Raw genomic sequence first — 115,343 nt, 5'->3', positions numbered from 1 at the left:
TAGTTACTCAAACCGTAAAGGTAACTCAGGTGGCTTTTATCGTCGCGCCAAAGATTCTCGTAACTTAACTGAAGTGTATCCTGACGGTTTCTTACCGCAAATTGATACCGATGTAGATGACTATTCATTTGCAATTGGCTTAAATGGCGAAACTAATGATTGGACTTGGGATGTAAGCACCAATTATGGTCGCAACGATTTTGGTATTGGCGTAAGCAACAGCTTAAATACCTCGATGGGTGTTAGCAGCCCAACAGAATTTGATGATGGCTCGCTTGTTTATGAACAATACTTAGTGAACATGGATGCTAGCAACACACTAGATTTAGGTTTACCTGATGATGTGTTTGTTACGATTGGTGCTGAGTATCGTCACGAAAACTACCAAATCAAAGCAGGTGAAACAGCCTCTTACCTAACTGTATTAGATGACGATGGCAACCCAGTTGCTGCCGGTGGCGCGCAAGTATTACCTGGTTTCTCACCAGAAAGTGCAACCGATAAAAGCCGTCATAACATTGCGGTATTTGCAGAGTTTGATACTTACCTAACTACAGATTGGAACCTTGTTTTAGCAGGTCGTTTTGAAGATTACAGTGATTTTGGTAGTACCTTTACCTCAAAACTTGCTTCGCGCTACAGCATTAATGAGTCACTGTCGTTGCGTGGTGCAATTAGCACAGGTTTTAGAGCGCCATCACTTGCCCAAACATCTTATAAATCAGTAAGCACTGTTTTTGAAAATGGTGTGCCAAATGAAGTGGGGTTATTCCCTGTTGATGAGCCAGCAGCGCAAGCACTGGGAGCTCGTGATTTAGACGCTGAAGAGTCAGTTAATATGACGGCGGGTTTCATCTTTACGCAAGGCGGCTTTAGCTTAACCCTTGATGCGTATCGCATTGAAATTGACGACCGTATCGTATTGTCTGAAAACTTAAGCGGCCCTGAAGTTGAAGCGATTTTAGCCGAAGCAGGCGAAGTAAATACGCAGCGCGTTCGTTACTTTACTAATGCCATTGATTCACGTACGCAAGGTGTTGATATTGTTGCGACCTACTCACTAGGCTTAGAAAACTATGGTGATTTACGCTTAAGTGCAGCGGTTAACTTTAACGACACTGAAGTAACACACGTTAAAGAAAATCCACCTGAATTAGAGGCGCTTGGCGATAGCTACGAGTATTTCTCTCGTCGTGAAATCACACGCTTTGAAAAAGGTACTCCAGCCGATAAATGGAACCTATCTGCAACATGGGATTATGAAAACTTCCAAACAACATTACGAGCAACTCGTTATGGTGAAGTAGTTGATACTGCAAGCAGTGAAGATGGTGATGAAGTACTTGATGCTAAATGGATTGCTGACTTAGAAGTGGCTTACCGCCCTGATGAGCAGTGGAAGTTTGCATTAGGCGCCAATAACCTATTCGATCAGTACCCTCAAGATACTGTAAGTAATATTGGTTACAGCGATTTCAACCAAATTTTCCCTTATAGTGGCTTTGCACCATACAGCTTAGATGGCCGTTTTATTTACGGTAACATCACTTATAGCTTCTAAAAAAATAGGGCGTGAAAGCAGTAATTGCTAACACGCCCTAACCTACAATGATGAGTGAATAAATTAACTAATTTGAATAGTGTGATACGCCAATAAAGTGCCATCACTATTTTGTGCTGTGTTTAAAATAAACTGCTCATAATCACTATCAAACACGTTATCGATGCTAGCAAGAGTTGTATCTTGTTCACCGCGTGATTTGTAATCGCTGTGAGTGGTACAAATTTCTTTTGCAAACGCATCAGTAAAACAGAACTGGCTAATTACATAGTCGTTATTGTTGTTTGCTACTTTAAAGTGAATATGAATAGTACGGCCAGAATACCAACCAGGGAAATGCGTTTTAAAGTTCACACGGCCACTGCTATCTGTGATCAATGAACCACGGTACCAAGTACTTGCCTCAGCTTCGGCATCGCCGTCAGTACAGAAGTCACCGGCAAAACGTGAGCTATCAGAACTACTGCTAGTATCGCCCGAGTAAATACCGCTGGTATCACAGTGCCAAACCGAGATTTCGTAATTTGCTAATGGGTTACAGTCGCTATCAATTAACTGTAAGCACAGCATCATAGGTAAACCGGTTAAACCATCCGAAATATCTTCGTCTGAATCAGCTTGGAAGTAACATGGGCCTTCGGTTGTAGCCTCTGTAAGTGCTAACACACATGCTGTTGATGTTTCAAAAATACTGTCATCAGGAAAGTCATCAGTAATAAGTGCTGTTGTGCCCGATACATAATCACTGTCGTTCGTGGTTGTTGTATCGCCTGTATCAGTGCTGGTGTCTGTGCCTGTTGAAGTGTCTGTATCTGATGTTGTATCCGTTGATGAGACTGTATCTGAGTTACAGCCTAAAAATGCCAACATAGGCACAGCAGCAACTGAAACACCTAATGTTTTTAGCATTTTTCTACGAGTATAAAGTTCAGGTTTTAAAGTCATATTGTGCCCCTTCGCTAACATGAGTAATTAGCATCGAGTATAAAGAACAAATGTAGAGACTTTGTGTAGAAAAAGTGGTGCTTTTATAGAGTGACTAGGATGCGCATGCCAAAAAATAGACATTTATAGTATATTCATTATTGGCTATTACATTTTACTATTACATCTATGAAGTTAATTCACAAACTCTTAATTACTAATCTTATTATTACGTTATTGCTGGTACTGACCATGTTTGGTCTGAACGCAATTACCAATAAGCGTATGCTCAATAATGTGTTTGAAGATATAGATAACGAAGCATTTAACCGTATAGCCACTGAAATTAGCCAGCAGTATCAGCAAACGGGTTCGATTGGCATGTTTATCGATTCTAAAGCCCTGTGGTATGAGCTAATTAACCGCAATTTTCATTCAAGCCGTTTATTATTTTCACCCAATACCCCAAAGCCAAGAGAGCCCGGGCCTTTTACACAAGATGGCCCTCCCGAAAAGCATATGCAAAATGAGGCTATGCCACCCCCCGATGACTTTGGGAAGCCACCATCGTTCGATCAAGCACCTGAATTTGACCCATCAACTGAGTTTAACGAGCTTGCAAACTTTGCTGACATGCGTGAGCCACCGCCTCGCAATAAACCCATGGCTGATGACTTTATACCCTTTGAAAAACGCCTAAGTTTACTTGATGCAAAAGGCGAAATACTGATTGCTGGCAATACCGAAACTGAGGTCGTGAACGAGCAAGAAATCACTCACAATGGTGACGTTGTTGCAGTGCTTCAGCTGCATGCTAACCGCAGTCATGTTAGCGCACTGACTCAGCATTACCTTAATACCCAAATTAATATCAGTTTGTGGACAGCAGGGATTGGTTTATTAATTGCGTTATTGTTTAGTTACTTACTCGCACGTCATTTTACTAACCCTATTTCGCAGCTGAAAAAAGGCGCAAAAGCCCTTGCAGAGCGAGAGTTTGAGACAAAAATAACCGTCAACAGTAGTGATGAATTTGCGACCTTAGCGGATGATTTTAATCGTATTGCCACAGAGCTCAGACGCTTTGAATCGCAGCAAAGCCAATGGCTCATGGATATTTCTCATGAGTTGCGCACGCCTTTAACTATTTTAGAGGGTGAACTAGAGGCTATTAACGATGGCATTATCGAACCAAATCAAAAAGCAATAATCTCACTGCAAGAAGAAGTGGCGCTGTTAAGCCGACTTGTCAACGACTTACATAAAGTCAGCTCACTCGACAGACACAGCTTCAACTATCACATGGAAGCCATTGATTTTAATGCCTTGGTAGCCCTACAAGCGCATAAGTATGCGTTTAAATTTCAATCCAAAAACATCACGCTTAATGCCACCTTACCAGAGCAAACGGTAATGGTTTTGGCTGACCAAAATCGTATTACGCAAGTATTACAAAACATATTAGAAAATAATTTACGCTATACAGATGAACAGCAAAAAGTCTGGTTAGATTTAACGGTGTCTAACCATCATGTATTTTTGTCGATAGAAGATTCAGGCCCCGGTGTTCCTGATGAGGCCCTTGAAAAACTATTTGATCGTTTATATCGCACCGATAGTTCTCGTAACAGAAAAACCGGCGGTTTTGGCTTAGGCTTGGCAATTTGCCAAACAATTGTTGAAGCCCACCAAGGAAAAATAAATGCAACTAAAAGCCGTTTAGGCGGTCTGTGTATAACGTTAAAACTCCCGCTTGCAGAGGCGCACTAATATGTCAGAAACCTTAGCTAAACAGCATATTCTCGTTATTGAAGATGAAGTTAAAATTGCCGAATTAATAGAAAAGTATTTATATCTTGAAGGGTTTAAAACAAGCCTAATTCACGATGGCAACTGCGCACTGGATGCTGTTAATGAGCTAAACCCTGATTTGATTATTCTCGATATCATGCTGCCAGGCACAAATGGCATCGAGTTGTGCAGCAAGATAAGACAATACAGTGATGTGCCTATTATTATGCTTACAGCACGGGTCGAAGAAATTGATCACTTAATTGGTTTTGATGTGGGTGCCGATGACTATGTTACTAAACCATTCAAACCAAAAGAGTTAATGGCGCGTGTGAAAGCCATTTTAAAACGACGCCGAATGCCAACTAACAAACCGAGTACATTCACAGCAGGCAATATTATTGTTGATCCGAGCGAATACAAAGTACTGGTAAAAAATGAAGAACTGAAACTTACAATTAATGAATTTAGTTTATTAAAAATATTAATTGCCTCACCTAATAAAGTTTTTTCACGCCAAGATTTACTGACCATGACCCAAGGGAAGTACTTTGAGAGCTACGAGCGCAGTATTGATTCACACATTAAAAACTTGCGTAAAAAGCTGACTCAAGCCGACCCTGATAGCCATTACATTGAGTCAATTTATGGCGTGGGATATAAATTTAAAATTTAAACAACCTTTTTCACACTTGCGACGACTAACTAAATAACATAACCCATTAGGACATCATTATGAATTTAGTACGTATTAGCGTAAGTGCACTCTTAATCACAGCCACTACTGCCTGTATTGGCCTCTCAAAAGCCAGTACAACAAACAACCAAGGTGATTATCGCGTTATCACTTTTAAAGACTGTAAAAAGGTAAGCGAAAGCCCCCTCAATAACGAGCAAATTGCAGCGTACCTAGAGCTTGAGCGTGAGCAAGTAAAATTAGAAGCACTTGAGCAACCAATTAATGACATAGAGCTACAAGTTACTGAGTACTCTGAGCAAATAGAAGCAATCACCGAAGAAGCTGTTATTGAAGACGAGAACCACTTGCGAATTAATAAAAGTTTATTAAAAGAGCAAGATAAGCTGGCCAAAGAGCTCAATAAACTTATGGCTGCTCATGATGCCGATTTTAAAGCACTGGAACAGCAAGCAAAGTTAATTGAACATGCCGCTAAGCAGTTTGATAAAACAATGAAGCCTTTGATGCAGCAAGGTGAGTCAACCCATCTACAAATTTTAGCGCCGGGTGAAGACGAAAAACCAGGGTGTTTTTACACTATCTAAAGCACGTTACCTAGATGTGCGTAAAGTTTCGCATGTGATTGCCGAATGTCTTCTTTATGCACTTGCTTAAACCATTTTAATGCTTGATCTTGCTTTCCTGCTTGCCAATTGATTTCAGCAAGACGTAACTTATAAATAGCAATCACATGTCGATCTGAATCTGTATCCATGTACTTAAGAGACTGTACATAAACTTCATCGGCTTGCTCATAATTTGCCAGAAGTTGGTGGGTACGAGCTAAATTACCTAAAGCAACAGAGATTTTGCGGTTATGGTTGGTTTTTAAAATCCAATCAGCGGCAGTTTTTCGATTTGCAAGTGCACCGTCTATATCACCTAATGAGTGATAAACATTTGCTTTATTCGAAGCCAGTTCAAAGTGGAAAATGGGATCTTTGCTTTTGCCAAAGCGTCGCTCTGCCCTATCAAGAATTTGCAATGCCGTTTCTTTGTTGCCAAACACGTATTGTAGATTAGCCAATTCAACCATACGCATAGGGTTACCAAAGGAGTCGAAGATTGCTTGCAGTTTTTCAAATGCTTTTGTGGCATATTTACGACCTGTTTCGAAGTCGCCTAAATAATGCATTGATTTGGCGTAATAAAAGTAAACTTGCACCTGAAATACAACAGGTAACTCTTCACTGGTAATGAAAGGCTCAGTGCTATCTTTCAAGATTTGATATTCCATTTTGTCGTAGAAATAATCAAACTGATAAGATTTAATTTCATACCAACGCGCAGAGCCAAGCTCACTGCTTGCTAGCTGTTGATTAATGTAATCTAAGCAACTAATTTGTGATTGTTGCTCACAAAACATCTCATGATCACTAAAGTTTTCAGAGGCATTGGCATTAAGGCTCGATAATCCTAACAATAACAAGGCTAACTTTTTCTTCATGCTCTATTTTCTCAGCGATAACTCACTCAGAAAACTAACAAAGTTTAACAGCTTATAACAGTAATTTTTAATTAAATTGATAAGTGTAACCAAGCACTAAGTTTTGATCTGAGCCGTAATCACTGTCTTCTGTTGCAGCAAATAGCTTGAAACTTTGTTGTTTATCAAATTGATAACTTGCACCAATGGCTGCGAAATAACCTGAATAATCGTTAGACCCAACCGAATACGCTGCGGCAGTCATTAATGTCCATTTTTCGGATAATGGCTTTAACGCAAATGCGCCTAAGTAACCACCATCACTACTGTTTGGAATAAGCACCCAACCTTCAGGGCCAGGTATTTCTGTTGTTAAACACGCACCTTGCCCTGCTAAACAAGCAATTTCACCATCAACATGGCTATAACCACCCATAGCGAAAATTTGCCAACCATAGGGCGCAATATCAAAGTAACTCAGTGGCATAAAGGTGCCAACACTATAGGTTGTACGCTCAGCTCCTTGATCATAACTTTGCTTACCAAAGTTAAAATTAACAATGCCAATATCAAATAGCCACGAGCCACCAACACGCCATTCATCGCCATTGGCACTCACACTAGCATTAAGCTTTTTTACTGCTCCTAAACTTAGCGAACCGGTGATCCTTAATTCATCAGAATAACTTGCACCAAACTGAGTGACGACCTTGGTGGGATCTTCACTCAGTTTTGTTTGTTCACCCGAAGCGGTTTGTGCTGCTGATGCGCTAAACACTGAAATTACCGATAAAGCAGCGAGTACTGCTTTTTTACCTAATACCATATTAACGTCCTTTTAGTTTGACTGAGTCACAATTCATAATAACTGTGTATTAGGTAAATAAAAGTGTTTATTTTATGCTCTTTGAAAAACTTCACATTAGAGGGAGGATAATCTAGTAAAAGCCGGCTAAACACTACTTTAGCCAGCATCCGATCCCTTAAAGAAGGAGTAAACTACCTAAACCTAGGAAGGTAACAAAACCGACGATGTCGGTGACTGTGGTCAGGATCACAGAACCTGAAAGGGCTGGATCGATTTTAAGCTTATCTAAAATCGATGGGATCACTACCCCTGATAATGAAGCAGCAACCAAGTTAAGTAAAATAGCGATAGTGATGGTTAAACTTAACATGCCATCGTTGAACCAAAAATAAGTAAGCACACCAATCACAAAGGCCCAAACACAGCCATTTAACGCCCCTACTCTTAGCTCTTTTTTCAGCAGTGCTCTACGGTTGGAGTCGGTAACCTGACCAAGCGCTAAACCGCGCACAATTACCGTTAACGTCTGACTACCTGCAATACCGCCCATAGAAGCGACAACCGGCATTAATACCGCCAGCGCAACCACTTGCTCGATAGTTGCACCAAACAAACCGATAAACCAAGAGGCCAAAAACGCCGTTGCTAGATTAATACCAAGCCAAATACCGCGGTTTTTTGCCGATTTAGTGACGCTTGAGAACAGATCCTCGTCTTCACGAAGACCACCGGCTTTTGCAGCCGCTTCGTCGGTGACTTCTTGGCGCAATTCATAAGCTGATGACACTGATAACCGGCCTAATAGTTTGTTGTCGGCATTCACAACAGGCATCGCCATTTGCTCACTGTGAATAACCACTTCAGCAGCCTCGTATAGGTCGTCATCAGCATGTAAAGCCGATACATCAAGGTTCGCGTAATCCAGCAGGCTGTCGTTATCATTGGCTCTAAATAAAGCATTGATAGCCACTTCACCAATGAGAGTGCCCTTACGGCTGACTAGATAAATCACCTCGGTATATTGCGGTAAGCCTTTTTGAAAAATTTTACGCGCGCCAGCTACTGTGAGTTTTTCTGACACTTTTAGTGCATCAAAATCGAGCCAGTGACCTAACTGCTCTGGGTTATATTGCTGTGCAAGGTCGTACTGCTTTGTTTGAACTTCATCGAGTTGTCTGCGTGCATAATCAACAAAGCGCTCAGGAATAATTTCTTCAAGTTCAAGTAACTCTTCTACGCTCACTTCGTCAAGTAGCTTAAAGCCTTCGGCTTCTTCTAGACTTTGCAATAACCAACGACAGCTATCGCCACCTAGGTTAATGAAGATTTCATGTTGTGTATCTTCATCAAGTAATTGCCAAATTTCTAGACGCTGCTCTTTGGGTAACGCTTCAAACAATAACGATAAATGTTCAGTAGAAAGCTTTTCTTTAGCATCAGCAAGTAACTTATTTTTACGTGTTGTGGTATCACACTGAAGCAAGTCATCAATTAACTGGGGAAGTTGGTCAACAGGATACTCAATCATTTGAGACCTCGGTTAATTACATCAATAACAATAGTCTAACGCAGCTCGGGAAAAATAACTGCTCTGAAAAGGTATATTTTTTTGCAACCAAACAATTATCCCCAGCTGTAAAACATCGTTTTTAAATCACTGTTTCAAGCTAGAGAGTCACAATTGCATAAAAAAGTACACCTAAATACAATTAAGATCTATTATCATTCGCATTATAATGATAAAATCTCAGCCCTCCTTAACTTTTCAATAATAAATACGGGTATCAGCATGAAAAACAGAATAAAGTATTTGCCACTTGTGATTGCATTTGCTCTCACTGGATGCGGTGGTTCAGATAGTAATGATGCACCTGAGTTCACCAGCAACTTAACATTCACATTAGATGAAGACACATCTATTACGGGCCAAGTTGTGGCAGCAGATGATGACGCTGTTAGCTATACCCTAGGCTCTGCAGCAAGTAACGGACTATTTGCTTTAAATGCTGATGGCAGCTTTAGTTATACCCCAAAAGAAAATTTTGCAGGCCAAGACACAGTAACCGTTACCGCCACTGACGGCAGCTTAAGTACTGATGCAGTACTTACTTTTACGGTTAACAACGTTAACGATGCACCAACGCTTACGAGCCAGTCAATCACTGTAACCACCTCAACAACAACTGAAGGTTCATTAACTTTTAATGATGCCGACGGTGACACTGTAACTGTCTCTTTAGTAACGCCTCCTACCAACGGTACCCTTACTCTAGATGAACAAACAGGGGCATTTACATTTACAGCAGAAACTCTGTCAGAAATTAACGACAGTTTTGTTATTGAATTTACCGATGGCAATATTAGCTCGCCTATCAGCGCAACCATTGAATTAAAACCTTCGTATGTTACGAACGAAGATAAGCTCAATTACTACTACAGCTCAGATAAGTCTCATTTAAAACAAGCTGAAGCGATTAGTGAAAATATCAATGACGATGTGTATTTGGATACAATTAATGCAAGCTTAGGTCTTGGTTATGTTGTTGCTGGTTTCGAAGAAAAATCAAATCAACACTTTAATGCTATTACCAGCTTAGATGAAAAAGCCAGAGCTTACAGAAGCACATCTTCACAATATGACTCGTTTGGGGAGTATGACATAGCAGCCGAGTTTCGTGCTAAATCTGTCATAGCCTACAACCAGTACCTTGCAGAAAAAGGGCTAAATAATATCAGTTCAGACGATCCTGATTTTTATCAGAATGTCATCAAACTCTATAATCGTGCAGGTCAAACAAATTTAGCAAAGGAATTACTCAATACCCTCACTACTTTTGCAAACGAAATAAAAAGCGATGAATACACAGTCGCTTACGCAAAATATTTAGCTTCTTTTTACAAAACATCTAACTCATTAAGAGAAGACTATTACTCTGATAGAACAGAAGAAAAAAGACAGCAAGCAATTGAGAGCGTTGTTGCTATGGGTGAACTAGCTGAGCAAACAGGTTACTTCATCGAAAAAAGTGGTGACTTTAAAGGCTTACCTAGTGATCGAATTAAAGCACTATACGTCTTAAGGGCAGCTGAAGCTTCATTGCGTCTAAACGAAACAGAACTTGCCAAAAAGTATGTTAATTTAGCTTTATCACTATATGGTATTACAGGCTTAGATAGTAACTATGTGTACCAAGCCAGTCCCTACTATGAAGCAACCAAACATCAATATCAATTTCCCTTAGAAGGCCTTACAGGGCTCATTCACGGCCTTTACAACATACCTCTCGACGAAAACCCTGCTTTAAAATTAATGATAAAAGAAGCAGATATAAGTGACGCACTTGAGTACAGCATGGGACAAGACATTGCAAAAAACCTCATTGCAGGTCAGGAAATTGACGATGCAGTATCATACGCAAAAACTTATTTTACAGAAGATAGCAAAGTTAATATAAATAGCTTTTACAAAGCTTTGACCTGGGAATCTAACCAAGATGGTGCTGTACTTGTACTTGAAGCTAGAGGAGAAAACGAACTCGCATTGCAGGTTCTAGACTATACTGCAGACATCTTATTTTCTGAAGCTTTCATTACAGAGCAAAAATATGCAAGATATATTACAGGCACTTATGGATGTGCAGGGATAGTGCAAAAAGCTATCTCTTTAGGTGGCTTAGATCATGCTAAAAGTTATGCAAGCAGATGTAAAACTATGCTAGCGACTTATTTATCTCCGAACTCAGAGCTATTCACCACGAAAATGGCACTGGAGGCTTATCGTAATTTAATTAATATATACGACTTTATTAATGATAACTCTGAGCTAACAGCTGCATTAGAGATAATTAATCAACATATTGCATTACTCTCTGATGATAGTGAAAAAGTTAAAGCATACTTAGCGATCACTGGTTACTTAGTTAAAGCAGGCGAAGTAGAGGTAGCTAAGCAACAACTACTACAAACATATTTAATTATCTCAAATCTCAAAACATCTTTAGAATTTGAAGATTACATAGATTTAGTAGAAAAGGCGGCAATAGCCTCAATAAGTGATGCCCCAATAACTACAGGAGTTTATTATCAAGATTCGTTTGTTACATCTTTGAAAAAATACCAAACGTCCAACTCTCAATATTTGTCAATTTATAATGAAGTTATAGCTGCACTTCATGATTTAGCTAATGATGCAAATCAGGCATTAATGAAGCAATCTGAAAAATTAGTCATAGATAACACTGCTATGCTAGTCACTCTATTTGCAAGACTTGAAGACGATGCAGCAGTTACTGAGCTAATTAATCAATCTGTACTTGGTGAAGCCGATAAATTAGCGCTTTATGCAAATTTTGCTGCAATTCGAGCAACTAAAAATGACTTCCCTACATCTTCGATTGCGAGTATCGATACGGACCACGATGGTAAACCCAACTTCTTCTTATCAGGCGCATCAGAGCAAGCAATTGCCGACTCAGGCTTAATTGCTGATAACGATGCCGACAATGATGGTATTGAAGACAGTATCGATTTAACTCCATTAGGAGAGTAGTACGTTCATATCACGGCGAGGCAATTATGCCTCGCCCGTCAAGTTAAAAACCTCAAAAAATTCATAAAAACACAAACCAAAAGAATTTAATATTCCTTAAAAAGTTAAAAAACCAACAAATACAATTGAGATCTATTTCTATTCGCATTTTTAATTGATACAATCACCCGCTCTTACCTTTGTGCAAAATATGCAACAAATTAAGCTATTTAATAAAGGTAATTAACTATTGCCAGCTCTTAAGCGGCCTTCTCTTTAATCTAATTGGTACTATTTCAGGAGTTTTACCATGCAAATGCGCTACTTATCAGCGTGTTTGATGCTTTTACTTAATGCCCCTTTACACGCTAATGAAGTAAAGCAACAAACAACAGATCCTCAATGTAACGATAGGAACAATAAGCAATGCAAAGAGATAGAGCGCATTACTGTTAAAGGGCAATACATCGGAATTGAAGTACCTGAGGTGATAGGTCGTGCCTATTTAGATAGAAACTTTATCGAAGCAACCCCTAAAGGTAATGGTGATATCAACGAATTGATTGCCTTACTACCGGGCGTGCAATTAAGTGAAGACTACTACTCAATTGATAACCTTGCTGAAATTAGCGCCCCTGAAATAAGTATCTCGGGTGCAAAGCCTTGGCAAACAGGCTTTATGATTGATGGTATGAATTATAACAATCGTCTTGATCCTGCCAGTGCGAGCCGTATTGGAGCCTCTGAAAATGAGGTGTCAGGCGGTGTGCAGAGCATGAATATTAACAGTCAAATTGTTGAGTCAATTACTGTTTACGACCATAACATTCCAGCAGACTTTGGTGACTTTTCTGGTGGCGTGGTCGATGCCGAAACAATTTCACCTTTTTCTACAGATACTCGTGTGAGCTTTGGTATCCGTGGTAATCGCAGTGATTGGGGGGAGTACCATATAATCGATAACGATGAGCCTGATGACACCACAGAGGGCAAAGACGACCTTGAGCCACCAATCTATGAAAAAACTAATATCGATTTTTCAATCCAAAAAAAATTAAATGATCAGCATGCGTTACTAATGAGCGTGAGCTATTTAAAAAGTGATATTTCGGATATTTCGCTCTCAGCACAGAAGGTAGAAAGTAGAGAAAACATCAACGCCCTACTGAAATACAGCTATCGCGATGGCTGGGTTGATTCACTTGATTTAAGCGTTATGTATGCCCCTTATACTTCAGACTCGTACTTGAAAGACGTGCTTAATAGTGACTATCAAGTTGAAGGGGGAAGTTTTGGTTTTACTGCAAATTTAGCTGAAGAAACACGCTTTGGTCACTTCAGCAGCAAATTTAATATGAGTCAAAGTGATAACAACCGTACAGGGCCTGCGCATTTTTATACTTGGCTTCAAGCAAAAGGTAAAGAGTGGGGTCAATTAGCAGATCAAAGCGCCGACTCAACTCCTGTTTCAGAGTACGGCGGCTATGGCAATCTTGATAATACGCAAACCAGCTTTAATTGGCGAAATACCTTAACACTTGAGCGTAAAAAGTGGGGCAATACTGAACACGCAATTCGCGTGGGCGCTGAACTTAACCATCAAAACTATGAGCGTACTCGCCAACAAAACTATTATAAGTATGACTCGCCAATTCAATACTCATCAACCAGCGCACAACTAAACTGCAGTGGCTATACCCTTGATTGTGTTGAACAAAGTTTTTATGTTGATTTAGATACCCTTGCCGAGCAATTAGGTGGCAGTATCGACTTTGATAACCCAGAGCACTTACTTGCCTACTCGAATAACGTCGCGACAACTGCTCAGTATTTTAACTCACGTTTGGTCACACCCAGTGAACAAATAGACGTAAGCTTAAATAAAGCAGCACTGTATGCTACCGATGTGATCACCTGGAAACAGTTTGATTTTCATTTAGGTGTTAGATACGACTACGATGATTTTTTCAAAAATCACAATATCGCGCCACGCTTTTCAATGGGTTATGACGTATTTAACGATGGCAATACGCTATTGACTGCAGGTTTAAACCGTTATTACGATGCGGGCCTACTCGGTTATAAAATTAAAGAGCAACAAAAGTTTGCTTATCGTGAGTACCGTCCTATTCAAAGTGGCTACTTACAAGCTTGGCTTCCTTCTTCTTACACAGGTAACTTTCGCTATATTTATGACAATGTGAAAAGCCCTTACGATGATGAAATTGCGTTAGGTCTTCGCCACGCTACCGAGAGTTTCGGTAACTTTGCAGTGAAATACGTACATCGCAACAAAAAAGACCAGCTATCTAGAAATGAAGAAACCAACCTAAAAAACGATGGTTATCAATATATTACTATTTATAATAATGGTACTGGTGAAAGCGAACGTTACTCACTGTCTTGGGATGCAAAATTTGGCGACCATTCAATATGGGCCAATGCATCTTATAGCCAAAATAGTGAAAGCAATAGTGACTACACTGCAACACCCGACAACACCCCTATTGAGTCACTGATTTACTATGAGGGTGAGCTCATGAGCTTATCTGATTTAGATACCCTAAAAGCGAATTTTGGTCGCCCAGTAACTGCTAACTTTGGTTGGAATACAGATTGGACTGATACTTTTTCAACTGGTTTAACAGCAACTTACAGCGGCAGTTACACAACTGCAATTAAGTCTAGTAGCGATCAGCGAATTGGTATTGGTAGTGAGTGTACTACGTGTGAAGCAGTTGAAATATTTGTACCAAAGTACGAAGCACATACCTTTGATTCTCGCATTATGTTTGCATTAAGTAGCCGTTGGGATTATCAAATAAGTCAATCTCAATCTGTTGAAGTTCGCCTTGACATAAGCAACTTATTCAATGCACGTAGCCATGCCATTACAGAAGGAAACTCAGGTATTGAGCCCGGAAGAATGTTTTGGTTAGGGGTGTCTTATAACTATGAATAAATGGTTATTTCTCTTTACGTGCAGCATTTTTACAACGAGCGCCTTTGCGCAAGAGCAGTCATTACGTGAATTATACGCAAAGCCACAGCATGAGTGGCCAGCGATTATTAGTAGTAAAGATGTGCCAGCTTCACCGCTCAAACCTCTAAAAGCCAAGCCGATTAAGCAAAGTGATGAGATCATCGCATTAGGTGAAAAACTATTTAACGATACCCGTTTGTCGCGAGATAACACGGTAAGCTGTGCAAGTTGTCATGAGTCTCGATTGGCGTTTTCAGACAGACGAAAGTTAGCTGTCGGCATTGACGGTCAAGTCGGCACACGAAACACCCAAGCCATTATTGGTATTGATCATTGGCAAAGCTTCTTTTGGGATGGCAGAGCTAAAACTGCAGCTCAGCAAGCATTAATGCCAATTGAAAACCCAATAGAAATGGGCAGTTCGGTTGAGCTTGTGCTTAATAAAATAAACAGGGCTGAGGACTATAAAAAACCAATACTCAATGCCTTTGGCAAAGAAGCGCTTAATAAGGAGCTATTAGCTCTATCGCTTGTTGCTTTTGAGCGCACCTTTGATGTACCTGAGTCATTATTCACGCGGTTTATCGATAAAGCGCAAACGAGTCCTAGTGAAGCTGTCGCACTTTTAGACGATCAACAACTTGAAGGCTTACATTTATTTAGAACCAAGGCGAGGTGTATGACTTGTCATGAAGGTGCTTTACTCAGCGACAATGAATTCCATGTTACGGGGCTACATTTTTATGGTAGAAAACTTCAAGATTTAGGCCGTTTTGATGCCACCCAAGACTCCGCTGATATTGGCAAGTTTAGAACCCCTTCTCTTTTAGCATTACAACAAAGTACGCCTTGGATGCACCATGGTGGCTTTCAAAGTTTGCTGGGGATAGTCAACTTCTACAACGCAGGTGGAGCAAGGCCAAAACCGAGAAAAAAATTTAAAGATGATCCAAACTACCCACAGACAACTGAGTTACTGCATAAGTTAGAGCTCAGTAAGGATGAAAAAAATGCACTCATCGCATTTTTAGAAACCCTTTAACTGCACGCTCGCTCTTAGCGATAAGAGCGGGCTTTCTTACCCCTTTAATTGACTTGGCGTAAGCCCGGTCCAGCGTTTAAACGCTCGTCTGAAATTAGCAATATCATAAAATGATAAGCGCATGGCAACTTGCTCATTGCATTGTTCCCGTATGGCAAGCAGGTAAATCGCTTTGCGCTTACTTTGCTCATCATACAAGGTAGAAAAACGTACGCCATGAGCTTTTAATTTACGCTTGAAGGTTGCAGGGCTCATGGCAAATTGGCTGGCTACTTGATCTAAATTTAACGCCGGAGTTTGATAAATTAATCGGCTCACGGCTTCAACAAAGGTGCTATTTGCAGAATTTAATGCCGCTAGTTGCGAGTTAATTTGTGAGAACCGAAAGCTACTAAAAGCGGGGTTAGTGAGCCTTAGGACATGTTTATTCAATACCCAACGGGTTATAGGCTTTTCAAAAGCGACTTTAAGGCCTAAATGCTGCTCGTATTCTTGGCTATGTCTGGCGCGTTTATAGGCAAACTCAAACTGACAAGGGACTCGCTCACCCGCCACTTTTTTAAGAATTTGGTAAAACGCAGCGCTGTAAATTTCCATAACATACTGGCTTATTTCATCATCCAAGCCCACAGCATTTTGCAGCACAATGTAATACTGCTCGTTATGCACATAACTGTAACTAAATAACAAAGGTGCCAGTTGCATGCGCAAATTGTGTAACTGCTTTAAAGCTTGGCCGATGTGCGCAGCATGTAACACGCCTTGGGCGGCAACAGAGGTATCGTTTGCCAGTTGACTGCCTAATAAAAAACCGCTGTCGGCAGATTTCATCAACTGCTTAAACTGCGTCAATAAGCGCACTTGCTGTGAAATACTAAACTGATGCTGCACACTCATTAAGTCTTGCTCAAACACCCCTGTGCCTCTGAGTAACTTATGCAGTGCAATGCCGCGACTTAAGGCCAGCTCCACCAGCGTGGTGATCAGTCCCTGTGCGGTGAGGTATTTGTCATCTTGATTAAGATACGGCTTCACAATGGCTGACTCTTTGTTGTTTTTGTTGTTGTAACTTAGCGTGTAAACGCGAGCTTAAACTTTGTGGTGTATCGCCTTGTATACTGCCAACTAAGGCCGCTGTTACATCTTGAAACTTTGCGTGTTTTGCACCTTCGACCTTAAAAGCACAATGACTCAGCGCCGAGGTAATTTGCGCCACCAGCTCTTTCGCTTGTACTGCGCTGGTGTTTGGCATTAGCACCATAAAGCAGTCTCCTGCATAGCGGCACACCACATCGCTAAGACGGCAATTCATCAATAAAAGCTCGCTTACTTCACCTAGTAAGCGGTCGCCTTCGATAAAGCCAAATTCAGCGTTAAAATCAGCAAAACCACGAATATCAATAGCGGCCAGTTGCAGAGGCTGTGGCTCACTTAATTGCTCTTTTAACACAGCTTGTAAGTAATCAGCCTTATACAGCCCGGTTATTGAACACACTAACTCATGCTCCCGATGCTGGGCTTCACGGCGTTTTAATTGCCTATTCAGTACGTATTGCTCTTGATGCCATTGATACAGCCCAAGGCTTGTGAAAATCATGCCTATCGGCGCAGGCAATGATTCAATCCAAGTAAGCCAAGTATTGGTTGGTTGATGTAACCACTCATCAAATAAATCAAGGGAAGCTGAAAACATAAAAAGCCCAAGCCCAAGCACTAAAAAGCTGGTGACTTTGCCGGGCGGCCTCGAAATAAGCAGCGCAGCTATCCAAGTAAGGGTCATTAGCACAATGCCACCCTCACCTAAAATATCTAACCATGCGATATCGGCTAGAGGCTTTAATTCTCCTGCTTGTGCGCTTAGCAAAAACGCAATTACAAACAGAGCAATAACTGCATTGGTTAAAAATCGATGATGAGTAAAAGGGTTATATCGCATTCTCAGTACCTAACAATAATTCACGCTGCCATGCTAACTCGTTAGCGTTTAAAGCAGCAGGGTCATATTAGCTCAATGATGTGACAGCAAAACGACAGTCATACCTTGTTAAACCCTTTAAGTACTGTAATTGCCTTAAAAAGATGGGGTTATTGCAGCTCAAAAGTACTTTTAAAACCCTCTAATCACTTGTTTTTACTGGCTGTTAGCGATTTTCTGTCACATTTGCGTCATTTAAGCTGCGTACTTTGCTCATCAAACCAAGGACAACCAGGAGCAAACCCATGAAACAATTTAAAACGAAGGCGTTAGTAAGCGCCCTCGCCTTATGCCAATTTGCCGCTTACGCACAAGACGAACAAAGCAGCGATGAGAAAAAAGTAAAAGTCTCTGAAGAGCTTGTTGTATATGGCGAGATTGGTTATCGCAACCGCTCACAAGAGCTGGCACCGACGCTTGAATACTCACAAGAATACTTTCAACGTTTTGAACCGCTGACTGCCGGTGATGCATTAAAACGTGTACCGAGTGTGACGTTTTTATCAGATGTTTTAGAGTCTGATGGCGCGCGTATGCGTGGCTTAAGCCCAGCTTACACAAAGGTGCTTATCAACGGTGAAGAAGTACCTGGTGCAGGTGCTGACCGCTCATTCTTTGTTGACCGTATTCCTGCTGAGCTAATTGAGCGTGTAGAAATTATTCGTGCTTCAAGTGCAAACCGCTCTGCCGATGCCATTGCCGGTACGCTAAACATTGTATTGCGTGACGGTTACAGCCTAGATGGTGGTTACCTTCGTGCGGGTGGCCTGCGTTATGACGATGGCGAATTAAAAGAAAGCTTTGCAGGTGTTTACGGCACTGAGTTTGCTGGTGGCCGCTTACTACTTGGTGCGAACTTACAAGGTCGTTATAACCCAAAACAAAAATCAAGCCTACGCTATGGCGACAGCCCAGAGAATAACGCCAATTACAAAACCGAAGAATTCGATAACCGCGAAGATCAATCAGATATTCGCGACGGTGACGACACCTCGCTAAACGCCAGCTACGAAATTGCTTTTGATGATGGCAGCAAGTTTGATATCAGCGCGATTTGGGTTGATACCGACCGTACTGAAGATGAGCGTTCATTCGAATATGACGATCCAACAGCAATCAATAACTCAATTGTTGAAGGCGGTAACCTTGAGACCGACAACGCCAATGTATCTTTCATCGATCAAACCAACTACAACATCAACTCGGGTTATGAGTTACCCCTTTTTGGTGGCACCAGCAAATTTAAACTTGGTTTTGCAAGCTTTGAAGAGTCTGTTTACGAGCAAGAAGTAGAGATCGATACTTCTGAGCTACCTATGGTATTTGAGGAAGAAGAAGAAACCGTAGACCTTGATGACAAAGAATGGTCATTACAATGGCAACATAGCTTGTTTGCAGGCGAGAACAAAACGATTCAATTCGGTGCCTTTGTACAAGGTAAAGAGCGCGATACTGCGGTTTATCAAGCCGAAGATGAAAGCGAACAAAGCTTTACCAGCTGGGATCAATTCAGCAAAACACCTCTGTCACTGGCAGGCTTTAACAACGAGTTTGAAGCAGCCGCTGGTGGCGTCAATAAACTCGAAGAAGACCGCCTAGATGTATTTGCATTAGTTAAGCACGAAGACCAAGACTTCTCGTGGGAGTTAGGTGTGCGCTACGAAACAACTGACTCAACCATTACTGACAAAGCAGAAGGTGTCAGCGCTAAAAACGATTATGACTTTTTCTTACCATCGGCACATTTACGCTACAACGTCTCTGAAAACGGCCGTGTAAGTGCGTCGGTTGCACGTAGCTTACGTCGTCCTGACTTTGATTACATCACCCCTGCTCTACTTGAAAAAGAGTTAGGCGATAACGACTTTTTAGGAAACCCAGACCTACAACCAGAATCATCGTGGGGTATGGACTTAGGCTATGAATATCGCTTAGGTAAAAGCGGCGTCGTGGGTATCAATGTGTTCTATCGCGATGTCACAGACCTTATCGAAATAGCCAATACAGGCCAACAAGGTTCAGAAGGTGATGGTACTTACATTTTGCAACCGCGTAACACCGGTGATGGCAACGTAAAAGGTATCGAGCTTGATTTATCAACGCCGCTAAGCGCTATTAGCATGCCAAACACAGGGGTATTCTTTAACTACTCATGGCTTGATTCAGAAGTAGATGACACTTTCGGTAGCCGTAAATTCAACGACCAATCTGACTACGTGTTTAACGTTGGCTTTATCCAAGATCTACCTGATTTAGGCGCCTCGTTCGGTGCAACTTACCGTAAACAAGGTGATGCTTATGGCCGTATCGTGGGTGAAGAAGTAACCACACACTACGGCGCAGACCTTGAACTATTCGTAGAAAAACGCTGGCAAGACGTCACGCTTCGTTTAGTGGGCTCAAACCTATTAGATGCAAGTAAAGACGAAACCTTTAACAAGTTCGACACGGTTGATGACCAAATCAACCGCGACTTTGACGAGTATGAACTGGAGTCTGAAGAAGCAGGCCCTGTTATTCAGTTAATGCTGCGCTACGCGTTTTAATACACATAAGAGTTATTAAGGCAGCGCATTGCTGCCTTGTTGTATATTTGGGGATCCCATGAATTTTAAAAAACCACTTAATCTTGTTGCCAGTGCAGTAATGCTAAGCACCCTAGCTGCGTGTAGCCAAACAACGGCAACCGAGGCACCAATCAAAAACCAATTAACAGCCTTTGGCACAACTGAAAATATGCAAGGCTCACAAGCGGCAGCCCTTGCTGATGACACTTGGCTATTAAGCTCACAAAGCCAAGGCCTACAACTTATTGATGCCACAGGTAAACAGCACGGATTACAAAAAGGTAACTTCGAAGCGCTGTCTGTTAAGGCAATCAGCAAAAACAGTTACCTTGTTGCTAGCATCGACAACGAAGCTGACCAAGCGGTGATTTTTAGCTTACAAAAAGCAGCTAAATGGCAGCTAACTGAAATTAGCCGTATCAGCCCACCAAAAGCAAAACCTGAGGCGGTGTGTTTATTTGCTAACCCGACAACTCAAGCAGTATCGGCATTTGTGGCAGACGCTCGTGGTCTTATCCGCGAAACACTGGTGTTTGATATGGCAAACAAACGCGCATTAAACCTTGAATTACGTGAGTTTGCTGGCGTAAGTGAAACATCAGGCTGTGCGGTTGATGATAACAGTAAAACTCTTTATTTAAGTGAAGGCGAGCTAGGCATTTGGCAAATTAACGCAGATGCTGAATCGCGCGCCGATAAAAAGCCCGTGGCTTTGATGTCGCCATTTGGCAGCTTAGCGCCTGAAGTTGGCGGTTTAACCACAACAGATGATGGTAGCTTATGGTTCACCACCTCTGAAGATAACCAATTACATCGCTACGAAAAGAGTACTAAACGTTTTAGCAGCTGGCAATTTGCTGGTGAACTGGCGATTGAATCTGCCGCAGTGCACTTTAACAATAAGCAAGCTGATATCGTGTTATACGATGACGAATCAGGTCATTATGTAAAAGGTCAAATAGATGGGCAAGCTAAACAACATAATAGCGCTAAAACAGCCGCTGTTACTTACATCAATGCACAAGCGCAAACCGATGCAGTACGTGCTTTTGGTGATGCCGCCGATGACCCTGCTATTTGGGTAAATTCTAAAAATGCAGCAAAAAGCCTGATCTTAGGTACCGATAAACGCCGCGGTTTAATGGTGTATGACCTTGCAGGCAAAGAGCTACAAGCACTAGAAACAGGCCGTTTAAATAATGTTGATGTGCGCCAACATGCAAGTATCAACAACGCAACGAATACCTGGATTGCAGGTAGTAACCGTACTCATAACAGCATCAGTGTTTACAGCGTCGATACTCACAATCAGGTGCAACACCTTGCTGAGCTGCCAACGACTCTAAAAGAAATTTACGGTATGTGTATGTACTCATCAAACACAGGCAACTATGTGTTTATGAATGACAAATCAGGCCTATTTCAGCAATACAAACTAACTGGTAATAATGAGAGCGTATCAGCACAACTAGTACGCGAATTTAGTGTTCCAAGCCAACCTGAAGGTTGCAGTGCAGATGATAAAACCGCACAGCTATTTTTAGGTGAAGAAGACGAAGGTATTTGGTTTATTGGCGCTGAGCCAACAGCAGGAAATAAACCTGTAATGCTGCAAACTGTGAACGATATGTTGGTTGATGATGTAGAAGGCATGGAAATCTACCACGCAAAAGATGCCCGCTATTTAGTGGTTTCTAGCCAAGGTGATTACAGCTATGTGCTTTATAAAATTATTGATGGCAATACCCCTAGCCTAGAGTTTGCGGGTAAATTTGCAATCAGCAACAACCTAGAGCTAGCAATAGATGGCGTATCAGAAACCGATGGCCTAACGGTAACACCGGCTGCGCTACCGGGCTACCCTGAAGGGGTGCTAATTGTGCAAGATGGTTACAACCGTATGCCACAGGCACCGCAAAACTTTAAGATTATTGACTGGCGCGAAGTAAAAAAAGCCATTCAATAAATTACTCCGTAAGGGTGCTCGGTTTATCTGGGCACCTTTTTTATCTGAACATGTTTAATCAGTAAAATAGATAACTAAAACACCCAACTATTGCACCGTAAATTAGCATAGGCAAAAAGGTTTTCTTAAGCACTGGCCCTTCTTGATTATTCACTCCAACAATACTGGCTACAGCAATAATATTGCTAATGCAGATCATATTCCCCATCGCCGCCCCCGTTGATTGCAACGCAAGCACTAAGGTTTCTGACAAACCCACTTGCTGTGCAATACCATATTGAATACCGCCAAAGGTAAGATTAGACACCGTTGCCGAACCTGAAAAGAAAGTGCCGAGAGCTCCCAAGTAGGAGGCAAATAACACCCAATGCTCACCGCTTAAATCAGCAAAGATGCTCGCCATATAGAATATGGGCGCATTATGGCCGCCTTGCATTAAGACATTCACCATCACCAGCGCCCCGATCAAAGCAATACATGGCATAGCAATACGGCCTAAGGTGTCGGAGCACATTTGCTTTACTTGTGGCTTGCTCATTTTAAGTAACGGAACGCAGATCAGCACCACTAATACAAACGGGATCAACGCCGGTACAAACAAGGTTTTATACGACCACCCCACTGAGGTGCCGAATATCTCATGTAAGGATAAGATCAGCGCTTTGCTTAATTCAAATTGTGCAAAGCCCAAATGAATACTCACCCAGAGCGTTTCGTCGTTTAGCAATGCTTTAATGCCCAACTGATGAATACGGGTTATGACCAGCACAACAATCAAAAGTAATAACGGGAATAATGCTAAAAATAGCGCTTTGGGTGTGAGCTCAGCTTTGCCTTTCGTGCTTTGTGCATTTACAGCTGATTTATCTAACCCCACTCCCCTACTTGCTAAATAGATAGTCACTAATAGACCCACTGCACCACCTATCAACGATGGAAATTCATAGTTCCACTGGGCAAACAACCAATAAGGTAAGACACATGAAAACACACTTAAATAAATGAATACGCTATTTTGACGCACCTTTTTTAGTGGTAAAACAAGACACAGCGCAATCATAGGAATAACCAAAGCAGCAATAACATGACAAAGCGCCGTCCATCTTGAGATAGCCAGCACTTGCCCGTCATCTAAGTTTAGCGCCGAAAAGCCAAACCATGTTGGTGTGCCAACTGCACCAAAAGATACGGGGATCGAGTTTAAAATAAGAGTGAAAATAATCACTTTAAAAGGCGAGAAACCAAGCCCGACCAAAATAGGCGCCGCGATGGCCGCAGGCGTGCCAAAGCCCGATGCGCCTTCGAGCATAAATGCAAACGCCCAACCAATGATCATCAACTGCGCAACTTGATTACTGCTAATTGATTCGAGCCAGTGTTTTATCGTGGTTTCGGCCCCTGATATTGCCAACATGCGGTTAAGTAAAATAGCTCCAGCAATAATCGAAATAGGCGTCATAACAGACAACACACCAGCAAACGAATTAGCAAGCAACAGCCTTAAATCAGCATGAAAGAAAAACAGTTGCAGTAAAGCAGCGAGTAGCGCCGTTATTGGTAAAGCAATGTAAGAAGCGATGGGGCTGCGTTTTACCATCATCCAGATCAGCACCAAAATAGGCAGTGCAGCCACTAGGGTATTCATGGGTCATCCTGTTGTTTTTATTAAGCGCTTTCCTTAATTCAAAGTATAGACAGGATAACCATAATCAGTATTTTTTATTTGTTAAATGAGTGTACTGAGCCACCAAAGTAGCAGTACTAACACCGAAATAGCGACTAAAGCTTTGGTTTTGTGCTTTTGAATAACTCGCTCTGCCTGATTACCCGCGTAATAAACAACGGCAGCAAGGGCAAAGTAGCGGATTGAACGAGCAATAACCGTTGCCAGTAAAAATAGAAAAATTGAATACTTAGTTGCTCCAGCGGCAAGCATGGCAATTTGAAATGGAATAGGCACAATGCCGAGCGTCAATACAAACCAAAAGCCTTGTGCCTGCATTTTTTGCTTAACTTGCTCGAACTGCTCAGGGTTTGAGAAGGTATTAATCACCCAGTCCCCCACTACATCAAATAGATAGTAGCCGAGGGCATAACCAAAAATAGCACCAATAATACAACCAATGGTCGCCATTAATGCGATTAACCAAAGCTTTTCGCGGCGGGCTTGCATTAACGGAACAAGCACAGCTTCAAGAGGAATAGGCACTATGGTTGACTCTAAAAATGATGCCACCATAATCGATTTAAGCATATGTTTAGAGTCGATAAACTGCCGTGTTTTTTGCTTTAACTTTTTAGCAATTGCCATTATTCATCCCTTGGAGTTTTGTTGCGGTAAAGGTTACAACAAAAACCCTTAACCGTCCCTTACGGTTTATGAATATAACGGCTACGGCCTTGATTTTTTGCCAAATAAAGCGCTTGGTCGGCACGTTTCATGGTGTTGCTAAATGTCTCTGTGGCACGTTTTATAGCCGAACCCACACTCACGCTGAGCGTTTTACTCGGCGTCACCATCACATTATTAGCAAGGCTGAGCAGTTGCTCACAGGTAGCACGTAACTCATCAAAGTCGTCAGAGGCTACATACAATGCAAATTCTTCACCGCCTATTCGCGCAAATAGAATGTCATCATTTAATGCTTGATGACACTGATAAACAAAATCTATCAATACCTGATCACCAACATCATGGCCATATTCATCATTAATCGCTTTAAAGTGGTCGATATCAGCTATCACTAGGCTGTGTGGCTTATCTTGGTTTTGCTGCACATAATGATAAAAATAACGACGGTTATACGCCTTTGTTAATACATCGGTTTTTAGTTCTTCTTCAAGCTGTTCGCGGGTTTTAGCTAAGTCTGTAAGGGCAAGGTAAAGACCAAACCCAGTTACTAGCATCCCTAAAGTGCGGGTAATATCTTCGATATAAATACCAACCCAGATTGGTTGAAATACCAGCTCGTCTAAAAAATCAAAAGTAAGCCCAACGCTCCAAAGGAAGATACCTACACTTAAAAATAAGTAACTGCGCTTAGCAACCACCGAGGTTTGCACAAACGCGAAAATACAAATCAAAATAAGCAAATTGATGGCGTCACTTAGCACGCCATTTAAGTAGACATCGTTTTCGAGCCGATTAAAGTAATACAGATAAGTGATCACTATCAGCAACAAAAAGACAATAAAAGAACTAATAAATAACTGCTTTATTATGAGTGGTACTGAGTTTAACTCAGCCTTTACTTCAGGAGGGGATGCTTGCTTATTCATAACTAATCACGACAACGTACTGCAATGAACTAAACATTAGCAAAGCAAATTTAAAAGTGCATGATAAAGCCGCTTTAAAGGGCAAAAACCAGCGTTTTTACTGGAGTAAAAAGTCTAAAAATAAGCCGTTTTAGTCAGTAAAAAAGTCTAAGTTCATGCTATTTGCCACTAACGGTCGCAATTCTGCTGTTATTTTTTTATCATCGCTGAAAATTTAAATGACACAGCAAGAATCAATGAGCGACGCACGATTTATTCCTTTTCGAAAACACGACATCATCAACCTTTGCCAAGCCTATTTAGGTAAATCGCAATCAGGTTCGTTTATGGAGTTTGCTACACTTTTGCAAAGCGTGACTCATTATCAATATCACGAGCTGCTGGAGTCATTAAAAAACAACTATGCGCCATTTGACCCAAATAGCGACACCCGCACTCTAATACCGATTACCGACGAGCAACGTGCCAGTTACCAATCTGCCTTTGCAAAAGACTTTGCCACCGTACTCAATGCTGCCAATTTTGAAACCATTACCAATCAAGACTTACAAGATGCGCTCAATGAAGAGTCTTTATTTAAAGTGCGTTTAGCCGTTGAGTTTGATGATTTTGCAGAAGTGGTCTTTTACCGCCGTGGTGAATCGCAAAAAACTGAGACGCTGCGCAGTTTTTGGGGGCTTAAGAAAAAACAGATTCAATTTACTAACTATGATCGCGTTGCCATATTCATCCGCTTTAAAGACGAGCAGTACTTTTTAGAAAAAGGCAAAATGCCAGTGGGCTTTGAACCAAATTCAACTATTGTCAAATTATTTCAGAATGTGCCAAAAGCCGATTTAGAAATGCTGTTTCCGAATAGCGAAGTAAAAATGCGCCCAATAGATAAACTGATTATTGGTTCATCAGCATTGATTGGCGGTGCTGTGGTGTTGGTAACAAAATTAGGCGCGTCAATTTTACTACTGATTGCTCTGATTGCCTTTTGGGGTGGTTGGCGCAGTGAAGAAGTGCATATGAGTCAGCAACACTTTATTACCTTTGCAATCGGCATGGGGGTATTTGGCAGCTTTATTTTTAAAGAATGGAGCAAGTTTAAAAACCGTAAAATTCGCTTTATGAAAGCACTAGCCGACAACTTGTATTTTAAAAACCTCGATAACAATGCAGGTGTTTTCCATACTCTAGTTGATGCAGCTGAAGAAGAAGATGTTAAAGAGGCGCTGCTTGCCTACACCTTTTTACTAAAAAGCGAATCAGCGATGACTGCAGAGCAATTAGATAATCAAATTGAGCAATGGTTTAAGGAGCAACATAATTGCCAGCTCGACTTTGAAATTGATGATGCTTTAGACAAACTCGTAAAGCTTGATCTAGTTAATCAACAAAATGACGTTTATACAGCGGTTGATTTAGATAAGGCTAAACAGCGCTTAGATGCGCGTTGGGATGACTATTTTAAGTTTGCCTAAGCCTTTAAAATCAGGTACTAGCAAGTACAAATAAATTTAGAGTCAATTCAACTGGGGTAAATGCAACTTTATCTCAATGTGCTTGCGCAGCGAATGGTCTGCTTTTAGGATAAAATTTTACGGCTAAAAAAAGACCATTCCATGCAATTAAAAAAAACAATCCTTATTGGAGCAAGTTTGCTGTGCGCAGCAACAACAGCTCAAGTATATGCTAACGACAAATTTGTCTCTGAAGATATTTTTCAGCTTGAATACGCAGGCGACCCACAAATAAGCCCAGACGGTAAAAAAATCGTTTATGTGCGCAGCGGCTACGACATCATGAAAGATGGTAATAAGCGTAGCTTTTGGCTGTACGATATAAAGTCTGGTCAACACACGCCACTGTTTTCTGATGAACATAACTATAGCCAACCTACTTGGTCTCCAGATAGCAAGAAAATTGCTTTTACCAGCAACTCAAGTGGCTCAAATCAGCTTCACGTTTATTGGTTAGCACAAGACAAACAAGCATTATTAACGCAACTACCAAAATCAGTACGTAACTTAACTTGGTCAAATGATTCTGAACAAATTGCCTTCACCATGAGTATTCCTGAAGGTAAATCTGCGTTCGCTAAATCAGTAAAACTGCCGAAAAAACCTAAAGGTGCTGAGTGGTCAAAACCAGTGAGAGTGTTTGAAAAAGCACGCTATCAAGCTGATGGCGCAGGCTTTTTAGAGCCTTCATACCGTCACGTTTTTGTTATTCCTGTTTCGGGTGGCACACCACGCCAATTAACATCGGGTGATTATCAGCACTATGGTCCACTTGCTTGGGATCCAAGTAACACAAAACTAGCTTTTTCTGCTGATCGCAATGATGAGTGGGAATATCGCACAACTGAGTCAGACCTATACGAAATCAATGTAAAATCAGGCGAGCTTACGCAACTAACTGATTTACCTGGCCGTGAAAGCAACCCGCGTTACGCACAAGACGGTGATGAACTTGCCTTTGTTGCGCGTGACAATGCCCCTGTGCCTTACATTAACTCAACACTATCTATGCTCGATTTAGACGATAAATCAATCAAGCATATTACTGAAAAATTAGACCGTTCAGTGGCTGATTATAAGTGGTCAGGCGATGGTGACTTTGTTATTCAGTACGACGACTTTGGTAAGCGTAAGCTCGCTAAAGTAAACAGCCGCGGTAAGGTCACTGACTTAACTGATACCGTATCGGGCACTTCAATTGGTCGTCCGTATATCAGTGGTAGTTTCAGCATGGCCAATAATGGCGCTATTACGTACACCACAGGCAGTGAATACCGCCCAGCTGATTTAGGCTACATCTACAGAGGTAAAAGTAAAACGCTAACTTCATTAAACGAAGATGTATTAGGCCATAAAAAGCTTGGTAAAGTGCACGAGCTGAATGTTAAATCGCAGTTCGACGGCCAGGCTATTCAAGGTTGGTATATCACACCACCTGATTTTGATGAAAGCAAACAGTACCCATTAATGGTTGAAATTCACGGCGGCCCACATCTTGCCTATGGCCCAAGCTTTACTGCTGAATTACAACGTTATGCCGCTGAAGGTTACGTGGTTGTGTATGTGAATTACCGTGGTTCAACAAGTTACGGTAAAGACTTTGCACTACTGCTAGATGGTAAATACAGCTCTGAAGAAGACTTTGCCGATCACAACTCAGCAGTTGATGCCATGATTGCTAAAGGCTTTATCGACAAAGATAACCTATTTATTGCTGGTGGTTCAGCAGGTGGTATTGCAACGGCTTATGCTGTTGGTTTAACAAACCGCTTCAACGCTGCGGCAATTACCAAGCCTGTGATCAACTGGTTAAGTAAAACTCTTTCAGCTGACAGCTATATTGGTCAAATTCGTAACCAGTTCCCGGGCATGCCATGGGATAATGTGGAGCACTACTGGAAACGTTCGCCGCTTTCATTAGTGGGTAACGTAACCACGCCATCATTGATCATGACAGGTGAAGAAGACCGCCGTACGCCTATTTCAGAATCAGAGCAGTTCTATCAAGCATTAAAACTGCAAAAGGTCGATACCGTGCTTATTCGCGTACCGGGCTCACCACATGGTATTGCGGGTCGTCCGTCACGTATGATTTCGAAAATTGAATACACCCTTGCGTGGTTCAAACAATACCAGAAGTAATGAATTAAGCAGGAGTGAGGTGCTCACTCCTGCTTAAAAATAATGATGACTAAGCGCAAGTTGAGCAGAACCTATCGACTGCGCTTTTTCCCCGCACACGCCTAAACCCACTTCACAGCTACGTAGTCCACGACTATCTAAACGTGCAAATGCTGCAATTGATAACTGCTTGAGCTGTTCAAGCGCTTTACTCGGTAACGGCGAATCAATAATCACAGCTTGCATATCTAATAAACTCAAACTGTTATGCATGGCAATACTGATAGCCTCAGCAGCTTTTTCAAGCCAAGGCTGAACTAGTCGTTTATGCTCTGTAAACTGACTGTCGGTAAGCTCGTACACTGAAATGCTAAGTTGCTGCTTATCAAACTCGCTTTGCAATGATAGTAATGAACATTGACTAAGTAACTGCTCCCGATCAGCGTTTAGCATTGAGCCTATAGCACCGGCATTACCACTTTTACCTTCGAGAAGCTGTTGGTTAATCACCACTGCTCCACCTAAAAAAGCCCCCAAATAAACATACAAAAAATCGCTGTAATTATTAGGATTACCAAGGCTTAGTTCTGCACAGCAGGCAGCGTTATTATCGTTACTAATATAAACCGGTAAATTAAACTGACTTTCTAAGTAACCTTTTAAGTCGAAGCTTTGCCATTGGCTAAGGGTATTTGTTGCAGAGTCTGAAGCAGCTTGCCATTGCCAAATATCAAACGGCATAGCGACCCCTAGCCCACACACATGTGAGCGCAGTTCAGGCTCTAATTGACTGATTAATTTTGGGATATATGTTTCTAAGAATGATTTAAGCTCATCAACCGATGCTTCATTCACCTCAACAGATACCGATGCTCTTTGCGTGCTTTGTAAGTCAACGAGTATCAGGTCGAAGCGTCGTCGCCCGATTTTCAAACCAAAACTAAATGCACCATCTGGATTGAGCCTAAACGGCACACTTGGCTGCCCTACTCGTCCTTTTACAGGTGCATCACGAAGCAATAGCTTGTCTTCTTCGAGCTTGTTGATATTTACTGTTGCAGCCTGAGCAGACAAGGCTAACGCTTTTGCTATTTGCGCTTTAGGCATGCTTTGCTGTTGCCTAATTAAACTTAAAATTGCGCGCTCGTTCTTGCTTCTTGGTGCTCGCGATAAACTGCTCTTCATAACATCCTTCTTGATATAAGCTTGATAAGCGGCCTATTAGACCTTTTTGGCGTACTATCTACCAGTCAAAATAATAAATCAACTAGGTTGATTTATTATTTATAGTCGTGAATACTGTCGGCCACAACAATATGAACACATTAATCTGGTGAACTATGCAAACACAGCCTGCTATTGTATCGCGCCAAATGCTTTGGCCTTTTATTCTGCTTACAATTTGCTTTGCTGCTTGGGGTACTGCGGCCAATATGACAGACCCATTAGTGAAAGTTTTTAGCAAAACATTTTCGATGAGTGCGTTGCAATCAGCACTGGTGCAGTTTAGTTATTACGGTGCTTATTTTTGCTTAGCTTTACCGGCAGCCATGATCAATAGACGGTTTAATTATAAAACGGGGCTGTTAGTGGGTTTAGCCATGGCCGCAAGTGGTGCCTTATTGTTTTACCCTGCTAGCCAAACCATGCTCTATAGCCACTTTTTATTGGCCTTGTTTATTCTTGCTGGTGGCTTGTCTATTTTAGAGACCTCGGCAAACCCTTATGTCATGCAGTTAGGATGCGAGCAAACAGCAACCCGTAGACTCAACCTCGCGCAAGCTTTCAACCCCGTTGGTACTAATATTGGTGTGTTTTTAGCGGCGACATTGATTTTACCGAACTTAAATCAAGCTGATAGCGCAAGCCGTGCCCTAATGAATGAAGCGCAATTAAAAACCGTTGTGAGTGCAGAGCTAGATGCTGTGATGGTGCCGTATGTGGGTATGGCCTGTTGCTTAATCTTACTATGGCTATGTATCTTTTTTAGTCGCCCTCCTGCCACAGCAACAAAAGCCGCCGCGCAGCCGCGTAAACTTAAAAAGACCTTTCAACATTTGTATCAAAATAAGCACTACCGATTTGGCGTGCTGGCACAGTTTTTTAATGTTGGCGCGCAAACCTGTGTATGGACCTACACCATTGGCTACACCATGGAAGCACTTAACACCACAGAAGTTACTGGCGGTCAGGTGTTACAATATTCTATGCTGGTGTTTTTAGTGTCTCGCTTCATTATGACTTGGCTCATGCGCTTTATTAGCGGCGCTAAATTACTGCGTTTTATGGCTTTAGTTGCAGCCGTGCTTTGTTTTATTGTTACCACCCAAGTTAATTTAGTGGGCGTAGTCGCACTTGTCGCTATTTCAAGCTGTCTATCTTTGATGTTTCCAACCATTTACGGCACAGCACTTGAAGGCCTCGGCGAAGATGCAAAAGTGGGTGCGGCAGGTTTAGTAATGGCAATTTTAGGGGGCGCATTTTTACCTCTGATCCAAGCCGCAACTATAGATGCCTTTAACACTGCGGTTTCGTTTGTTGTACCACTTGTTTGCTTTTTAATTGTTGCTTTGTATGGCCACCATACCAAAGTAGCAGCAATACCCGCCAAAGCGCAGTTGCAGGACTAAACGCATCAATGAGATAATGCACCTCGTTTACCTACTTAAGCGAGGTGTATCGTCAATTAATGGCACATATTACATTTTTTATGGTCAAGTTTTTGGCCTTTTCTGTTGGCTGTTTTTCCTGCTTTTTACTTCATGACCAAGCCAATGTTGCCCTTGTGTTATCTGCTGCATTTACCGGTTTAGTTGGCACATTTATTCCTTTTCCTGCTCGTTTTGGAAACCATCCTTATGCAGCCATTTACGCTGGCAGCTTTGCTGGTATGTGCTCATCGAGTTTAATCAACAGCTACTGGGAGCTGAGTTTTATCTCTTTAATTGGTGCCAGCCTTTACGTATTAACTATGAACCTATTTGCAGGTTTTGGTGGTCGTCTTGGTAGCGTTGCTTTTGCCAGTGTGGCGCTTTACATGCTTGCAAAAGGGGTCTTTTAATGGATTTGTTTATTACAATTACCGCTTTACTTGGTGCCTACTCTACTTACTTTTTAGCGCATCATAACCGCTTTGATGGCATTCGCGCCTCAGCCGCCACCAGCATTATTGCATTTGCAATTTTAAGCCTATTCCCTGTTGATGTAGAATTTTACAGCGTGGCGTTTTTTGGGGGGACTTTCATTGGCATGAGCGCACCAAAACGCTTTGGCATTTTTACATTAGCCATTGCTTCAATATTGTTTGCTTTGTTGTTTGAATACCTTGTGCCGCGCTTGCATGGCTATGGCGGTGCATTGGGCTTGAGTGCTTTTCTATCTGTGTGTGTTTGCCATATCGGTATCTTGCTAGGGGCACCCCGCAGTAAAAAAAGCAACTAAATCTGACTTGGCAATTAAAAACCTATACCTTTTCATTAAGATTCTTTAGTATGTTAATTACTTGTTTAAGGATAAAGGATCTTTATGCTGTTTCGCTCATTACTGATTGCTACCATGCTTTGTTTCATCAGTTGTGCAACGGCTGCGAAAACACTGACCTTTATCGCTGAAGATCTACCTCCTTACCATTTTAAAAATCAGCAAGGCGAAGCCGATGGTGCACTTGTTGAAGTAGTAAAAGCCGCCTTAGAACACGCAAACATCCCTAGCGAATTCGCAATTATGCCTATGGCGCGGGCTTTTCATGAGCTCGAAAACAATCCAAACATGTTAATGATTTCGCTACTAAAAAACCCAGCTCGTGAGAGTCGCTTTCAGTGGTTAGCACAAACCTATTTTTCGGACGCTTACCTCGTTGACCTTGCGAGCAAAAGCCACAAAATATTTAGTTTAAAGCAAGCTCAGCAGTACCGTGTCGCGACTATTCGAGGCTATTCAAGTGAGCATTACTTGAAGCATGCCGGATTTAATGAAGATAAAAATTTGGTGCTAGTCAGTCATTACCATCAACTTTGGCAATTGCTTGAAAAAGAGCGCATAGACTTTGTGCTGACCAACACCCTGACTTTGCAAAACGAACTGGCATTATCTGGGGTTGATCCGAGTGATATTCATAAAAGCCTACACTTAGATGACTTTCCGTCAGGTCTTTATTTAGCTGCAAACCTTAATTTAGATAAACAACTCGCAGCGCAATTAAGAAACGCGGTTGAAGCTTTGAAGCAAAGTGGTCAATACCAAGCAATTTTACAAAAATGGCAGTTGCCTTTACCCAAATAAAAAAATGAAAAATACTCCATTATTTTACAAAAGCTTAGCTTTGGCTTGTGCACTTAGCTGTTTATCGCTCAGCGCCTTTGCAATAACTTCTGAACAAGCATTAGAAAAGCTAAACGAAGCACAATCGTTACGTAACAGTAACCCAAACCAAGCCACTGAAATATTTGAGCAGTTAACTAACGACTCAACCCTTGTCAATGAGTCTAACATCATACAAGAAGCGCTTGAATCGCTGGCATTTATGAATGTCAGCAGTGGTGATTATGACCAAGCACTGAGCTATGCAGAGCAGCTACTGGAGTACGGACAAAAGCAAAGTAATCAGGCTATCGCCGTACGAGCGATGCTTATTCAGGGCTACGCACAAGGCAGAAAAAGTAACTTTCTAACAGCAGAGCAGCACTACCGAGATGCATTAGCTATTGCTAAACAGATAAAAGATTCTGTGCTGATTGCCCAGTCTTATGAGCGATTAGCAGCCATTTTACGCTGGCAAGATAAATACATAGCCGCCCTTAATGAGGCACAAAAATCTGTTAATATCTTACATGAGTTTGATGATGAAAAATCGTATGCATCGGCATTACTAAATCTAGGAATAATCGAAGCCATTATTGGCGATCACAATGCGGCGCTTGCAAGTTTAACTCAATCATTTTCTTTGCATCAAAAGCTTGATGACAAAAAAGGCATAGCCGATTCGCTTTACGAAATTGGCGAAGTTTACCGCCGTATGGGCGACAGTGCTCAATCGTTAAAGCACTTTAAAATGTCTCACGTGTTGGATTTAGAAATTGGCTCAAAAGTCGACATCGGTAACAGTGCCATGAAGGTCGGCTACGCTGCGCTAAAACAAGGCGAACTTGCTACAGCCACAGATTACGCAGAAAAGTCGATTAGCTATTATCAGCAATCATCTTCAAACACAGGGCTATGTCGCTCGTACGATTTAATGGCGTTAATTGCTTTAAAACAAAATAACATAAGTGAAGCGCAAGCCTATATCAACCGCGCTTTGGCAATCGCTACTGACTATAATTTTCGCTCACACTTGGTATCTTTAGGGATCACCCAAACACGTATTTATCAAGCCCTTGATGATCACGCTGAAGCAATTAAAACCGCAGAGCAGGCTTTAAAACAGGCTGATGAGCTGCAAGATGTTGAAGATCAAATTAGCTTAAATAAGTTACTTACTGACTCCTACCTTGCTTTACAACTGTATAAACAAGCATTTGAATCGCAAAACCGCTATCAAACCCTTGAAGATAGTACCGGTAAAAATCAGCACGACTTAACCGTGGCCGCGATGCAAAGCCAAGTAGCTTTTATGCGAAATCAGCAAGAAATCAACCAATTGAGTGCTGAAAAGCAAATTCAAGCGGCTCAACTAAGCGAAAGTGAATGGCAATTCAAAGCGTGGTTACTGGGCTTAAGCTGCGTGATTTTGCTGATATCTGGCTTTGGTTACCGCTCATTTAAAAAGCGTAAGCTTGCCAGTGAACGAGCACAGCTACTCAAAGAAGTCGTTGATAAAAAGAACCGCTTACTAGCCGATGTGTCTCATGAAATTCGCACGCCACTCACAGCACTACAATTGCAAGTTGAAGCATTGCAATACAATATCGCCAAAGACGTAGATGCCTCTTACGATGCCATTAATCGAAAACTTACCGATATCAATGTACTGATCCGTGATATCCATCAACTAGCACAAGCTGACTCCGATAGCCTATATCTGAACCTAAAACCCTATTTACTTGCTGATGTATTATCCGTTTGGCAGCAAGACTTTACTGCTTTTGTAGAAAACAAAGGCTTTGAATTTACTTGTAACATTCACCTTGCTGCTGATATCAAAGTCACATGGGATATCGATAAAATTAAACAAGTACTGACGAACCTTTTATCAAACAGTACTTTTTATACTGATAAACCCGGCAAAATTAAATTTATAGCAATGGCCTCAGAGCAGAGTATTACTTTTAGTATTGAAGATACCCCACCCGGCGTTACCAATAATCAGTTAGTTGAAATATTCGAACGTTTATACCGCGTTGATAAGTCGCGCAGCCGTCAAACAGGCGGCTCAGGCCTTGGGCTTGCAATTTGTAAAAGCCTGATTGAAACACACAAAGGCACTATTAAAGCTGAGCATAGTGAGCTAGGTGGCGTTAAGATCCTCATTTGCTTACCGCTTATTAGTGAACAACAGGTTTAATTAGCACCACGATTCCCTAAAATCGCCCCTAAACAGGGCGATTTCACGACATTTAGCCCAATTAATGCCGACCAAGGTCGCATATTATTTAATCAAAAAAACACCTACATTTTTTAGGGTCTCTCACTAAAAAGTATAGGAGCCTCACAATGGCGGGCGAATATCAACAACAATATCAACAGTTCCAGCGCGATCCGGGTCAGTTTTGGCTTGAGCAAAGTAAACGAATTCCTTGGTTTAAAGAGCCAAGTGCCCCTTATCAATATGACGATAATGATTTTTACCATTGGTTTGCCGATGGTCAGTTAAACACTTGTTACCTAGCCCTCGACCAACACGTCGAAGCAGGCTATGGCGACCAAACTGCACTGATTTACGACTCCCCTGTTACCAATACCAAACAACAATACACTTATGGCGAGTTACAAACTCAAGTTGCTAAATTTGCAGGGCTCATGCAATCTCTTGGCGTAAGCAAAGGTGACCGTGTAGTCATTTATATGCCAATGATCCCACAAGCAGTTATTGGTATGCTGGCGTGTGCGCGCCTTGGTGCCATTCACTCCGTTGTATTTGGTGGTTTTGCACCACACGAACTCGCGGTGCGTATTGATGATGCAAAGCCTAAGCTTGTGCTTACTGCGTCTTGCGGGGTCGAAATTAATCATGTGATTGAATATAAACCACTGCTTGATGAAGCACTCGAAAACGCCAAGCATGCTGTTGAACACTGTATTGTATTTCAGCGTGAACAAGCCATTGCCGAGATGCAAGATGGCAGAGACATCGATTGGCAATCAGCCTCTGATACAGCAAGTGCAGTCGCTGCAGTGCCTGTTGCAGGCGACGACCCGCTTTATATTCTTTACACATCAGGCACCACAGGCACACCTAAAGGGGTGGTTCGAGAAAACGGGGGTCACGCAGTTGCAATGCATTACAGCATGGAAACCGTGTATGGCATGAAACCCGGCGAGGTATTTTGGGCAGCTTCAGATATTGGCTGGGTGGTTGGTCACTCATACATTGTTTATGCACCGCTCATTTATCGCTGTGCCACCGTACTTTACGAAGGCAAACCAATAAGAACCCCAGATGCCAGTGCGTTTTGGCGTGTTGTAGAAGATTATAAAGTCACCGCTTTATTCAGTGCTCCTACTGCGTTTCGCGCAATTAAAAAAGAAGACCCTACCGCTGAGGGCTTTAAACAATACGATACCTCAAGTTTAAAACGCTTATTCTTGGCCGGTGAGCGCCTAGATCCACCCACTTATGAATGGCTAAAAGACAACACCGGCTTGCCTGTACTCGACCACTGGTGGCAAACAGAAACAGGTTGGGCAATTGCGTGTAATCCAATTGGTATTGAACAACTTGCTACTAAGCCGGGTAGTTCAACGGTGCCAACACCGGGATTTGATGTACAAATTCTTGATATGAATGGTGAGCAGTGCGCTGCAAACGAAAGCGGTGCAGTTGTAATTAAACTGCCTTTACCACCGGGCTGTTTACCAACAATTTGGCAAAACAATGAACGCTTTCAAGCGGGCTACTTAAGCGAGTACCCAGGTTATTACCTCTCTGGTGATGGCGGCTATATTGATGACGATGGGTATCTATTTATTATGGGTCGTACCGACGATGTAATTAACGTTGCGGGTCATCGCTTATCAACCGGTGAAATGGAAGAAATTGTAGCAGCCCACCCTGCTGTTGCTGAATGTGCAGTATTTGGTGTTAACGATGCACTCAAAGGGCAATTACCCATGGCGATGATAGTGCTCAAAGACGATTATCTTGGCGATAGCAAAGAAGTTGAGCAACAGTTAATTCACTCGGTAAGAAATCAAATTGGCGCCATTGCCTGCCTGAAAAACATTTTGCATGTTGAGCGCCTCCCAAAAACCCGCTCAGGGAAAATACTCAGAAAGAACTTACGCCAATTGGTCGATGGTGAAGAACTGCAAATTCCATCAACCATTGATGATGCGAGTATATTCGATGAAATCAACCAACAACTTAACAATCGCTGATCTGCGTTTGTAATTTTGTAATGTTACCAAAGGCCTTGTTTAAGGCCTTTATTCGTTTTGGCCTATGGCTTGCAACTTTACATGTAAGTTAGCAAACGAAAAGGTGGTTAACATGGCTGTTATCGCAGGTTATATCCAATTCAATGAATTAGGCAAAACAGAATTTCATTATATTAATCAACTAGCTGATGTATTTAATCGCTATAAAAAAGCAGATGTTCAGCGCTTTGATTGTGATAATGGAGCTATTTTTCATTATGACTTTGATGCTTACCAACAAGCGAGTTGGTTGCAAACTGAGTCGCAAATTGCAACGCTGATTGGTCACCCTTTACTCAGTAGCTCGCGCAGTGATGATTTAAATACCATGGCCAATACAGCTTCGCTCAACACTTGCTTACAGCAATGTGAAGGGGTATTTAGCTTTTGCCAGTTTAATAGCCAATTAGGCAGCTTAGTACTTGCCACCGATCCCCTTGGTTTAAAGCCGTTTTATACCTTGAAAACAGCGCAAGGGTTAATGTTTTCAACCAACTTGGGGATATTTAAACAACTGAGTATTGAGCTTGAAAGCGATGCCGAAGCACTTACAGAGCTTGCTGTGCTTGGTTACCCGCTATTAGATCACACGCCTTATAAAAACATTAAATGCTCATACCCAGGCGAAATATTACGTTTTGATGCCAGCCACGGCGTGGTAAAACAACGTTACTTCGATTGGGTCGCCCTTGCCAAACAAAACTTTGAGGTGACTGACGCAATTGAAGGGGTTACTCAGGCCTTTCGCAGTGTTGTAACAAAAGCGATGCACACCGATAAAAAAGTGCTGAGCACTCTGTCAGGTGGCCTTGATTCACGGTTAATTAACTGCGAGCTCTTACGCCAAGGTGTTGAACTTAAGTCGTTTAATTTTTCGCAATCAGATAGCCAAGATCTCTACTGCGCAAAACAATATGCTTCGCAAAATGCCCTTAAACTTGAAGTTGTGCAAGTACGCGACACGCAAACGCTCTCTGTTGAACAGCGCCTTGGCAAATACTGGCGCAAAGCACATCACAATGAATATAAAACCGTTTCAAGACCCCAAATTAGTTGGTCTGGTAATGGTGGCAGCGTTGGCTTAGGTGCCGTGTTTTATGGCGACGCTATTTATGATGCGGCAAAAGAAAACAATCTTGATAAGCTCATTCAAGCTTATTTAGATCAGCAATACGCTTATTTGCCAAAGTCAGTGGTACATAATGCGTCTATGCTGCAACAAAAACTAATTGATAACCTAAAACTTAGTTTTAAACCCTTGGCTGAATTACCACTCGAAAAAGCATTCCAATTGTTTTTACTACTCAATGATCAACACCATCATTTGAGCATTCCAAACGAGCAAGTTTGCGAGTTTAAAATGGAGTTCTTCCATCCGTTTTATTCGTGGAAAGTGCTGCAATATCCTTTAGCTGTCCCTGTTGAATATGTACGTAAACACCGCTTTTATCAGCGCTGGCTGAAAACCAGTTACCCACGAGCTATGCTTGCACCATGGCAAGCCTACCCAGGTCATATGCCTTGCCCTATCAAGGTAAATTACCAATCACAGTGGCAGTTTAACAATAACAATCTAATGCGTTTTGGCGAGCTCTTTAAGCTGTGGTACGAGATCATGCGCTTTGACCGCCATCAATTGATCAAACGCAGTCACTTTACCGCGTTATGCTTATTACAGTTAGCTCACTTAAAGAATGCTCAGCCAAATATACGCATTGCTCAGCGGTTCTGTCAGTGGTAATGGATACCTAGGCGCAATAAAACTTAATCATTTGAGGGCATTATTATGAAATACAAAAACTACTTTCTAAAAAATAATATTACAGGCTAGAATCAAGTTAGTTATTAATAATTTAAGCTGAGACTTTAATGAGAAAATGGACACTTCCTCTACTGCCATTAATCGTATTAGCAGGCTGTACCTCAGTCAGTAAAGATGAATGTTTACAAGCCAATTGGCATAGTATTGGTTATAAACATGGTGCAGATGGCACTGAGTATCGTGATGGCATCGATGCCTTATCACAATGCAGCAAATATGGCGTAAGTGCCGATATTGCTGAATATAAAGTGGGATACGATCAAGGTCTGGCAGTGTATTGTGAGCCCGAAAATGGCTTTACCCTTGGTATGCAAGGCGCATCTTACAATGGCGTTTGTAATAGCACAGCGTTTCGTAAAGCATGGCAAGAAGGTAACGACAGGTATCAAGTACAGCAAAGGCTGATATACATTGATGACCGAATTGACGACATAGACCGTCGCCTAAAAGATATTCGCGCTGAGCTTAACAGCAATCAGCTTGATAATGGCCAACAAAAAGAGCTTTATCGAGAACGAAGAGATTTAGAAAACGAGCGCAAAGATTTACGCAAAGAGCGTGCTTTACTACCGCTTTTAAATAAATTGCCGAGTGTCGAAATATCAACCGAGTGGTGATGCTTTATGTTGAAGCTTCATCTTATACATTTGCTCGTCAGCAGTGGCGAGTAACTCTTTGGCATTTTTACCATCCTCTGGGTAAAGCGCGATACCAAAACTAGCACTCACAGGCACTTTGGTTGCGTAGCGCTTTGCTACGCCTTCAACTGCTTTTTGGCAGCGTCCAGCAATGTCTTGGCAAACAGAGAGTTTTGCTAACGTTGGCAACACAATCACAAACTCATCGCCACCAATGCGCGCTAATATGTCTTTATCACGCAGCTGAAGTGAAAGCTGCTCACTGATTTCTAGAAGTAGATTATCGCCCTGCTCGTGACCAAAGGTATCGTTCACCAGTTTAAAGTTATCAAGGTCGACATAAATCAACGAGAACTGGTTACCTTCATTCGCCGCATGATGAGAAAATGAGTGTAACTGAATATCTAAACCACGCCGATTTAACAGCTTAGTCAGTGGATCTTGATTGACTAATTCATCAAGCAGTTGGCGCTTTTCTACTGCCTGCGAAATATCATCAAATGCACCAATGTAATGACTCACTTGGCCATGTTCGTCATACATGGCATCTATGGTTAACAACTCAGGAAAAACTTCACCGGTTTTGCGCTTGTTCCATATTTCACCTTGCCAGCGCCCATTGCGTATTAAACGCTCCCACATCAATTCAAAGAACTCTGTGGGTTGCTGCTTAGCTGAAAGTATAGATGGGTTTTTATCAAGCACTTCTGCCTTACAAAAGCCTGTAATTTGCTCAAAAGCAGGGTTAACATCCACAATTTTAGGCTCAGGGGTGGTGATCAATATACCACGACTTGTTGTGGTAAATACCGCAGTAAGCAGCTGTATTTTTTCGTTGCTTTTAACTTCTTCAGTGACATCTTCTGAATAACCATTCCACTCAACACTGCCATTAGCACGGGCAATTGGTGAGGATTTTCCTTCAACCCAAATCACACCTTTAGTTGGATGATTAACTCTATATACCTCATGCCACTCGCATAATTCGACTCGCGATTTTTCAATGCTTTTTATAACGCGCTTTAAGTCATTTGGATGGATAATATGCATCATTAAATCAGCAGACTTTTTTATATCCTCTGCCGTGCAGCCATAAATGTTGAAGACTTTGGAGCTGGCAAAAGGGAAATATGCGGTGCCATCATTTTCGACCACATACTGATAAACAAACCCCGGTAAGTTATCAGTAAATTTTTGCAGCTTAGCATGTAAAAACTCAATTTCACGCTCTTTTAACCACTGTTCAGTAATATCGATATGAACGCCTAACATCCACTGCGGGTTGCCATTTTCATCCCAACTTTGCACTTTGCCTTTATCGAGCACTTTAACCCAGTGCCCTTGTTTATGCTTCATTCGTGCTTCGCAAATATAGCGCTCAGAGTCACCTTTAAAGTGAGCGTTTAATAACTGTTCCGATTTTGACAGGTCGTCAGGGTGAGCAAAGCTGAGCCAAGTTTCAATTGAAACTGGCAATAATTCTTGCAGTGAATAACCGATAATATCGGCCCACTTATCATTAAAAATGGTTTCGCCTGTTTGTACATTCCAAAGCCAGATACCCGCATCCCCACTGTCGAGAATTAGCTGAGCAATGTCTAATCCAAGCTGCGATTTAATCGCATCATACCCTTCACTAAATGCCATAATTAGCCTTGTTAACTAGCTCACCAACAATAAAGGTAAGCCTTTATCATTATTTTAGTTAACAAAATAAAAAAACACTAAAAATCCGTGAAGAATATTGATCTAACGCAGGCTATTACATTTTTGGCCAATCCACCTCATCAACACTGTCGATTGTGCTTACGATGCTTTGATCTCCTTGCCATTTTCGAATGTAACGCGCCAGAGGATCATAAAGGGCTGTTTGCTTATTAATATGAAAATGTCGACCGCCTCTGGGGTCAACACCGACACCCGCAATATATTGCCAATTACCCCAGTTTGCAGCCACGTCGTAATCAATGAGTTGCTGTTCGAAATACGCTGCACCATAGCGCCAATCCAGTTCAAGCTCGTTAACTAAACAACTTGCCGCAATTTGCCGCGAGCGGTTAGAGATATAGCCTGTCGCATTAAGCTCATGCATTATTGCATTTACCAAAGCAAACGGCGTGCGACCTTGGCACCACGCATTAAAGCGCTGGCTATTAAAAGTCGTCAGCGGTGCACTGTGCTTTTGCCCTTTAAACTGGAAGAGTGTTGCGCCAGCCTGCGTTGCATGCCACTTAAAATATTCGCGCCACAGCAATTCAAACTTTATCCAATAGCTCGACTCATTCGCACCGTTTTGTAGCTCATACACTTCAACTTCTCGGTATAGCTGTTTTGCGCTAATTGTGCCACCAGCGAGCCATACACTGAACTTAGTACTGTTACTAAAGCCGTCTAACTCATTGCGTGTTTCTTTATAACTGCTCGGCGCCTGAGATGAAAAGTACGCATTACAATGCTGTTGGGCTGCAACTAAGCCACCTTTAAAACTTCCTGAGTGAACAGGAACATCATCTATAGTTTGCTCAGGGCATAGCTGAACTGGGTGAGGTAAGTAACTAGCAGCTTGTTGTGGCGCTGCTATAAAGGTTGGCTCAGCTTCTACCTTTTTGCGAAAGGCAGTAAAGTTTTTAGGTAGATCATCAAGCTGAAAAGGCAAGTCCGTTGCTTTAAACAAGGTATCTTGTTGATAAGTTTTCACTGTCACTTCTGGGCATAACTCTTTGATTTTATCGAGCTGTTTTTGCTCATAAACGCCAACTTGCTCGGTACAAACCAAAGTTTCAATATCGTACTTTTGTAATCGCTGACTGATTACTTGCTCAGGCTCACCACTTAGCACATGGAGTGTTTGCCCAAGCTTCTCAACAGCTTGTGCAAATGCTGCTAGGCTTTCACGTAAAAAATGGTGTCTATGCGTGCCATACGGTTTTGATTGATAGTTAGTTTGCCTAAACCAGCGCGGCTCAATCACAAACACTAAATCAAGCTCGCCATCAAAATCAGCTAACTCAGATAGAATTTCATTGTCGACTAGGCGTAAATCATTTTGCAGCCAATATAAAACACGCTTTTTCATTATTTACTCTATTAGAAACCTTAAGAAATCATACGTAAGTCAGCTATTTATCGATTAACTTCGCCACAGTTAGTTAGCATAACGTTTATTAATCATGCACTTACAATCTTCAATGAAGTTTAAGTTTTAGTTAAGTTTTTCTTAAGTTAGCGATTTTATGCTGATAACTGTAAAGAATTTAAAGGTTGATAAAGCCAAACATGCTGCGTCTCCTTGGTATTTAGTAGGCATAAAATGATGAATAAAATAACACCTGTTTTATTAATAACATGCACTGCTACAGGGACTGTTTATGCAAACGAGCCTTTAAGCTTAGATGTGGTTTGTGAAGTAAAAAGCAAAACCACTGCAGAATTAAGTGAAGACAAAGACATCACGGTTGATAAACTCAACATTGATACCCATACGATTTTCGATCCAAATGACCCTGAAACAACCGCCCTACATCGCTTTATAAACTGGCTGCACATAGATACCAAAAACAAAGTTGTTAGTGAGCAAATAACCTTTAAAGAAGGTGACCAAGTCAGTGAGCGTCAGCTACAAGAAGCTGAGCGTATTCTGCGCAGCAAAAAATACTTAAGAGATGCCAAGGTTAGCTATACAAAAGATTGCCTTGAAGATGAACCCCGCGTGGTGCAAATCGATACCTGGGATACCTGGAGTTTATTGCCAACCATTAATTTTGGCCGTAGTAGCGGCAATAATAAATACAGCTTAGGCTTTAAAGAAGAAAACTTTTTAGGCTACGGTATTCGCGCATCATTAAAGTACAAATCAGATCATGAACGCTCAGGCTACCACTCAGTGCTGCAAATGCCAGTGCCTTGGCAGCCTCATGCAACCCTCACTTTACAAGCTGATGATTACGATGACGGGCAAGTCTTTTTAGTGGATTATCATCAGCCTTTTTATCAACGCAGCAGTGACGCACTAATGCGCTACTTTGCTAAATCACAAAAGCAAAAAAGTTATATCTATCAAAATGGTATGACCCATTCAGAGTTCTTTACCGATGAATTAATCGCCCAGTTTGCTTACGGCGGAATTTTATCGCAAGACAGTCAGCAAACCTTTCACTGGCTTGCCGGGATTGATTACCAAGATATTAGTTACCGCCCTTTTGAAACAGAACCTTTGCTTGACGGTCTTAACGATTACACCATTGCAGCGCCTTGGGTCGGATTACATTGGCTAGAAGACAATTACGCCGTATTGCACGATATTGACCTAATAAACCACAACGAAGACGTTAACCTCGGTTGGGAGCTAAATTCAAAGTTTGCCATCGATACCGTAAATTTTGGCCAAGGCTTTTTATTTGATACAAATCTTACCAAAGCGTGGTTCAACAATAACACCTTGTATCGATTTGCCGCTGGAATGAAAGGCAATGTCGGAACTGAGCTTGATGACCGTTTAGCGCTTTATTCAAAAGCACAAATGAACTATCGCTGGTCAGACTCATTTGCTTTTTACGCGCATCTAAATGGTCATTGGCAAAATCATGAATTTGCTGATAAACCACTGGCCGTTGGCGGTGAAGAAGGCATGCGTGGCTTCCCAGAAAGTTACCAACATGGTACTTCAAGCGTACAAGCGACGGCTGAACTAAGAATGTACCCTAACATCAATCTGTATCAGTTTGTAGATGTAGGCTTTGTTGGCTTTGTTGATGTAGGCCAAGCATTTGGCAGCACTGAAACTGCAAATATTTCAGATTCAATGCTAACCAGTGCAGGTGTTGGTATTCGCCTATATTCATCGCGTTCAAGTAACGACAATGTGATCCATATCGACTTTAGTACGCCTCTGGGCAGTTACCAAGACGTTGATTCATGGCAAATAGGAATGTCGGTTGAAACCACTTTTTAAGCATCCTGCTCTTTACTCATAAGCTCGCCCATGCGCTGCATAAGTTCTTGTTCACTGAGGTCTTCTTTGTGTGTGCCTATAGTCCAAATGTGACCAAAAGGGTCTTCTAGAGTCCCTGATCTGTCGCCATAAAATTGGTCATGTACTGGGCGCAGCTCTTTTGCCCCAAGCGACAACGCTTTAGCAAAAACAGCATCGACATCTTCAACATACAGCATAATGCTCACCGGTGTACCGCCAAGTTGTTGCGGCGACTTAAATTGCACATCAGGGCAATTATCAGAAAGCATAATATGAGAGTCGGCTATTTTTATTTCAGCATGCGCCACTCCACCATCAGGCAAGGGCATTTGCATTACAAGCTCTGCATTAAAAGCGTGTTTGTAGAACTCTATCGCCTTAGTGGCACCTTCAATAACCAAATACGGGGTTACCGCATGGAAGCCTTTTGGGATTGCAGAAACAGCCATGTTACACCTCAACGTTAAATGTGTGAGTTATAAAGGTAGCAGTTGTAGCTAATTTCACTAATCTAATGATAAAAACGCCAGCGAAATCTTTCGCTGGCGTTTTAAATACAAATACCAATCAACTTAACAAAGCGGTGTATTATTCAGGCCAGCTTTGAGCCCCATCAATTGCAACCTCTGTTTGATTTAACGTCGTGCAATAACCTGTGGCAGATGAGGCATAGTAAACATCACCTAATACCGTGTAGTTTTTTGCTTTAACCTGCTGTTTTGCTTTGTCTGACGTTGCCATGCCCCACATGCTGAAGTAGTTGCTCAAATCGAGCTCGGTTGCTTCTGAAAGCGCTATTAATAACCAATCATTGTTGCCTATGCTTTGTGCCTCCGACAAGCTGTAGCTTGAAAAGCCAAGTGCATCTTTTTGTGCCTGCCAATTAGTCTCGCTGTTATCAGCTAGATTAAACGCACGCTCCAAAATGTGTAAGCGAGGGTATAAATGCCAGCCGTTTTCAAGCTTATTGTGTGCCTGTGCGGCCATCATAATTTGTAAATAAATAGCGTGGCTTTGCGACCACTGAGACATTGCTAAATCTTGCATATAAGCAAATGCATCTGCGCTTTGTTTACTGGCTTGTAAATGATCAAACAAGTTCTCGAATGGCAAGTTTTGGCACGATGCCGAAAAGCCCGTTTCATCTTCAAACTTCGACTTACTGTAGTAGGAGTAAAAGTTGGTATTTGAATGGCCACCAAACCCTTCGATACGAAAGCGCCCTTTCTCAAGACCATGTCCTAATTCATGGATATCGCCATGCCCAGTTGGATTAAAATTCCAACCTGCGTCATACGGATTACCAGAACAACCCCAACCACAGGTCGGTTGGTCTGCATTCATATGTTTTACAATATCAATTGTTTGTACTTCGATATTGCGTGCACTCGCAAAGTCATGAATTTCGCTAACCACATCGATGCCCGGCCCTTTGAAACCAGCAAGTACATGCGGATAGTTATGAGTATAACGCTCTACTGCATGGGCGAAGTCAGACGCTACAGGCCAATAACCATCGTTAATTGAAATACGCATTTTTTCGAGCTTTGAATGCACTTCAAAGCCACCAGTTGCGACCTCAGCCCAATCATAGTCACCTTTTTCAAGCAACTCAGCAAAGCGCTCATCATCACTGCTGCTACGCCAATACGGGTGCTCACCTACATTGCTAAATTCAAAGCTGACATCTAAATCATTTTTATCAAACTCAATTTGAATTGGCCCACCATAAGGTGACGTAAAATAGACTGTTTCATTTGTCTCTATAGGCACATGAACCGACTGCAATTTAGCGGGTCGATTATAACCATTGCTGCTCATGTAATGTGTTGCACCATCACGCAGAGTATTAACAAACACCTTAGTATTCACTGCTTGATTATCGGTGCGTTTAATAGCAAACGTTTGCCCCGGCAAGGCATACACACCCGTTGAGCGAAAATACGCCTTACTCTGCATATTCACGGTGACGGTTTTAGGTGTTACATGACTAAAATCACTACGGCTGAAATTACCCATATCAACTTGAAGTGGATTAACTTTACGTATATTTAATACCGCATGATCAGTAAACAGGGCACGAAAGAAGCTTGTATTCTCGGTGCTTAGCTTATCCATCGGGAAGCTTACAACTTGGCGATAATGATCTGCAAGCAGCGCCAGTAACTGGTAAAAGCGATAGCCCTGCTCTGTAAAGATATCTGTTTTCGCTTGGTCAAAACCTCTAAAAACCGAATTAATGATAGTTGCCGCATCACTAAACTGTTGCTGATATTGGCTTTCAGCTGGGCAACTACGATTATCACATGCACTTAAATCAACACTAAATTCGCTGCTTTTAAAGCGACTAAGTAAGTCTTTAATAGTTTGCGCATCGGTTGGCAAGCTGTCGTTAATAGCAATTGGGTTCCACTGTGCCAATTCTAATCGGTGCCAATAGTTATCACCTGCAACACTCACATGGAGTAATTCAAATAACGCTTTACCGAGTGCAGTTTGGCTACCATCACGCTGAATATAGATCACCGCTATATCATTTGCTTGCGCTTGCTTTACTGCAGCTACAACATTATCAATATTTAATCCTTCACGCTCATGCTGAGAGATAATCAGTACATCCGTGTCAGTTGTTAAACACGCCGCTAAAGCGTCGTTGTCACAACTTGTATTGTCGTTATAGCTCACCATGCCTTCATATTGACTATCAAACCATTCTCGCGTTTTGCTCCTATCTTGAAAGTAATAGCTTTGATCAAGTTGCGCTAATACAAGTTTAAGTGGCTGCTCTGTGGTTATTTCTCTACCAGCTAACCAGGTGGTGCTGTTTTTCAAAAACTGAGTCATTTGCTCGTTAATGGTATTTCGATATGGGTTACTACCAAATACCAAGTAACGGCCTTGCTCCCCATCACTAGTACCGACAACTGCAAGGTTTCTGACTTTTGTCTCATAACCATCTTGCCAACTATTGTTGGTAAGTAGTACCGGCTCATTGAATGGATACGTGGCAGTTAATAACGTTGCATCCCAGGTTGGATACCAACTTAATTCATCAAGGGCGGAGCTTGAGCCAAAAGCAAATAAGCTATTTTTAATGCTTTGAAAGCGCGCTTTGTGGCTATCAATTTCATTAAGTGTCGCATCAAGTAGCAATTCACTGTTTGGCACAACTAGCGCATTACCCGTTTCTAGTGCCTCAGCTACATAGCTTTGAGTAATGTTTAACACAAACTCGAAGCTTGCTTGTACACGTGAGTCAGAGGCTGTGATTGTGAATTTATGCTCACCAAGATCTTCATTACTCGCGGTGCCAGATAAGATGCTAGTTTGCTCATCAAAACTTAGCCACGTTGGCAACCCTGTTACGGTTAAGCTCACTTCATCGTTGTCTGCATCGGTGCTGATTAACTGCACACTCAATGCCTGCTCAGCACGCGCTTCACTACTCAGTGGAGACACCACAGGTGCTGAGTTTGCTCTGGCAGCGATGTTAAATGTTTGCTCTGCCTGCTGGGTCACTTCGCCATCTGAATAACGAAAACGAATTTGCTGTTCGCCCGTATTCGCAAACAAGGGCGTGCCGCTAAAACTAAGGTTAGTCGCATCAAAGCTAAGCCAATCAGGTTTACTAACTTCACTTACTACCACAGTGTCATTTTGTGCATCAGTAAATGTTAGCTGGTAAGTATAAGCTTGGCCTTCATTGCTATCTGATGGGGTGGACGTGAGCGTTGGCGGTGTATTCTCAATAAGTTTGGCTTCTACATTAATATCAATCAAAAGCTGTGCAGAGAGCTGCCCATCAGTGACCGTAAACTCAATGTTTGCATACTTACCTACTTGCTCAGGCGTGCCACTGATACTTGCTGAGGCTTCATTAAAACTTAGCCAACTTGGTAAGTTTGTTACAGACAAAGTAAGTGGGTCATTATCTGGATCAGAGACTTCAGGGCTAAAACTCAAGGTTTCACCAACACGTAAAGTCTGTGATTGACCGCTGATTTGCGGCGCTTGATTTTGTGGTGTTTCGGTTACAGGAGGGGTTGTTGTTTGTTTTTCATCTGAGCCTGAGCCGCCACAAGCAGCAAGTGTTAGCAATACAGCCGAGCATAATAGCGAGCGTTTGCACAAAGAGTAAGGTGCGTTCATTGAGTTCTTATTGGTATGGTAAACAACTTTTTAACATTATAAGCCGATACTACAAACTAATATCTCGGAAAAAATACGTAAATTGATATCGCTGTCATTAATTGTTAAAGCGTAAAAAGCCCCATAAAGGGGCTATTTAAGGGTTACGAGCTTGGGTTTGCAAAATCGGGTCTGGGTAACTTTTCGAGTATGGCGTATAAGTAAATCACCACAAGACAAAGCCCTCCCGCTACAAAGAATAAGGTTGGGCCATCGTAATAATCTAAAATTAAACCACCACCGAGTGGTGCTAAAGCAAACCCTAAATCATAAAACGAAGCCGCGCCAAAGTAGGCTCCACGTAAGTGTGATGGTGCGAGCCTATCAAGGTGAACATTCATCGTCGGAAACAAAATGGTTTCGGCCAAACTCATCACCACTATCGCACCAATCCAGCCCCAAAATAAATCGATTGGATTAAGTGCTAGCCAAAATTGCGACACCATTAATAGCACCAAACCAATTTGTATTCGTACCGTTAGGCTAAATCGCGCCATCATTTTTAACAGCAGAAATTGACTTGAAATGATCACTATCGCATTGGTAAATATAAGCGCAGAAATCAATGCAAGTAGGTCGGGTGCCTCTGCACGAGTTAGGTATTGTATGAGTGAACTATCCATTTGCGCATAAATAAACATGCACAAAATATTGGCTAAAATTAAACATTGCAGCAGTTTATCTGCAAATAAAATACGTAAGATTTGCTTGCCCTGTATAGCTGGTTTTTTCTCTTCAGGCTCGTCGATTGCGGCAGTATTTTTTGCAGCTTTATCACTAAAATTAAAGCCCCAAACAAGCAGCACCAATAAAATAGCAAATGCCCCTGCGGTAATATAAAAGCTCGACTGCTCACCTGTTAAACCTAGCCATACTCCGGCTAATGGGCCCACCGCACAGCCCACATTAACAATAAAGTACAGCGACTGCATGGCCAACTCACGAGTTTGTGCATCATCAATAATATCGCCAATTGCCGCACTGGTTAGTGGTCGCCAAAGTGCAGTCGCAATCGAGCATAAGGTCATCACAATCACATAACCGGCCACGGTTTCTACCTCAGCCAACAGCGAGAAAGAAATAATATACAACACGCCGGTAATGTACATCAGCGTATGCCGGCCCACTTTATCTGAGAGGCTACTGCCAATAAAACTGGTAAACACAGAAATCACGGCTGCACTGGTAAGTACCAAACCAACTTCTGTCGCCGATAAAGCAAACTTTTCATACAAGATCACCGCAAGAAATGGCCACACCATGTAATAGCTGCCACGGGTAATAAACGAGCCAAATAGGAAGATCCACATAAGCACAGGAAACTGCTTAAAGCGCGCTAAAGAGATATCTGAATTCATTATTTTAATTTTTATGATGATGATTAAAACACTATACAGGAACTGAATCTGCCTTAGGTATTTAATCTAAAACTTGTTTGTAACAGCGTGTTATACCAACCCGCAATAATACTTAATCATTTTGAGGGATTAAACCTGTCGCTAACTGCGTTAAAAATTTCTCATTTAGAACAACTAAATAACGAAATTTTTGCCTTGCTATCAACGAGGTTTTATTGCCTCAAAATAGACTACTTAATTAAGCGGGTTGGTATTAATTAGCTAAAAAACAAACGCAACTTAATTGTGAATAATGTTAAGCCAACTTGAAAAAGATTAATCTAAATAAGAATAGTTATTGATTGTATTTTTCATTTGTGTAGTATACGCAGCGTTCCTCAAAGGGATAACCTACAAAAAGAACTGGAAACCTACAATGAAATCAATAAAACCAAGCTTACTGGCACTTGCCATAGCAACACATTTTTCAGCCTTTGCTGATGACGCTAAGCCGAAACAAGATATGGAACGCTTAGTTATCACTGCAACAGGTTTTGAGCAAAAAGTTACCGAAGCACCTGCAAGTATTTCAATTATCACTAATGAAGATATTAAGTCTCATGCCTTCACCTCAGTACTTGATGCTGTGCAGTATTTAGAAGGTATCGACATTGGCACAACTCGTGATAAAACAGGCCAAGGCAGTGTAAGTATGCGTGGTTTAACAGGTGAATACACCCTGTTACTTATTGATGGTAAACGCCAAAATAACCATGGCGATATTTATCCAAACAACTTTGGTGGTAACGCGTTTAACCACGTACCACCAGTCGATGCCATTGAGCGCGTTGAAGTAATTCGCGGCCCTGCATCAACGCTTTATGGTGCAGATGCACTGGGTGGTGTAATTAATATCATCACTAAAAAGCACACAGACAGCTGGAGTGGTGCAGTATCTTTTAGCCGTTCATTACAACAAAACGATGATTTTGGTGATGATATTACCACTGACTTTAGTGTGATGGGTCCGCTTATCAAAGACGTATTAAGCTTAGGTGTACGCGGCAGCGTTTACGAGCAACAAGCATCATCGCCAACATTTGAACCAGCAACCGATCCTAATGGTGTTGTACATGCTCGTTCATTAGGTTTTGGTAGTGGCGGTCGTACCGTTGATAATACAAACGAGCAGTATGGTTTTACTTTAACTTATACACCGTTTGAGTCGCATCATTTACGTTTTGATTACGATAACTCAAGCCAAGTGTACGACAACACGCCAAGTTACGACATTGAGTCAGGCACCATTACTTACCCGCTTGGTACTAAAGATAACATTGAATCAATTTGGCAAGACCGCCGCGGCCAAGTAAACCCGCGCGCAGGTTATGCGGCAGACCAAGAGTTTGACCGTGAATGGTGGTCACTCAGCTACGATGGTGAACTTAATTGGGCAACGGTTAAGGCCTCTGTATCTTATGTTGATACGCAAAACAATGGCCGTACTTTACCACTGAGTGTAAGCGAGCGATTAGAGCTACAAGCTATGTACGATGGTACAGGCGAATACGAGGGAATGGACGAACAAGCACGTAAAGACTTAGCCGAAGAAACATTCTTACCGCGCCCTGCTCGCCCACTTGAAAGCAGCCAATATACTTATGACTTACGCTTTGATATTCCTATCACGGGCAGCTTTGGTAGCCATAACCTAGCAATTGGTGGCCAGCTTATCGACGGTGAATTAAAAGACGGCGTATTTGGCCTTGAAAGTGACCAAGCAGGTCAAGTGCAAGAGCAAAACATGTACTCAATCTTTGCCGAAGATAACTGGATGGCAACTGACAACTTCACCTTTACATTAGGTGCTCGTTACGATGACCATGATGTATTTGGCAGCCAAGTATCACCGCGCGTTTACGGTGTATATAACCTCTCTGACACTTGGACCTTAAAAGGTGGTGTAAGTACAGGTTATAAAACGCCGCAAACCACAGATCTTTACGACGGTATCACCGGATTTGGTGGTCAGGGCACAAGCCCATTTGCGGGTAACCCAGATTTAGAACCAGAAACCAGTGTGAACTCTGAAGTTGCACTTTATTGGACTTCGCTTGATGGCGATCACAACATGAATGTGACTTACTACAACACCAAGTTTGAAGACAAAATTGCCCGCGGCGACACTATTTTAAGCTGTGAACAAACTAACGATGTACGCCCTTGTGTGAACTTAGGTCAGTACGATCAACTTGGCTACGATAGCTACAGCCAAAAGATCAATATCGACGAAGTAGACCTTCAAGGTGTTGAAATTGCGGGTCAATACACTATCACTAAAACAGTGTCTGTTAACGGTAACTACACGTGGACTGATAGCGAACAAAAGAGCGGTCCTGAAGAGGGTCAACCATTAACTAACTCAGCTGAGCACATGGCAAACCTTACCCTAAACTGGGAAGCGACTGACTTTATGAACTTATACCTACAAGGTGTATATCGTTCAGACCGTTACCGCGGTTGGGATAACGTGCACGATAAAGCGCTGTATTACAAAAACTACAACCTACTTAATTTAGGTGCGCAGTTTTATGTAAATGAGTACGTGCAAATCAATGCCCGCGTAAACAACCTATTAGACGAAGATTTCACCTCTTATAGCACAAGCTATACCGACCTAAATGGCGATGGTGAGTATGAATACCTAACAGGTCGCGGTGTAGTTAGCGAAGTCACATTCACAGACGACTACAACGTTAAAGATAAAGGCCGTAACTTCTGGATTGGCGTTACTGCTTACTTCTAAGAAAACTCCCTGAAAATAGACAGCATACAGTCATGTGCTGTCTATTTTTCTAACTACACTATTACTCCTACTGTCAGTATTCTTTTTACTGTCACTAAACTGCCAACTTCACACACTAAGCTGATGATACCTGCGTAAGCTTATTTGTCAGTCTATGGAACATATCCTTACAGCCAGCGGTATCTGTATTAGTTATCAAGATGAAGGCGATAAAAATGCGCCAGTGATCATCTTAATTATTGGCTTAGGTGCTCAATTTACCGTTTGGCCAGAGTCGCTATATTTTGGCTTGGTCGAAAAAGGCTTTCGGGTTATTCGTTTTGATAATCGTGATGCAGGGCTGTCCTCATCGTTAGATGAGTTAGGCAAGCCGAGTCTCGTAAAGCATTGGCTTAGCCGCCGATTACCCATTCGCTCAAAGCTGCCCTATTCGCTCGATGACATGGCTCGCGATGTAAAAGAATTAATGGATGCACTGGCTATCAAAAAAGCGCACTTAGTAGGGGCTTCGATGGGTGGCATGATTGCGCAAATTGCCGCGGCAAAGTATAAAAAACGTGTACTGAGCTTAACTTCAATTATGTCGAGTAGCTCGCCGTTATCGTTTTCGGGTTCAAACATTAATCTGCTAGTAAAGCTCGCTAAAATACGCCCCCGAAGCAGTAATAAAGAAGCCGCGATTGATTACAATGTTAGGCTCAACCAACTCATTGGCAGCCCAGCCTACCCACAAGATGAACACGCTTTATACGCCAACGCAGAACGCTATATTGAGCGGGCCCACACGAATCAAACAGGCTTTAAACGTCAGCTTGCAGCCATTGCCGCAACGCCTTATCGCGAGCAATTACTAAAAAAGATTAAAGCCCCCACATTAGTAATTCATGGCAGCGCTGATCCTGTTATGCCACTGTCTGCGGGTATCAACACCGCACTGTTAATAAAGCGCAGTAAGTTAAAAGTTGTGCCTGGAATGGGCCATGATTTTCCGCCCGCTTTAATGAAAAAAATGACTAAGTGGATTGCTAAACACGCAGCTAAAGTCAGCGCCAAAAAAGCCGCTAAAAAAACCCTAAAAGCATGATAGAATTATCATACAATTTATAAGGTTAGCGTTTTATGTTGCGTGTATTTTTTAGTCTGTTTTTAATTATCCCTTGGTTAAGCTTTGCCGGTGTGTCACTAAGCGAGCAGCGCATTATTTATCAGGGCGAAATTAGTGCCAAAAACAATCAACATGTTGCACAGCTTTTGGCTGAGCAGCCAAGCATAAACGGCATACAAATTACCAGTGGTGGCGGAAACGTTGATTTAGGTATGGATCTCGCCGAGTTGATTTTGGCGCATAATTTAAAAGTTCATATAAAACAATTTTGCTTTTCGTCGTGTGCTAATTACGTATTGCTTGCAGGAAACCCTACCACCATAGCTAAGAACGCCATTGTCGGTTGGCACGGCGATGCCGCTTCAGCTCGCTGGCGAGATAGCGATATTGATGCCATGGTAAGCCATTTAAAAGAGCCAGAAAAAACAACCAAGTGGCAGGCTTTACGCACTCATTACGATAAAATAATCGCAAAAGCCGTGGCACGTGAAAAAGCCTTTTATGCAAAACGCGGTGTTAAGCATGACTTGCTAACCATTGGTTTATCTAAGGAGCTAAAGCGTGCAGCTGTGGCACAAAAAGCCAGAGGCTGGAGCTACTCAAAAAAAGCACTCAATACACTGAATGTCAGCAATATTGAGTTTGCAGATTGGCAGCCCCGCTCGGCAAAGAACTTTCCGTTACTAATAATTAGTGAGCTTGGGGATTAGCTTTTGTAATCACGGATATAACGGTAATCAAATTCGGTGTCATCTAGAATGTCGCAATAATCACGAAAATCATTACTCTGCATTTGCTGAATATCGATGATCACCGACTGCTCTGTTACGAGCTTTTTAAAGCTTTGCAATAGCGTACGTCCTTGCTTTGCATCTATATGGCAACCGAATTGATAAATGTCATATAACCGAGCGAACTGATCACCGCTCTGTCTTGAGCTTGCCATGAGTGCTTCACCACGCTCAAAAGCAAGCATTCTTCCCAGAATAAATTGCGCTCTAGGTTCATTTTTATGTTCAACTAGATAACGTAAAATAGTTTCTGATTTAAATGTATCTTGCGGAAAATTCCCTTGATAAACGCCTCGTTCATCAAAGTGACGACCGGAATAATAGGCAAAAGCATAGCTAAATGCTTTTTTGTCAGACAAGGTTGCAAGAAACTCATCATCTGTCGGAATATGTTTTGCTCTAAACTTAGCAGCTTGATGTTGCTCTTGTTCTACCTGTTTTTCAATAGACAAATACTGCTGGTGAGCAAATGCACCAACGGCGCCTGCAAAACTCAAACATGATGTAGCAATTAGGGTACTCGGTAATACTACCAACCAATGATTTTTAATTTTTTTATACCCTGCCAGCTCACCGGATTCATACACCTCAGCAAATAACTTATGGTCAATAAATGGAATGCTTTTGCGTGCAATAAATGCTGCTGACCAAGAGCCAAGTGCAAATAACAAAGCATAAATTGATAAAGACAATGTACCACTGATCAAAACCTCTGAACTGAGCGCAACAGCGATTACAGATAGGTATGCAATAAGTGAAATAACTGAAAAGATACGATCATAGCCACGCCCATGAATACGAACGGCTAGGCCAACGAGTACGCCGCTAATCACTAACATTACAGGCCCAATAGCACTTTTAATTGAAAATACTGTGATCCATAAAATAATGATTGGGATACTCCAGCAAGCTACGCCGATTGCGGCTGCAAGTGGACTTTGCTTAACTAGTTTTGCTTTAACTTGCTCTCGACTCTGCTCAGTAACAGACATATCAACTCCGTTTTCGTTTTATTATTTTTTCCTGTAAAACAAAGTGATTCTAACTAGAACAGCTGATTATAAAAAGAGGAACATAAATTTTCGTGGTACAAAAAAGCCACTTCGCAGTGGCTATTTTAAATAGACTTTAATTAAACACTAAACTTATGCCATGGGCCTGTTATAGCAAGTGTTTTTGAAGGTGAGTAAACGTTCACAAACAAAGTGCTACCATCTGGTGAAAAACAGGCACCTGCCAGCTCGGTTTGCGCCACTAAACGGGCAAAATTATAAACTTGCCCTTGTGGTGTCACACCGCGAAGATGATTATCAACCACATCGGTGTATTGGTCTTCACAGACAATTAAGTGACCATTAGGTGACACGGTTAGGTTATCGCCAAAGTTGTAGAGGGTTTTACTAGTACTTTCTACAAACAACGAGATTTTACCTGGTTGCTGTGCTTCTTTATCTGTGCCCTCAAATTCTGATGGCTGATATTTCATAACCTGACCAAGTTGTTTTTTACCACCATTGGTACAGCAAAAATAAAGCTCTTTATCACCCCAGTGAATACCTTCACCGCGAGCAAACAGTGCAGCTCCTTGTTTATAACCGCGTAGGCGTAGGTCGTCTTTCGGGCTTTCAGGGTTATCTAGATTGACCCACTCAACCTCAAGCTCTTGATGTAGCCCCATGGCTTTATTATTCCAGTTACGGCTATCGAATTGTGGCTTACCTTTTACCACCATAGCTTGTAATTGCCCGCCTTTATGCAGCTTGCCATATTCATTTGGAATAAAACGATAAAAGACGCTATCACCTTTGTCTTCTGTTAAATAAACAATGCCGGTGCGCGGGTCAACGGCAGCCGCTTCGTGGTTAAATCGACCCATGGCTTTTAATGGCTCAGGTTTAATTAAGCCTTTGCTATTTGCGGGTACTTCAAAGATATAACCATGGTCTTGGTTAAATCCATCGGCTTTGGTATCTGTGGTTTCTTCGCACGTAAGCCAGGTGCCCCATGGCGTAATACCACCAGAACAATTACGAATAGTGCCGACCAATGACAAGTACTCTTGCTCTTTTTGATGGGTTTTTAAGTTATAAACGATATGACTTGTGCCACCCGGTAACGCCACACCGTCACTGTTAGTATCAAAAGCCAGCGGCGTTTTATGATTGGAAATACTTGCTTCAGCTTTCGCTAAGTCTTTTGGCTTTAGCTCATGGTTTCGCACTAATGCAACACGGTCATTACCAAGCGCTAGACAGCCCATGCCATCGGCTTTGTCCGGAACCGTAAACCCATCAGACATTTTCTCACCTAGGCTTGAAACGACTTGATAACTAAAGCCCTCAGGTAAGTCGAGCAATTTATCTGGATCAGGAATTAACGGACCAAAGCCCACAGCCGTTGTTTTTAAATCACCTAACGACACTTTACCTATGGCACTTTTTGATAATCCTAAAAAGGCCAATGTGCCCGCCCCTACTAAAAATTCTCGACGTGAAACCATGCTAACTCCAAGCTAAAAACCAGCTTTATCATACAAATAAAAAAGGCATTATAAAGCAATGAAACGATAAAAAGTTACATTATCACAATATTCACGAAATTGTCATAAAGCACTACTCTTTGATGATTGCTAGTTGCTCATTAGGTAGCAGCACAATTAAGTAACCACGCTGCTCTAAGTTACAAAAATCAAATTCAAAACCTGCAATTTGTAAGTCACTAGCGCAATGAGTTAGCGGTATATAAGCTGTTGCTGTTGCTTCAGTTAATTCACTATTAGCAAGTTTATAGCTGTAGTTCGTATTGCCGATAAAACTAACCAGCCTAACCACAGGGTAATCACCACTATCTACAGCCTCAGTGCGTGCTAAAAAAGCCAGTTTCAGCGTTTCGCCATCCATATAAATGATCACATAATTAGCTATATCACTAACAAGCCACTTTTGTAGATGAGCTTTTATTTCAGCATCATAAAAAGCTGCAAAGCCAACCTTTCCGACCACAGACCGCTTAAAGTTAAGCTTTTCAAAACCACCGTAGCCATCGATTGATTGTTGGAAGTTCTGCTCCTTATAAATTGCGCTTGTTGGTGTGTTATTTCGTAGGTTCATCATATAAAAATCAACCGGGTACTCGCTAAAGTTATAAACATAATAGTCACTTTCATAGACACCTTGGTATAAATCGTCTTCGTCAAACACTTCCTCTTCAGCGCTATTACAACCAGTAAGTAAGAGTAAAATGCATAATCTCAGTAGATAATTCATTGCTCATCCCTTTTTCTAAAAACGATAATTTATAGTTGCAGTGAATTGCTGCTTGGCAGTTTCTCCCACTAGCGGGCTTTTTTTGATAGTTGAGTCAAGTTGCTCATACCGCAAGCTCGTAAAAAAAGACCACTGCTTATTAAAAACATAAGTCAGGTTTAGCGAGGTGAATGGGTTAAGGGCTGCACTTGGCTGATATTCATATCTGCCAAACTCAGGGGCGATATTGCCATTAGCTATGCCATACAGGTATTGAGTGTATTTTTTATCTTGCCAATAAAAACCGAGATCAGCACTTAGCTGTAACCCTAACCCTTGGCCATAAATCGGTAGGTTATAGCGGACAAGAAACGTAAGTCCATCGGAATGATTCGAAATATCTTGCGCTAAACGAACAAAAAGCTGTTTATATTGCAGCTGAGTTCTGAAGGTTAGCTCACCTTTGCCGTCTTTATAGTCAGTGAAAACCTCATCATCCGACAACTCATCACTAAAGATTAAACTGCTATCGTAGGTTTCATCTCGGAAACTAAGCCCCATTGACGCTTCAAATTCTGCGCCTTGTAAAAAGGCATATTGCACTAAGCCATATTTAGGCCCAATGCGCCAGTTGCCTTTTCGGGCGTTGAAGTATGGCAAGACCATGGTTTGAATATCGTAATCTCGCCATGCTGTATCAATGGCCAATTGTGCAGCACCGACCTCCATTTGCCATTGCTGTGATTGCTCATCGGCCTTGGCATCATCAACAAATAATGCAGCTAAACAATAAGCTGTGATCAACAGATAAGAAAAAAGACTATTTCGCAGAAATTCATGTTTGGTCATGATAATGTCCCTATATTGGTGTTTTAATGCAGTTTAACGCCTCACCATTAGGGCTGACTTGCTGCAAATGTCACATATTTAATCGTGACATTTGTCATATACATAAACGAATAATTGCGGATTAAACTAAGCGTATGAACAAACTCTTGCAAACGTTGATACATCGAAGCGATTTCATACTCTCAGCTATCACCTGGGGGTTTGTGTTTATTTATACTCTGCACGCTTGGTCGCAAAGAGCAGAATCGGCGCAGCTAAGTTTTAGTACAATAAATACGTTTTTGATCAGTGTGTTATTTATAAGCTTTTTTGCTTTTTTAATTTATTTTGAGTTTTTCAGATCACGACTTAAGCACTATCAAACCCGTATTTTGAACTTCACTATCGCTAATGTTGTGCTATTGATGTGGCTATTTAATATTGGCTTTGTTGCAATTCTATTGATCATTTTCTTAGTTAAATTCAGCGATTACGAGCCAAACAAAGCCAGCCTCTATTTACTCATTTGCCTGCCCTTTTTGATGGCGCTGACGCTTCACTATGGCTTTGATAAGCAATTTGTATTACTCAACGGGTTAGCTTTCACTTTATACAATAGCTTTGCCTATCGCTTTGCTACTCGGCTTATTTCTGAGCGTAAAGCCAAAGAACAAGCAGCCCATTTATTACGTGAATTAAAAGCAACTCAAGCACTTTTAAACGACACCGCAACTCGCGATGAACGTATTCGTATTGCCAGAGATTTACATGATACCCTTGGCCACCACCTTACAGGACTCAGTATTCACTTAGAAGTCGCCAATCATTGTGCTAACCATGAAGCACCAAAACACATAACTAAAGCACAGCAAATTACCCGCTTGTTATTAAATGATGTGCGTGACTCTGTCTCGTCAATGCGAGAAAACCAAACCATTGATTTACATGCATCGCTGAATTCATTGTGCAGCCATGTTACAGGCTTAAATGTCACACTCAACTACGATGAAAATATAAAAATAAGTGATACGTTATTAGCACAAACGTTATTTCATACTGTGCAAGAAGCTATTACGAATTGTATTAAGCACAGTGATGCGACCGAGCTGTCGGTAAGCTTAGACCTCCAAGCTGATTCAGTGCATCTCACTATTTATGATAACGGCGGCGAAATGCCCAAGCTGAACTTAGGCAATGGCTTAACAGGCATGCAAGAGCGCTTAGCTTTAGTGCGAGGGGCAATCGAGTTTGAACAAAATAATAATGGGTTTGCGATTGCTGCAACGTTACCTCATAAACTTAATCCACATACTTTGGCGTAAAAAATGATTAGGGTATTACTCGTTGATGACCAAACATTATTAAGAGAAGGCTTAAAAAGCTTACTCGCCCTTAAAGCAAATATTCAAGTCGTGGCTGAGGCTGACAATGGCCAAACGGCTCTTGAGATGCTCAAGCAACATTCTATTGATGTTGTACTCCTTGATATTCGCATGCCTATTCTAGACGGTATTGGCGTACTGAAAAGTATGCAAGCACAACAGCTGAGGCAACCAGTACTGGTACTCACGACCTTTGATGATAGTGAACAAGTGCTAGAATGTATTCGCTATGGCGCTAAGGGTTATGCGTTAAAAGATATTAATTTAGAGCGCTTGGTCAGCGCCATCGAAACACTTGCTAAAGGTGGCTCAGCGCTAGCTCCTGCGATCACCGAGCGAATTTTGAATAAGCCCACTAAAACAACCGATACTTCTTTAGCAACTCCTGATAAATTAAGTAAAAGCGAGCTTAGAGTGCTCAATTTAATCGCTGCAGGCTATTCAAATAGTGAAATCGCCGAGGCACTTTATAAGTCTGAAGGGACTATCCGTAATCAAGTGTCTTTTATTCTCAGAAAGCTAGATGTACGTGATAGAACCCGTGCAGCATTAAAAGCAATTGATCTAGGCTTGATATAATTGCAAATCATTTTTAATCTCATTAAGCTTTTATCATACAAGTAAATCGCTTAAACTAAGGGTTAATTTTATTTCAAGAAGCAACCGCTATGTTCCTAAAATCAAAAATATTTATTGCATTCTCATTGGCGCTTTTAAGCTTTAGCCAACACGCCTTTAGCTTACAGTTTGGCAATCCAGTCGACAGTGACAAACTCATTAAAATTTCGACGGTTATGGCCTCACCAGACGATTACCTTGCAAGTCCAATTACCGTGGAAGGGACTATCACTGGGGTTTGCGAAAAACGTGGTTGCTGGATGACGCTTGCATCTGACAAACGCTTTGAAAACTTACGTATCAAAGTTGAAGATGGCGACATGGTATTCCCGATGACGGCTAAAGGCAGTAAAGCTATCGTAACTGGTAAGCTCGATAAAATTCAGCTTAGCCTTGGCCGCACTAAAGCGCTACTTGCTCACAAAGCGCAGCAAGCCGGCGAAAGCTTTGATGCAAACTCAGTGACTGAAGCAATGGCTATTTATCAGCTCGTACCGAGCGGAGTTGAAATCATTGAGTAATAAATCAAGTATCAACTGGTTTAAGCTAAACAGAAACTTACACCGCGATATTGGTTACTTTTGTGTTGGTTTAGTAATTATCTTTGCGGTTTCTGGCATTGCAGTGAACCACAAAGATGATTGGAACCCAAACTACAAAGTAAGCCACCAGCAAATCCGTGTAAGCGATGAAACTTGGCAATTAGATAATGACGCGTTGCTGATTGAGCAAATTATCTCTCATGCTGATGTAAGCGAGCCGGTAAAGGCTTCTTATTGGGTGTCGCCGCAAGAGTTTAAGGTGTTTTTAAAAAACGGTAACAACCTCAGCCTTAAACTCAATAAAGATATCATAAGCTATGAAGCCATTGAGCCTCGTCATGTATTTCAAGCATTTAACCGCTTACACTTGAACGAAACAAACGCTTCGTGGGTGATTTTTTCTGATATTTTTGCTGGGCTGCTGCTGTTTTTAGCAATCAGCGGCTTGTTTATGATCAAGGGTAAAAATAGCCCATGGGGCAGCCGCTCTGTATTAGTCATTAGCGGTATGCTACTCCCCGCTGCTTATGTGTTTTTATAAGCTGAAGTTCCTGTTGCCATTCTCGTAAAGAGCAATGGCAAGATTATTTTCAATTAATTTAATCCTCACCCACTTTTTGACACAGCTTTTTTAAAATAACTATTCGCAGACTCCTCACTTTGCTTACGCATTTTATAGCAGCTCAAAGTGTGTTTACTTAGCGATTAAAACCTCTCACCTACCTATTAAAGTTTTCTTAAATGATGGCTTTATTGCTTTTATTTGTGCTCATTTTCATCGAAAAAGTAAAACAACGCAGCCAATTAGAACCTAAAAAAGGGATTAATTTAGTTATAATCTTTGATCTGATTACAATTATTTATTACTAGATAAAATAAAAAATAAAACACCTTCAACCTACAAAAGGTAATTAAATTGTAAAGTAAATTAATGATTTATTATTATTGATATTGAGAATCACTATCATTACGATCCCGATTCAAATTAATCAAGAAGGAATTGAGTCGTGAATCAATTAGCCCCCGTGCTTAATACTCATTCATCAATAAATGTTGATGAACAACCCCAAGCATTTATTTTTAACGAAAATAATTTGCTCAAATATGAGATGGCTTCAATGCAAACACTGTCGCTTATCCATCAAGCACTGCGTTCAGCAAAACAAGTTCATTCTGGTGTCTGTCATAAAGAGCTCAGTAAACAAATTGCCAGTGTTGAACTAAATCAACCTCTCAATAACGTTGAGCAAGCGCTAGGCGAAATAAAATCTCTATATTTAGATCATGCAGTCTACTTTCATCATCCAAAATATGTTGCCCACCTAAACTGCCCCGTTGCTTACCCTGCGGTGATAGCCGAACAGTTATTAACTGCTATAAATTCTTCGTTAGACACCTGGGACCAAAGTGCTGGCGGGACGCTCATTGAACAAAAGCTAATTGACTGGAGTATCGAACGTATTGGTTTAAGTGCTGCTGCCGATGGCATATTCACAAGTGGCGGCAGTCAATCTAATTTAATGGCATTGTTACTTGCTAGAGACCATGCAGCAGAGCGTTTATCTGGGCACCTAAATCGCGATTTTGGTTTAGGTCCAGATGCTCATCGCTACCGTATTTTTTGCTCTGAAGTCAGCCATTTTAGTATTCAAAAGTCAGCCGCTTTACTGGGCCTTGGCTACAACGCGGTTGTTCCGGTTACAGTTGATAAAGAGTTTAAAATGGACCTAGCCGCACTTGATGCAGCGATTGATGAATGTAAAGCACAAGGCAATATTCCTATAGCGCTCGTTGCCACCGCAGGCACAACTGACTTTGGTTCAATAGACCCTATCGATAAGCTAAAAGCACGGTGCAAAGCTGATAATTTATGGCTTCATGTCGATGCAGCTTATGGCTGTGGACTACTTGCCGCTGATGATCACCGTCACTTACTCAATGGCATTGAGCATGCTGACTCGGTGACGTTAGATTACCACAAATCATTCTTACAACCTGTCAGTAGTAGCGCATTTATTGTTGCTGATAAAAAGCAATTTAAACATTTAACTCATCATGCTGATTATTTAAATCCGTTTAACGACAACCCACAAGCAGCACCAAACCTTGTTGATAAAAGCATTCAAACGACTCGCCGTTTTGATGCCTTAAAACTTTGGCTAACTTTACGCATTATGGGCCACGAACAGATTGGCAAAGTGTTTTCTTCTGTTATGGCATTAGCCCGTAGTAGTTATGTGGCGCTCAAACAAGACCCAGAATTTGAGCTAATTCACCAACCTGAACTGAGCACCTTAGTGTTTCGCTTTAACGATAAAAGCCTCAGTGATGAGCAATTAAACCTGCTTAATTATCAAATTAAAGATGAGCTATTCAAACAAGGTGAGTGTGCTATTGCTCGCACCAAATTTAGAGGTATCAACTACTTAAAGTTCACGTTACTTAATCCAAACACACAAATTGAAGACATTAAAAGCATTGCAGCTGATATTAAAGCCTGCGCCTACAGCATCAAGGCACGCCTAAAAGTTGAGGAAACTAGCTATGAATAAAGTGTACGATTTAATTGCTGTGGGTCTTGGTCCGTTTAACCTCAGCTTAGCATGTTTAGCTGAACCAATTGAAAAACTTGATTCGTTATTTTTAGAACAACGTGATGAGTTTAATTGGCATCCAGGGCTGATGCTCGATGGCGTTACATTACAAACACCGTTTATGTCGGATTTAGTCACATTGGCAGATCCAACCAATCCATACAGCTTTTTAAACTATGCGAAACAACAAGGTAAGCTGTATCAGTTTTATATTCGAGAAAGTTTCTTTTTACTGCGCGAGCAATACAACCAGTATTGCCAATGGGCAGCAAGCCAATTAAGTAACATACAATTTGGTCATAAAGTCATTCATAGCCAGTTTGATCAAACAAAGCAGCTCTATGTACTCACTGTTGAATCTGCAAAGCAAACAAAAACGCTTTATTGTCGTCACTTGGTACTGGGCACAGGTCCCTCACCTTATTATCCACCCGCTGTTCAGGCTGAAGATACACAGCTCTGCCATGCCACAGAATATCTGTATAAGCGGGATGAATTAGTAAATAGCAAGAGCATCACTGTGATTGGCTCAGGGCAAAGTGCTGCTGAAGTATTTTATGATTTGTTGTGTGACATTAAACAGCATAACTACCAACTCAATTGGGTAACGCGAGCGCCGCGTTTCTTTCCTCTTGAGTACACGAAACTCACGCTAGAAATGACCTCTCCTGAGTATGTTGATTACTTTTATAACCTAGAACAGACAACCAAACAGGAGTTACTAGCCAAGCAACGTAATTTATACAAAGGCATCAACTCAGAGTTAATTAATCAGATTTATGATCAGCTCTACCAACTTGATATTCAAGGGGTAAACCGAGCAAGGTTATTGACCAACAGCGAGCTCATTAAAAAACAAGGCAGTAAGTTAGTTTTTAAACACAGTGAACAGCAGGCTGAGTTTAGCTTACATAGTAATCACGTCATTATGGCAACAGGCTTTAGTTATCAGCTACCCGATTTTCTAAGTGGCTTAATGAGCGAAATAAATTGGCTAGATAACGGGTGCTTTGCTGTTGAGCGAAATTACAGTATCGACAAGCTACAAAGGTTGTTTGTACAAAATGCTGAGCTACATAGTCATGGTTTTGTAACGCCAGATCTAGGCATGGCCTGCTACAGAAACAGCCATATTCTGCGCTCAATCTTAGGTTATGCCCCCTACCCTGTTGAAACACAAATTGCCTTTCAAGAGTTTGGTTTACCCGATGTTGTCAACGAAAAACAGAAGCAAATAGCATGAAACAACCCGCATTAAAGTCAAGCTTGGTGCTGCTGACGATTATATCTGTTGTTTGCGACACCATGATTTTGCCCTTTTACCCGCAGTTTTTTAGTGCCCAATTTGGTTTGCAATCAAGTAATCACATTGGTGCCTATATTGCTGTTTGCTGCATCACTGTGATGTGTGCTTTCCCTGTATGGGCGAAAATAGCGCAGCACGTGCACGAACTGTATTTATGGGTGATCACCCAAATAATTGCAGGGCTATTGGGTGTTGCGTGCTTTTACAGCGAAAACGTGTGGAGCTTTTGGCTGTTATCACAGCTCATGCTGGTATTTAAAGCAAGTTACCTGCTTATTTATCCCTTTGTTCTAAGTATCGAAGAAAAACAACAGCACCTCGGTGTCGTTGCTTTATTTAGCGTGCTTTTACACTTTGGTGGTATTGGCGGTGCTTTATTAGGTGGCTTGATCATCCAAAGTATTGAGCCGCGCTTTTTATATTTAGTGATGGCTGCAGGTGACTCCTTACAGGTTATGCTCTGCTTGTATTTAATTTACTTATTAAAAGTAAGCTACAAGCCACGGGAATTAACCGCATCATCAGTAAAACGACAGCGTTTCCCTGGCTACATTATTCGCTTAGGGGTTATATCTATGGGCGTGTACTTCAGCATGTTCTTAGCAACGCCATACTTTACGCTACTTTGGCAACAAGTAAGCGAATTCAGCAACGCTCTTTTAGCTGGCGCTGTGTTTGCTATCCCTGCTTGGGTTGCGCTTGTCATTTTGATTACAACCAGAAACAAAGCCGCAACCAATAAGCACAGTAAAACAATCGCTTATGCACTTGTGTTGAGCAGTATCGGCCTATTTATACAACTTAGTTCACACTGGCAATGGCTTGTGTTCGGCCGTGTTGTATTTGCTATTGGGCTATTTTTACTAACTGTGCGTCTACAAGTCATGTTGTTTGCAATGAGCGAACCACGTTTTTACTCAAGCGACTTTGCCAAGCTTCATTTTATACAAAATATCGGTGTCATCTGCGCCTCATTTTTAGCGGGAGATTTAGTATCTCGCTTTGAACTTAACACCCCATTACTGACGGGTTCTGTCGGCTTTGCCATCACTTTATGTTTGTTTTATCTGCTTTTTTTACGCAACAAACATACCTCAACAGACCCTATTCACAGTTATTAATTTTTAAGAGAATACAATTATGAAAAACATCACTGAAACTCCTATCAAGCACGCTTTGCTTGGTGATGTAAAAATCAGAACATTAAACCCTGAACACGATCTAACGATTATTACCCCTTGGCTTAAACACCCCCAAGCCCAGTTTTGGGGAGCAATGGAACATTCACCCGAAGAAATTTTAGAATTTTATACAACACTCAATAAAGATGAGGCTCAACAAGCCTATTTGCTTGAAATAAACCAAACACCCATTGCTTTAATTGAAATTTACAAACCTCAAATACTGAAACTTGAGAACCACCTAGCGCTTAAAAACGGCGATTTGGGCATGCATATTTTACTTGCTCCAAAGCAGTTCTCTGTTGCAGGGTTTAGCCTTGCTGTTATGCAGTCGGTATTAGAGTTTATGTTTAATACCCTCTCATGTGAGCGAGTGATTGTGGAGCCAGATGTAGCCAATCATAAAATTCATCGCCTTAACTTAAAGGCAGGTTTCAGCCATCATAAAGTTATTAAATTAGGTGAGAAAACTGCATTACTAGGTAGTTTAGAAAAAGATCATTTTAATTACTTACAGCATCTTTCGTCTCGATTCGACACTTCACAGCAAGGGCCTGCAGTGCAACAAGCAACGCCCTCTAGCAGTAATTCTCACCTAGACCAACAGGCTTGGCAATACGCAAACCGTTTACTGATTGCCAAAATGCTCAGTGAGTTTTATCACGAACGACTGTTTAGCTACGACAGTGACAAACCTAACCATTATGTGTTGCATACCATGGGTGGACAAAGCTATCAGTTTAAAGGTGAGCCTATGTTGCTTAATCACCTGCAAGTTGAGCCAAATAGCATTACTAAAATGGCGCTTAACAACAGCCAACCATTAGACGCTATCGCGTTTGTACTTGAGTGTAATGACAAGTTAAACATAGATAAATCAATGCTTGGCACCTATCTCGAAGAACTCGCGAGCACACTCAGTGGCTTTGCATTTAAATTTAAAAATAATCGCTATAGCGCTCAGCAATTAGCAGACGCAGATTTTCAAGTGATCGAAACCCAAATGACCATGGGTCACCCAAGCTTTATTGCAAACAATGGCCGCATTGGTTTTAACTCACAAGATTTTCACCAATATACCCCAGAAGCCGCAAACCCATTTCAAATAATATGGCTTGCGTGCCACAAACAGCATACCACCTTTAAAAGTACCGATGATTATAAATACGAAAGCTTGATTGCCGATGAGCTTGATGTAGCTGAGCGTTTGCGCTTTGAAAAAGCACTGACTGAGCAAGGTTTAAAGCCAAGTGACTATCTGTTATTTCCTATGCATCCATGGCAGTGGTTTAACAAATTAGTCCATGTTTATAGCTATCATATCTCGCAAAAACACATTGTGTGCTTAGGCTATTCGCAAGATAGTTATTTACCGCAGCAATCAATTCGTACCCTGTATAACATCAGCAAACCACACAAATGCTATGTTAAAACCGCCTTATCGATTTTAAATATGGGCTTTATGCGGGGCTTATCGAGCGCCTATATGAAAGTAACTCCAGCAATAAATCAATGGTTGTTCGACTTAGTAAACCAAGATAGCTATTTAAAATCACTGAAGTTTCAACCTTTAAGAGAAGTCGCAACCCTTGGCTTTGATGAGCAGTATTACACTCATCCAGCGCTTGGCGATAACCCTTATAAGAAAATGATGGCGGCTCTTTGGCGTGAAAATCCCGCTCAATACATGGACGAGAATGAAAGCCTTGCCACTATGGCAAGTTTGCTTCATATCGATAGCGAAGGCCGTTCATTTGTAAGTGCTAAAATTGCCAAATCGGGGCTCAGTGCTGATAAGTGGCTAACCCACTACTTACGGGCCTATATGACACCATTGCTACATTGTTTTTACCAGTATGATTTAGTCTTTATGCCACATGGTGAAAACCTCATCGTTCGATTTAACAATCATGTGCCGGTAGGCGTATTCATTAAAGACATTGGTGAAGAAATTGCCTTATTAAATAGTAATATCGAGCTGAATGATGAAATAAAGCGGATTAAGGTAACCATTCCAGAAGGCGTTGCCGTGTTGTCTATTTTTACTGATATTTTCGATTGCTTCTTCCGCTACCTTTCGGCAATTTTAGTAACTGACGGCCTTTTGACCGAACAACAATTTTGGCAAGCCGTCGCCGATACAATTGTTCAGTATCAGGCGAGTCATCCTGCACTTAAAGACAAGTTTGCTGAGCATGATTTATTTGCTGAGTCATTCCCATTATCTTGCTTAAACCGCTTACAGCTGCGTAACAATCAACAAATGGTTGACATTACCGACCCAGCTTCAAGCTTGCAGTATGCAGGTGATTTGCAAAACCCATTGGCGCAATATGCACTTGCAAACACAACAGCATAATAAGCTTGAGTTAGCCTTACGTCAGCAGTGTTCACTGCTGACGTTCTTAACTACAACAAACGATGAACAATGGTTTAGCAGTCAATGTTTAACTAGCAAGCAACTAACCGATTTGGCTAACGCTATAAAGTTAAGAGGGGCAAATGTTACTGAGGGATATGTCGCAATCAATCTCTACTTACAATTAAGCTGGCAAGTTATTTACTTATTAGTAGCCAGTGTAGAGCACCTTGGTTGCATTCCTGATCTGGTCAATATTAAGCAACGGGTAACGGGCTCACATATTTATGGTTTGGCTAATTTAAATATCATGGTTCAACATGACTCTTTTAATAATGCAGATTTGATTGAACTGGCAGCCAATCATTTAATTGATCACCAGCAAGCTTGGAATGATAACCTGCCATTGCAATACAGGTTAAATGAAGGGTTATCAAAGCGTTTACAAAGTGATACTTTCCACGCAGCGTTAATCGCTTGCTGGCCAGAGAAATCGATAGAATTTATAGCAAAGCGTTTTCAACAATGGCAAAAGCTATGTGGTAAACATCGCTTTAGTGATCAAAACAATACGCTGACATTTATGCGTAAAACCTGCTGCTTACACTACCAACTTGTAACCGCTGATTATTGCGCTAACTGTCCGTTAAACAAAAAAGGCACTAGCGATTGCTAATGCCTTTTTCTCGAAAAGCTGAACCTAGAACCTAAATTCAAAGTTTACATTTGCTGCAGTCTCGCTTTCACTGCGATCAAACCAGTTCATCGATTTATAAACCGCTTCACCTGTAATAGCGAACCAATGCGTAAATGCATATTCAAGTGCAATGCTGACACCTGCATTATGACCATCGTAATCAGCACTAAAATCAAGGCACTGCTCTGGCGTATCACTACATGCTCCCGATAAAAATACATCACCTTCCTCTGTACGGTAATACATCTGGGTATAATTAACATCAATAGAGCCTTTTTGATAAAAGACACTGCCGTATAATAAGGCTTTTGAGCTTAAACGGTATCCTGAAATAAGTGCAATATCATAAGTATCGTGCGATAAACCCCAATCATAGGTATCGTCATCATAATTACCCGCTAATAGTGGACCATACCCCGCATCTTCACTGCGAATATAGCCTAGGCTGAGGGCCATAGAGAAGTTTTTCTCGACGGCCGATTCTAAAGGGCTGCCATAAAACTGATGCTTAATAGCGTATTTTTCATAATCATGATCGCCACCAATACCAACCCCTACGGTAAGCTCCGTCGAATAACCTAAGGTCATACTCATCGAAGTCGTTAACGCTGTACTCGTTGATGTACTCTCGCTGGTATCTTTCGCAATGATCTTGCTTGTATCTGTACCGACAGTTGCACGAAAATGAAAAGGATCACTGTTGATCTCTGGGCTCTCAAAGCGGGCCATCGATACACCTGTTTCGGTTGTCGATTGACAGCCTGCTAATAAACCTAAAGCTATAAACGCCAAAAAAGGCTTTAACGTTTTCACGTAATTTCCTTATATATTATTATTTTAACGCGAAGATTCTAGACTAAGGCCTTATAGCTCGCAATAAATTAATAACAAAAAAGGTACAAACTCTATTATTAAGCGCGTTCGTCCTTAGGTGATTCCATTACCACATGAGTTGTAATGGTACGTACCTGTGGTATTGAGCCTAGCACATCAGCATGAAACGCTTTATAGGATTTAAGATCCGCCGTCTCGACTCTCAGCAAATATTCAAACGAGCCAGTTACATTGTGGCACTCTTTTACTTCATCAATAAACTCAAGAGCGTGTTCGAATGCTCGCTGAGATACTGTTGAGTGCTCATTTAAACCAACCCCAACATAAGCGATAAATCCTAGGCCAACAGCCTGATTATTTATAACCGCCCGATACCCCGCAATAACCCCAAGCTTTTCTAGCTCTTGCACTCTACGAAGGCATGCCGAAGGTGATAAACCCACTTTATCTGCCAGCTCGGCATTGGCAATTCGGCCATTGCGCTTAAGCTCATGCAATATTCTGTCGTTAATTTTATCTTTTTTCATTTTTGATTGTGAAATTTAAATAAACACAACAACATTAAGCGCAAAAATTGCGCGCATTACAACTTATAATTGCATCTAAATTCAAATGGAGAGATAGCGATGAGTTTTGAAATTTTAACAGCCTTGGCATTATTTGCTTTGGTGTCATCAATTACCCCAGGGCCAAATAACTTAATGTTGATGAGCTCAGGTGCTAACTTTGGCTTTAAAAGAACCACACCACACTTACTTGGCGTGACGCTTGGCTTTATGTTGATGCTGGTTTTAGTAGGCCTTGGCATCATGCAGCTATTTGACTTGTTTCCACCAAGCTATTTGATATTAAAAGTATTTTGTATTGCTTACTTACTCTATCTGGCGTTTAAAATTGCCACAAGTAACGCACAACAAAAAGCCAGTAGTGAGAGTAAGCCGTTTACTTTTATTCAGGCTGCACTATTTCAATGGGTAAACCCAAAGGCGTGGGCAATGGCATTAAGCGCGGTAAGCTTATATGCCCCAGACAAAAACCTCACCTCAGTGTTAATCGTAAGCCTCGTATTTGGTTTAATAAACCTGCCGTGCGTCAGCTCGTGGACACTACTTGGCGAAAAGCTACAACACTGGCTTGCCAGCCCAAAGCGCTTAAAAGCATTTAACTACCTAATGGCAATACTATTAATCGCTTCAGTGATGTTTAGTTTGTTTTAAATGATTATTAAGATTTAAATACCAATTCACTTGATTAAGTGAATTGGCTTGGAACTAAACTACATAAATTCAAACTGCTCAACAGTTGCGAGCTTTAATTTGTCTATGTCTTTTTTGGCCGCTTTACAATGACGACGTAACTTTGAAGGAACATCTTTATCTGCAACAAGGTTTTTTAGCATAGCTTGGTAACGCATCGATTGTGCATTGGCAATAATTTTACAATAGTACGCGACACCATCTAGCATACGCCCATCGACAGTATATTTATTTTGCCATAGCTTATTCGCTAATGCGTCTAGGTATTGCTCTTTGTAAACACCGATATTATAAAATTTCTTACCAAGGATTTGAGTTTCGGTACCATTAGCTTGGTTCACTACATCAACAAACTGATAATGTTCTTGGCTATTAACATTATAAGTTAACTTTGAATAAAACTGCCCATCTGCAGGTGACTTAACCATTTGAACACTGCCAAGATCTGTAAAATGAAATATCTGCATTTCAGGCTGGTTATTAAAAAAGCCTTTTTCAACATAACGAATATGATCAGGCTCACCTAACTTCTTAATAATAGCTTCCGCACTCAGTCCCTGCTCAAGAAAAAACAATGGGTTATCAAATGACTCTGTTGTGATAGCAACCTGCTTTTTAATAGTCGCTTGCGTTTTTGGCGGCTCGGGAAGTACAACTTTGCCCTTAACTAATTTGGCTATTACAGCTGCATTCTTATCAGGATCACCTTTTAAAACCACAGCATCAGATACTTGCTCACCAGCGCTATTTACAAGCCAAACAGACGAAAAGTCACTACTCAAATACCCCTTTACTAGATAGCTTTGCCCTGCTTCTGGAATAAAAGATACATCACCTGTAACGATGTAATTCGTTCCTGAGTTAAACATATAGTTAATAGGTGCGGCATGATGGACCTGCGCTACTAGTGTTAGTGTCATTTCCTCTGCTGGTACTTTTCGACTAAACCCAACAGGTGACAGAACCATACCTTGTCCATAAGTAGCTTGGTTTGTTGCCCTAATAGCGTTATTGACATCTTTGCCATTCACTTTACTCAAGTAAAAGAACCGTCCTGTACTAGTTGCCATGGTTCTGAAGGTGTCATTTATAGTTGCAGTTTCGCCCTGATACCCTTGTGGAACAGGGTTATAAGTTGTCATACAAGCAGCTAAAGTTGATACAAAGAATAAAATAGCAAAGATTTGTATTAATTTTTTCATATTTTTAAATTCTATATTTAATAGTAAATTCTAAATTAAAATGCTTAAGCTATGTGCATAGTGAGGCTTTAAGCATATTAAATACAAACAGAGGCATGATTCTATTTTTCTTAAAGAAAACGTGAGGGACTTACTTAAAAGTGGCACAAGTTGAAACATCCATGTTTTGCGCAACGTACTTTATCAGCTTTCAGCTGCTTGTTCACTAAAACCGTATAATCTAATAAACAATTCTAACCGTAATGGATTAAAGACTATTTTTCACACGGCACTAAAAAGTCGACATGGTAATGCTCATCATGTCGCACCCAGGATGGTTTAGTCGAAAACTGAATATGCTCTTTTAAATAGTCGGCATACTTAGTTTTATAAAGCCCAGCCTGCAAGGTTGGGTCAAAGATCACACGCCACAGATCGTAGCCTTTTACTGTAGCCGATTTATGCAGCTCAACGATATGAGCTGCTAAAGCGGTATAATCAATCTTAAACTGTTCAAACTGGCCTTGTTTATCAAATTCAATATCGTAGCCAAAACGATTAAACACATGTGTAGGCAAATGAACTGATAGCCCCTTTTCGTTAATAACAGGTGTCATAAAATCAACCGACAAACCATTTTGATGGGTTTTATGCGGGCTAAATTTCCCGCCATTTTCTAAGCCCGTTTCAGCGTATTTGTATCGTTTATCTGGATGGGATTTCTGGAGCGCTTGGTAGGCATCAACAATAATGTTTTTTACCTGCGAATGAACATACGTACGCCCTGCCAGCTCAGCCACTTTGCTGAAGCTGGTAAAGTTATCACCCTTGCTGGGTAGTTTTACTGCATTGCGTACATAGCCATTGGCAGTCGTTCCACCACAGACGCTATTAGCCAAAACCGACCCAGAGCAAAATAATAAGGCTAAAAATAAACATGTTTTCATTGCAGTAGCTTCTTTAAAAATTTAAAGCTTAGCTATCAATAAATGAACTAACGATTAAAGCATTTTTGAATCATAGGTAGGATTTAAAGGTGAGTAATTTTTCCTGTGCTAAGCTTTATTTACCTAGAGCTTTTCAGTGCGACTCATGGCTAGTAACGTAGAGAATTACTTTTACCACGGCTTTTTTGTCTTCTTACTCATTACGGTAGTAACCTGCTCCATTATAGCCACGCGCCTGATGCGCAGTAGTTTTAATAACCGCTCGATTTACTTATTTAACCTGTTTTTTTACCTTGGTGTAATTGGCTTTGCATGGCTTTGGATCCAAGACTTATTAGACCTTACGCCAAGTTTTCGTTCTGGTGTGGTGATTTATATGATCTCCATGACATTATTGCAATTATCCATTTATAACCATGATGAACCCAGCCGCTTTAATAAGATAATCATTGCGCATGGTGCTATTTTTTCTGTATTTGCCCTCCTTACTCAAAATATAAATCAACTTGCCCTTGTTGAAGCCTGTTTTACGCTAAGCGTTCTACCTGCACTTATTTACTACACAACAAAGCGTGCTGTATGTGAGAAGAACATAGGTAATACAGTGTTGTCGATGGCGCAGTGTATTCTTCTTTTAGTGCCTATTTCGCAGCTGAGTATTATTACCCATGAACACAACTTAGCAACCTTATACTCTCTCACGGTTATTGCCCATGCAACCGTGTTTGTTATGACTGGCCTTGGTCTCATCACTACCCTGTTAGTGGATGAAAAAAAACGCTATTTGGAGCTGTCTTTAAAAGATCCACTTACCGGGCTTTACAATCGCCGCGGACTACAATTCATTATTGAACAGCAGCAACTATTCAGCCCGAGCCAAACTTCTAGCTTATTTGCTTGTGTTGTTGATATTGATTACTTCAAACGTATTAATGATAGTTATGGGCATGATGGCGGTGACCTAGTACTCGAAGTTTTCTCTGATCTAATGAAACACCATTTGAAAAAAGAAGACTTATGTTGCAGGCTCGGCGGTGAAGAATTTTTACTGTTGTTCTTTGCTACCGACATCAAGTCAGCGACACAATTTTTAGAAGGCCTTCGTAAAACCATCGAAGGCAGTCAAATAGCTTATCAAGAGCACCGTATACCTGTCACCGCTAGCTTTGGTTTAACCAACTGGCAGTCAAATGACAGCTTTGAAAGCTTAGTAAACCGCGCAGACAAAGCTGTTTATGAGGCGAAAGATAATGGTCGAAACCAAATTAAAATAAACGCTTAAAGCATACTCTTTAGGGTCGCATCTTTATCTATAAAATGATGCTTAAGCGCCGCTAAAATATGGATTGAAAGAGCAGCTGATAACACATACCCAGATAAAATATGAATTTGCCAGCCAAAATCGCTTAACCAGGCGCTTGGCGCAACGGCCTGACCCGCTTCATTATAATTACTAGCCACTAACTGCCATGAAAAAACCGCAATACCAAAGCCACCGAAACCACTATAAAAAGCACCAGACAGTAACATTACAGCTAGCAAGATTAGCAAGCCCCAATGATATAAATGCAACCACTTAGTTAACCTTGTTTGTACAGTAGATTGAAACGGCTGATAGAGCCTATAAACTATTCTTAACAGCCAGACGACGGCAATGATCACCGCAATTGATTTATGCCAATGATACAAACTGTAGTCAGTCACCCAGGTCATGTAGTAACCCAAAACAAGTACGCTAATGACTAATAGCGCACTGAGCCAATGCAAAAACTTATGTGTTTTCTGTGTATTTATTGTCATGAACTTTATCCTTAAAAACTGTTTTCATGACTCAATAGTAAAGATTAAGCTTTTGTTTTAAATAAGATTGTGACGAAACCCATCATTCTGTGACGAATACACTTGGCTCACTTAATACATTTGCTAATGCTGGTTTAAAAGTTTTGCTAACAGGAATGCTAAACCCTAGTTTCATCTGTAAAGTTGCATTTGCTTTATGAAGATTAAAATCTTCAATATGGGCTAAATTTACAAGGTAGCTGCGGTGCACTTGCTTAAATTCATTGCAAGGTAAGTGAGCTTGAATGTTTTTGATGGTATCTCTTTTTAAAAAGCATTCGGTTAATGTTTGTATTTCTACATAGTTACCGGCAGCTTTAATAAATAATATTGATTCTGGGGAGAGTCTCTTAATAACCCCTTTATGGTTTATTTCAATATATTCAGATAGACCTTTCTCAGGCTTGTCGTTCTTTGCTTTTGACAAGAGCGACATGCTGCATACTCGCCATAAAGCCAATACCAAACAACATGCGATTAAGTACTTTGGTAAAAGCTGAATGAATGAAGCCGCAATTGCATAGCCATAAAAAGAGTAATCAACAAAAATACGTAACATCACCAAAGAACAAATAGTCACTGCGCACATAATAACAAAAACAAATAAGTTACTATTAATCCTGGCTTTTAAATCAACAAAAGCCACCAGAACAATATTTAAAGTACATAAAGCCCCCCACTCTTTAAGCCAAAAAATTTGTGAGTCAATAAACTGATATTGGCCTCCCGCAATTAAATGACGCCAAAAAAAGCAATATGCATTAAATAGAATAAAAAAAGCCCCCCATAAAAAAGCGGCCTTTTGCCAAAGTGTTGTTAATTGCTGCCAGTATTTATATATGCTCATAGCCACTCCATTTGAGTCATAAAAGGTAGCAAAAATAGCCGCTTCCCTAAAAAGGCTTTTTCATTATATGTTAAAGCCAGTTGATTGATGCAAATGCTGACTGGTAAATTCGAACTCTGCCACTATAATTAGCTCGTGCTTATACTTAACTTGCAATATGTAGTGCTATGCCTTTAAAAGTATTATTAAATTTTAAATTAAACTGGGTACTTTTGTGTGCCAGTTTTTGGCTTTTTGCCCTGCCAATTCAGGCTAAATATGTGGTAGCTGTTGTGGGTAAAACCAAAAACGATAGCTTTTATCAGCAAGCCTTTAAAGGGTGTGAGCAATTTGCAAAACAGCATCTCGATTTTGAATGTATTTACGACGGCCCCAAAGACTTTCAAGATATTCGCACGCAAGTATTAGTGATCACCGACCTAGTTCGCAGAAACAACATTAGTGGTTTATTAATCGCAACCACAGATTCCAATTACCTTGTTGAAAGAGCATTAAAAAAGCTTAAAGATAACAACATTCCTGTGATCACTTTTGACTCTGATCTGCTTGAGGAAGATCAGCAGTACCGTTTAGCCTATGTGGGTACCAATAATTTTGACTATGGTGTGGCCTTAGGTAACGAATTAAAAAAATTCACCAACAAAGAAAATAACCAAGTTTGTATTCAATCAGGGCACTCAACAACACCTAATTTAAACAAGCGCATTGAAGGTGTTCGCTATGCGTTATCTGGGCAAAAAGATAAACGTTTAAGCGGTGAAAATGGCTGGAGTGAGTTTGATCGATGCCCTTTATATAGCTTAGGCAAGCGAGAAGTCTCCCTCGGTCAACTCGACAAACTGCTTAACCTTGAAAATCCACCACTATTTTTAGCGGTAGCGGGTTTTGCTCAATTTAACTCTAACTATGCAAACGTGATTGCTAAACATAAACAACGCATTGCCAATCAAGAGGTGGTGATCGTTTCTGCTGATACTGAGCAAATGCAATTAGAAGTATTACAGCAAGGATTATCATCGGCCAATATTGGTCAAAACCCATTTGAAATGGGCCGACTTTCTGCAGAATTAATGTATCAATACCTCACTAAAGGTGAACGACCAGCTAAGTCTCACTATTATTTAGACTTTCATTATTGTCAGCAAAATAATGCAGGTACTTGCACCGTTAATCACTAAAACTTTGATCTCACTAAAGTGCAATTAACTCGATAAGCGCTAGACTTACCACAACTTGATTAATTGTAAGGATGTAGCCATGACACACCTAGTTAGTGATTTGATGACGCCAGACCCATTCGCCATAAGTGCGCAAAATACCCTGCATGATGCTCATAATCTAATGAAAGAGAAGAATGTCCGTCATATTCCAGTGATCAATGAGCACGGTGGCTTAGTTGGCATGTTAACGCAAAAAATCATGATTGCTCAGGTAATGAATATCATGGCTAATTACAGCGCCAGCGCCCTTGAACGCAAAGAAAAGCAAACTAAAGTAGTTGATATTATGGCTACCGATTTTACCAGTATCTCGCCAGAGCAACCGCTTCACGAAGTTGCTAAGTTTTTTGTTGAAAACCGTCATGGCTGCATGCCTGTGGTTGATAAAGATAATAACCTAGTGGGCATTCTAACTTCATCTGACTTTGTTCGTTTAGCGGCTGCATTACTTTCTTAAGTCGTAACTTTGTATCTGCACACTGAATTTTTTACAGAAGGTGTGCAGAGTTTTCATACTCATACCTCACCACAACCTCCCCACCTCAAAACAAAATTAAATTAAACATTTAAATTCATAAGGTTAAGGAAAAATCCATTTTAGGCACAACGCTTGCTTCTATATAACTACACACGCTTTTTAATTTAAAAGCGAAAGGAAATTTATAGATAATCTCGGAGGAGTAATGAGTAATTCATCATCAAAAATCGCAGAATTTACAGCACCTGGTGTTAAAGACCAAGCTGCAGCTGACACGATTGCTATTCTAGACCAGCGCATGGTCGCTTTAATCGATTTACACCTCACTTTAAAACACATTCATTGGAATGTTGTTGGTCCTAATTTTATTGGTGTACACGAAATGTTAGACCCGCAAGTAAGCGCAGTGCAAGAGATGACTGACACGATTGCAGAGCGTATTGCAACTATGGGCGGCGTACCTGTTGGCACACCACAATCAATTGTAGAACGCCGTACTTGGCAAGATTATTCAATTGGTAAAGGCTTAGTTACTGACCACCTAACAGCGCTTGATAAAGTGTATAACGGTGTTAATAAAGACCACCGTGCAGCTATCGATAAGCTTGGTGAGCTAGACCCAGTTTCTGAAGATATGATCACCGGCCAACTGGCTGACTTAGAACAATTCCAATGGTTTGTTCGTGCACATATCGAATCGTCTACCGGCGAATTGAAAGGTTAAACCCCCTAGGTCTATCCGAAGACCCCTTGCCCAGCATTTGCTGGGCTTTTTTATGCTTTGTTACAACCAACCTTTATGTTTAAAGAACAAGTAAGGTGCAAAGCCAGACAGCAACATAATGCCAATTGCAAACGGGTAACCCCATGCCCATTGCAGTTCAGGCATGCTGTTAAAATTCATCCCATAGATACTGGCGACAACGGTCGGCGGTAAAAACACCACTGAGGCAATAGAGAAGGTTTTTATAATTTGGTTTTGTTCGATGTTAATAAAACCCTGAGTCGAGTCCATTAAAAAATTCACCTTATCAAACAAAAATGTACAGTGAGACATAAGGGTATCAATATCGAGTACAATTTCACGTAGTGATTCGCGGTCTTCTGTCGGCGCTCCTAGGTGGCGCAGTAAAAACGAGATATTCCGGCGCGTATCCATCAAACATAAACGCACTTTACCGTTATTATCTTCAAGGCGCGAAATTCGACTAACAGCTTCTTCTAAGTCTGAGTCATCCTCTTCAAGTACATAGGCACTGAGTTTTTCTAACTGGTGATGCATGTCTTCAAGCATATCAGCGTGGTTTTCGACTTTTTGGTCAAATAAAGTCACCAAAAGTTGCTTTGGATTATCACACGCTACCTGCCCTTTCCGAGCACGCAATCGTAAAAGACGAAAATCGGCTAGTTCATCATCGCGGATTGTCAGCAAGCAGTTGTCTTGTAGTAAACAAGCCACGGTTACCGTATTAAAGCGCCCTTCATTTGGTGACATGAAAAGCGCATGCACATGCAAGCCTTCATGGTCGATAAAACAACGGGAAGAGGCCTCGATTTCTTCAACATCATCAGCACCGGGTAAGGTGATATTAAGCGTGCTTGCCAGCGCTTGCCGTTCTTCTTCGGTCGGATTTATGGTATCAATCCAGTGGGCATTTTTAATAGAAGTAACAAGCGGTGTATCAACAGCTGGCTCAGTTTCTGTGATCACACCTTGGTCTATAGAAAAAAATCGTAACATGCGCCCTACCCTGAATAATCAATGTAAAGCAAATACTATAGCTGTTCACGTTAATGAACAATGACAATGCTACTAATTACAGGGTAAAGCAGAAAAATAATTTAAACCTAACATCAATTGCTTATTTCGCTTTTTTGAAACGCACCAAAAGCACACCTATCAAGATAATGCCAAGGCCTATTAAGCAAGGTACAAAAGCACTTTGCAAGGCAACATCAAACGCTAAAAAGTCGGGGTAACCGGTTTGCCAAAGCGTCCATTCATAACCGAGCTTTGATGCAATATGTTCACCGCCGCTACTAAGTACGATGATTGCATCATTGTTATCTGGGTTGATGCGAAGTGTGCTATTTATTGCTGGCTCATTCGCGCCATCATGGCCAAACACAAAATCTCCCGATGCTGTTGGTGCATAAAGCATGGTACCTAGCCCCCAAATTGGTGCGCCTAAGCTAATTGCCAAAGGCGCTCGCATGGTACTGATCATTTGCGGGCTTAACTGCCCTGTTTGAGGTGATGTTAATGCTTGCACTAAAGCGATTAAGTCATGGCTACTTGCCAGTAAGCCTGTTGCCGCTGCCGATGCGTATTGAAAATGCCCCGCAGCTTGCCCGCTTTTATCATAAGCAGGTGCGATGTTATCTAACTCAGTGAGTACATCGTAACTAGCATCAGTCATATTGACTGGCTTAAAGACGTTATCAGCCATCCAAGTTGCAAAGCGTTGATTCGTTTTTTCTTCTACCAGCAGCTCCAGCATCAAATAGCCGCCCCCAGAATACTGAAAATCGCCCACAGGCTTGGTGACTTTAATTTCCCGCACACCCGTTGATGATAGCGGCTTGTTTAGCGACGCAAGCAAGCTTGGTACGGTTTCATTTAGCTCAATATCAGCAAAGCCTAAACCATCACCAAGCCCCGCAGTATGAGACAACAGATGAGCAAGGCTAACAGTTTGATTACCAAACTCTGAATCAGGTAACTGCCAGCCCGTCAGTTGCTCATTAATCGCGTGATCTAAACGAATTTGTTGTTGCTCTGCCAGAGTCATCACGCCATAGGCGGTAATAAATTTACTGAGTGACGCCACTGGGAACAGAGTATTTGCGGTTATTTCATCTTTGCTTTTTGAGTAATCTTGAAAAACCACTTGGCCATTTTCAATCAAAACATAAGCAATGTTTGCGTGATTGTTGGCAATCAGTACCTGACTATTAGCAATAAATTGCTCAGTATTGCCCGTTTCGGCAATGGGTTTTAAAAACCAACCACTGACACCACCATATACACAGGTAGCAGCCCAAACAAATGACAAAAATAGCGTTAACAGAATCGTTTTAAACCAGCTCATACCCTATTCCTTGTGTTACAAAGCGCTGTTAAATCACTTCGATTTGCTCAGGTTTTTTGATAAAGAACACCATTAAAATTAATAATGCTGCTGGGAATAAAAACACATTCAAGTAAGCAAAAATCACCGTTAGCTGTAAGATGCACATTAGCAACAATAGGATAGAAAACACCGTTAGCAACGATGACATTCCATGGCGCTTTGTTAGTAATAACGCGGCTGTGATCAAACCTACTAAGGCATACAAGCCTAAACTCCCAGCCGAGACCACCATGGCAATAATTGAAATACTTTCTACTACATCATTCGATGCTTTATCACCAGCTACGGCAAGATAAACATCACATAACACAGTGGCATGAAAAGCTAATACCAACACCGCCAACACACATAACAGTATGCGTACACCTTCAACATCAAACATATCTTTTAGTGCCTTGCGTAAACTCAGGTACACGTAAATTTCAAGTGCACCGATGAGCACGAACACAAGGTCTGAAAAATTTAAGCTTTGTAAATCAAGCTTAAGCGCCTCTCCTAAGCCATCGAGTGTTTCGCCAAATACTGAAATCCAGTACATGGGAAAAATGACAGCGAGTAATCCTGCTGCTATGCCGGGTAGTAAATAGTCACGGTTGAGCATATGCCCTCCAAAATCCTGTTGCGTTGAAAGTTATTCGCTATCGCGTTCGTACACCAAAATATCGCCGGGTTGGCAATTAAGCTCTTCACAAATAGCTTCAAGGGTACTAAAGCGGATCGCTTTCACTTTTCCGTTTTTTAGTAATGATAAATTGGTCATAGAAATATCAATTCGCTGAGATAGCTCTTTCAGCTGCATTTTGTTCTTTGCCAATTCTATATCTAGGTTGATTCGTATTTTCATAGTCTAAAAAGTACACAGCGGATTTATGATTGTCAAACTTTATTTTACGATTATCATAAAACAAAGAATGATAAACATAATAACTCAGTAAGTAATTAAACCCATATTTTGACCATTTCAGGCATAAAAAAAGCCAGTAAATACTGGCTTTTCGCTCTATTTATAAGTTAGACATTGGCTTGGTAAGCAGGGATAGCTATCGCCGCTACAATACCCAATAAAAATATGCCACCAATGATCAACACGCCCCAAAATGACCATTGTTTTTGTACTCGTTGAAAATGCTCAACGCTATCCCAACGTTTATTTTGCCATGCCATTTCTCGGCCTTTAAAACCCAGATAAATCGACACAATAAAACCAACATAAGGCACTAAGGCCAATAAGCCAATCCAAGTGCTGTTGCCAATTGCCCAAATCCAACTTAGCAAGAAAGCGCCCCAACTAAAGCCTTTAATGCCCTCGGGTAAATCGTCTACCTTCCCCTGCCCTGAGTTATTTTCAGATGCCATCTGAAGGCTTGCTTCAGGTGGTGTGTAATTATCTGCCATGAGTTTTTCCTTATTATTAATTAAACAGAAACCCTAACTTATAGTACTGGGTGTATTTTAAGCAAGCTAAAGATAAGTACCTAAAGCAGATAATTGTTAGCTGATGTGTTTTGTAACATTTATCTCGTTTCCTTTTCATTTTAAATCACCTAGTCTGGGCACATAACTGCAAGGAGAGAACAATGAAAGACTTACAAAAGTTAGTGGGTAATTTAAATAAATCAGGTGCGCTGAGTGGTTTTTTAGGAGGCGTTGCTGGCGGCGGACTAACGAGCTTAATGGGCGGAAAAAGTAAAAAGAGCAGTAAAAAAGCCGTAAAATATGGTGCGCTTGCTGCTGTCGGTGGCCTTGCTTGGAAAGCCTATAAACAATACTCAGAACAAAAAGCGGCTCCAGTTCAGCAAACTAGTTCTCGTGGTTTTGATTTTACCCCAGCCACGCTGCCCGAGCAGTCATTTAATGATGTCATCGACGATAATCACAGTGATGGGCAATTATTACTGATGCGCGCTATGATTGCAGCCGCCTATGCAGATGGCCACATTGATGAAACAGAAAGACAAAAAATCTTCGCACAAGTAGAAACAATGCAATTGTCTGTGCAAGAAAAGGCCATGCTGTTTGATGAGCTAAGAAAACCAATGCAACTATCAGAGTTAGTTGCCGCTGTGCCTAACGCACAAATGGGCATTGAAGTATATGCAGCTAGTGCCAGCGCAATTGATTTAAAACAAGCAATCTCTAAACACTACTTAGACACGCTCGCTAACCAATTATGCATTCCTAGTGAACTGGTAATGAGCATTCACAGAGAGCTTGCCGAACACCAATAAAAATGGGGCGTCTTCGCCCCACTTTAACTCGTAACCAGTAATGATTAATGCGGTTTTTTAGTGCCGTAACGTACCATATCTTTACCGTTTTCATACACTTCAGTTGTCACGTAACGGCCAAGTAAAAGTTGATGTTTATCATCAAGTACCGCAATAAATGGGCGGCCATCACTATTATTGGTTGCAAGAGCAACACCTGTTACATTCTCAAGCCCTAAACCGCCAGTTTCAACTAGGCGTAAAAATGTTTCTAACTCGTCTAAGGTTTCAATTACATCGTTATCGTTAATCATCTCAAATACTCAGTGATTGCTAATGGGCGTAGCATAGCAGGATTAAAAACAGGGTGCGAATAACAGCCCTTAAAGTAGCTTACTTTTGGACTAAAAATTGACACAACGCTATTCAATTGATGATACTTTCGCTATCGATAGAGGCAGTGAAGTTTAATGAGTAACCATTTAACGCTCGAATTAATGACCCCAAAGGGCAATCTTGCCGATAGCATACAAGCTATTTGGTATGCCACAGCGCACTCTCAAGGAGAGCAATGGCTTGCCTGCGATGGTGCCACAGGGCTTGTGTTTCCTGTTGCTGGTGAAGTTTTACTTGATGACAAGCCGCTTGCTGCCCCTTATGCAGTGCAAGAAACATCGACTCAAGCATCTAAAGTCACATTTTCACACGATGCACAGTTTTGTGGTATTCGTTTTAACCCAACGGTATTGTCTGAACTAAAGCGAAATGCTCACCCACTCCTTGCAGAACAGTCCCTATGTGAAATTGCCGACCATCTGCAAAATAAAGCCAGCTTAGCCGCGTTTGTTGCACTTATTAGCCGCCACTTTACTGATAATAAAAACATTAACCACAGTAACAGACACTCAAAGCACCTAATCCGTAACCTTATTGAGTTCACACCACTCGAGACTGCTTACCAACTAGCCCCACTCAGTCAACGCCAGCTCGAAAGGCAAGTTAAGGATCAATGCGGCGTTACCCCTAAGTATTTTGAGCGTATCTACCGAGTAAAACTTGCTAAACAAGCAATTAAAGATAACCCTGAAATGAGTTTTGCAGACATTGCACTTGAATGTGGCTTTACCGATCAGCCTCATTTAATTAAAGAATTCAAAGCAATAATGCACATCACCCCAGCAAAATACCGCAAGCTATTAAAAGACTCTCAAACTAAACAAACAAAGCTTATTTTTCGTTAGTCATCCTCAAAACGCAGAATATCACCAGGCTGACAGCCTAAGTGCTTACAAATTGCATCTAAGGTCGTAAAGCGCACAGCTTTAGCTCGTCCAGCTCTAAGAACTGATAAGTTTTGTGGCGTAATACCTATCGCTTCAGCTAATTCTGCAGACTTCATTTTTCGCTTAGCTAACACTACATCTAAATCAATAATAATCGCCATTAAATCACTAACTCTTGCTCTTTTTGTAGCTGCTGCGCTTGACCCATGATCCAACCAATAACATAAATAATTAATCCCATCACTAAGCCTATAATGTCAGTATCTTGTATAGCCACGACCCTTCCGATATCTGATCCTGTTGCCAAGTTAAGAAGAGTTATAAGTAGTGACGGGTAGCACATAACTAGTGCAAATTGCGCCAATAATACGCCACCTAACCATTTAAAACATTGTATATTTTCAATAGCGAAGAAGGATCCACGTCGGTAAAGCAAAAATAACCGAATCAAAATTATGTTGATCAGAATAAACGGTAGCAATTGCACAAGACCAAGCCATAAAACACTATCAAAACCATGCTCATTTAATGTTTGTGCTACTCCTTGCCAAGAGCCGCTGACTTCAAGACCAATCCACATATGCGCACCATTACTTTGTGTAAAACTTAAAACATTACTGTCACTGAAAAGCACAATAATGCTTGTTACTAACAAGCTAATAAGCGTAAAAATTAGCAGGCTTAGGATAAACGAACTCATCCAAACAATTTTTTTCATGACGATTTACTCAGTGTTATTTGTTTTAGAAGTTGCTCATAATGAGTCGCTAACTGCTTACCTGTTAACGCATTAGAATGGTGCTTCCCTTTTGCAATGTAAATCTGCTTTTGCTGAGATTTTGCATATTGATATAGTGATTTAGCTAACTCAGGTGGAGTTTGAGTGTCTTTTTCACCGGTAATTATTAATAGCGGTGCTTGATAAACTTGTAACGCTTTTAAATTATCGACTTGTTTAATCTCTTCACTAAACTCAACACTAACAAACGGTTTAGCAAACCACGGAATTCGTGCTGCTGTCATCTGTTCAACATTTGTCACACTCCCTTCGAGTACCAGAGCATCAACGTTACGCTGACTGGCAAGATAACCGGCAATCATACTTCCTAAAGAATGACCATGGATCACCACAGGCAAAGTATTTAGGTCTGATCTGCCTTTTACATAATCAAATACCTGTAATGCATCAGCTTGCAGATTAGCTACGCTAGGTACTCCAGAACTAAGCCCATAACCACGATGATCCATCATTAAAATATTAACTTGAAAAGGTAAAAGTAGCTTTGCCGGTTCCCCACCTGCGGCACTAACGCGAAACTGGTTACCACCGAAGTAAATTACCGTAGCACGAGCATCTGCAACTTTAATAAGGGTACCCTTAAGTCTAGTACCCTCATCGGTAGTTAAAGTTACCTCCTGCGTTTTGGCGGTGGCATTAACACTTTGTATATCCTGCATCGTTATTTTTTTATCCGGATATAAAAAGTGAGACTCCTCAACTTTAATTGTCGTACAACCAGTTAATAACAGCACAATCAGCGAAACCACCGCAATAGAACCAAATTTCATTTTCACGATCCTTCTAGTAAAAAAACTACTATGGCACTAGATAAGTTAAAAAACAAACTAAAATTATCGAAAAACGATAATTAATTATTTAATATCGAACATTAAAAGCCCTTCCTTTGAGAAATAACTTTGATCAAAAGCGCTATCTCCGTTAATTCATTATTTTTCAAATTCTGTGTTGAGCGATTTTATTTGCGCTTGGCATTTATCCATAGGATAGTTAACGCAAGCCTACTAAACGTGCTGTAACTAAATAGGATAATCATGAAAAAAGTTTTACTTGCCACCAGCTTAATTGCCACGTCATTTACTGCATTTGCAGCCAATTTAACCGTTGAAGAACTGCGTATTGAAAAAGCCAGCAAAGCCATGCCAAAGGTGTTAAATGCTTTTTCTGATGAAGTAAACCAATTTGAAAAACAGTGGCAAGCTGCCGCTAGTTATCAGCAAGCAAGTGACCTTATTGATGATTACGCCAAACAATTATGGCGCGATGCCAAAACACGTATAATTAAAACCAACAGCTTCGACGACCGAGAGCTGTATTGGGCTCGTTTACTTTCAAGCAAAATTATTCGTACCAGCAAACCCCAGTTTGCAATGACCGACAGCGAACAAACCGCGTTATTAACAATGCTCGAAAATGGCAGCCGTGGCCGCACCGACCTTGATTACAGTAAAAAAACCGACAAACGCATTTTAATTACAGGTTTTGATCCGTTCCTTTTAGATAGAAATATTAATCAAAGTAACCCATCAGGTGTTGCGGCATTATTACTTGATGGCCAAGTGATTAATTACAATGGCATTAGCGCCGAGATCAATACGGTGATGGTGCCAGTACGCTACGAAGACTTTGACCAAGGTATTATCGAATCATTACTTGCGCCATATTATGCACTTAACAATGTCGATATGATTGCCACTATCAGTATGGGCAGCAAAGACTTTGATCTTGAACGCTTTCCGGGTAAACGCCGCAGTGTAACGGCGCCCGATAACGCCAATATTGTGTATGGCGGCACAGCAACAGCACCGAAAATTTCGAGCCTTAACGACCGCCCTCTTCCGGGCAATGAATTTGTAACGTTCAGCTTACCTGTTAAGCAGATGCAAAAAGCCAAAGGGCCATTCCCAATCAACGACAATCATAAAGTCGTTACGCTTGAAAAAGCATTTGAGCCAAAATCACTTAAAGAATTAGAAGGTGCGACTGCGGTAAAAGGCGGTGGCGGCGGCTACTTATCAAATGAAATTTCGTATCGTAGTATTCGCCTACGTGATGAGCTTAATTCAGACATCCCTACAGGGCATATTCACACCCCACGTATTCAACAATTTGAGCCAGAAACAGAAGCAAAAATTGTTAAGCAAATTAAAGCAATGCTTGAGCAGAGCTTGGTTGCAATATAAAGCGTTAAGCTCAGCTATAAAGCAATAGCTGAGCTTTTTCCAATTCACAATTGATACTTATTGTGGACCTGTTCCGCCATTCACTTTACTGCCCAAAGAACTTGGATCATCTAATCGATATGGGTAAAGTTGAATATCACCGAATACTGTTGCCCCTCTATCTCGATATTGATCAGTTGCAGAACTTCCAGTGTAAACATTTCCTGAGGCACTAAAATAACCAGAGCCTTGATTCCAGTGAGGTTTCGCTGAATTTTCAAAGTAATTATTTTCCACTAAAACCTCAGCGCCATTCCCCGCACTAATTGAAAAATAAGTAATGTTCTTCCAGTAATTATTAAACATATGCACACGAGAGTTATAGCCATCTACTTTAGGGTTTCGCCCTGCAGCTGTATCCCAAAAATTGTGATGCGCTGTTATTTGAGAGTTTCTGAATAAATGAGTATACCAATGCTGGTTAGCGCAAACTTGAGGGTTATATCCATAAAAACGATTCCAACTTAAAGTAACGTTTTGACTATTGTCTACATCAATATATCCATCACTGATTTTATTAAATGCCATGTGATCAACCCATACATGACTACTATCATCTATTGAAATAGCATCACCTGCTTCAACAAGCGCAGGGTTAATATCCTCAAGCATAATGTTCTTAATAATAATATTTCGCTGCTTGCTAATAACGAGGCTAGCACCAATTATTTTCGAGTTTTTACCTAACCCTTGCAGCGTTTTATTTGATTGCACAATGATACGTCTATCATTACGGGTAACATTCACGGTTGAGTTTGAGCTACTTCCCAACTCACTACAGCTTTGATTACCAACGGGAATTCTGTACCACGTCTTACCGTAATCTCCCCATTGACCACAATCAAGTGGACAAGCTGGTACCATTCTATTGGCGGTTCGACAATCAATCACGGTGTTATCTGGGACCTGAATAACCGCAGCAGAGCCAGAGCTCAATGCAGTACTTAAATCATCACAGCTATATACTGTGATGGCAGTGTTATTACCACCACCGGTCGTTGTGCTCAATCCATCTTGACCTACTTGAGATGCAAAGCCTATTAAGTCACTGGGAGTGGTTCCAGTAGTCCCACAGTCGCCATTTACTGGATTAATAAACCATCTTTGTGAACTGATCCCAGCATCATCATTTTGATAAACATTTGCAGTATTATTTGAGCCTGCAACTGTCAAAGATTTACCAGTTAACTTATTGACGATATTAAAGCCGCCCGATGAAGATGCTTTTAACAACCAACGTTGATTAGCCCCTTGCCAATCATCATAAGCAATTATATTTGCACCATTTGATTGCGATGAGTTCAACACATCAAGAACTTTATTGTTAAATTTAGAGCGTATAATCCAATAGCCATCTGCTTCTTGAATAAGCTGAAACTTTTGGTTATTTCCACCCCAGTATTCGTAGCTAATAATATTCGGGGCTGAGCTAGAATCACTGGTATTTACATCAAGTGCAAGGCCAGAGCCTCTATTAATAATGGAATATACAGTGCCAGATTCAGGCATAGCACTACACTGTTGTGCATGAACAGCACTCTGAGCAAAACACGCAACTGCTAGTAGGCATAATGCTAACAGTTTAGTTTGGTTTAAAATCTTCAAGACTATCTCCTTTATTATATTTGTAATATAAAATTACATTATTAAAGAGGTAGTTTAATTTATCCGTACCCAAAAACACCCACTTATGTTTATTTTATGTAAACGAATGTTAAAAGCTATCCGGCAACGCAGCAATTTCGACCTTGCTTTTTCGCTTTATAAAGCGCGTCATCTGCTATTTTAAACAAGCTATCTGAATCAAACGCCTCATTAGCAGCCTTACTAGCAACACCTATCGATAAGGTAACATAGCTTAAGTCTGCACGGCCTTGATGAGTTATGTGAGCTGATGCAACGGCGTTTCGTAGCGTTTCAGCTACTTTGAGTGCCTCCTGCTTATCTGTATTGCTGAGCACAATTACAAATTCTTCGCCGCCATAGCGGGCAACAAAGTGATTACTTGGCTGGGTATTTTCCTTAAGAAGATTGGCGACTTCACATAACGCTTTGTCACCTTGATCATGTCCATAGTAGTCATTGTAGAGTTTAAAATGATCGATATCGGCGACAATCATTGAGATAGGCTGCGATGCTAAATCTGTATCGCTGGCAAGCATTGCAAAATGTTTATCCAATGCCCGACGATTGGCAAGCGTCGTCATTGAGTCGGTATTACTGATATGTTTTAACTTCTGGTGGCGCTCTAAAATTTCTGCGCGTTGATTTTCTATCAGACTAAACAACTCATTCATACCTCGCCCGAGCTGATGCAATTCGTTATTGCCAAAATACTCATCCCGAGCGCTAAAGTCGTTATTTCTGATTGCTGAATTTACCAATATGTAGAGCTTTCTGAGTGGCCTTAAAACCTGTTGATTTATATATAAATAAAACAAAATAAACACAGAACCAGAAATCAATAAACCGGTAATTAGAGAGCTATCAAACAAGCTTCGGTCGTAAGTCCGTTCACGGGATGCGATAGATAGCACAAACAGTAAGTCTCCAGCTTGATCATTGACTCCTAAGTAAAGCCGCCGATTGTATTGAGTAGTCTCGAGTGCACTCCTTTTTTCACCAAACACCCTAATTAGATGTTCCTTATATTTTGGTGCTTCATCAGTGCCATAAAAGCTAATATCATTTGCTAACCCTGGTGTTAGATTTTCGACAAAGCCTTCATCAATAAAGCTCCAAAGCAGTAACGTAGCCACAAATTCGCCTGTGCCATCAGACCTAGTTACATTGTAAGCAACCGTCACGGCAGGCGTTTTATCTATAGTAATAAACCGGACTTTATGGATTAACTCAGATTGGCTAGTGGTTATATCGTCAGATAAGATTATTAGATTGTTTTTTATCAACAAATTGGGGCTTTCTAAAACCGTTGGTGAGTAAGGCTTATAATCATTATTAAAACTGCCACCGCCGATAATATTTGCCTGTGTATCATATAAATACCAACCATTTACGTCTAAACGTTGTAATGCATCTGCAATAACATAGTCAGTATTGAACCACTGAGTATCACGTTGCTGTGCAGCTTTATACATGGTATCCCAAGCTGAGCTATCGAAGACCATTTTTGACAGGGCATCAACCTCTTGCTGAAGCTGTGACTCCACCCGCTGAATATCAATCCGATCGTTTTGCTTTGTCATTGCTTCAAAGGTTGGCAATATCCAAAAGTGTCTGATGATTGTTTGCGCTAATAAAATAGCAAAGCACGCAGCAGTAAAAGCAAGTAATAAGCGTTTTTTAAGCCTTGTACCAATCACCATAAAACATTAAACCCAGCAGAATCAAAAATACATTAGTACTAAAAAGTATAACCTTGTTTGGCCAGTTTGCTTGCTAGGCTTTAATTTTTCAGCAAATTTGAAACCTTATCCATACTAAAGTTCACCGGTGAAAAATTGTAATATCTCTCTTTACATCTAAACTTTTAGTATGAAGATTTATTGGGCTATCGTATGAAAGGTATTGTCTTTACCGAGTTTTTAGAAATGGTCGAAAATGAGTTTTCTTATGAAGTTGCAGACAAAATCATCGAAGAAAACTTACTTACTTCAAACGGCGCTTATACTAGCGTTGGCAATTACGATAATACAGAGCTGCTATTGTTGGTCAGCTCTTTGAGTAAACATATAAACAAACCCGTTGATGAGCTGGTTCATGCTTACGGTAAGCATTTGTTAAAACGCTTTTTTGTTTTGTATCCACATTTCTTTGATAGTGTTGAAAATACTTTTGATTTCCTTGATACCATTGATCGACACGTACATATTGAGGTCAAAAAGCTCTACAACGATGCAGAATTGCCAAGCTTTGAAACAAAACGAATTAGTCAGTGCGAAATGCAAATGTTTTATCGATCAGGTAACCCATTTGCATGTTTAGCTGAGGGCTTGATTGAAGGCGCCTGTGAGCATTTCAATGAAGTTATTACCGTTAAAAGTGAGATTGACGATAACTATCAATCTGCCACTTTTACTCTAACAAAAGAAGCTTAATGTGGATGAAGAACTCTACAAACGTAGAATAGAACGAGAGCGCCAGGCTCGAAAACAAGCCGAAGCGCTTTTAGAACAGAAGTCTTTAGAGTTATATGAAGCAAATATGACGCTAAAACATGCCGCCGAAAATCTAGAAAAAGAAGTTATCCTTCGCACCCAAGATTTGAATAAAGCAAAAGAGATGGCCGATGCCGCCAACCAAGCTAAATCAATGTTTTTAGCGAATATGAGTCACGAAATCCGCACCCCTATGAATGCAATTTTAGGCATGGCACACCTCGCCCTCGATACTGAATTAACCGACAAGCAATATGATTACGTCGAGAAAATCCAACTGTCGGCCAAATCACTGCTTGGGATTATTAATGACATTCTCGATTTTTCTAAAATAGAGGCCAACAAGCTTGAACTTGAAAACAATGATTTTAACTTAAATGACTTTCTCGCTAACCTAGCTAATTTAGCCAGCAGCTTAATTGAGAAAAATAACATCGAAGTCATTTTTGATATTGACGATGACATACCCGAGTTTTTAATCGGTGATGCACTTAGACTCAATCAAGTATTATTAAATTTACTAAGCAATGCGATTAAATTTTCGAACCAGCAAAATGTCACGCTAAAAATGACAAGAGAGTCAAAAACCGATACCTCTATTTGTATTAATTTTCAGGTGATTGACCAAGGTATTGGCATGTCACAAGAGCAAGTTAATAGTGTGTTCAAGCCCTTTTCTCAAGCTGATGTTTCTACAACCCGTAAGTTTGGTGGTACGGGTCTTGGTCTTGTTATCAGTAAAAAGATCATCGAACTAATGGGTGGGCATATTGAGGTTAAAAGCCAATTAAACAAAGGAAGTTGCTTTAGTTTTGACGTGTCATTTGCGCTATCGGCTATGCAAAGCTGCCACGACAAAGACATTTTTAAACATAAACGTGCTCTTATTATTGAGCAAAGCGACAAACCTGAAACTATTTTACATGACATGCTCAAAGTATTAGACATCAATGTGCAGACGATTAATTGCCTAGATGAAAAGCTATCTAAGGTCGATATTAGCCATAATTACGACTTCATTTTTTTAGACTGGCACGTACTAAACTGTGAGCAAAATAACATTTTAGAGAACCTCAAAAAGCAGCTTTCTATCGATATTAAAAAAACCATTATTCTCGCATCTTTTGAAAACCAAGAAGTTAAAGACACGCTAAGTACACTTGATAAAACCGTTGAAGAAATATTATTAAAGCCAATTATTAAAGGAAACTTACTAAAAACCCTCGAGCATGTGATGGGTATCGCTACGAAAAAAGAGACCAGAGTCGACAATACATGCTTTAAAAAGCTCGCCGGCTCAAAAATACTGCTAGTTGAAGACAACCCGCTTAACCAACAAGTTGCATCGCAAATACTACGCTCAAATGGCTTTATTGTTGATATTGCCGAAGATGGCATAGCAGCGATTGAAGCTGTAGAAAAAGGCACTTTCGATTGTATTTTGATGGACTGCCAAATGCCAAGAATGGATGGTTATACCGCAGCGAATAAAATCAAACAGCAATCAAAGTTTGCCCATATTCCAATCATCGCCATGACCGCCAACACCATGGAAGCCGACCTAACTAAAGCTAAAGAATCAGGAATGCAAGGCTATATAGCCAAGCCAATAGAAGTGCAAACCATGTTTGAGGTCATTGCTGAGCATTTAACGCAAAAGCCACTGTAACTTCTAGTCAGTAAGCTCTAAGACTTTTTGTTCAACTAATGAGTTGTTCTGCTTACGAAACTCATTTGGGTTAACCCCAACAATGCTTTTAAAAACACGGTTAAAGGTAGCAAGCGAAGAAAAACCACTTTCCATTGCAATACTTAAAATGCTCCAATGACTTGCTTCGTCCTTAAGTAGCAGCCCTTGTGCATGCTTTACTCGGTACTGATTAATAAATAAATTAAAATTAGATGCTTTAAAATGATGGCGAATAGTGCGGCTAATCTTATACTCAGGTACTGCTAATGCTTGTGCAAAGTCAGAAATTTTCAAATTAGTTTGCAAATAAACCTGCTTATTGATCAGTGCTTCTATATCAGTAATAAGCTCAGGCTCTACCTCTTTATTTTCAGATTGTTCAGCCTGATGGGTAGCTTTCACTACCTTTTCAGAGTTCACCACTTTACTATCAACAGCTTCAGGCACGCTACTGTGGGCACGGTTTTGCAAAAACATTACTAGCTGCATTGCAAATACAATCAACAATGCAGATGAGGTAATTATAAGTGGCTCAAATTGTTGAAATTCGCTTTCACTGAATAAAAACTTAGGCAGTATGCTGGCATTAAATACCGCTAAAAAGTAGCAACTAGCAAAAATACTTGCCTGCAACTTTTGCGTTTGTGATTTCTCTTTATAGCCCCGTAACGCTTCCCAAAAAGACAACACCAGAATACTTGAAGATAGCAACACCGTTATTTCGGCCATACCTTGCTTTAAACGCCACATGAATTGGCTCTCAGGGAAAACTTGCACATCAATACTCACCAAATAATGCCAAGTTTGGTTAAACATAATTAAACCCGCAATAGCAACAGCCACGGCAATATGTACCGTAGAAATAGGCTTATGCTTACGAAACAAAGTGCGTGATATAAGCCAAGACATATTACAGGTTGCGCAGGTAAATAAGCCGATTAAATAACTGTAAACACCAATACTTGGTGCACTGATTTTTTGCACCCCAACCATGCAAAGCGAACCGCAAAATACAGCAAACAGATAATGAATAAGCTGCTTCTCTTTTTTCATACCATTTAGCAGCATGAGCCCCATACAAACAAAAACGAGCACGTAATAAGGGGAAGTATTTTGCATAACTCTACATACCTTAAATTGGGAGTTTGATGAATTATTTACCAATCAGATGAGTTTACTTTTTCAAAATCAACATAGCAAAAAGAGTTTGTTAGTGAATGTGTCAAACCCTGTGTGAGTTCTCAAAAGTAAACACAATATTTCATTGATCAAATTTCGAATTTGAGAAGAAATCTTGCTCTAGCCCTTTATATTAGCGGTATTAGAAAAATGTAATGGAATTGATGATGTTTAACAAAGATAGCAAACTCACACCTTTAAAAGCGCTCGAATACAGTAAAAAGCTTTGGTTTATTAGCCTGCTAATGGCGCAAACTTGCTTTGTGATTTACCTCATTCTTGGTTATGGAATGACAGGGTTAACTACAGGTCTATCAGGTTGGAACCGACTTAATAGCACCGCCTATGTTGCTAATGATGCCACAGGGAATTTCATGTATGCAGTGCATGTATTATTTGCGGTAGTGATGATCCTTGGCGGAAGCTTACAACTCATTGAAAAATTGAGAGCAAAACACAGAGCCCTCCACCGCTACAATGGCCGTGTATTTGTTGTTTTAGCTTGCTGTATTTCATTTGCTGGCATGTATTTAATGATAGTAAGGGGAACCGTTGGTAATACCTGGATGCATGCGCTGACAATGTTTGGCGGCTTAGTGGTTATTGTATCAAGTATATTTGCAGTGAAAACAGCACGGGTTCGTAACTTCAACGCTCATCAAAGGTGGGCTATACGGTTATATCTTGCTGCTAATGGTGTGTTGTTTTTTAGATTACTGATATTTGCATGGTTTTTAGTATTTGGCACCTTAGGCGTCGATACCGCCACATTCACTGGGCCTGCCGTACTTGCTGTTAGCCTTTGCTCTTACTTAGTACCACTTTTAATAGCCGAGCTTGTTCACTATGCAGCTCGTACAAATATTACGTTTATCACTATCGGCACAGCCTGTTTAATGACGCTAATATCAATCGTGTTCTTAATCGGCTTATTTGGGGTGACTTTGGCAAACTGGTACCCTGCGATTGTTGGCTAACTGACTCTCATACAATAAAGCCACCTAAATTGGTGGCTTTATGAACTTAATTTACGTCACTATAAAATTAATACAGTTCAAATAGTGGACGACCATTTTCGTCGTACTTCACTTCCATAACTCGAGCGTGGCGGTTTGGATCGTAAAGCGGATCTTTTACAATCTCTTCAAGTGGACGAGTGTCTGTTTTTGGCACCACACTTGGTTCACCAACTGCGTGCTCATAGTCACGAGCATGGTAAATACACAGTGGTGTTTCACCATCTTCAGCTACTGTAAAACAGTTATGACCTGGGCCAAAAATGTTCTTTTCAACACTTGTTTCAAGCACAGGCATACGTGTTTTAGTCCACGAATTACGATCAAGTAAATCGCTGTTTTCATCGGCTTCCATATAGCCCATACAGTAACATGCACCTGTTGCGCTTGCAGAGAAAGCAATGAAGATTTTACCGTTATTTTTAAGTACTGCCGGGCCTTCGTTTACCCAAAAGTCGACACGTTCCCAATCGTAATCTGGTGTCGTCAGCATAAACTGTGCTGTTTTTAACTTAATTGGAGATTCCATCTCCGCTAAATACAGGTTTGATGCAGCAAATTGACCGCCGGTTTTCTCTGCCCAGCAAAAGTAACGCTTACCGTTGTTTTCAAAAATGGTGGCATCTAAAGAAAAATCAGTGAACGACTTTTCATCGCCCTCAGCCGCTTGCATCATGCCAAGTTCAACCCACTCATCATTTAGCGGATCTTGACCTTTACACTCAAGCACATACGGGCGTAATGCCCAAATATCATCTTCTTCACTGGCAGCAAAGTAGATATACCATTTGCCATCGAGGTAATGAATTTCAGGTGCCCAGATATGACGGCTCATTGGGCCGCTGTCATGTTTAAACCAAATATCAAAGGTTTCAGCGTCTTTTAAGCCCTCTAATGTCGCAGACTTACGAAGTTCAATGCGATCATAAGTTGGTACAGAACCTGTAAAATAATAAAAACCATCGCTGTGCTTATGCACAAACGGATCGGCACGCTGCTCTACTAACGGACTATTTGTTTGTAATGTCATCTTGAAACCTGATCGTTAAATTTTAATTTGTATTATTTTATTACTTTTGAGTAAGAACACAAATATAACATTATTTTTAACAGACAGTGAAAAGAAATGTAAGGACAAGCTATAAGATGCCCAAGCTTTATTGGCGAAAGTTAAGGAATACCATTACGTGGAATAGGTTTAATATGGAGCAGCAAGCTTAAGGCTTCTCAGATAAACCTCAAACTTGCTTGAATAAAAAGGGGGATCCCCATCCACCCTTGATTTAGATATCGCTAGAGCGATTTGGCTTTATATATTTTCTTTGCTTTTTTCGAGAGCACTACATCAACAGGCATAACATCTCCCGATACTTTTTTAACCGTTAAGGTATGCGCTCCAGCTGCTAAATCATGTTTTTCAAACACAATACTTTGAACTTGACGGTAGTTGTTACCATCAAAAATAGAGTATATGCCTTGTGATTTACCATCTAAGAAAACCTCAACGTCACCATGGTTAATATCTTTTGAGGTCGCAAAGACAATACTCGAACCACTAAAGTCATAACTAAACGACGCACCATTGACAGTAGTCATATGCAAATCTTGCTTATATTCGCCAGTATTTGTTTGCTCAGATCTCACCCAGTTGCCATTTTCGCTATACTGAATTCGAGGATCATCATCGTTTACAAGCTCTAAGCCTGAATAAGTGGTGTCAGATGTTGTACCAACCGTGTTTCCTACCGTTTGAATTTGCACTAAGCGGTCAACTATCCAGCTACCGTTTGGATTAATAGCCACATCTAAAGTTGTGACACCCCCAGCCCTTGCGATGTCTTTTACTCGGTTTGCTACCTCATTATTACTGTATTTTAAGCTGCGCTTAACTTGCCCCCAGCCACCAAATAATGGATCTTCTTGCGAGGTATACGTAAAGCCATGCCATTGCACTTTTGTACCGAGCGCCGTGGTTACTTCACCTGATTTTGGAATAGGCGGTAGCTCATTATGCTCACCTTGGGTGTAGTTACTTTGTGGGTCATTCGGAATAAAGCTGTACTCAAAACCATCACTAATAGTAATCACGGCATTCGGGTTGCCACTACGCACTGATTTCGCAAGCTGATCCGCCACAGGGTATGCATTATTTGCAGCAAGATCTTGCTGCGATTCATCTGCTTGATACCAACCATCGAACCACCAACCGGCAATATTATCCCCCCAGGTTTGGGCTCGTTCACTCACAAAACCATTTATAAACCAATCTGGGTATGGCGCTTTCACTTTTTTGCCCGTCCATCTATCACCTAAGTGTGAAGGTAGATATGCAATTAGCTTGATGCCTTTTGCTTTAAGCGCCAGCGCCATATCCAGAACAAGGTCACGGGTTGGCGTATAATCAGCCTGATTAGAATTAACTTGTGTGATACAACCCGGTGCAATTTGTTTACTTGGACATGCAGGTGAGTGTAAATCGTAAATATCACTGGTCGTAGATAAGTAACCACGGTTTTGGGTAATGGTAAAAATTACATAACGATAACCAAGCTTGGCGGCTTTATCAGCATAATCGTTGACATCAAAACCATTAACGTAGTTATTCCACTCGTTATAGTCTGTAATTTGGTACCACGCATTATCCATAGTGCCACCAGCAAGATAGTGATGACTAATCCCCCACTTGGCATCTTGCATCCATTTAACTTCTTTAGGTAACTCTGCAGCACCCACATTAATACTACTTGCTAAGGCAACACCCGATAGGATTTTATGGATTTTACTATTCATAGCAACTAAACCACATGAAAATAAGGAATGTAACGAGCTTATTAAATTTACAAACGAGCAACAATTAAATTACACAAAAACAAGCAACTGCCATTCATTCGTTTCATATTTAACGCTTTAAAATTATTGGTATTTTAAAAATGAAATATTCTTATCAATATGAATTTTCTTATTTACCAATTAAAAAATGTTAATAAAAAAGCCATACGATGCTTATTTAAAAACAACGTATGGCTTGCGACACAACTAGGAGTTTAAATTGTTATACTTCTTGCCTTAATGAGGCTATCACTTTCGGCATTTTACGCTTTACAACCCAACCAGAGGCCACAATCACAATTAAGTAATAGCCAAAGGTTTGCCAATCTTCAAATAAGGCATTACCAATACCGAGCAGTAGCGAGTAAATAAATGCAATACTCGCAACACAAGCAATAGCGTTATCTTTAATCCCCGCCGCGATTGGTTCAATGCCTGTTAAATCTCTGACTTTTTTCCAGCCGCGGCCGTGGATTTTTAAGCGACTATAAAACTCAATGGTTTTTGGGCTTGGGGTTTTACTTGAGGTCATTAAGGTAACAACTAAGCACACAACCAAGGTTGTCATCGTGGTTGCTAGCATGCGCACGGCAAACCACTTAGCCTCGCCTTCATCGGGTAATATGTACATCATCGCATTACCGACAATAACGGCAGTAATAAGCGCGCTAATTTCAGACCACGCATTTATTCGCCACCAATACCAGCGAGCGATAAGTACCACAGAGATTGGAATGATGATTACCGAAATATATTCATAAGCGCCTAGAATACTTTCAAGTTGAGTCGTTACAATCAGAGCAACCAAAGTAAGGGCTAACATGCTGATCCGAGCAGCCTTAATATAATGTGCTTTTTCTCGGCCTTTAACTAAGTAAGGCTCATAAACATCATTGACTAAATAAGACGAGCCCCAGTTAAGTTGAGTATCGAGCGTACTCATAAAAGCAGCAAGTAAAGAGGCGACCATAATGCCTTTTAAACCAACTGGTAAGAATTCATCTATCATCATTGGGTATGATTGCTCTGCATCTACCAACGATGGAAAGTAAGCCAAAGAGGCAACACCCACGATAATCCAAGGCCAACTTCTTAACACGAGATGGCAAAAAGCAAACCAATATAAGCTCAACATGGCATCTTTCTCACTGCGAGCAGCAAGTGTGCGCTGTAAGAAAAAACCAAACCCGGGCGCGTAATTTAGCCAACCAATACAAACTAAAATAACAAAAGTTGCGGTTTTTAGATCCCATTCAAAGTCGGGGATCATTTTTAGTGTATCGCTATTAAACCCAGGAGAGGCCTCTACCGCTGCAACGATGCCACCGTGATCTTGTAAGTCGACATAGACAATAATAGCTAATACCACAGAACCCACTATTGCCAAGGCAAATTGGATTAAATCGGTATATACAACGCCATATAAACCAGACATAGCGGTATACACCACAGCAGCAATAGCAAGTACAATCAAAATAAGCGTAGTCGCGGTGATTGGGCCAAACAGAGGGATTTCGAACAAGGGCTCAGCCGAAAGGCCTAAAATCACCACAATGATTTTAGACATAGCGAGAGTAACAGATGCGATGATAATGCAGTTAACAAACACGCCATCAAAAATAGCTTTAAAAATTCTTAAAAAATCAGTGGCTTTACTCTTATCATATCGCTGTGAGATAAGCTCAATTTCGGTCAGTGCTTTTGATCTTCGCCATAAATTAGCAAAGAAGAACACCGAAATTATCACGCCAATTACACTGACCCACCAAATCCAGTTTGCGTAAATGCCTTGCTCTCGCACAGCCCCTGCTACAAACAAGGGTGTATCAGATGAAAAGGTGGTGGCCACCATGGATGTGCCCGCGATATACCAAGGTAAAGATCGCCCTGCGACAAAAAAATCAGCCGTACTTTCACTGGCCTTTTTTGTAAAGAGCATCCCGATAACAACCGCTGCTACTACATAAAATGCAACTATTAACCAATCAATTAAGACCATGTGAATCCCCCGATGTGTTTTAATTTTTATTTAGGTAGCTATCAAATTTTTTCCATGTTTCTGTCATATCGATAATCGAACCTGTTTGCCTAGCTTCATCTAACTTGATGGCGGTCAGCCCCGCTTGCAAAGCGTCAACAATGGATACCGGTAAAGGAGTCCCCCTTTCAAAAAAGGCAATCCAATCTGCCGCCATTTCTTCTTCAGCGCCGTAGTGCATCGAAATTGAATCATCGTGTAAGTACGTTTTATCAATCAATGCCCCTGAGGTAATACAGTCATGCACTTTGAAATAGTTACGCACAAAGTCACCTTCAGCCATACCGAGTGTGCCAAATACACTAAAGTGTCGGTAATCGTTCGGTACATTTAAGTTAGTATGAAAACTCAGATTTATGCCATTTTCATATTGAATGAGTGCGGTTTGGTGATCCACCAGCTCAGAATCGTTATCAAACACTTCATCTATGCCATTCCAGCGTGACTTGCGCTGATGATAGACAGGATGCTTGCCTAAGTGCTTGTTCTCAGGCGTGAAGGTTCTTCGACCGCCAAAACTGGCAAGTTTAGCTGGGCGACTTTTCACAATGCCCTGATAAAGATCTAAGTCGTGACAGCATTTTTCTAATAAGAAGCCGCCCGAAAGTCCCTGATGTCTGCGCCAATCTCGCATAAAAAACGCACCATGCTCTGGCGGAATATGCTCTGATGCCTCAATACTGGTGATTTCACCCAGTAATTTAGATGATAAGGCTCCGACCAAATCTTTATACAAAGGCGCATAACGAAGCACCATACCCACTAAAATTTTATCGAAGGCATTATGTTTAGCGATAAGCTCAAGCACGTCGTAGGTCTGCTGCTCAGACATCACAATAGGTTTCTCTGCAAAAATGAGTAATCCTGCTTCAATGCCAAGGCGTAAGTGCTCTAAATGCATATGATTTGGAGAGCCGATCATCAACATATCAAGCTGCTCATTTTGCAACATATCTGCAAGTTCGTCATAAGCGCGCATCGAGATACCATGCGACTGCATGTACTCAACTTTTACAGATTCAGGGTCGGCATAAGCCACCAAATCAAAATTTGGAATAAGCTCATGCATCACTTTGGCAACATAACTTAACCGGTCGCCTAAACCACAAATTCCTACTTTCACAATTTTATTCCTACAAGGTACATTAATAACTCAAGTTAGTTACCTTGCACTTGAACAGTCAATCACTTGTCTGCGCTTTGTGAATGGGATTTTTTTTATGAAATTCGGCTCAACATGGGTTTTACATACAAAACAATCTTCAATTAATAAAGGTTCTAGTTAGCTGTACGTTAAATAATCTTTATTATCGAGAGGCGCTATATTCACTCACTTTGATAACAAAAACTTTACGTGAATCATTGTTCAAAAATAAATTCAACTACTTAATTTTCAAATAAAAATCAGAAAACCTTTATTGACCAAAACAAAACAGTTGGGATATACAAGCTACTTTATTACCAAATTCAGGTGATATTTCAGTGCATAAGCGCTCTTTGAGACTACACTTATGTATAAGGTTTTAATCTAAGAATAAGTAATTAGAAGTACCCGATGACAGAGAAAGAAACTAAATATAAAGCGCCCGCTCTTGAGAAAGGCATGGCGATTATAGAATTACTCGCAAGAACCCCGGAAGGGTTAAATCTGACACAAATTTCTGACTCATTAGGGAAATCAAAAGCTGAAATTTTTCGTATGGTGGCGGTTCTAAATGATCTCCACTACCTTGAGTTTTTTCAAACTGAACGTGTTTATAGGCTCTCACTCAAGCTTTATCGGCTTACTCACCGCTACGCGCCAGTTCACCACCTAAATAATGTTGCCTTTCCTATCATCCAAGAATTGTGTAGTGAAATTCAACAATCTTGCCACTTAGTGGTGTATTCAGACGGTGGTGGATTAATCTTGTCTCACCAAGATTATGATACCAACAGCAACTGCTTAACCCTACCCGTTGGAGGAAGAGGCCCCCTTACCGATAACTGTGCAGGACATGTGCTATTAGCATTTGCATCGTACGACAACCGTGAACGAATGCTCAAAGCATACCAAGAAAATCACCCTGACTTGTCTCTTGATTTAATGGCACTGCGAAATATTTGGCTGCGCGTAAAAGAACAAGGTCATGAAGCCATGCCAAGCCCTGTTCTTGCTGGCGTATATGATATAGGCGTGCCCATTTTCGATTATTACCATAATGCTGTCGCTGTGCTGCTCACCTCAATTCTGATGTACCGTGACGAATCGCGTAATGCTGATTTCGAGCATGTGATAAATAAGTTAAAAGAAACCTCACTTCAAATTTCACAGAAAATGGGTTTTGACGAAGAGGCCTAAATCATGGTGCTTTTCTTATGACTTTCCACTCATACAAATATTCAAGCAATATATTGGTCTTTTGGTATGCACAATTCTTTTGGTGAATACGCAACTAGCTAATACTATTTTAGGAATTTTCCTAAAACAAACATTAACATAAATTCAACCATTTTGTTTCATTTATAAAACATCATTCTTGGCGAAATTTTAACTAAGAAACCTAGCTAACGCAGTCAGCAAAGCGCGTTGACGGATTTTTAGTCTTTATATATCACTGAATGGACATTTGAACATTCACGAGAATAATTCGCCGAGAGCGATGGGGGTCAATATGATGAAATTCACCAAAAGCCAAATAGCCTTATCTGTTGCTTTATCCCTGATGGGTAGCACAGCAATGGCAGAGGAACAAAGTACAGCTAAGGATGTTGCACAAGATGATATTGAAGTAATCGCTGTCAGCGGTGTGAGACTGAGTTTGAAAGAAGCTATCGCCACCAAGCGTGGCTCTGACAAAATTCTTGACTCAATTGCCGCTGAAGATATGGGTAAATTCCCTGATGAAAACGTCGCGCAGTCTTTGCAACGTGTTCCAGGTATTTCAATTGACCGTCCTCGCGGTAGCCCAAATGGCGGCACCAATGGCAGTACCGATGGCCGACTAGGTGGTCAATATGTACAAATCCGTGGCTTACCAGTTGATTTTACACAGGTTACTTTAAATGGCCGCTCTTTGGCATCTGGTCGCAGTATTGGTCGTCAATTTTCTTTAGATGTACTGCCTTCAGAGCTAATTGGTCAGCTAGACGTTTATAAAACAGTATCAGCAGATCAACTCGAAGGCGGTATTGGTGGTAATGCTGACATCAAAACTCGTAAACCGCTTGATGCAGATGAAGTTGGCTTTTCTGGTGCTTGGTCAGCTGAAGGTGTGTACAGTGAGCTGCCAGATTCAACCGACCCGCGTATTTCAGGCATTGTGAACTGGAAATCAGACGATGAAAAGCTCGGTGTACTGGTAGGCGTAACCTACTCTGAGCGACAAACTCGTGAAGACGAATATTTTTCTTGGGGTAATGTAAACTTTGGTCCAGGCACTGGCGATGGTGTTGAAATTCGCCCTGACCTTGCCACAGTGCCAGGTGGTACAGATGATGGTAGTATCGATTACCCTAATTCTCTTTACCCTATCGAACCCCTTACTCAATACTATGGTGATGAGCGAACTCGTACTGGCTTAAATGCTGTTATCGAGTTTCAACCTAGCGACGAGTTAAACATCACATTTGATGGTTTATATGCAACATTCGATGTAGATGAAACAGCGCTACAGTTACCTGCTCGATTCCAATTCCGTGGCCCACAAGACCCTAGCCTGTGGGTTGCAGCCGACCTAAATGACCCAAACGGTCGTGGTGTAGGCGGTATTTTCCCATTCCTCGTAACCGAAGCTGTGGTAGAAAACGATAACCTGGTTTATGCCGTTGCACCGCAAACTCAGTTTAGAAGCGTATCTGAATTAACTAAGATGGAATCAGACACGCTTGCTTTAGGTACTCATGTAAATTGGGCGCCAAATGATGATTGGGAACTTGATTTTGATATTGGTTATTCTAAAGGTGAGCAAACACGCGATCTTAAAAGCGTGCTATTACAAGCATTTGCTGACGTAGTGTATGATGCGCGTAATCCAGATAATGGTATCCCTGACCTTTATGTTACTGGTACTGACTTGAATGACCCTGATAACTACCGTGTAGCGTTTGGTAACTCAAATGCACGTGACGTAAAAGATACATCTCTGTCGTTTTCTGTTGACGCTAAGTACTTCTTAGACAATGAGTACTTCACAAGCCTAGAAACAGGTGTACGTTACACACAACGTTCAAAAGAAATCAAAGCCTATGTAGGTAACAGCTTTACAGGCTCAAATGGGGTACCTGATGTACTACCTACATCAGCGATTAACTTACTTGATTTCCCGGTTGATGACTTTTTAGGTGAAGCACCAAACGCTAATGTTATCCGCAGCTTTGTGATTGGTGATCCAACTGACTTCCACAATAAATACGGTGTTGAGCAACAGTTTGATAGCATCAGCTCATTCAAAGTTGAAGAAGATATTGCTGCAGCATACGTAAAAGCGAACATGGCCTTTGATGTTGCAGACATTCCAGTAAAAGGTAATGTGGGTGTGCGTGCAGTAACTACCGACGTTGAAGCAACGGGTGCATTACCTGTTGAAATCGTTATCCGCAGTGCTGGTGACTTCGATGTAGTTGGTGAAACCAGCTCAACAGGCAGTAGCTACACCAATGTGTTACCAAGCTTAAGCTTAAATGCAGAGCTAACTGACGAAGTGTACTTACGCTTTGGGGCTAGCAAAACAGTAACGCGTCCTACACTTTCGCAGTTATCGCCACGCTTTACTTTTAGCACTACCACACTGACAGGCTCTGCGGGTAACCCGGCTCTTGAACCATTTGAGTCTGATTCACTCGACTTATCACTTGAGTGGTACTTCAATGATACAGGTTTAGCAAGTGTTGCTTTGTTCCAAAAAGACATTGATGGCTTTGTATTTAACTCAAGCTCACCAGAAACAATTGCCGGAATTGATTGGGCATCGGTAGACCGTCCACGTAATGCAGCATCGGCAACAATCAATGGTGCAGAGCTTAGCTTCCAAACTGCTTTTGATTTTTTACCAGCGCCATTCGATGGCTTAGGTATGCTAGCAAATTATACTTACACAGACAGTGACACTGACTTTGGTGATGGCTTTGAAGGTCAAACATTCAGCTACACTGGCTTGTCTAAAAATGTATATAACCTAGTTGGTTACTATGAAAAAGGCCCAGCGTCAGTACGTTTATCTTACAACTATCGTGAGAAATACTTACTAGAACCTTCGTTCGGTTTCTTCGCTGGTCCTCGTCATGTAAACGACTACCAACAGCTTGATTTAAGTACGTCTTACAAAATCAATGACAACTACTCATTGACCTTTAATGTGACCAACTTAACCAATGAGCGTTTCGACCGTTACTTCAATAACGACGAATCAATCATTGCGACAACCAACTTTACAGGTCGCCAGTACTTCGTAGGTATTCGCGGAACCTTCTAACCCATTATGTTGTTGTAGGTGATGAACCTAACCCAAAGCCTCCTAACGGAGGCTTTTTTTATGAAACCAACTAAAAAAATGCTGCACCAACATCATTGGTACAGCACCTTACAATTTAAGTACTAAAAAAGTACCTGTTTATACTTTAAATTTACGTCTACAGGCAACCATAGCAAGTAATAAAGACATTAAGTAGTAAAGACTACCGCCTGAGTCTGAGCTGGAATCAGAGCTTGATCCTGAATTATCTGCTTTACCAATAATGTTTATAACTACTGTTTTAGTATCTGATGAAGCAAATCTATCTTTTGCTCGATAACTAAAGTTTACTGAGTAAGAAGACTCCCCTGTCGGTTCGTATACAAATAATCCAGTATCTTTATCAAAACTAAGCTCACCAGAACTTGGGCTCGTTACTAGTTCAAATTCTAACTTATCATTATCTTCGTCATTACCAATAAAACGACCATTAACTACCGTTGAGTAATATGTTTCATAACTTAAATCTGTAGCCGTCGGTGTTGTATTTGTTAATTCAACAACAACATTGGCAAGCGCAGTCTCTTCAAGCGAGTCCTTCGCGGTAAAAGTAATTGAAACAGGCTGTAAAGATTCACCACTCGGCGTGTATTTTATTTCACCCGTATTTTTATCAAGTAATTCAATTTGACCATGTTGAGGCTCATTTTTTACAGTGAAAATAAGTGGCTCATCATCTGCATCTGAGGCAGGCAAATTAAGAATCAAAGGCGTATTCCAGTGCGTTGTGATCGTAGAATTATCAACTACTGGCGACTGATTAGTTAACGTAGCTGTAAACTTTGCAAGCTCAGAACGTGAACGACCTTTTACTGTATAAAACGCTAATTCATCAACACCGACAGTGCCGTGAGGCGTATATGTGAACTGTCCTGTTTGACGGTCAATAAACGTCAACTGGCCAAGGCTAGGACTATTTTCAAAAACCACAAAGTCAATATCACTCAAATTAAGGTTAACTTCGAGTGGCGAAAGCACATGGGATGTTACCTCGCTATCTTGCGGTTTAGCTAAAGGAGCTGGGGCTTCATTTGAGAAAACCTCTATAGATTTTCCTGAAAGCAATGAATAATCCACACCATTATAAGTTGCACTTACTATAGAACTGCGTTGATTTGCACGCGCTACTTCATAAAGCAGCTCATCATTATTTAAATCGTACTCTCCAAACTTATCTTCACAACTAAATAAGATGAAGCCTGCACGTGTAGATACTATATTGTTTAATGAATTGTCACATAATTTAGCAACTTCAGACTTTTCTCCAGTTTCCGTCAAAGAGAATAAAAGGCCATATTGATTGGCAGCATAAAGCGCTTTTTCACCATTGATAACAACCCCCTCTAGCGACTTAAAACGGTCGTTTAAAGAGTAATTAGTTACACTATTATCAGTGTAGTTATATTTAACTAATTGGTTACCTGTTAAAGCAAATAACTCTTTACTGCTTTGTTGTGTATCTATGCCTGCGACTATGCCAGAAACCCCACCCCAAAAGTCCTGTAAACGAGGTGAGCGCTTAATAAGTTCACCGGTTTGTCCGTTAAAAACTCGTATATAAGAGCCTTCACTTCCGGTGTGCGATGCGCCATTACCAACAATTAGCTCTAAGAAACCATCTTGATTAATATCATAGGCTTCAATCGTTGAAATTTGGTCGCCACTTTCAAAAGGTACTGTATACAGTAAATTTCCATTATCTGGGGAAAATACTTGTATGTTTCCTTTGTAAGATTTTGATCCTGCAACGATTAAATAATTTTTATCATCATTGAATAAATCAGCAGCAATCACATACTGGTAGTCATTCCAGCCATCGGTTAAATCGACACTAGATAGTAATTGCTCGTTTGTTTCGATATCAACAACTTGAAGTTTATTTGTGCCATTTTCAGAAAAAATAACATCAATTCCACCTTTACCATCAATATCAGCAAGGCCTAATAAAAACTGTGAATAACTATAGATCGTTTGCGACCATTGCTTAGACTTATCTTCTACAGTATGAATATGAAACCCATCATCACCTGAAGACGTATAACCAGCTCCCCACGCAATATCTGTTTTACCATCAAGATTAAAATCGTCTACCAAAATACTTGAAACACTGTGTTCAGGGTTATTGATCTGCCAAAACTCCTGACCAGTACTTAAAGATAAAGCATGGATTTGCCCCCATTGACCATCTCCATATACTAGGTCTTGAGCGCCATCATTATTAATATCTGCGACTATAATTCTTGAAATGTCTAACTCGCTATTAGCTGTCCACATGACACTGTCTGTGTTTGGACTAATTAATTCAATCGAATACCAACCATTACCATTGATTACTTCATCTAAACCATCTTGGTTAGTATCAACACTTTGTAAATGGATACCTGTTAGTTGCGTACTCAATGTTTTTATATAATTTATTGAATTTTCAGAGATACGATACAATTTTCCATCTTCAAGCATTAATTCGTGAACATTTTGTTCGGTAAACGAACCAACAACAAATTTGTTACCGTAATACTCAAGTTGAGAAATAACAGACAGGTCTGACTGGTCTAGTACCAAGATCTGACTATTGGCAATTGCAATGAGCTCGTCCTGACCGTCGTTATTAATATCTCTTGCCATTACTGATTGGCTAGAAAATACCTCCTTTGTACTTTCGACTTTCATTGTTAGTAAATTAATTTTTACTATCTGATTGCTCGTCATAAGTATTAAATAATAAGTATCATCGGCAATGCTTTTTAACAATGTACTATCTGTGATGTAATCCTGAGAATCGAAACCTTCAACGACTGAATATTGATTATCTTTATACTCAATAATATTAAAATCGTTTTGTTGCACCGAAATAATTTGCTTATTACCGTTACCGAGCAAGTCTACAGAATAAAGGCCATTTAGACCTGTTGAATTACCTAAAGAGTAACGACGAAATACAGATGTTAAATCTAAGCTTTCATCTACAGTGGTATTGGATAAGTTAATCCCTGAAGCTCTGTCTAAATCTGCTTGCGAATTGTTTTTATCGCGGCTAGTAAAATAAGTTTTTTCGTAATTAATCTGTTGCGAATTTAAAAGTGTCGCATCACCATATTGGTTATAATGTGCAGTATTTTCTGTGGCTAAAAGTGATTGCGAGCAAAATAGCAACGCAAGGTATGGTAGCTTGGTCATTTCCCTATCCTAAACAACTTATAATTTTTATTTTACTCACAACAAAAAACTGTTTTCTTATTATGAGATTAAGCAGACGATTTTCCTCTATTAGAGACATTTATTCAAGAATTAGATTATGAACTCTTAACTAAAAGTATCTAATTAAAAGCAAGCTATTGTTCGACTAATTTTCTTAATGAAGTCACTTCACGGCTCGTTTCAGAAAGCCCTACCTTTGTGGCACCACCCACTAGCCAAATTTCGCCGTTTAATGTAACAGCTCCTAAACCGTGGCGAGGTGTTTGCCATTCGAAAGTTTTGCGCCATTGCTGCTTGGTTAAATCATAACTAAAAACCTCACGGTCAACCCCTTTATGATGTTCACCGCCAAACACAGTGATAGCATTATCAATAACTGCCACCGCATGCCCTGCTCGTGCTTTAGGGAGTGCTGCATGTACTTGCCAGGTGTTTGTTTCGGGTAAGTATTCGAGCATGTCAGTGATAGGCTCTCCGCCAACGGTTCTGCCACCTAGTACAAACCAACGGCCGTTTACTTGTGCACTTGCCGCACTGTTTCTAGCCGAAGGTAAAGGTGCAGCTTCTTTGAAGGTGAAGCTTTTAGGATCAAAAATTAAATGCGCACTCACATCTAAACTATGCTGCCATTGGCCATTTTTCTCACTGCTTGGGCTACGTCCACCTGCTAAGTGCACTTTACCATTAAGCACAGCGCCCGCAGTCTCACTTAACGCAAAAGGCAAACTCGACACCTTTTGCCATGCTTTGGCGCCTTTATCTAGCATTAGCACATCACGGCTATTGGTCCATTGACCTTGGCTATTAACAAAACCACCAAAGGCAAATAATCTGTTTTCTACTGCGATTAAATACGTGTGATGACGCCCTTCAGGTAAACTCGGGGCTGTTTGCCAACTAGCATACTTAGGTGACCAATAATGGACTTTTGCAGTCATCTTACCCGCTGATGCTGGTAGCTCAGTAGAGATGCCCCCAGCAACCCAAATTTGTTGATTCATTACTGTAGGGTAAATTTCTTGTATAGCCTCAGGGAGCTTTGGTGCTAACAGCTCTTTTGCCGATAACGTATAAGGTAAACAAGTAATAGAAAATGCTAACAACAGTTTGGCTAAACGCATATAAATCCTTAATAAGCAGTCAATTAGCTAAAGGTTAAGCCAGTCGTACCGATTAGTACACTGCCAAATAGTCTTACTTATTCTGTAATGTTGCTATCAGGAAATAGCATTGCTTGACTACCAGAATAGACATATCTACTGGCCGAGAAAGAGTAGAAGTCCTCGCTCGTATCTATTCAAATACTTCGTTTTACGGGGCAGTTTTAATTGCTTTCTTAAACTAACCTGGTTGTTTTCATCCTTTTTACATAAATCAATAAGCGCCGGGTGAATATAAGAATTACGGGCTATCGTTGGCGTATTACCCAAATGGCTCGATACCGTTTCTAGCATGTCGCACAATGGGAGCTTTTTCTTTGCATTATAAAAAGCTTCGAATGCTAAAACACTCGCACGCCAGGTTCTAAAGTGTTTTGCGCTAAACTCCTCTCCCATTACATTCTGGATAAATTGATTAACTTCACGTGAAGTCACGGGAATACATTCACCATCCTCTTTGTATTGAAACAGGTTTTGTCCGGGTAAATCTTGCAACTCTTTAATAATAGAGCTCAAAACGCGATCTGTAAGGTTAACCTCTCTCACTTTGCCAGATTTAGCTTTATATTCTAAGCGAATATTTTTCCCTGTTATCTTCGCATGGCGGCGACGTAAGGTTGTCGCTCCAAAACTATTATTTTCTTTCGCGTTACGTTTAGATCCTATCCTTAAAGAGCCTAAATCCATCAATCTAACAACTGCAGCTATTGTCCTTTGATAATCAAGTGTATTACCTTCTAAGTATTCAGCTAACTTTGCTCTTAGTAAGGGTAATTTATTTCCGAAAAGCTCACACACTTCGAACTTTTTTAGCTCCTGCTGCTCTCTGAAATCTGGGTGATAAAGGTATTGTTTTCTCCCTTTTGTATCGTAACCAGTTGCTAAAATATGGCCATTTTCTTCAGGACAAAACCAAACATCTTTGTATGCAGGAGGGAATGCTAGTGCATCTAAACGGGCGATTTCACTTTTATCATTAATCCGCTTACCTGTTGGGTCGTAGTAAAGCCAACATTTAGAGTGACTTTTTCGAGTAATACCAGGCAAATTATCATCAACATAAATTAATTTCACTGCACCTTCTCACTATATAATTATTACTCAAGGCGAGTAGCCCTCGCCTTGAAAGATGAGTTATCGTTGCCAATAACGAAGTTGTGTTAGTGTCTGAAGAAAGTCACATGCCTTGCACGTTTCTAGGTTAATGATGCCGTCGTCTTGGTCTTCATTTAAGCCAACAGCTTTTAACAACTCCATTGAGCTTTCAGTAAAACCAATAAATTTTTTGTGTGAGTACGCATCAGAAACGAAATCTCTCGCCTCTGGAATTTTAATTAACTCTTTAGCACCTTCCTCTGATGTCAGTAAAACAACTGCATCATATAAAACAGAAGGGCCGCCGTTAATAACTTGCTCTGCTCCAAGGTGAACACCAGTAGAGCTTTTCGCTCCACCGATCTGGGCTGCAATGACTTCAAAGTTCGCACCTTGCTCGTTTATTTCGCTAACTAATGAATTAAATAGCTGATCGTCAAAGTCATCACTAACGAGAATACCGAGCTTCCTTCCCTCAAAAGTAGCCAAAGCACTTTTTTGAATACTCAGTGCATCAGATACAGGTAAATCTTGGCGAGTTTTTAGTGCAGCCTCAGCAGGTTCAGGCATTGTTTGCAAACCCAAACCAGAGGCCACTAACTTAGCTAATTCGCTATCAATATTTAGTAAATGAGACACCACACGCTCCCTAATAGCTAAATGTTCCACTTTTGACAGTTCAAAAATCAATGCGTCCTGGATATGTGATTGCTCTATCTTAGTTTGACTTAGATAAAACTGCCTAGCTTGGCTGTAATGATCACTGAAGGTTTCTGATCGATACCTTAGCTTGCTACCTTGCGCTTCATCATCAGAGCTTTTAAAGCCATGAACAGGACATTCTCTTGGATTGTTTTCATCACTTTGCCAAGAGTTTGGCTCATAATTTACTCTTCCTTTGGGGTTATGCATTGCCATGTGACCATCTTGGTGAAAGTGGTGCATTGGACATTTAGGTGCATTAATAGGGATATGAGTGAAATTTGGCCCTCCTAATCGCTTTGTTTGCGTATCTAAATATGAGAAGTTACGCCCTTGTAATAGTGGATCTGGTGTAAAATCGATTCCGGGAACTATGTTTTGTGTGCAAAAAGCAACCTGCTCTGTTTCTGCAAAAAAATTATCAACCACTCTATCTAAAACCATTCGACCAATGATCTTAACGGGTACTTGCTCTTCAGGGATAAGCTTTGTGGCATCAAATACATCAAACTCAAAGTCATCGGCAAAAGCTTGGTCAAATACCTGTACGCCAAGTTCCCACTCAGGGTAATCGCCATTTTGAATTGATTCCCACATATCACGGCGATGAAAGTCAGGATCTGCTCCATTAATTTTAACAGCTTCATTCCAAACCACTGATTGCATGCCTGATTTAGGTTTCCAATGGAATTTAACGTACTTTTGCTCACCATTTTTATTGATAAACTTAAATGTGTGAACGCCAAATCCTTCAATAAACCGTAATGAACGTGGAATAGCTCTATCAGACATCGCCCACATGACCATGTGCATTGATTCAGGCGATAAGCTAATAAAGTCCCAAAAATTATCATGAGCCGTTTGAGCTTGCGGAAAACCACGATCTGGCTCAGCTTTAGCGCTATGGATCAAGTCTGGGAATTTCATCGCATCTTGGATAAAAAACACAGGAATGTTATTTCCAACTAAATCCCAGTTTCCCTCTTTTGTATAAAATTTAACAGCAAATCCGCGCACATCCCTTGCTAAGTCAGGCGAGCCCTTGCTACCAGCGACCGTTGAAAACCGAGTGAATACAGGTGTTTTTTCGCCTTTTCGTTGAAATATATCCGCGCATGTCAGCTCTTCAAGTGTTTCGTAAGTTTCAAAGTAACCGTGTGCCCCATAACCTCTAGCATGCACAACCCTCTCAGGAATACGCTCATGATCGAAATGAAACATTTTTTCACGGAAAATATGGTCCTCCATTAATGTTGGACCACGCTTCCCTGCTGACAAGGAGTTTTGATTATCACTAACAGGACAACCTTGTGCTGTAGTCATTGTTGAATACTGATTATTTGCATGTTGATGTAGCTCACCACCATGCCCCTTTTGACCTGAATATTTAAATGACTCCGGCATAAGTTTCCCTTTATTTTAAACTCGTTAAATTGTTATTACGTGAATTTAGGAAAACTAGTAAGCAAGTAAAAAGCCAAAATTAAAACAAACGATATCAATAAGTTAAAATTAAATTAAATAACCTGTAATTAAACTTATTACACAATTTGTGTAATTTTTTCTAACTAAAACAATCTAAACCTCCTACTTTAGATTTATCCTCCCCACCATAAATTACACTCAACATTCGGCATTTATTAACTTCGTCTTTTTAGGTAAGCACACAGCAAAAGCTCAGCTTTCACTAATAAAAATCAATGCGATAGCGTATTACACTTCACTACCGTGAACCTTTATCTTGCATTAACACATAACAACTATTCCTAAACGCCAGTAAATTGATATATTATAACAAAACATTTAACATATTTTGTTTAATCTTATTAAGGGTCACTACTATGAGCAAACTTCCCGTCACCGTGCTCTCTGGCTTTTTAGGTGCAGGTAAAACCACTGTGCTCAGCCATATTTTAAATAACCGTGAAGACAAAAAAGTGGCTGTAATCGTCAATGATATGAGCGAAATAAACATCGATGCAGCAACAGTTAAAAACGATGTTTCGCTTAGCCGCGGCGAAGAAAAACTAGTAGAAATGAGCAATGGTTGTATCTGCTGCACGCTGCGTGAAGACTTACTCATTGAAGTACGCGCTTTAGCGCAAACAGGCCAATTTGATTATTTAGTTATCGAATCAACCGGTATTTCAGAGCCCCTTCCGGTTGCCGAAACATTTACCTTCGCTGATGAAGATGGCGTGTCACTGTCTGATGTTGCAAAGCTTGATACCATGGTCACGGTCGTTGATGCCGTTAACTTTTTAAACGACTTTAACGAAGCCAAGTTTTTGCAAGAAACCAACGAACATTTAGGCGATGAAGATGAGCGGAGCGTTGCCGACTTACTCATTGATCAAGTTGAGTTTGCTGATGTTA

The 115,343-nt window shown here is 40.9% G+C and carries 91 protein-coding genes (2 of these 91 cut by a window edge); 46 read left to right on the top strand and 45 right to left on the bottom strand.

The window, feature by feature from the left end; all coding sequences use genetic code 11:
* Positions 1-1,561 carry the 3' portion of a TonB-dependent receptor gene (locus EXT43_RS10690; RefSeq protein ID WP_130166949.1) on the top strand. It extends 959 nt beyond the left edge of the window, so 1,561 of the gene's 2,520 nt are visible here — the last part of the coding sequence; its start codon lies beyond the left edge, outside the window; its stop codon occupies positions 1,559-1,561.
* Between the two features lie 63 nt (positions 1,562-1,624).
* On the opposite strand, the gene EXT43_RS10685 is transcribed toward EXT43_RS10690, so the two are convergent.
* Complete coding sequence (locus EXT43_RS10685) at positions 1,625-2,506, bottom strand: intradiol ring-cleavage dioxygenase (protein WP_130166948.1); 882 nt, start codon at positions 2,504-2,506, stop codon at positions 1,625-1,627.
* Positions 2,507-2,737: 231 nt separating this feature from the next.
* Here EXT43_RS10685 and EXT43_RS10680 point away from each other — a divergent pair, with 231 nt between their 5' ends.
* From EXT43_RS10680 to EXT43_RS10670, 3 genes are read left to right on the top strand one after another with little or no spacing between them, the layout of a single operon-like run.
* Entirely contained in the window at positions 2,738-4,255 is a 1,518-nt protein-coding gene (locus EXT43_RS10680) for an ATP-binding protein (RefSeq protein ID WP_165385098.1), read from the top strand.
* 1 nt (position 4,256) lies between these two features.
* Positions 4,257-4,952, top strand: coding sequence for a response regulator (locus tag EXT43_RS10675; RefSeq protein ID WP_119852195.1), 696 nt, complete (start codon positions 4,257-4,259; stop codon positions 4,950-4,952).
* Positions 4,953-5,011: 59 nt separating this feature from the next.
* Positions 5,012-5,560, top strand: a complete 549-nt coding sequence (locus EXT43_RS10670) for a hypothetical protein (protein WP_130166946.1) — start codon at positions 5,012-5,014, stop codon at positions 5,558-5,560.
* Here the strand turns inward: EXT43_RS10670 and EXT43_RS10665 are convergent.
* The 3 genes from EXT43_RS10665 to EXT43_RS10655 all read right to left on the bottom strand — a co-directional run bounded on the left by EXT43_RS10665 (position 5,557) and on the right by EXT43_RS10655 (position 8,777).
* Positions 5,557-6,462: a tetratricopeptide repeat protein gene (locus EXT43_RS10665; protein WP_130166945.1), complete on the bottom strand. Its 906-nt coding sequence runs from the start codon at positions 6,460-6,462 to the stop codon at positions 5,557-5,559. The two genes, EXT43_RS10670 and EXT43_RS10665, sit on opposite strands and share 4 nt — an antisense overlap.
* A 67-nt stretch (positions 6,463-6,529) precedes the next feature.
* Entirely contained in the window at positions 6,530-7,267 is a 738-nt protein-coding gene (locus tag EXT43_RS10660; protein WP_063529908.1) for a hypothetical protein, read from the bottom strand.
* A gap of 157 nt (positions 7,268-7,424) precedes the next feature.
* Positions 7,425-8,777, bottom strand: a complete 1,353-nt coding sequence (locus tag EXT43_RS10655) for a magnesium transporter (RefSeq protein WP_130166944.1) — start codon at positions 8,775-8,777, stop codon at positions 7,425-7,427.
* 261 nt (positions 8,778-9,038) lie between these two features.
* Between EXT43_RS10655 and EXT43_RS10650 the strand changes: the two genes are divergently transcribed.
* The 3 genes from EXT43_RS10650 (at position 9,039) to EXT43_RS10640 (ending at position 15,802) form a co-directional block, all read left to right on the top strand.
* Complete coding sequence (locus EXT43_RS10650) at positions 9,039-11,798, top strand: cadherin-like domain-containing protein (RefSeq protein WP_130166943.1); 2,760 nt, start codon at positions 9,039-9,041, stop codon at positions 11,796-11,798.
* 289 nt (positions 11,799-12,087) lie between these two features.
* Positions 12,088-14,739, top strand: coding sequence for a TonB-dependent receptor plug domain-containing protein (locus EXT43_RS10645; RefSeq protein ID WP_130166942.1), 2,652 nt, complete (start codon positions 12,088-12,090; stop codon positions 14,737-14,739).
* On the top strand, positions 14,732-15,802 hold the full coding sequence (locus EXT43_RS10640) for a cytochrome c peroxidase (RefSeq protein WP_130166941.1): 1,071 nt from the start codon (positions 14,732-14,734) through the stop codon (positions 15,800-15,802). Before EXT43_RS10645 ends, EXT43_RS10640 begins: the two co-directional genes overlap by 8 nt.
* A gap of 36 nt (positions 15,803-15,838) precedes the next feature.
* Here the strand turns inward: EXT43_RS10640 and EXT43_RS10635 are convergent, their stop codons facing one another.
* Together EXT43_RS10635 and EXT43_RS10630 are read right to left on the bottom strand one after the other, a co-directional pair.
* Positions 15,839-16,837, bottom strand: a complete 999-nt coding sequence (locus EXT43_RS10635; protein WP_130166940.1) for an AraC family transcriptional regulator ligand-binding domain-containing protein — start codon at positions 16,835-16,837, stop codon at positions 15,839-15,841.
* Complete coding sequence (locus EXT43_RS10630; RefSeq protein ID WP_130166939.1) at positions 16,821-17,738, bottom strand: sensor domain-containing diguanylate cyclase; 918 nt, start codon at positions 17,736-17,738, stop codon at positions 16,821-16,823. The genes EXT43_RS10635 and EXT43_RS10630 overlap by 17 nt, the downstream gene beginning before the upstream one ends.
* A gap of 284 nt (positions 17,739-18,022) precedes the next feature.
* Here EXT43_RS10630 and EXT43_RS10625 point away from each other — a divergent pair, with 284 nt between their 5' ends.
* Positions 18,023-20,323 carry a TonB-dependent receptor gene (locus tag EXT43_RS10625; RefSeq protein ID WP_130166938.1) on the top strand — a complete coding sequence of 767 codons (2,301 nt, stop codon included), beginning with the start codon at positions 18,023-18,025 and terminating at the stop codon, positions 20,321-20,323.
* A 58-nt stretch (positions 20,324-20,381) separates the two neighbouring features.
* On the top strand, positions 20,382-22,310 hold the full coding sequence (locus EXT43_RS10620; protein ID WP_130166937.1) for a phytase: 1,929 nt from the start codon (positions 20,382-20,384) through the stop codon (positions 22,308-22,310).
* 58 nt (positions 22,311-22,368) lie between these two features.
* On the opposite strand, the gene EXT43_RS10615 is transcribed toward EXT43_RS10620, so the two are convergent.
* The 3 genes from EXT43_RS10615 to EXT43_RS10605 form a co-directional block, all read right to left on the bottom strand.
* Complete coding sequence (locus tag EXT43_RS10615) at positions 22,369-23,955, bottom strand: L-lactate permease (protein WP_130166936.1); 1,587 nt, start codon at positions 23,953-23,955, stop codon at positions 22,369-22,371.
* Positions 23,956-24,036: 81 nt separating this feature from the next.
* Positions 24,037-24,621 carry a VTT domain-containing protein gene (locus EXT43_RS10610; RefSeq protein ID WP_130166935.1) on the bottom strand — a complete coding sequence of 195 codons (585 nt, stop codon included), beginning with the start codon at positions 24,619-24,621 and terminating at the stop codon, positions 24,037-24,039.
* A gap of 59 nt (positions 24,622-24,680) precedes the next feature.
* Positions 24,681-25,589 (bottom strand): GGDEF domain-containing protein, encoded by a 909-nt coding sequence (locus EXT43_RS10605; protein WP_130166934.1) that lies wholly within the window; start codon positions 25,587-25,589, stop codon positions 24,681-24,683.
* Between the two features lie 236 nt (positions 25,590-25,825).
* Between EXT43_RS10605 and EXT43_RS10600 the strand changes: the two genes are divergently transcribed.
* Positions 25,826-27,058, top strand: a complete 1,233-nt coding sequence (locus EXT43_RS10600; RefSeq protein WP_130167037.1) for a TMEM143 family protein — start codon at positions 25,826-25,828, stop codon at positions 27,056-27,058.
* Positions 27,059-27,199: 141 nt separating this feature from the next.
* Entirely contained in the window at positions 27,200-29,239 is a 2,040-nt protein-coding gene (locus tag EXT43_RS10595; protein WP_130166933.1) for a S9 family peptidase, read from the top strand.
* A gap of 33 nt (positions 29,240-29,272) precedes the next feature.
* Here the strand turns inward: EXT43_RS10595 and EXT43_RS10590 are convergent, their stop codons facing one another.
* Positions 29,273-30,403 carry an ROK family transcriptional regulator gene (locus EXT43_RS10590; RefSeq protein ID WP_130166932.1) on the bottom strand — a complete coding sequence of 377 codons (1,131 nt, stop codon included), beginning with the start codon at positions 30,401-30,403 and terminating at the stop codon, positions 29,273-29,275.
* A gap of 155 nt (positions 30,404-30,558) precedes the next feature.
* Between EXT43_RS10590 and fucP the strand changes: the two genes are divergently transcribed.
* The 8 genes from fucP to EXT43_RS10550 all read left to right on the top strand — a co-directional run bounded on the left by fucP (position 30,559) and on the right by EXT43_RS10550 (position 40,231).
* Positions 30,559-31,848, top strand: coding sequence for an L-fucose:H+ symporter permease (fucP, locus tag EXT43_RS10585; RefSeq protein ID WP_130166931.1), 1,290 nt, complete (start codon positions 30,559-30,561; stop codon positions 31,846-31,848).
* A gap of 80 nt (positions 31,849-31,928) precedes the next feature.
* The gene (locus EXT43_RS10580; RefSeq protein WP_054561182.1) at positions 31,929-32,279 is read left to right on the top strand and encodes a hypothetical protein; all 351 of its coding nucleotides are present in this window, start codon (positions 31,929-31,931) and stop codon (positions 32,277-32,279) included.
* A complete protein-coding gene (locus EXT43_RS10575; RefSeq protein ID WP_130166930.1) occupies positions 32,279-32,659 on the top strand; it encodes a hypothetical protein in 381 nt (126 codons plus the stop codon). The genes EXT43_RS10580 and EXT43_RS10575 overlap by 1 nt, the downstream gene beginning before the upstream one ends.
* An 84-nt stretch (positions 32,660-32,743) precedes the next feature.
* Positions 32,744-33,499, top strand: a complete 756-nt coding sequence (locus EXT43_RS10570) for a transporter substrate-binding domain-containing protein (protein WP_130166929.1) — start codon at positions 32,744-32,746, stop codon at positions 33,497-33,499.
* A 4-nt stretch (positions 33,500-33,503) separates the two neighbouring features.
* Positions 33,504-35,720, top strand: a complete 2,217-nt coding sequence (locus EXT43_RS10565) for a tetratricopeptide repeat protein (RefSeq protein ID WP_130166928.1) — start codon at positions 33,504-33,506, stop codon at positions 35,718-35,720.
* 149 nt (positions 35,721-35,869) lie between these two features.
* Entirely contained in the window at positions 35,870-37,753 is a 1,884-nt protein-coding gene (locus EXT43_RS10560) for an acetate--CoA ligase (protein WP_130166927.1), read from the top strand.
* Between the two features lie 112 nt (positions 37,754-37,865).
* The gene (locus EXT43_RS10555) at positions 37,866-39,533 is read left to right on the top strand and encodes an asparagine synthase-related protein (RefSeq protein WP_165385097.1); all 1,668 of its coding nucleotides are present in this window, start codon (positions 37,866-37,868) and stop codon (positions 39,531-39,533) included.
* Between the two features lie 128 nt (positions 39,534-39,661).
* Entirely contained in the window at positions 39,662-40,231 is a 570-nt protein-coding gene (locus EXT43_RS10550) for a DUF2799 domain-containing protein (protein WP_130166925.1), read from the top strand.
* On the opposite strand, the gene EXT43_RS10545 is transcribed toward EXT43_RS10550, so the two are convergent.
* Positions 40,217-41,899 carry a sensor domain-containing diguanylate cyclase gene (locus tag EXT43_RS10545; RefSeq protein ID WP_130166924.1) on the bottom strand — a complete coding sequence of 561 codons (1,683 nt, stop codon included), beginning with the start codon at positions 41,897-41,899 and terminating at the stop codon, positions 40,217-40,219. The two genes, EXT43_RS10550 and EXT43_RS10545, sit on opposite strands and share 15 nt — an antisense overlap.
* Positions 41,900-42,014: 115 nt before the next feature.
* Positions 42,015-43,328 (bottom strand): DASH family cryptochrome, encoded by a 1,314-nt coding sequence (locus tag EXT43_RS10540; RefSeq protein ID WP_130166923.1) that lies wholly within the window; start codon positions 43,326-43,328, stop codon positions 42,015-42,017.
* Positions 43,329-43,562: 234 nt separating this feature from the next.
* Here EXT43_RS10540 and EXT43_RS10535 point away from each other — a divergent pair, with 234 nt between their 5' ends.
* On the top strand, positions 43,563-45,203 hold the full coding sequence (locus tag EXT43_RS10535; protein ID WP_130166922.1) for a hypothetical protein: 1,641 nt from the start codon (positions 43,563-43,565) through the stop codon (positions 45,201-45,203).
* Here the strand turns inward: EXT43_RS10535 and EXT43_RS10530 are convergent.
* The 3 genes from EXT43_RS10530 to EXT43_RS10520 all read right to left on the bottom strand — a co-directional run bounded on the left by EXT43_RS10530 (position 45,200) and on the right by EXT43_RS10520 (position 50,770).
* Positions 45,200-45,673: a VOC family protein gene (locus EXT43_RS10530; protein WP_130166921.1), complete on the bottom strand. Its 474-nt coding sequence runs from the start codon at positions 45,671-45,673 to the stop codon at positions 45,200-45,202. The two genes, EXT43_RS10535 and EXT43_RS10530, sit on opposite strands and share 4 nt — an antisense overlap.
* Before the next feature lie 139 nt (positions 45,674-45,812).
* Positions 45,813-49,373 (bottom strand): ImpA family metalloprotease, encoded by a 3,561-nt coding sequence (locus EXT43_RS10525; RefSeq protein WP_130166920.1) that lies wholly within the window; start codon positions 49,371-49,373, stop codon positions 45,813-45,815.
* Between the two features lie 143 nt (positions 49,374-49,516).
* Complete coding sequence (locus tag EXT43_RS10520) at positions 49,517-50,770, bottom strand: MFS transporter (protein WP_130166919.1); 1,254 nt, start codon at positions 50,768-50,770, stop codon at positions 49,517-49,519.
* Between the two features lie 415 nt (positions 50,771-51,185).
* On the opposite strand from EXT43_RS10520, the gene EXT43_RS10515 reads away from it, so the two are divergent.
* From EXT43_RS10515 to EXT43_RS20755, 3 genes are all read left to right on the top strand, one after another.
* Positions 51,186-53,555: a TonB-dependent receptor gene (locus EXT43_RS10515; RefSeq protein ID WP_130166918.1), complete on the top strand. Its 2,370-nt coding sequence runs from the start codon at positions 51,186-51,188 to the stop codon at positions 53,553-53,555.
* A gap of 154 nt (positions 53,556-53,709) precedes the next feature.
* Positions 53,710-54,639, top strand: coding sequence for an alpha/beta hydrolase (locus EXT43_RS10510; RefSeq protein WP_130166917.1), 930 nt, complete (start codon positions 53,710-53,712; stop codon positions 54,637-54,639).
* Positions 54,640-54,674: 35 nt separating this feature from the next.
* Positions 54,675-55,370: an ATP-dependent Clp protease proteolytic subunit gene (locus EXT43_RS20755; protein ID WP_130166916.1), complete on the top strand. Its 696-nt coding sequence runs from the start codon at positions 54,675-54,677 to the stop codon at positions 55,368-55,370.
* Here EXT43_RS20755 and EXT43_RS10500 read toward each other — a convergent pair.
* The 4 genes from EXT43_RS10500 to EXT43_RS10485 all read right to left on the bottom strand — a co-directional run bounded on the left by EXT43_RS10500 (position 55,367) and on the right by EXT43_RS10485 (position 59,545).
* Positions 55,367-56,443, bottom strand: coding sequence for a hypothetical protein (locus EXT43_RS10500; RefSeq protein ID WP_130166915.1), 1,077 nt, complete (start codon positions 56,441-56,443; stop codon positions 55,367-55,369). The genes EXT43_RS20755 and EXT43_RS10500 overlap by 4 nt on opposite strands.
* Before the next feature lie 140 nt (positions 56,444-56,583).
* A complete protein-coding gene (locus tag EXT43_RS10495; RefSeq protein ID WP_130166914.1) occupies positions 56,584-57,951 on the bottom strand; it encodes an alkaline phosphatase PhoX in 1,368 nt (455 codons plus the stop codon).
* Positions 57,952-58,063: 112 nt separating this feature from the next.
* On the bottom strand, positions 58,064-58,717 hold the full coding sequence (locus EXT43_RS10490; RefSeq protein ID WP_130166913.1) for a hypothetical protein: 654 nt from the start codon (positions 58,715-58,717) through the stop codon (positions 58,064-58,066).
* 15 nt (positions 58,718-58,732) lie between these two features.
* Entirely contained in the window at positions 58,733-59,545 is an 813-nt protein-coding gene (locus EXT43_RS10485) for a MipA/OmpV family protein (protein WP_130166912.1), read from the bottom strand.
* Positions 59,546-59,949: 404 nt separating this feature from the next.
* Here EXT43_RS10485 and EXT43_RS10480 point away from each other — a divergent pair, with 404 nt between their 5' ends.
* The 9 genes from EXT43_RS10480 (at position 59,950) to EXT43_RS10440 (ending at position 70,182) form a co-directional block, all read left to right on the top strand.
* The gene (locus tag EXT43_RS10480; RefSeq protein WP_160316759.1) at positions 59,950-60,846 is read left to right on the top strand and encodes a histidine kinase; all 897 of its coding nucleotides are present in this window, start codon (positions 59,950-59,952) and stop codon (positions 60,844-60,846) included.
* 3 nt (positions 60,847-60,849) lie between these two features.
* A complete protein-coding gene (locus EXT43_RS10475; protein WP_054560701.1) occupies positions 60,850-61,485 on the top strand; it encodes a response regulator transcription factor in 636 nt (211 codons plus the stop codon).
* Positions 61,486-61,574: 89 nt separating this feature from the next.
* Positions 61,575-62,045, top strand: a complete 471-nt coding sequence (locus tag EXT43_RS10470; protein ID WP_062565036.1) for a DUF4920 domain-containing protein — start codon at positions 61,575-61,577, stop codon at positions 62,043-62,045.
* Positions 62,038-62,607: a PepSY-associated TM helix domain-containing protein gene (locus EXT43_RS10465; RefSeq protein WP_130166911.1), complete on the top strand. Its 570-nt coding sequence runs from the start codon at positions 62,038-62,040 to the stop codon at positions 62,605-62,607. Before EXT43_RS10470 ends, EXT43_RS10465 begins: the two co-directional genes overlap by 8 nt.
* Before the next feature lie 466 nt (positions 62,608-63,073).
* The gene (locus tag EXT43_RS10460) at positions 63,074-64,618 is read left to right on the top strand and encodes an aspartate aminotransferase family protein (protein ID WP_205990957.1); all 1,545 of its coding nucleotides are present in this window, start codon (positions 63,074-63,076) and stop codon (positions 64,616-64,618) included.
* Positions 64,611-65,903, top strand: coding sequence for a SidA/IucD/PvdA family monooxygenase (locus EXT43_RS10455; RefSeq protein WP_130166910.1), 1,293 nt, complete (start codon positions 64,611-64,613; stop codon positions 65,901-65,903). The genes EXT43_RS10460 and EXT43_RS10455 overlap by 8 nt, the downstream gene beginning before the upstream one ends.
* A complete protein-coding gene (locus tag EXT43_RS10450; RefSeq protein WP_062565032.1) occupies positions 65,900-67,087 on the top strand; it encodes an MFS transporter in 1,188 nt (395 codons plus the stop codon). The genes EXT43_RS10455 and EXT43_RS10450 overlap by 4 nt, the downstream gene beginning before the upstream one ends.
* A gap of 19 nt (positions 67,088-67,106) precedes the next feature.
* Entirely contained in the window at positions 67,107-69,506 is a 2,400-nt protein-coding gene (locus EXT43_RS10445) for a GNAT family N-acetyltransferase (protein ID WP_062565031.1), read from the top strand.
* Complete coding sequence (locus EXT43_RS10440; protein ID WP_165385096.1) at positions 69,481-70,182, top strand: (2Fe-2S)-binding protein; 702 nt, start codon at positions 69,481-69,483, stop codon at positions 70,180-70,182. The genes EXT43_RS10445 and EXT43_RS10440 overlap by 26 nt, the downstream gene beginning before the upstream one ends.
* Positions 70,183-70,206: 24 nt before the next feature.
* Here EXT43_RS10440 and EXT43_RS10435 read toward each other — a convergent pair whose 3' ends face one another.
* Both EXT43_RS10435 and EXT43_RS10430 read right to left on the bottom strand, forming a co-directional pair.
* Complete coding sequence (locus EXT43_RS10435) at positions 70,207-71,016, bottom strand: hypothetical protein (RefSeq protein ID WP_130166908.1); 810 nt, start codon at positions 71,014-71,016, stop codon at positions 70,207-70,209.
* A gap of 98 nt (positions 71,017-71,114) precedes the next feature.
* Positions 71,115-71,564, bottom strand: a complete 450-nt coding sequence (locus EXT43_RS10430; protein WP_054551870.1) for an Lrp/AsnC family transcriptional regulator — start codon at positions 71,562-71,564, stop codon at positions 71,115-71,117.
* Between the two features lie 99 nt (positions 71,565-71,663).
* Between EXT43_RS10430 and EXT43_RS10425 the strand changes: the two genes are divergently transcribed.
* Entirely contained in the window at positions 71,664-72,254 is a 591-nt protein-coding gene (locus tag EXT43_RS10425; RefSeq protein WP_055198399.1) for a LysE family translocator, read from the top strand.
* 59 nt (positions 72,255-72,313) lie between these two features.
* Here EXT43_RS10425 and EXT43_RS10420 read toward each other — a convergent pair whose 3' ends face one another.
* Together EXT43_RS10420 and EXT43_RS10415 are read right to left on the bottom strand one after the other, a co-directional pair.
* Positions 72,314-73,495: a hypothetical protein gene (locus tag EXT43_RS10420; RefSeq protein ID WP_130166907.1), complete on the bottom strand. Its 1,182-nt coding sequence runs from the start codon at positions 73,493-73,495 to the stop codon at positions 72,314-72,316.
* A gap of 254 nt (positions 73,496-73,749) precedes the next feature.
* On the bottom strand, positions 73,750-74,421 hold the full coding sequence (locus EXT43_RS10415; protein WP_130166906.1) for a penicillin-insensitive murein endopeptidase: 672 nt from the start codon (positions 74,419-74,421) through the stop codon (positions 73,750-73,752).
* Positions 74,422-74,566: 145 nt separating this feature from the next.
* Between EXT43_RS10415 and EXT43_RS10410 the strand changes: the two genes are divergently transcribed.
* Complete coding sequence (locus EXT43_RS10410; protein WP_082710879.1) at positions 74,567-75,703, top strand: GGDEF domain-containing protein; 1,137 nt, start codon at positions 74,567-74,569, stop codon at positions 75,701-75,703.
* On the opposite strand, the gene EXT43_RS10405 is transcribed toward EXT43_RS10410, so the two are convergent.
* The gene (locus EXT43_RS10405) at positions 75,700-76,221 is read right to left on the bottom strand and encodes a cytochrome b/b6 domain-containing protein (protein WP_130166905.1); all 522 of its coding nucleotides are present in this window, start codon (positions 76,219-76,221) and stop codon (positions 75,700-75,702) included. The genes EXT43_RS10410 and EXT43_RS10405 overlap by 4 nt on opposite strands.
* A gap of 82 nt (positions 76,222-76,303) precedes the next feature.
* A complete protein-coding gene (locus EXT43_RS10400) occupies positions 76,304-77,107 on the bottom strand; it encodes a LytTR family DNA-binding domain-containing protein (RefSeq protein WP_130166904.1) in 804 nt (267 codons plus the stop codon).
* Between the two features lie 167 nt (positions 77,108-77,274).
* Between EXT43_RS10400 and EXT43_RS10395 the strand changes: the two genes are divergently transcribed.
* The 3 genes from EXT43_RS10395 to dps all read left to right on the top strand — a co-directional run bounded on the left by EXT43_RS10395 (position 77,275) and on the right by dps (position 79,529).
* The gene (locus EXT43_RS10395; protein ID WP_062565024.1) at positions 77,275-78,285 is read left to right on the top strand and encodes a substrate-binding domain-containing protein; all 1,011 of its coding nucleotides are present in this window, start codon (positions 77,275-77,277) and stop codon (positions 78,283-78,285) included.
* A 79-nt stretch (positions 78,286-78,364) separates the two neighbouring features.
* Entirely contained in the window at positions 78,365-78,784 is a 420-nt protein-coding gene (locus tag EXT43_RS10390) for a CBS domain-containing protein (RefSeq protein WP_054551886.1), read from the top strand.
* 226 nt (positions 78,785-79,010) lie between these two features.
* Positions 79,011-79,529, top strand: a complete 519-nt coding sequence (gene dps, locus EXT43_RS10385) for a DNA starvation/stationary phase protection protein Dps (protein WP_054551887.1) — start codon at positions 79,011-79,013, stop codon at positions 79,527-79,529.
* Positions 79,530-79,589: 60 nt separating this feature from the next.
* On the opposite strand, the gene corA is transcribed toward dps, so the two are convergent.
* From corA to EXT43_RS10360, 5 genes are all read right to left on the bottom strand, one after another.
* Positions 79,590-80,546, bottom strand: coding sequence for a magnesium/cobalt transporter CorA (gene corA / locus EXT43_RS10380; RefSeq protein ID WP_062565023.1), 957 nt, complete (start codon positions 80,544-80,546; stop codon positions 79,590-79,592).
* 121 nt (positions 80,547-80,667) lie between these two features.
* Positions 80,668-81,897: a serine hydrolase domain-containing protein gene (locus EXT43_RS10375; protein WP_062565022.1), complete on the bottom strand. Its 1,230-nt coding sequence runs from the start codon at positions 81,895-81,897 to the stop codon at positions 80,668-80,670.
* Positions 81,898-81,925: 28 nt separating this feature from the next.
* The gene (locus EXT43_RS10370) at positions 81,926-82,540 is read right to left on the bottom strand and encodes a hypothetical protein (RefSeq protein WP_062565021.1); all 615 of its coding nucleotides are present in this window, start codon (positions 82,538-82,540) and stop codon (positions 81,926-81,928) included.
* 30 nt (positions 82,541-82,570) lie between these two features.
* Positions 82,571-82,783: a helix-turn-helix transcriptional regulator gene (locus EXT43_RS10365; protein ID WP_054560716.1), complete on the bottom strand. Its 213-nt coding sequence runs from the start codon at positions 82,781-82,783 to the stop codon at positions 82,571-82,573.
* 167 nt (positions 82,784-82,950) lie between these two features.
* Positions 82,951-83,334, bottom strand: a complete 384-nt coding sequence (locus EXT43_RS10360; protein ID WP_055021296.1) for a hypothetical protein — start codon at positions 83,332-83,334, stop codon at positions 82,951-82,953.
* Between the two features lie 182 nt (positions 83,335-83,516).
* On the opposite strand from EXT43_RS10360, the gene EXT43_RS10355 reads away from it, so the two are divergent.
* A complete protein-coding gene (locus EXT43_RS10355) occupies positions 83,517-84,167 on the top strand; it encodes a tellurite resistance TerB family protein (protein WP_063528802.1) in 651 nt (216 codons plus the stop codon).
* A gap of 44 nt (positions 84,168-84,211) precedes the next feature.
* Here EXT43_RS10355 and EXT43_RS10350 read toward each other — a convergent pair whose 3' ends face one another.
* The gene (locus tag EXT43_RS10350; RefSeq protein WP_063528803.1) at positions 84,212-84,460 is read right to left on the bottom strand and encodes a hypothetical protein; all 249 of its coding nucleotides are present in this window, start codon (positions 84,458-84,460) and stop codon (positions 84,212-84,214) included.
* A gap of 156 nt (positions 84,461-84,616) precedes the next feature.
* Here EXT43_RS10350 and EXT43_RS10345 point away from each other — a divergent pair, with 156 nt between their 5' ends.
* Positions 84,617-85,387, top strand: coding sequence for an AraC family transcriptional regulator (locus EXT43_RS10345; RefSeq protein WP_063528804.1), 771 nt, complete (start codon positions 84,617-84,619; stop codon positions 85,385-85,387).
* Here the strand turns inward: EXT43_RS10345 and EXT43_RS10340 are convergent.
* The 3 genes from EXT43_RS10340 to EXT43_RS10330 are packed head-to-tail and all read right to left on the bottom strand — an operon-like array spanning position 85,384 to position 86,998.
* A complete protein-coding gene (locus tag EXT43_RS10340) occupies positions 85,384-85,590 on the bottom strand; it encodes a helix-turn-helix transcriptional regulator (RefSeq protein ID WP_054560721.1) in 207 nt (68 codons plus the stop codon). The genes EXT43_RS10345 and EXT43_RS10340 overlap by 4 nt on opposite strands.
* Positions 85,590-86,147 (bottom strand): DUF2975 domain-containing protein, encoded by a 558-nt coding sequence (locus EXT43_RS10335; RefSeq protein WP_130166903.1) that lies wholly within the window; start codon positions 86,145-86,147, stop codon positions 85,590-85,592. The genes EXT43_RS10340 and EXT43_RS10335 overlap by 1 nt, the downstream gene beginning before the upstream one ends.
* Positions 86,144-86,998, bottom strand: coding sequence for an alpha/beta fold hydrolase (locus tag EXT43_RS10330; protein ID WP_240701490.1), 855 nt, complete (start codon positions 86,996-86,998; stop codon positions 86,144-86,146). The genes EXT43_RS10335 and EXT43_RS10330 overlap by 4 nt, the downstream gene beginning before the upstream one ends.
* Positions 86,999-87,262: 264 nt before the next feature.
* Between EXT43_RS10330 and EXT43_RS10325 the strand changes: the two genes are divergently transcribed.
* Positions 87,263-88,411: a hypothetical protein gene (locus tag EXT43_RS10325; protein ID WP_063528806.1), complete on the top strand. Its 1,149-nt coding sequence runs from the start codon at positions 87,263-87,265 to the stop codon at positions 88,409-88,411.
* A 57-nt stretch (positions 88,412-88,468) separates the two neighbouring features.
* Here EXT43_RS10325 and EXT43_RS10320 read toward each other — a convergent pair whose 3' ends face one another.
* Both EXT43_RS10320 and EXT43_RS10315 read right to left on the bottom strand, forming a co-directional pair.
* Positions 88,469-90,055 carry an RICIN domain-containing protein gene (locus EXT43_RS10320; RefSeq protein WP_130166901.1) on the bottom strand — a complete coding sequence of 529 codons (1,587 nt, stop codon included), beginning with the start codon at positions 90,053-90,055 and terminating at the stop codon, positions 88,469-88,471.
* Positions 90,056-90,171: 116 nt separating this feature from the next.
* Positions 90,172-91,776: a diguanylate cyclase gene (locus EXT43_RS10315; RefSeq protein ID WP_130166900.1), complete on the bottom strand. Its 1,605-nt coding sequence runs from the start codon at positions 91,774-91,776 to the stop codon at positions 90,172-90,174.
* A gap of 192 nt (positions 91,777-91,968) precedes the next feature.
* Between EXT43_RS10315 and EXT43_RS10310 the strand changes: the two genes are divergently transcribed.
* Positions 91,969-92,508: a heme NO-binding domain-containing protein gene (locus tag EXT43_RS10310; protein ID WP_130166899.1), complete on the top strand. Its 540-nt coding sequence runs from the start codon at positions 91,969-91,971 to the stop codon at positions 92,506-92,508.
* A 1-nt stretch (position 92,509) separates the two neighbouring features.
* Positions 92,510-94,237 carry a response regulator gene (locus EXT43_RS10305; RefSeq protein WP_062565012.1) on the top strand — a complete coding sequence of 576 codons (1,728 nt, stop codon included), beginning with the start codon at positions 92,510-92,512 and terminating at the stop codon, positions 94,235-94,237.
* Positions 94,238-94,240: 3 nt separating this feature from the next.
* Here EXT43_RS10305 and EXT43_RS10300 read toward each other — a convergent pair whose 3' ends face one another.
* Positions 94,241-95,377 (bottom strand): helix-turn-helix domain-containing protein, encoded by a 1,137-nt coding sequence (locus tag EXT43_RS10300; RefSeq protein ID WP_240701489.1) that lies wholly within the window; start codon positions 95,375-95,377, stop codon positions 94,241-94,243.
* Between the two features lie 224 nt (positions 95,378-95,601).
* On the opposite strand from EXT43_RS10300, the gene EXT43_RS10295 reads away from it, so the two are divergent.
* On the top strand, positions 95,602-96,414 hold the full coding sequence (locus EXT43_RS10295; protein WP_240701488.1) for a DUF2306 domain-containing protein: 813 nt from the start codon (positions 95,602-95,604) through the stop codon (positions 96,412-96,414).
* A 67-nt stretch (positions 96,415-96,481) separates the two neighbouring features.
* Here EXT43_RS10295 and EXT43_RS10290 read toward each other — a convergent pair whose 3' ends face one another.
* From EXT43_RS10290 to EXT43_RS10275, 4 genes are all read right to left on the bottom strand, one after another.
* On the bottom strand, positions 96,482-97,483 hold the full coding sequence (locus EXT43_RS10290; protein WP_058585593.1) for a family 43 glycosylhydrolase: 1,002 nt from the start codon (positions 97,481-97,483) through the stop codon (positions 96,482-96,484).
* Between the two features lie 263 nt (positions 97,484-97,746).
* The gene (locus EXT43_RS10285; RefSeq protein ID WP_130166897.1) at positions 97,747-99,243 is read right to left on the bottom strand and encodes a hypothetical protein; all 1,497 of its coding nucleotides are present in this window, start codon (positions 99,241-99,243) and stop codon (positions 97,747-97,749) included.
* A 262-nt stretch (positions 99,244-99,505) separates the two neighbouring features.
* Positions 99,506-101,281, bottom strand: a complete 1,776-nt coding sequence (locus tag EXT43_RS10280; protein WP_130166896.1) for a sodium:solute symporter family protein — start codon at positions 101,279-101,281, stop codon at positions 99,506-99,508.
* 19 nt (positions 101,282-101,300) lie between these two features.
* The gene (locus EXT43_RS10275) at positions 101,301-102,443 is read right to left on the bottom strand and encodes a Gfo/Idh/MocA family oxidoreductase (protein WP_130166895.1); all 1,143 of its coding nucleotides are present in this window, start codon (positions 102,441-102,443) and stop codon (positions 101,301-101,303) included.
* 432 nt (positions 102,444-102,875) lie between these two features.
* Here EXT43_RS10275 and EXT43_RS10270 point away from each other — a divergent pair, with 432 nt between their 5' ends.
* Together EXT43_RS10270 and EXT43_RS10265 are read left to right on the top strand one after the other, a co-directional pair.
* Positions 102,876-103,661, top strand: coding sequence for a helix-turn-helix domain-containing protein (locus tag EXT43_RS10270; RefSeq protein WP_130166894.1), 786 nt, complete (start codon positions 102,876-102,878; stop codon positions 103,659-103,661).
* 313 nt (positions 103,662-103,974) lie between these two features.
* Complete coding sequence (locus tag EXT43_RS10265) at positions 103,975-106,773, top strand: TonB-dependent receptor (RefSeq protein WP_165385095.1); 2,799 nt, start codon at positions 103,975-103,977, stop codon at positions 106,771-106,773.
* Positions 106,774-106,911: 138 nt separating this feature from the next.
* Here EXT43_RS10265 and EXT43_RS10260 read toward each other — a convergent pair whose 3' ends face one another.
* The 4 genes from EXT43_RS10260 to EXT43_RS10245 form a co-directional block, all read right to left on the bottom strand.
* Positions 106,912-109,989 (bottom strand): Ig-like domain-containing protein, encoded by a 3,078-nt coding sequence (locus tag EXT43_RS10260; RefSeq protein WP_130166892.1) that lies wholly within the window; start codon positions 109,987-109,989, stop codon positions 106,912-106,914.
* Between the two features lie 155 nt (positions 109,990-110,144).
* Positions 110,145-111,131 (bottom strand): kelch repeat-containing protein, encoded by a 987-nt coding sequence (locus tag EXT43_RS10255; RefSeq protein WP_130166891.1) that lies wholly within the window; start codon positions 111,129-111,131, stop codon positions 110,145-110,147.
* Between the two features lie 135 nt (positions 111,132-111,266).
* Positions 111,267-112,244: a DNA topoisomerase IB gene (locus EXT43_RS10250; RefSeq protein WP_063528716.1), complete on the bottom strand. Its 978-nt coding sequence runs from the start codon at positions 112,242-112,244 to the stop codon at positions 111,267-111,269.
* Between the two features lie 60 nt (positions 112,245-112,304).
* Entirely contained in the window at positions 112,305-114,371 is a 2,067-nt protein-coding gene (locus EXT43_RS10245) for a catalase (protein WP_130166890.1), read from the bottom strand.
* A 437-nt stretch (positions 114,372-114,808) separates the two neighbouring features.
* Here EXT43_RS10245 and zigA point away from each other — a divergent pair, with 437 nt between their 5' ends.
* On the top strand, positions 114,809-115,343 hold the start of the coding sequence (gene zigA / locus EXT43_RS10240; RefSeq protein ID WP_130166889.1) for a zinc metallochaperone GTPase ZigA. It continues 662 nt past the right edge of the window; only the first 535 of its 1,197 coding nucleotides appear in the window; it begins with the start codon at positions 114,809-114,811; its stop codon lies off the right edge, out of view.

It is taken from the genome of Pseudoalteromonas sp. CO109Y, from assembly GCF_004208935.1.
GTDB lineage: Bacteria > Pseudomonadota > Gammaproteobacteria > Enterobacterales > Alteromonadaceae > Pseudoalteromonas > Pseudoalteromonas shioyasakiensis.
Note: the sequence above shows the minus strand (reverse complement) of the source record. Positions and strands in the feature narration are given on the sequence as shown.

What these genes read in the sequence shown, in the direction of transcription:
- EXT43_RS10685 (WP_130166948.1), bottom strand. Translation starts at nt 2,506, where the DNA reads ATGACTTTAAAACCTGAACTTTATACTCGTAGAAAAATGCTAAAAACA.
- EXT43_RS10680 (WP_165385098.1), top strand. Translation starts at nt 2,738, where the DNA reads ATGTTTGGTCTGAACGCAATTACCAATAAGCGTATGCTCAATAATGTG.
- EXT43_RS10675 (WP_119852195.1), top strand. Translation starts at nt 4,257, where the DNA reads ATGTCAGAAACCTTAGCTAAACAGCATATTCTCGTTATTGAAGATGAA.
- EXT43_RS10670 (WP_130166946.1), top strand. Translation starts at nt 5,012, where the DNA reads ATGAATTTAGTACGTATTAGCGTAAGTGCACTCTTAATCACAGCCACT.
- EXT43_RS10665 (WP_130166945.1), bottom strand. Translation starts at nt 6,462, where the DNA reads ATGAAGAAAAAGTTAGCCTTGTTATTGTTAGGATTATCGAGCCTTAAT.
- EXT43_RS10660 (WP_063529908.1), bottom strand. Translation starts at nt 7,267, where the DNA reads ATGGTATTAGGTAAAAAAGCAGTACTCGCTGCTTTATCGGTAATTTCA.
- EXT43_RS10655 (WP_130166944.1), bottom strand. Translation starts at nt 8,777, where the DNA reads ATGATTGAGTATCCTGTTGACCAACTTCCCCAGTTAATTGATGACTTG.
- EXT43_RS10650 (WP_130166943.1), top strand. Translation starts at nt 9,039, where the DNA reads ATGAAAAACAGAATAAAGTATTTGCCACTTGTGATTGCATTTGCTCTC.
- EXT43_RS10645 (WP_130166942.1), top strand. Translation starts at nt 12,088, where the DNA reads ATGCAAATGCGCTACTTATCAGCGTGTTTGATGCTTTTACTTAATGCC.
- EXT43_RS10640 (WP_130166941.1), top strand. Translation starts at nt 14,732, where the DNA reads ATGAATAAATGGTTATTTCTCTTTACGTGCAGCATTTTTACAACGAGC.
- EXT43_RS10630 (WP_130166939.1), bottom strand. Translation starts at nt 17,738, where the DNA reads ATGCGATATAACCCTTTTACTCATCATCGATTTTTAACCAATGCAGTT.
- EXT43_RS10625 (WP_130166938.1), top strand. Translation starts at nt 18,023, where the DNA reads ATGAAACAATTTAAAACGAAGGCGTTAGTAAGCGCCCTCGCCTTATGC.
- EXT43_RS10620 (WP_130166937.1), top strand. Translation starts at nt 20,382, where the DNA reads ATGAATTTTAAAAAACCACTTAATCTTGTTGCCAGTGCAGTAATGCTA.
- EXT43_RS10615 (WP_130166936.1), bottom strand. Translation starts at nt 23,955, where the DNA reads ATGAATACCCTAGTGGCTGCACTGCCTATTTTGGTGCTGATCTGGATG.
- EXT43_RS10610 (WP_130166935.1), bottom strand. Translation starts at nt 24,621, where the DNA reads ATGGCAATTGCTAAAAAGTTAAAGCAAAAAACACGGCAGTTTATCGAC.
- EXT43_RS10605 (WP_130166934.1), bottom strand. Translation starts at nt 25,589, where the DNA reads ATGAATAAGCAAGCATCCCCTCCTGAAGTAAAGGCTGAGTTAAACTCA.
- EXT43_RS10600 (WP_130167037.1), top strand. Translation starts at nt 25,826, where the DNA reads ATGAGCGACGCACGATTTATTCCTTTTCGAAAACACGACATCATCAAC.
- EXT43_RS10595 (WP_130166933.1), top strand. Translation starts at nt 27,200, where the DNA reads ATGCAATTAAAAAAAACAATCCTTATTGGAGCAAGTTTGCTGTGCGCA.
- EXT43_RS10590 (WP_130166932.1), bottom strand. Translation starts at nt 30,403, where the DNA reads ATGAAGAGCAGTTTATCGCGAGCACCAAGAAGCAAGAACGAGCGCGCA.
- fucP (WP_130166931.1), top strand. Translation starts at nt 30,559, where the DNA reads ATGCAAACACAGCCTGCTATTGTATCGCGCCAAATGCTTTGGCCTTTT.
- EXT43_RS10580 (WP_054561182.1), top strand. Translation starts at nt 31,929, where the DNA reads ATGGTCAAGTTTTTGGCCTTTTCTGTTGGCTGTTTTTCCTGCTTTTTA.
- EXT43_RS10575 (WP_130166930.1), top strand. Translation starts at nt 32,279, where the DNA reads ATGGATTTGTTTATTACAATTACCGCTTTACTTGGTGCCTACTCTACT.
- EXT43_RS10570 (WP_130166929.1), top strand. Translation starts at nt 32,744, where the DNA reads ATGCTGTTTCGCTCATTACTGATTGCTACCATGCTTTGTTTCATCAGT.
- EXT43_RS10565 (WP_130166928.1), top strand. Translation starts at nt 33,504, where the DNA reads ATGAAAAATACTCCATTATTTTACAAAAGCTTAGCTTTGGCTTGTGCA.
- EXT43_RS10560 (WP_130166927.1), top strand. Translation starts at nt 35,870, where the DNA reads ATGGCGGGCGAATATCAACAACAATATCAACAGTTCCAGCGCGATCCG.
- EXT43_RS10555 (WP_165385097.1), top strand. Translation starts at nt 37,866, where the DNA reads ATGGCTGTTATCGCAGGTTATATCCAATTCAATGAATTAGGCAAAACA.
- EXT43_RS10550 (WP_130166925.1), top strand. Translation starts at nt 39,662, where the DNA reads ATGAGAAAATGGACACTTCCTCTACTGCCATTAATCGTATTAGCAGGC.
- EXT43_RS10545 (WP_130166924.1), bottom strand. Translation starts at nt 41,899, where the DNA reads ATGGCATTTAGTGAAGGGTATGATGCGATTAAATCGCAGCTTGGATTA.
- EXT43_RS10540 (WP_130166923.1), bottom strand. Translation starts at nt 43,328, where the DNA reads ATGAAAAAGCGTGTTTTATATTGGCTGCAAAATGATTTACGCCTAGTC.
- EXT43_RS10535 (WP_130166922.1), top strand. Translation starts at nt 43,563, where the DNA reads ATGATGAATAAAATAACACCTGTTTTATTAATAACATGCACTGCTACA.
- EXT43_RS10530 (WP_130166921.1), bottom strand. Translation starts at nt 45,673, where the DNA reads ATGGCTGTTTCTGCAATCCCAAAAGGCTTCCATGCGGTAACCCCGTAT.
- EXT43_RS10525 (WP_130166920.1), bottom strand. Translation starts at nt 49,373, where the DNA reads ATGAACGCACCTTACTCTTTGTGCAAACGCTCGCTATTATGCTCGGCT.
- EXT43_RS10520 (WP_130166919.1), bottom strand. Translation starts at nt 50,770, where the DNA reads ATGAATTCAGATATCTCTTTAGCGCGCTTTAAGCAGTTTCCTGTGCTT.
- EXT43_RS10515 (WP_130166918.1), top strand. Translation starts at nt 51,186, where the DNA reads ATGAAATCAATAAAACCAAGCTTACTGGCACTTGCCATAGCAACACAT.
- EXT43_RS10510 (WP_130166917.1), top strand. Translation starts at nt 53,710, where the DNA reads ATGGAACATATCCTTACAGCCAGCGGTATCTGTATTAGTTATCAAGAT.
- EXT43_RS20755 (WP_130166916.1), top strand. Translation starts at nt 54,675, where the DNA reads ATGTTGCGTGTATTTTTTAGTCTGTTTTTAATTATCCCTTGGTTAAGC.
- EXT43_RS10500 (WP_130166915.1), bottom strand. Translation starts at nt 56,443, where the DNA reads ATGTCTGTTACTGAGCAGAGTCGAGAGCAAGTTAAAGCAAAACTAGTT.
- EXT43_RS10495 (WP_130166914.1), bottom strand. Translation starts at nt 57,951, where the DNA reads ATGGTTTCACGTCGAGAATTTTTAGTAGGGGCGGGCACATTGGCCTTT.
- EXT43_RS10490 (WP_130166913.1), bottom strand. Translation starts at nt 58,717, where the DNA reads ATGAATTATCTACTGAGATTATGCATTTTACTCTTACTTACTGGTTGT.
- EXT43_RS10485 (WP_130166912.1), bottom strand. Translation starts at nt 59,545, where the DNA reads ATGACCAAACATGAATTTCTGCGAAATAGTCTTTTTTCTTATCTGTTG.
- EXT43_RS10480 (WP_160316759.1), top strand. Translation starts at nt 59,950, where the DNA reads ATGTGGCTATTTAATATTGGCTTTGTTGCAATTCTATTGATCATTTTC.
- EXT43_RS10475 (WP_054560701.1), top strand. Translation starts at nt 60,850, where the DNA reads ATGATTAGGGTATTACTCGTTGATGACCAAACATTATTAAGAGAAGGC.
- EXT43_RS10470 (WP_062565036.1), top strand. Translation starts at nt 61,575, where the DNA reads ATGTTCCTAAAATCAAAAATATTTATTGCATTCTCATTGGCGCTTTTA.
- EXT43_RS10455 (WP_130166910.1), top strand. Translation starts at nt 64,611, where the DNA reads ATGAATAAAGTGTACGATTTAATTGCTGTGGGTCTTGGTCCGTTTAAC.
- EXT43_RS10450 (WP_062565032.1), top strand. Translation starts at nt 65,900, where the DNA reads ATGAAACAACCCGCATTAAAGTCAAGCTTGGTGCTGCTGACGATTATA.
- EXT43_RS10445 (WP_062565031.1), top strand. Translation starts at nt 67,107, where the DNA reads ATGAAAAACATCACTGAAACTCCTATCAAGCACGCTTTGCTTGGTGAT.
- EXT43_RS10440 (WP_165385096.1), top strand. Translation starts at nt 69,481, where the DNA reads ATGCACTTGCAAACACAACAGCATAATAAGCTTGAGTTAGCCTTACGT.
- EXT43_RS10430 (WP_054551870.1), bottom strand. Translation starts at nt 71,564, where the DNA reads ATGAAAAAAGATAAAATTAACGACAGAATATTGCATGAGCTTAAGCGC.
- EXT43_RS10425 (WP_055198399.1), top strand. Translation starts at nt 71,664, where the DNA reads ATGAGTTTTGAAATTTTAACAGCCTTGGCATTATTTGCTTTGGTGTCA.
- EXT43_RS10420 (WP_130166907.1), bottom strand. Translation starts at nt 73,495, where the DNA reads ATGAAAAAATTAATACAAATCTTTGCTATTTTATTCTTTGTATCAACT.
- EXT43_RS10415 (WP_130166906.1), bottom strand. Translation starts at nt 74,421, where the DNA reads ATGAAAACATGTTTATTTTTAGCCTTATTATTTTGCTCTGGGTCGGTT.
- EXT43_RS10410 (WP_082710879.1), top strand. Translation starts at nt 74,567, where the DNA reads ATGGCTAGTAACGTAGAGAATTACTTTTACCACGGCTTTTTTGTCTTC.
- EXT43_RS10405 (WP_130166905.1), bottom strand. Translation starts at nt 76,221, where the DNA reads ATGACAATAAATACACAGAAAACACATAAGTTTTTGCATTGGCTCAGT.
- EXT43_RS10400 (WP_130166904.1), bottom strand. Translation starts at nt 77,107, where the DNA reads ATGAGCATATATAAATACTGGCAGCAATTAACAACACTTTGGCAAAAG.
- EXT43_RS10395 (WP_062565024.1), top strand. Translation starts at nt 77,275, where the DNA reads ATGCCTTTAAAAGTATTATTAAATTTTAAATTAAACTGGGTACTTTTG.
- EXT43_RS10390 (WP_054551886.1), top strand. Translation starts at nt 78,365, where the DNA reads ATGACACACCTAGTTAGTGATTTGATGACGCCAGACCCATTCGCCATA.
- dps (WP_054551887.1), top strand. Translation starts at nt 79,011, where the DNA reads ATGAGTAATTCATCATCAAAAATCGCAGAATTTACAGCACCTGGTGTT.
- corA (WP_062565023.1), bottom strand. Translation starts at nt 80,546, where the DNA reads ATGTTACGATTTTTTTCTATAGACCAAGGTGTGATCACAGAAACTGAG.
- EXT43_RS10375 (WP_062565022.1), bottom strand. Translation starts at nt 81,897, where the DNA reads ATGAGCTGGTTTAAAACGATTCTGTTAACGCTATTTTTGTCATTTGTT.
- EXT43_RS10370 (WP_062565021.1), bottom strand. Translation starts at nt 82,540, where the DNA reads ATGCTCAACCGTGACTATTTACTACCCGGCATAGCAGCAGGATTACTC.
- EXT43_RS10365 (WP_054560716.1), bottom strand. Translation starts at nt 82,783, where the DNA reads ATGAAAATACGAATCAACCTAGATATAGAATTGGCAAAGAACAAAATG.
- EXT43_RS10360 (WP_055021296.1), bottom strand. Translation starts at nt 83,334, where the DNA reads ATGGCAGATAATTACACACCACCTGAAGCAAGCCTTCAGATGGCATCT.
- EXT43_RS10355 (WP_063528802.1), top strand. Translation starts at nt 83,517, where the DNA reads ATGAAAGACTTACAAAAGTTAGTGGGTAATTTAAATAAATCAGGTGCG.
- EXT43_RS10350 (WP_063528803.1), bottom strand. Translation starts at nt 84,460, where the DNA reads ATGATTAACGATAACGATGTAATTGAAACCTTAGACGAGTTAGAAACA.
- EXT43_RS10345 (WP_063528804.1), top strand. Translation starts at nt 84,617, where the DNA reads ATGAGTAACCATTTAACGCTCGAATTAATGACCCCAAAGGGCAATCTT.
- EXT43_RS10340 (WP_054560721.1), bottom strand. Translation starts at nt 85,590, where the DNA reads ATGGCGATTATTATTGATTTAGATGTAGTGTTAGCTAAGCGAAAAATG.
- EXT43_RS10335 (WP_130166903.1), bottom strand. Translation starts at nt 86,147, where the DNA reads ATGAAAAAAATTGTTTGGATGAGTTCGTTTATCCTAAGCCTGCTAATT.
- EXT43_RS10330 (WP_240701490.1), bottom strand. Translation starts at nt 86,998, where the DNA reads ATGAAATTTGGTTCTATTGCGGTGGTTTCGCTGATTGTGCTGTTATTA.
- EXT43_RS10325 (WP_063528806.1), top strand. Translation starts at nt 87,263, where the DNA reads ATGAAAAAAGTTTTACTTGCCACCAGCTTAATTGCCACGTCATTTACT.
- EXT43_RS10315 (WP_130166900.1), bottom strand. Translation starts at nt 91,776, where the DNA reads ATGGTGATTGGTACAAGGCTTAAAAAACGCTTATTACTTGCTTTTACT.
- EXT43_RS10310 (WP_130166899.1), top strand. Translation starts at nt 91,969, where the DNA reads ATGAAAGGTATTGTCTTTACCGAGTTTTTAGAAATGGTCGAAAATGAG.
- EXT43_RS10300 (WP_240701489.1), bottom strand. Translation starts at nt 95,377, where the DNA reads ATGCAAAATACTTCCCCTTATTACGTGCTCGTTTTTGTTTGTATGGGG.
- EXT43_RS10295 (WP_240701488.1), top strand. Translation starts at nt 95,602, where the DNA reads ATGATGTTTAACAAAGATAGCAAACTCACACCTTTAAAAGCGCTCGAA.
- EXT43_RS10290 (WP_058585593.1), bottom strand. Translation starts at nt 97,483, where the DNA reads ATGACATTACAAACAAATAGTCCGTTAGTAGAGCAGCGTGCCGATCCG.
- EXT43_RS10285 (WP_130166897.1), bottom strand. Translation starts at nt 99,243, where the DNA reads ATGAATAGTAAAATCCATAAAATCCTATCGGGTGTTGCCTTAGCAAGT.
- EXT43_RS10280 (WP_130166896.1), bottom strand. Translation starts at nt 101,281, where the DNA reads ATGGTCTTAATTGATTGGTTAATAGTTGCATTTTATGTAGTAGCAGCG.
- EXT43_RS10270 (WP_130166894.1), top strand. Translation starts at nt 102,876, where the DNA reads ATGACAGAGAAAGAAACTAAATATAAAGCGCCCGCTCTTGAGAAAGGC.
- EXT43_RS10265 (WP_165385095.1), top strand. Translation starts at nt 103,975, where the DNA reads ATGATGAAATTCACCAAAAGCCAAATAGCCTTATCTGTTGCTTTATCC.
- EXT43_RS10260 (WP_130166892.1), bottom strand. Translation starts at nt 109,989, where the DNA reads ATGACCAAGCTACCATACCTTGCGTTGCTATTTTGCTCGCAATCACTT.
- EXT43_RS10255 (WP_130166891.1), bottom strand. Translation starts at nt 111,131, where the DNA reads ATGCGTTTAGCCAAACTGTTGTTAGCATTTTCTATTACTTGTTTACCT.
- EXT43_RS10245 (WP_130166890.1), bottom strand. Translation starts at nt 114,371, where the DNA reads ATGCCGGAGTCATTTAAATATTCAGGTCAAAAGGGGCATGGTGGTGAG.